This window comes from Bacillus sp. FSL M8-0350, from assembly GCF_038593345.1.
Lineage (GTDB): Bacteria > Bacillota > Bacilli > Bacillales > Bacillaceae > Bacillus > Bacillus safensis.
Genome location: NZ_CP151985.1, coordinates 2,929,976 through 3,045,318 on the forward strand (window position 1 = coordinate 2,929,976; position 115,343 = coordinate 3,045,318).

The 115,343-nt window shown below is 41.9% G+C and carries 116 protein-coding genes and 2 pseudogenes (2 of these 118 running past the window's edge); 40 read left to right on the plus strand and 78 right to left on the minus strand.

The annotated features are described in order from the left end of the window. From NSS80_RS15450 to NSS80_RS15460, 3 genes are all read right to left on the minus strand, one after another. A protein-coding gene (locus NSS80_RS15450; RefSeq protein ID WP_317221868.1) for a methyl-accepting chemotaxis protein crosses the window boundary here: on the minus strand, positions 1–1,778 show its 5' portion. It extends 199 nt beyond the left edge of the window; the window shows 1,778 of its 1,977 coding nt (coding positions 1–1,778); it begins with the start codon at positions 1,776–1,778; the stop codon falls past the left edge of the window. A gap of 173 nt (positions 1,779–1,951) precedes the next feature. Beyond that, on the minus strand, positions 1,952–3,943 hold the full coding sequence (locus tag NSS80_RS15455; RefSeq protein ID WP_046313381.1) for a methyl-accepting chemotaxis protein: 1,992 nt from the start codon (positions 3,941–3,943) through the stop codon (positions 1,952–1,954). A 125-nt stretch (positions 3,944–4,068) separates the two neighbouring features. Next, entirely contained in the window at positions 4,069–6,060 is a 1,992-nt protein-coding gene (locus NSS80_RS15460) for a methyl-accepting chemotaxis protein (protein ID WP_041115841.1), read from the minus strand. Between the two features lie 156 nt (positions 6,061–6,216). Between NSS80_RS15460 and NSS80_RS15465 the strand changes: the two genes are divergently transcribed. Beyond that, a complete protein-coding gene (locus tag NSS80_RS15465; RefSeq protein ID WP_041115839.1) occupies positions 6,217–6,957 on the plus strand; it encodes a protein-glutamine gamma-glutamyltransferase in 741 nt (246 codons plus the stop codon). Between the two features lie 21 nt (positions 6,958–6,978). Here the strand turns inward: NSS80_RS15465 and NSS80_RS15470 are convergent, their stop codons facing one another. The 6 genes from NSS80_RS15470 to NSS80_RS15495 all read right to left on the minus strand — a co-directional run bounded on the left by NSS80_RS15470 (position 6,979) and on the right by NSS80_RS15495 (position 11,132). Continuing rightward, entirely contained in the window at positions 6,979–7,227 is a 249-nt protein-coding gene (locus tag NSS80_RS15470; protein ID WP_024423284.1) for a hypothetical protein, read from the minus strand. A gap of 24 nt (positions 7,228–7,251) precedes the next feature. Continuing rightward, positions 7,252–8,280, minus strand: coding sequence for a nitronate monooxygenase (locus NSS80_RS15475; RefSeq protein ID WP_224426583.1), 1,029 nt, complete (start codon positions 8,278–8,280; stop codon positions 7,252–7,254). Positions 8,281–8,296: 16 nt separating this feature from the next. Beyond that, positions 8,297–8,698, minus strand: coding sequence for a secondary thiamine-phosphate synthase enzyme YjbQ (locus NSS80_RS15480; RefSeq protein WP_025094201.1), 402 nt, complete (start codon positions 8,696–8,698; stop codon positions 8,297–8,299). Between the two features lie 113 nt (positions 8,699–8,811). After that, positions 8,812–10,104, minus strand: a complete 1,293-nt coding sequence (locus NSS80_RS15485; protein WP_024423287.1) for a hemolysin family protein — start codon at positions 10,102–10,104, stop codon at positions 8,812–8,814. A gap of 48 nt (positions 10,105–10,152) precedes the next feature. Further along, positions 10,153–10,827 (minus strand): zinc metallopeptidase, encoded by a 675-nt coding sequence (locus NSS80_RS15490; protein WP_024423288.1) that lies wholly within the window; start codon positions 10,825–10,827, stop codon positions 10,153–10,155. 80 nt (positions 10,828–10,907) lie between these two features. Beyond that, entirely contained in the window at positions 10,908–11,132 is a 225-nt protein-coding gene (locus NSS80_RS15495; RefSeq protein ID WP_024423289.1) for a hypothetical protein, read from the minus strand. Positions 11,133–11,258: 126 nt separating this feature from the next. Here NSS80_RS15495 and NSS80_RS15500 point away from each other — a divergent pair, with 126 nt between their 5' ends. Further along, entirely contained in the window at positions 11,259–12,245 is a 987-nt protein-coding gene (locus NSS80_RS15500) for a potassium channel family protein (RefSeq protein WP_024425923.1), read from the plus strand. Here NSS80_RS15500 and NSS80_RS15505 read toward each other — a convergent pair. The 5 genes from NSS80_RS15505 to NSS80_RS15525 form a co-directional block, all read right to left on the minus strand. Then, the gene (locus NSS80_RS15505; RefSeq protein ID WP_224426584.1) at positions 12,242–12,643 is read right to left on the minus strand and encodes a YugN-like family protein; all 402 of its coding nucleotides are present in this window, start codon (positions 12,641–12,643) and stop codon (positions 12,242–12,244) included. The two genes, NSS80_RS15500 and NSS80_RS15505, sit on opposite strands and share 4 nt — an antisense overlap. 43 nt (positions 12,644–12,686) lie before the next feature. Continuing rightward, the gene (locus NSS80_RS15510; RefSeq protein ID WP_235046665.1) at positions 12,687–12,890 is read right to left on the minus strand and encodes a spore germination protein; all 204 of its coding nucleotides are present in this window, start codon (positions 12,888–12,890) and stop codon (positions 12,687–12,689) included. 111 nt (positions 12,891–13,001) lie between these two features. Then, complete coding sequence (locus tag NSS80_RS15515; protein ID WP_317221867.1) at positions 13,002–14,357, minus strand: glucose-6-phosphate isomerase; 1,356 nt, start codon at positions 14,355–14,357, stop codon at positions 13,002–13,004. 126 nt (positions 14,358–14,483) lie between these two features. After that, the gene (locus tag NSS80_RS15520; RefSeq protein ID WP_034282532.1) at positions 14,484–15,656 is read right to left on the minus strand and encodes an iron-containing alcohol dehydrogenase; all 1,173 of its coding nucleotides are present in this window, start codon (positions 15,654–15,656) and stop codon (positions 14,484–14,486) included. A 121-nt stretch (positions 15,657–15,777) separates the two neighbouring features. Next, positions 15,778–16,941, minus strand: a complete 1,164-nt coding sequence (locus NSS80_RS15525; protein WP_081124735.1) for an iron-containing alcohol dehydrogenase — start codon at positions 16,939–16,941, stop codon at positions 15,778–15,780. 144 nt (positions 16,942–17,085) lie between these two features. Here NSS80_RS15525 and NSS80_RS15530 point away from each other — a divergent pair, with 144 nt between their 5' ends. Beyond that, entirely contained in the window at positions 17,086–17,322 is a 237-nt protein-coding gene (locus NSS80_RS15530; protein WP_003212952.1) for a DUF378 domain-containing protein, read from the plus strand. Positions 17,323–17,567: 245 nt separating this feature from the next. On the opposite strand, the gene yugI is transcribed toward NSS80_RS15530, so the two are convergent. The 3 genes from yugI to NSS80_RS15545 all read right to left on the minus strand — a co-directional run bounded on the left by yugI (position 17,568) and on the right by NSS80_RS15545 (position 19,854). After that, positions 17,568–17,960 (minus strand): S1 domain-containing post-transcriptional regulator GSP13, encoded by a 393-nt coding sequence (gene yugI / locus NSS80_RS15535; RefSeq protein ID WP_007500519.1) that lies wholly within the window; start codon positions 17,958–17,960, stop codon positions 17,568–17,570. A gap of 199 nt (positions 17,961–18,159) precedes the next feature. After that, positions 18,160–19,353, minus strand: a complete 1,194-nt coding sequence (locus NSS80_RS15540) for an aminotransferase (protein ID WP_213404757.1) — start codon at positions 19,351–19,353, stop codon at positions 18,160–18,162. Continuing rightward, on the minus strand, positions 19,354–19,854 hold the full coding sequence (locus NSS80_RS15545) for an Lrp/AsnC family transcriptional regulator (protein WP_003213765.1): 501 nt from the start codon (positions 19,852–19,854) through the stop codon (positions 19,354–19,356). A 175-nt stretch (positions 19,855–20,029) separates the two neighbouring features. Between NSS80_RS15545 and NSS80_RS15550 the strand changes: the two genes are divergently transcribed. After that, positions 20,030–20,854 carry an alpha/beta hydrolase gene (locus NSS80_RS15550; RefSeq protein ID WP_024425926.1) on the plus strand — a complete coding sequence of 275 codons (825 nt, stop codon included), beginning with the start codon at positions 20,030–20,032 and terminating at the stop codon, positions 20,852–20,854. Here the strand turns inward: NSS80_RS15550 and NSS80_RS15555 are convergent. After that, a complete protein-coding gene (locus NSS80_RS15555; RefSeq protein ID WP_024423298.1) occupies positions 20,851–21,111 on the minus strand; it encodes a YugE family protein in 261 nt (86 codons plus the stop codon). The two genes, NSS80_RS15550 and NSS80_RS15555, sit on opposite strands and share 4 nt — an antisense overlap. A gap of 83 nt (positions 21,112–21,194) precedes the next feature. Between NSS80_RS15555 and NSS80_RS15560 the strand changes: the two genes are divergently transcribed. Beyond that, on the plus strand, positions 21,195–22,370 hold the full coding sequence (locus tag NSS80_RS15560) for a MalY/PatB family protein (protein ID WP_317221866.1): 1,176 nt from the start codon (positions 21,195–21,197) through the stop codon (positions 22,368–22,370). A 329-nt stretch (positions 22,371–22,699) separates the two neighbouring features. Then, the gene (locus tag NSS80_RS15565; protein ID WP_025094194.1) at positions 22,700–23,992 is read left to right on the plus strand and encodes a HAMP domain-containing sensor histidine kinase; all 1,293 of its coding nucleotides are present in this window, start codon (positions 22,700–22,702) and stop codon (positions 23,990–23,992) included. Here the strand turns inward: NSS80_RS15565 and NSS80_RS15570 are convergent, their stop codons facing one another. Next, a complete protein-coding gene (locus NSS80_RS15570) occupies positions 23,993–24,172 on the minus strand; it encodes a hypothetical protein (protein WP_034282549.1) in 180 nt (59 codons plus the stop codon). It lies immediately after the preceding gene. Between the two features lie 92 nt (positions 24,173–24,264). On the opposite strand from NSS80_RS15570, the gene NSS80_RS15575 reads away from it, so the two are divergent. Further along, the gene (locus NSS80_RS15575) at positions 24,265–24,657 is read left to right on the plus strand and encodes a kinase-associated lipoprotein B (protein WP_025094193.1); all 393 of its coding nucleotides are present in this window, start codon (positions 24,265–24,267) and stop codon (positions 24,655–24,657) included. On the opposite strand, the gene kapD is transcribed toward NSS80_RS15575, so the two are convergent. Next, a complete protein-coding gene (kapD, locus tag NSS80_RS15580) occupies positions 24,654–25,271 on the minus strand; it encodes a 3'-5' exonuclease KapD (protein WP_046313361.1) in 618 nt (205 codons plus the stop codon). The two genes, NSS80_RS15575 and kapD, sit on opposite strands and share 4 nt — an antisense overlap. Before the next feature lie 218 nt (positions 25,272–25,489). Here kapD and NSS80_RS15585 point away from each other — a divergent pair, with 218 nt between their 5' ends. The 3 genes from NSS80_RS15585 to NSS80_RS15595 all read left to right on the plus strand — a co-directional run bounded on the left by NSS80_RS15585 (position 25,490) and on the right by NSS80_RS15595 (position 29,106). Then, positions 25,490–26,668: an MFS transporter gene (locus NSS80_RS15585; RefSeq protein WP_029707381.1), complete on the plus strand. Its 1,179-nt coding sequence runs from the start codon at positions 25,490–25,492 to the stop codon at positions 26,666–26,668. 107 nt (positions 26,669–26,775) lie between these two features. Then, positions 26,776–28,677: a transglycosylase domain-containing protein gene (locus tag NSS80_RS15590; RefSeq protein WP_046313357.1), complete on the plus strand. Its 1,902-nt coding sequence runs from the start codon at positions 26,776–26,778 to the stop codon at positions 28,675–28,677. 18 nt (positions 28,678–28,695) lie between these two features. Continuing rightward, positions 28,696–29,106, plus strand: a complete 411-nt coding sequence (locus tag NSS80_RS15595; protein ID WP_024425932.1) for a thiol-disulfide oxidoreductase DCC family protein — start codon at positions 28,696–28,698, stop codon at positions 29,104–29,106. A gap of 42 nt (positions 29,107–29,148) precedes the next feature. Here NSS80_RS15595 and NSS80_RS15600 read toward each other — a convergent pair whose 3' ends face one another. Continuing rightward, the gene (locus NSS80_RS15600; protein WP_024423305.1) at positions 29,149–29,706 is read right to left on the minus strand and encodes a YufK family protein; all 558 of its coding nucleotides are present in this window, start codon (positions 29,704–29,706) and stop codon (positions 29,149–29,151) included. Positions 29,707–29,891: 185 nt separating this feature from the next. On the opposite strand from NSS80_RS15600, the gene malK reads away from it, so the two are divergent. The 7 genes from malK to NSS80_RS15635 all read left to right on the plus strand — a co-directional run bounded on the left by malK (position 29,892) and on the right by NSS80_RS15635 (position 38,875). Next, positions 29,892–31,490, plus strand: coding sequence for a malate sensor histidine kinase MalK (gene malK / locus NSS80_RS15605; protein ID WP_046313355.1), 1,599 nt, complete (start codon positions 29,892–29,894; stop codon positions 31,488–31,490). After that, complete coding sequence (locus NSS80_RS15610) at positions 31,483–32,190, plus strand: response regulator (RefSeq protein ID WP_024423307.1); 708 nt, start codon at positions 31,483–31,485, stop codon at positions 32,188–32,190. Before malK ends, NSS80_RS15610 begins: the two co-directional genes overlap by 8 nt. Before the next feature lie 394 nt (positions 32,191–32,584). Next, positions 32,585–33,667, plus strand: coding sequence for a BMP family protein (locus NSS80_RS15615; RefSeq protein WP_024425935.1), 1,083 nt, complete (start codon positions 32,585–32,587; stop codon positions 33,665–33,667). A gap of 159 nt (positions 33,668–33,826) precedes the next feature. Further along, positions 33,827–35,362 (plus strand): ABC transporter ATP-binding protein, encoded by a 1,536-nt coding sequence (locus NSS80_RS15620; RefSeq protein WP_317221865.1) that lies wholly within the window; start codon positions 33,827–33,829, stop codon positions 35,360–35,362. Beyond that, positions 35,355–36,401 carry an ABC transporter permease gene (locus tag NSS80_RS15625; protein WP_317221864.1) on the plus strand — a complete coding sequence of 349 codons (1,047 nt, stop codon included), beginning with the start codon at positions 35,355–35,357 and terminating at the stop codon, positions 36,399–36,401. Before NSS80_RS15620 ends, NSS80_RS15625 begins: the two co-directional genes overlap by 8 nt. Further along, positions 36,402–37,361 (plus strand): ABC transporter permease, encoded by a 960-nt coding sequence (locus tag NSS80_RS15630; RefSeq protein WP_024423311.1) that lies wholly within the window; start codon positions 36,402–36,404, stop codon positions 37,359–37,361. A gap of 176 nt (positions 37,362–37,537) precedes the next feature. Further along, a complete protein-coding gene (locus tag NSS80_RS15635) occupies positions 37,538–38,875 on the plus strand; it encodes a 2-hydroxycarboxylate transporter family protein (protein ID WP_342498338.1) in 1,338 nt (445 codons plus the stop codon). A 74-nt stretch (positions 38,876–38,949) separates the two neighbouring features. On the opposite strand, the gene NSS80_RS15640 is transcribed toward NSS80_RS15635, so the two are convergent. After that, entirely contained in the window at positions 38,950–39,159 is a 210-nt protein-coding gene (locus NSS80_RS15640) for a hypothetical protein (RefSeq protein WP_024423313.1), read from the minus strand. 218 nt (positions 39,160–39,377) lie between these two features. Here NSS80_RS15640 and NSS80_RS15645 point away from each other — a divergent pair, with 218 nt between their 5' ends. From NSS80_RS15645 to mnhG, 7 genes are read left to right on the plus strand one after another with little or no spacing between them, the layout of a single operon-like run. Continuing rightward, positions 39,378–41,783 (plus strand): Na+/H+ antiporter subunit A, encoded by a 2,406-nt coding sequence (locus NSS80_RS15645; RefSeq protein WP_034282561.1) that lies wholly within the window; start codon positions 39,378–39,380, stop codon positions 41,781–41,783. Continuing rightward, on the plus strand, positions 41,780–42,211 hold the full coding sequence (locus NSS80_RS15650; RefSeq protein WP_024423315.1) for a Na(+)/H(+) antiporter subunit B: 432 nt from the start codon (positions 41,780–41,782) through the stop codon (positions 42,209–42,211). Before NSS80_RS15645 ends, NSS80_RS15650 begins: the two co-directional genes overlap by 4 nt. Continuing rightward, entirely contained in the window at positions 42,211–42,552 is a 342-nt protein-coding gene (locus NSS80_RS15655) for a Na(+)/H(+) antiporter subunit C (RefSeq protein WP_024423316.1), read from the plus strand. Before NSS80_RS15650 ends, NSS80_RS15655 begins: the two co-directional genes overlap by 1 nt. Continuing rightward, positions 42,545–44,023 carry a Na+/H+ antiporter subunit D gene (locus tag NSS80_RS15660; RefSeq protein ID WP_024425940.1) on the plus strand — a complete coding sequence of 493 codons (1,479 nt, stop codon included), beginning with the start codon at positions 42,545–42,547 and terminating at the stop codon, positions 44,021–44,023. Before NSS80_RS15655 ends, NSS80_RS15660 begins: the two co-directional genes overlap by 8 nt. Before the next feature lie 6 nt (positions 44,024–44,029). Continuing rightward, complete coding sequence (locus NSS80_RS15665; protein ID WP_024425941.1) at positions 44,030–44,509, plus strand: Na+/H+ antiporter subunit E; 480 nt, start codon at positions 44,030–44,032, stop codon at positions 44,507–44,509. Next, a complete protein-coding gene (locus tag NSS80_RS15670; protein ID WP_024425942.1) occupies positions 44,509–44,790 on the plus strand; it encodes a Na(+)/H(+) antiporter subunit F1 in 282 nt (93 codons plus the stop codon). Before NSS80_RS15665 ends, NSS80_RS15670 begins: the two co-directional genes overlap by 1 nt. After that, positions 44,774–45,148, plus strand: a complete 375-nt coding sequence (gene mnhG, locus NSS80_RS15675; protein WP_024423320.1) for a monovalent cation/H(+) antiporter subunit G — start codon at positions 44,774–44,776, stop codon at positions 45,146–45,148. The genes NSS80_RS15670 and mnhG overlap by 17 nt, the downstream gene beginning before the upstream one ends. A 92-nt stretch (positions 45,149–45,240) precedes the next feature. Here the strand turns inward: mnhG and NSS80_RS15680 are convergent, their stop codons facing one another. From NSS80_RS15680 to degQ, 6 genes are all read right to left on the minus strand, one after another. Further along, positions 45,241–45,630, minus strand: coding sequence for a hotdog fold thioesterase (locus NSS80_RS15680; RefSeq protein WP_024423321.1), 390 nt, complete (start codon positions 45,628–45,630; stop codon positions 45,241–45,243). 23 nt (positions 45,631–45,653) lie between these two features. Next, entirely contained in the window at positions 45,654–46,295 is a 642-nt protein-coding gene (locus NSS80_RS15685) for a response regulator transcription factor (protein ID WP_034282566.1), read from the minus strand. A gap of 80 nt (positions 46,296–46,375) precedes the next feature. Then, positions 46,376–48,688 carry an ATP-binding protein gene (locus NSS80_RS15690; RefSeq protein ID WP_041115820.1) on the minus strand — a complete coding sequence of 771 codons (2,313 nt, stop codon included), beginning with the start codon at positions 48,686–48,688 and terminating at the stop codon, positions 46,376–46,378. 57 nt (positions 48,689–48,745) lie between these two features. Next, a complete protein-coding gene (gene comX, locus NSS80_RS15695; protein ID WP_080696376.1) occupies positions 48,746–48,913 on the minus strand; it encodes a competence pheromone ComX in 168 nt (55 codons plus the stop codon). After that, complete coding sequence (locus NSS80_RS15700; RefSeq protein WP_041115818.1) at positions 48,910–49,824, minus strand: polyprenyl synthetase family protein; 915 nt, start codon at positions 49,822–49,824, stop codon at positions 48,910–48,912. The genes comX and NSS80_RS15700 overlap by 4 nt, the downstream gene beginning before the upstream one ends. A gap of 151 nt (positions 49,825–49,975) precedes the next feature. After that, complete coding sequence (degQ, locus tag NSS80_RS15705; RefSeq protein ID WP_003213123.1) at positions 49,976–50,116, minus strand: degradation enzyme regulation protein DegQ; 141 nt, start codon at positions 50,114–50,116, stop codon at positions 49,976–49,978. 505 nt (positions 50,117–50,621) lie between these two features. Here degQ and NSS80_RS15710 point away from each other — a divergent pair. Beyond that, positions 50,622–50,978, plus strand: a complete 357-nt coding sequence (locus NSS80_RS15710) for a hypothetical protein (protein WP_041115816.1) — start codon at positions 50,622–50,624, stop codon at positions 50,976–50,978. 35 nt (positions 50,979–51,013) lie between these two features. On the opposite strand, the gene NSS80_RS15715 is transcribed toward NSS80_RS15710, so the two are convergent. The 9 genes from NSS80_RS15715 to NSS80_RS15755 all read right to left on the minus strand — a co-directional run bounded on the left by NSS80_RS15715 (position 51,014) and on the right by NSS80_RS15755 (position 57,390). Continuing rightward, on the minus strand, positions 51,014–52,240 hold the full coding sequence (locus tag NSS80_RS15715) for an HDOD domain-containing protein (RefSeq protein ID WP_024423326.1): 1,227 nt from the start codon (positions 52,238–52,240) through the stop codon (positions 51,014–51,016). 137 nt (positions 52,241–52,377) lie between these two features. Next, positions 52,378–53,850 (minus strand): nicotinate phosphoribosyltransferase, encoded by a 1,473-nt coding sequence (locus NSS80_RS15720; RefSeq protein ID WP_041115814.1) that lies wholly within the window; start codon positions 53,848–53,850, stop codon positions 52,378–52,380. Positions 53,851–53,867: 17 nt separating this feature from the next. Beyond that, positions 53,868–54,419 (minus strand): isochorismatase family cysteine hydrolase, encoded by a 552-nt coding sequence (locus NSS80_RS15725; RefSeq protein WP_024425949.1) that lies wholly within the window; start codon positions 54,417–54,419, stop codon positions 53,868–53,870. Positions 54,420–54,479: 60 nt separating this feature from the next. After that, positions 54,480–54,887 (minus strand): YueI family protein, encoded by a 408-nt coding sequence (locus NSS80_RS15730; RefSeq protein ID WP_317221863.1) that lies wholly within the window; start codon positions 54,885–54,887, stop codon positions 54,480–54,482. Between the two features lie 27 nt (positions 54,888–54,914). Beyond that, positions 54,915–55,163 carry a YueH family protein gene (locus NSS80_RS15735; RefSeq protein ID WP_151284693.1) on the minus strand — a complete coding sequence of 83 codons (249 nt, stop codon included), beginning with the start codon at positions 55,161–55,163 and terminating at the stop codon, positions 54,915–54,917. Between the two features lie 95 nt (positions 55,164–55,258). Beyond that, entirely contained in the window at positions 55,259–55,480 is a 222-nt protein-coding gene (locus tag NSS80_RS15740) for a spore germination protein (protein ID WP_024425952.1), read from the minus strand. Positions 55,481–55,578: 98 nt separating this feature from the next. After that, positions 55,579–55,800: a spore germination protein gene (locus tag NSS80_RS15745; protein ID WP_003213446.1), complete on the minus strand. Its 222-nt coding sequence runs from the start codon at positions 55,798–55,800 to the stop codon at positions 55,579–55,581. Positions 55,801–55,866: 66 nt separating this feature from the next. After that, positions 55,867–56,970: an AI-2E family transporter gene (locus NSS80_RS15750; protein WP_317221862.1), complete on the minus strand. Its 1,104-nt coding sequence runs from the start codon at positions 56,968–56,970 to the stop codon at positions 55,867–55,869. Positions 56,971–57,153: 183 nt separating this feature from the next. Further along, complete coding sequence (locus NSS80_RS15755; RefSeq protein WP_034282580.1) at positions 57,154–57,390, minus strand: YuzF family protein; 237 nt, start codon at positions 57,388–57,390, stop codon at positions 57,154–57,156. Positions 57,391–57,566: 176 nt separating this feature from the next. Here NSS80_RS15755 and NSS80_RS15760 point away from each other — a divergent pair, with 176 nt between their 5' ends. Further along, positions 57,567–59,054: an alpha/beta hydrolase gene (locus NSS80_RS15760; protein ID WP_231293925.1), complete on the plus strand. Its 1,488-nt coding sequence runs from the start codon at positions 57,567–57,569 to the stop codon at positions 59,052–59,054. Here NSS80_RS15760 and NSS80_RS15765 read toward each other — a convergent pair. The 8 genes and pseudogenes from NSS80_RS15765 to NSS80_RS15800 form a co-directional block, all read right to left on the minus strand. Then, the gene (locus NSS80_RS15765; protein ID WP_024423336.1) at positions 59,051–59,584 is read right to left on the minus strand and encodes an HD domain-containing protein; all 534 of its coding nucleotides are present in this window, start codon (positions 59,582–59,584) and stop codon (positions 59,051–59,053) included. The genes NSS80_RS15760 and NSS80_RS15765 overlap by 4 nt on opposite strands. A gap of 299 nt (positions 59,585–59,883) precedes the next feature. Continuing rightward, positions 59,884–60,627, minus strand: a pseudogene (locus NSS80_RS15770) ((S)-benzoin forming benzil reductase). A 99-nt stretch (positions 60,628–60,726) separates the two neighbouring features. Then, the gene (essA, locus tag NSS80_RS15775) at positions 60,727–61,212 is read right to left on the minus strand and encodes a type VII secretion protein EssA (RefSeq protein ID WP_041115809.1); all 486 of its coding nucleotides are present in this window, start codon (positions 61,210–61,212) and stop codon (positions 60,727–60,729) included. After that, on the minus strand, positions 61,202–64,111 hold the full coding sequence (gene esaA / locus NSS80_RS15780; RefSeq protein ID WP_342498339.1) for a type VII secretion protein EsaA: 2,910 nt from the start codon (positions 64,109–64,111) through the stop codon (positions 61,202–61,204). The genes essA and esaA overlap by 11 nt, the downstream gene beginning before the upstream one ends. Next, a complete protein-coding gene (gene essC, locus NSS80_RS15785) occupies positions 64,108–68,583 on the minus strand; it encodes a type VII secretion protein EssC (protein ID WP_342498340.1) in 4,476 nt (1,491 codons plus the stop codon). The genes esaA and essC overlap by 4 nt, the downstream gene beginning before the upstream one ends. Before the next feature lie 51 nt (positions 68,584–68,634). Continuing rightward, positions 68,635–69,945, minus strand: a complete 1,311-nt coding sequence (gene essB, locus NSS80_RS15790; protein ID WP_326135731.1) for a type VII secretion protein EssB — start codon at positions 69,943–69,945, stop codon at positions 68,635–68,637. Between the two features lie 14 nt (positions 69,946–69,959). Beyond that, a complete protein-coding gene (locus tag NSS80_RS15795; RefSeq protein WP_003213579.1) occupies positions 69,960–70,199 on the minus strand; it encodes an EsaB/YukD family protein in 240 nt (79 codons plus the stop codon). A gap of 95 nt (positions 70,200–70,294) precedes the next feature. Beyond that, entirely contained in the window at positions 70,295–70,588 is a 294-nt protein-coding gene (locus NSS80_RS15800; RefSeq protein WP_003213769.1) for a WXG100 family type VII secretion target, read from the minus strand. 406 nt (positions 70,589–70,994) lie between these two features. On the opposite strand from NSS80_RS15800, the gene NSS80_RS15805 reads away from it, so the two are divergent. The 3 genes from NSS80_RS15805 to NSS80_RS15815 all read left to right on the plus strand — a co-directional run bounded on the left by NSS80_RS15805 (position 70,995) and on the right by NSS80_RS15815 (position 74,184). Beyond that, positions 70,995–72,224, plus strand: a complete 1,230-nt coding sequence (locus tag NSS80_RS15805) for a PucR family transcriptional regulator (RefSeq protein ID WP_024423341.1) — start codon at positions 70,995–70,997, stop codon at positions 72,222–72,224. 110 nt (positions 72,225–72,334) lie between these two features. Further along, positions 72,335–73,471, plus strand: a complete 1,137-nt coding sequence (gene ald, locus NSS80_RS15810) for an alanine dehydrogenase (protein ID WP_034282594.1) — start codon at positions 72,335–72,337, stop codon at positions 73,469–73,471. A 116-nt stretch (positions 73,472–73,587) separates the two neighbouring features. Further along, positions 73,588–74,184, plus strand: a complete 597-nt coding sequence (locus NSS80_RS15815; RefSeq protein WP_034282595.1) for a biotin transporter BioY — start codon at positions 73,588–73,590, stop codon at positions 74,182–74,184. Positions 74,185–74,222: 38 nt separating this feature from the next. Here the strand turns inward: NSS80_RS15815 and NSS80_RS15820 are convergent, their stop codons facing one another. The 3 genes from NSS80_RS15820 to NSS80_RS15830 form a co-directional block, all read right to left on the minus strand. Beyond that, positions 74,223–74,999, minus strand: coding sequence for a sporulation protein (locus NSS80_RS15820; RefSeq protein ID WP_328699227.1), 777 nt, complete (start codon positions 74,997–74,999; stop codon positions 74,223–74,225). A gap of 160 nt (positions 75,000–75,159) precedes the next feature. Further along, positions 75,160–76,488, minus strand: coding sequence for a Na+/H+ antiporter family protein (locus NSS80_RS15825; RefSeq protein WP_024423345.1), 1,329 nt, complete (start codon positions 76,486–76,488; stop codon positions 75,160–75,162). Positions 76,489–76,629: 141 nt separating this feature from the next. Next, entirely contained in the window at positions 76,630–78,120 is a 1,491-nt protein-coding gene (locus NSS80_RS15830) for a leucyl aminopeptidase (protein ID WP_034282598.1), read from the minus strand. 324 nt (positions 78,121–78,444) lie between these two features. Here NSS80_RS15830 and NSS80_RS15835 point away from each other — a divergent pair, with 324 nt between their 5' ends. Further along, positions 78,445–78,921 (plus strand): divergent PAP2 family protein, encoded by a 477-nt coding sequence (locus tag NSS80_RS15835; RefSeq protein WP_024423347.1) that lies wholly within the window; start codon positions 78,445–78,447, stop codon positions 78,919–78,921. A 40-nt stretch (positions 78,922–78,961) separates the two neighbouring features. On the opposite strand, the gene NSS80_RS15840 is transcribed toward NSS80_RS15835, so the two are convergent. The 4 genes from NSS80_RS15840 to NSS80_RS15855 form a co-directional block, all read right to left on the minus strand. Next, on the minus strand, positions 78,962–79,606 hold the full coding sequence (locus tag NSS80_RS15840) for a 3D domain-containing protein (protein WP_034282599.1): 645 nt from the start codon (positions 79,604–79,606) through the stop codon (positions 78,962–78,964). A 99-nt stretch (positions 79,607–79,705) separates the two neighbouring features. Continuing rightward, positions 79,706–80,026 (minus strand): YuiB family protein, encoded by a 321-nt coding sequence (locus tag NSS80_RS15845; protein ID WP_211043431.1) that lies wholly within the window; start codon positions 80,024–80,026, stop codon positions 79,706–79,708. An 81-nt stretch (positions 80,027–80,107) separates the two neighbouring features. Continuing rightward, a complete protein-coding gene (locus NSS80_RS15850) occupies positions 80,108–80,233 on the minus strand; it encodes a YuiA family protein (protein ID WP_157840088.1) in 126 nt (41 codons plus the stop codon). 136 nt (positions 80,234–80,369) lie between these two features. Beyond that, a complete protein-coding gene (locus tag NSS80_RS15855; RefSeq protein ID WP_252050517.1) occupies positions 80,370–81,587 on the minus strand; it encodes an NAD(P)/FAD-dependent oxidoreductase in 1,218 nt (405 codons plus the stop codon). Positions 81,588–81,978: 391 nt separating this feature from the next. On the opposite strand from NSS80_RS15855, the gene yumC reads away from it, so the two are divergent. Beyond that, positions 81,979–82,977 (plus strand): ferredoxin--NADP reductase 2, encoded by a 999-nt coding sequence (yumC, locus tag NSS80_RS15860; protein ID WP_034282604.1) that lies wholly within the window; start codon positions 81,979–81,981, stop codon positions 82,975–82,977. Positions 82,978–83,023: 46 nt separating this feature from the next. Here yumC and NSS80_RS15865 read toward each other — a convergent pair whose 3' ends face one another. Then, positions 83,024–83,230, minus strand: coding sequence for a hypothetical protein (locus NSS80_RS15865; RefSeq protein ID WP_024425965.1), 207 nt, complete (start codon positions 83,228–83,230; stop codon positions 83,024–83,026). A 244-nt stretch (positions 83,231–83,474) separates the two neighbouring features. On the opposite strand from NSS80_RS15865, the gene NSS80_RS15870 reads away from it, so the two are divergent. Beyond that, entirely contained in the window at positions 83,475–84,242 is a 768-nt protein-coding gene (locus tag NSS80_RS15870; RefSeq protein ID WP_180951398.1) for a MerR family transcriptional regulator, read from the plus strand. A gap of 275 nt (positions 84,243–84,517) precedes the next feature. Here the strand turns inward: NSS80_RS15870 and NSS80_RS15875 are convergent, their stop codons facing one another. From NSS80_RS15875 to NSS80_RS15885, 3 genes are all read right to left on the minus strand, one after another. Continuing rightward, positions 84,518–84,880 carry an iron-sulfur cluster assembly accessory protein gene (locus tag NSS80_RS15875; protein ID WP_024423354.1) on the minus strand — a complete coding sequence of 121 codons (363 nt, stop codon included), beginning with the start codon at positions 84,878–84,880 and terminating at the stop codon, positions 84,518–84,520. 73 nt (positions 84,881–84,953) lie between these two features. Further along, the gene (gene dapF / locus NSS80_RS15880) at positions 84,954–85,808 is read right to left on the minus strand and encodes a diaminopimelate epimerase (protein WP_046313318.1); all 855 of its coding nucleotides are present in this window, start codon (positions 85,806–85,808) and stop codon (positions 84,954–84,956) included. A gap of 270 nt (positions 85,809–86,078) precedes the next feature. Beyond that, the gene (locus NSS80_RS15885; RefSeq protein WP_008346813.1) at positions 86,079–86,315 is read right to left on the minus strand and encodes a YuzB family protein; all 237 of its coding nucleotides are present in this window, start codon (positions 86,313–86,315) and stop codon (positions 86,079–86,081) included. A 255-nt stretch (positions 86,316–86,570) separates the two neighbouring features. On the opposite strand from NSS80_RS15885, the gene NSS80_RS15890 reads away from it, so the two are divergent. Further along, positions 86,571–87,638 (plus strand): NAD(P)/FAD-dependent oxidoreductase, encoded by a 1,068-nt coding sequence (locus NSS80_RS15890; RefSeq protein ID WP_034282611.1) that lies wholly within the window; start codon positions 86,571–86,573, stop codon positions 87,636–87,638. A gap of 49 nt (positions 87,639–87,687) precedes the next feature. On the opposite strand, the gene NSS80_RS15895 is transcribed toward NSS80_RS15890, so the two are convergent. Together NSS80_RS15895 and NSS80_RS15900 are read right to left on the minus strand one after the other, a co-directional pair. Continuing rightward, positions 87,688–87,918 (minus strand): hypothetical protein, encoded by a 231-nt coding sequence (locus tag NSS80_RS15895; RefSeq protein ID WP_342498341.1) that lies wholly within the window; start codon positions 87,916–87,918, stop codon positions 87,688–87,690. Positions 87,919–88,018: 100 nt separating this feature from the next. Further along, positions 88,019–88,348, minus strand: coding sequence for a YuzD family protein (locus NSS80_RS15900; protein ID WP_317221857.1), 330 nt, complete (start codon positions 88,346–88,348; stop codon positions 88,019–88,021). 121 nt (positions 88,349–88,469) lie between these two features. Between NSS80_RS15900 and NSS80_RS15905 the strand changes: the two are divergent. After that, positions 88,470–88,769, plus strand: a pseudogene (locus tag NSS80_RS15905) (NifU family protein). A gap of 216 nt (positions 88,770–88,985) precedes the next feature. Here the strand turns inward: NSS80_RS15905 and NSS80_RS15910 are convergent. The 6 genes from NSS80_RS15910 to yutH form a co-directional block, all read right to left on the minus strand. Then, positions 88,986–90,956, minus strand: a complete 1,971-nt coding sequence (locus tag NSS80_RS15910) for a S9 family peptidase (protein WP_317221856.1) — start codon at positions 90,954–90,956, stop codon at positions 88,986–88,988. Positions 90,957–91,261: 305 nt separating this feature from the next. After that, on the minus strand, positions 91,262–92,194 hold the full coding sequence (gene thrB, locus NSS80_RS15915) for a homoserine kinase (protein ID WP_039181185.1): 933 nt from the start codon (positions 92,192–92,194) through the stop codon (positions 91,262–91,264). Continuing rightward, positions 92,191–93,252 (minus strand): threonine synthase, encoded by a 1,062-nt coding sequence (gene thrC, locus NSS80_RS15920; RefSeq protein ID WP_034282619.1) that lies wholly within the window; start codon positions 93,250–93,252, stop codon positions 92,191–92,193. The genes thrB and thrC overlap by 4 nt, the downstream gene beginning before the upstream one ends. Beyond that, positions 93,249–94,553, minus strand: coding sequence for a homoserine dehydrogenase (locus tag NSS80_RS15925; protein ID WP_041115785.1), 1,305 nt, complete (start codon positions 94,551–94,553; stop codon positions 93,249–93,251). The genes thrC and NSS80_RS15925 overlap by 4 nt, the downstream gene beginning before the upstream one ends. A gap of 223 nt (positions 94,554–94,776) precedes the next feature. Further along, entirely contained in the window at positions 94,777–95,745 is a 969-nt protein-coding gene (locus NSS80_RS15930; RefSeq protein ID WP_342498342.1) for a D-glycerate dehydrogenase, read from the minus strand. A 74-nt stretch (positions 95,746–95,819) separates the two neighbouring features. Further along, on the minus strand, positions 95,820–96,842 hold the full coding sequence (yutH, locus tag NSS80_RS15935) for a spore coat putative kinase YutH (protein ID WP_081124794.1): 1,023 nt from the start codon (positions 96,840–96,842) through the stop codon (positions 95,820–95,822). 132 nt (positions 96,843–96,974) lie between these two features. On the opposite strand from yutH, the gene NSS80_RS15940 reads away from it, so the two are divergent. Beyond that, a complete protein-coding gene (locus NSS80_RS15940; RefSeq protein WP_025094161.1) occupies positions 96,975–97,475 on the plus strand; it encodes a phosphatidylglycerophosphatase A in 501 nt (166 codons plus the stop codon). Positions 97,476–97,513: 38 nt separating this feature from the next. Here NSS80_RS15940 and NSS80_RS15945 read toward each other — a convergent pair whose 3' ends face one another. The 3 genes from NSS80_RS15945 to NSS80_RS15955 are packed head-to-tail and all read right to left on the minus strand — an operon-like array spanning position 97,514 to position 99,035. Next, a complete protein-coding gene (locus tag NSS80_RS15945) occupies positions 97,514–98,287 on the minus strand; it encodes a TIGR01457 family HAD-type hydrolase (RefSeq protein ID WP_087978090.1) in 774 nt (257 codons plus the stop codon). Between the two features lie 18 nt (positions 98,288–98,305). Continuing rightward, entirely contained in the window at positions 98,306–98,740 is a 435-nt protein-coding gene (locus NSS80_RS15950) for a DUF86 domain-containing protein (RefSeq protein ID WP_034282630.1), read from the minus strand. Positions 98,741–98,759: 19 nt separating this feature from the next. Next, positions 98,760–99,035, minus strand: coding sequence for a YutD family protein (locus tag NSS80_RS15955; protein ID WP_024423368.1), 276 nt, complete (start codon positions 99,033–99,035; stop codon positions 98,760–98,762). A gap of 120 nt (positions 99,036–99,155) precedes the next feature. Between NSS80_RS15955 and NSS80_RS15960 the strand changes: the two genes are divergently transcribed. Beyond that, complete coding sequence (locus NSS80_RS15960; RefSeq protein WP_024425978.1) at positions 99,156–99,791, plus strand: YhcN/YlaJ family sporulation lipoprotein; 636 nt, start codon at positions 99,156–99,158, stop codon at positions 99,789–99,791. Between the two features lie 39 nt (positions 99,792–99,830). On the opposite strand, the gene lipA is transcribed toward NSS80_RS15960, so the two are convergent. Beyond that, the gene (lipA, locus tag NSS80_RS15965; protein ID WP_008360456.1) at positions 99,831–100,727 is read right to left on the minus strand and encodes a lipoyl synthase; all 897 of its coding nucleotides are present in this window, start codon (positions 100,725–100,727) and stop codon (positions 99,831–99,833) included. A 326-nt stretch (positions 100,728–101,053) separates the two neighbouring features. Here lipA and NSS80_RS15970 point away from each other — a divergent pair, with 326 nt between their 5' ends. Continuing rightward, complete coding sequence (locus NSS80_RS15970; RefSeq protein WP_229137106.1) at positions 101,054–101,998, plus strand: M23 family metallopeptidase; 945 nt, start codon at positions 101,054–101,056, stop codon at positions 101,996–101,998. Between the two features lie 26 nt (positions 101,999–102,024). On the opposite strand, the gene yunB is transcribed toward NSS80_RS15970, so the two are convergent. The 4 genes from yunB to NSS80_RS15990 all read right to left on the minus strand — a co-directional run bounded on the left by yunB (position 102,025) and on the right by NSS80_RS15990 (position 105,529). Beyond that, a complete protein-coding gene (gene yunB, locus NSS80_RS15975) occupies positions 102,025–102,795 on the minus strand; it encodes a sporulation protein YunB (protein WP_080701219.1) in 771 nt (256 codons plus the stop codon). A gap of 69 nt (positions 102,796–102,864) precedes the next feature. After that, complete coding sequence (locus tag NSS80_RS15980) at positions 102,865–103,170, minus strand: DUF1805 domain-containing protein (RefSeq protein WP_034282637.1); 306 nt, start codon at positions 103,168–103,170, stop codon at positions 102,865–102,867. 67 nt (positions 103,171–103,237) lie between these two features. After that, positions 103,238–104,611, minus strand: a complete 1,374-nt coding sequence (locus tag NSS80_RS15985; RefSeq protein WP_065215209.1) for a bifunctional UDP-sugar hydrolase/5'-nucleotidase — start codon at positions 104,609–104,611, stop codon at positions 103,238–103,240. Positions 104,612–104,677: 66 nt separating this feature from the next. Continuing rightward, positions 104,678–105,529 carry a DUF72 domain-containing protein gene (locus NSS80_RS15990; RefSeq protein ID WP_342498343.1) on the minus strand — a complete coding sequence of 284 codons (852 nt, stop codon included), beginning with the start codon at positions 105,527–105,529 and terminating at the stop codon, positions 104,678–104,680. Between the two features lie 305 nt (positions 105,530–105,834). Here NSS80_RS15990 and NSS80_RS15995 point away from each other — a divergent pair, with 305 nt between their 5' ends. Together NSS80_RS15995 and NSS80_RS16000 are read left to right on the plus strand one after the other, a co-directional pair. Next, on the plus strand, positions 105,835–107,004 hold the full coding sequence (locus tag NSS80_RS15995) for a helix-turn-helix domain-containing protein (protein ID WP_342498344.1): 1,170 nt from the start codon (positions 105,835–105,837) through the stop codon (positions 107,002–107,004). 64 nt (positions 107,005–107,068) lie between these two features. Next, entirely contained in the window at positions 107,069–108,226 is a 1,158-nt protein-coding gene (locus NSS80_RS16000; protein ID WP_326483747.1) for an oxalate decarboxylase family bicupin, read from the plus strand. Between the two features lie 56 nt (positions 108,227–108,282). On the opposite strand, the gene NSS80_RS16005 is transcribed toward NSS80_RS16000, so the two are convergent. Beyond that, the gene (locus NSS80_RS16005; protein WP_044331231.1) at positions 108,283–109,473 is read right to left on the minus strand and encodes a tetracycline resistance MFS efflux pump; all 1,191 of its coding nucleotides are present in this window, start codon (positions 109,471–109,473) and stop codon (positions 108,283–108,285) included. 158 nt (positions 109,474–109,631) lie between these two features. Then, the gene (locus NSS80_RS16010) at positions 109,632–110,867 is read right to left on the minus strand and encodes an alanine--glyoxylate aminotransferase family protein (protein WP_224426602.1); all 1,236 of its coding nucleotides are present in this window, start codon (positions 110,865–110,867) and stop codon (positions 109,632–109,634) included. A gap of 171 nt (positions 110,868–111,038) precedes the next feature. On the opposite strand from NSS80_RS16010, the gene NSS80_RS16015 reads away from it, so the two are divergent. Further along, a complete protein-coding gene (locus NSS80_RS16015) occupies positions 111,039–111,917 on the plus strand; it encodes an endonuclease (RefSeq protein ID WP_317221851.1) in 879 nt (292 codons plus the stop codon). Positions 111,918–111,930: 13 nt separating this feature from the next. On the opposite strand, the gene NSS80_RS16020 is transcribed toward NSS80_RS16015, so the two are convergent. The 4 genes from NSS80_RS16020 to NSS80_RS16035 all read right to left on the minus strand — a co-directional run. Then, positions 111,931–112,677: an IucA/IucC family C-terminal-domain containing protein gene (locus tag NSS80_RS16020; protein ID WP_317221850.1), complete on the minus strand. Its 747-nt coding sequence runs from the start codon at positions 112,675–112,677 to the stop codon at positions 111,931–111,933. 21 nt (positions 112,678–112,698) lie between these two features. Beyond that, complete coding sequence (locus NSS80_RS16025) at positions 112,699–113,736, minus strand: iron ABC transporter permease (RefSeq protein WP_024425988.1); 1,038 nt, start codon at positions 113,734–113,736, stop codon at positions 112,699–112,701. Then, a complete protein-coding gene (locus tag NSS80_RS16030; RefSeq protein WP_024423381.1) occupies positions 113,729–114,745 on the minus strand; it encodes an iron ABC transporter permease in 1,017 nt (338 codons plus the stop codon). Before NSS80_RS16030 ends, NSS80_RS16025 begins: the two co-directional genes overlap by 8 nt. Before the next feature lie 73 nt (positions 114,746–114,818). After that, on the minus strand, positions 114,819–115,343 hold the 3' portion of the coding sequence (locus NSS80_RS16035; RefSeq protein ID WP_024423382.1) for an iron-siderophore ABC transporter substrate-binding protein. Its footprint extends 429 nt past the window's final position; 525 of the gene's 954 nt are visible here — the last part of the coding sequence; the start codon falls outside the window, past its right edge; it ends in the stop codon at positions 114,819–114,821.

Genomic DNA, 115,343 nt, shown 5'->3' on the forward strand with positions numbered 1-115,343 from the left:
AGCTCTTCGGCTGATCTGTTCATTTGTTTCATTTGTTCTGTCATTTCTGATGTTTTATCAGTGATTTTCTCAAAACTCACTTTCGTTTCATCTGTAATGTTTAATCCAGATTGTACTTCACCTGCTACTTGTTTAAACATTTTCTGCGATTTTTCTATTTCCTCCACAATTTCGTTCGTCAGGCTTTCAATTTCTTTTGAAGAGCTTCCTGACTGCTCTGCCAGCTTGCGGACTTCTTCTGCGACAACAGAGAAACCTCTGCCTGCTTCACCTGCTCGTGCGGCTTCGATCGCAGCATTTAAAGCAAGGAGATTCGTTTGATCCGCAATACCGTTGATGACCCCAAGAATGTTTGTAATATCCTTTGATTTCTGCTCCAAGCCTGCAATGACAAGCTCTGCTTCTTTTACTGCCTGCTCTATGGTTTGCATTTGACCTGCTGTTTTTTGAACGAGTTCTCCTCCAGCCTGAGCAGTTTTGCTCGATTCGATCGACGATTCCATCATATGAGAGGTCGAGTCGACCATATGCGATAAGCTCCGATCCATTTCGTTTAACTGGACTGAGCTTTTTTCGATCATATCATTTTGATGTTCAGTGCTGTTTGAGAACTGTTCAATAGATGATGTGATATGCTCGGTCGCTTGAGCTGTCTGTCCTGCACTTGCCGTTAACTCTTCAGACGAAGCAGCCACATTTTCAATGGAATTTTGGACAGCTTGAATGACTTGTTTCAGCTTTGCTGACATGTCGTTAAAGCTTTGCGCAAGCTTACCAATTTCATCGTGCGTACGAACTTCAATATACTGGGTCAAATCACCTTGACTGATTTTTTCAGCCGATTCAGAGAGCTCTATCAGTGGCTTTCGAATCGATTTAATAATAAAATAAATCGCGATTCCGCCAATGGCAATCGCAGCCGCAAGAATGATCATTGTTAAGTCGAGCACTGGCTGTGCGGCTTCTTTTACTTCATTCACATACATTGTTCCAGCAAGCTTCCAGCCGGTTGCTTCATTTGTGTCAAAAAACATTTGCTTCGGCTGGCCATTGTATTCATATTCAAAGCTGCCTTCTTTTTTATCATATAGTTTTGAGATGAAGTCACCAGTCAGCTTTGTACCAGCCTTATCGGTTTTATGGGCCACATAACGCTGATCTGATGTGGCGATAAACGCATAGCCTTCTTGGCCAATTTTGATGCTGTTTGTATCTTTTACAACCGTATTTAAGCGTACATTCACCCCGATCACACCAGATCCATCTGCTAGCTGTTCTGATATTGTGATGAGCAGGTCATCTGATGACTTATCGGCAAAAGGATCTGAAATGATGAGTTTCTTCTCTCCCATCGATTTCTGAAACCAAGTTTCATTTTTTGCGCTCTTTGCATTACCTTTGTGAATCTCCGAATATTCAGTTAGTTTACCATTTTGATCTGCAATAAATACTTCTACTACATCGTCATCTGTTTCCGATAATTGCTCTAATTTCACTTTGAGTAAATCTTTGTTTTTAGCAGTCAATTCACCCTTTTTGATCGATTTAGATAAGTATGAAACCATGTCAATTTTAGGCTGTATATCTTTATTAATGAGTTCGTTTAATTGTTGAACACCATTTGCAGCACTAGACATAATCTCATCATTAAGAGACTTTGATGCCACTTCATAAGAAAATGCAGCCAATACGAGAATTGGCACTAGGAGAATCGCTAAGAATGCAGTAATTAATTTCTTCGACATCGTAAAGTGCTTAAAAAAGTTGATTTTTTTCATGACTCTACTCCTTTTGATTTATGATTTGTGGTCTCCCTCTTCTATTCTTAGGTAATATGAATTATTTTTCAAGGAATAATGTTCAAAAAATCCAAAAAATAAGTATAATTACCCATTTCTTTTGATTTACTCAATGAAAAAGAGCCTCTATCTGGAGGCTCTTTTCTTCCTGTCTATTCAACCTTAAATTTGCTAATTAAATCGCGTAATTCTTCTGCCATAGAAGAGAGTGTGGCAGAGGACGAGCTGATTTCTTCCATTGATGCCAGCTGTTCTTCTGCTGAAGCAGCAATGTCTTGAATATTTGCCGAGCTTTCACGTGATACGTCTGCGATCTCACGAACAGCCTCTGACACATGTGCCGAGCCTTTTGAAAGCTGAACAACGGTTTGATTCATTGTTTGAAGCTGGTCAGAAATTTCTTTTGTCATTTCGAAAATATTGTGGAAGCTTACTTTCGTTTGTTCAGTGAAGCTTAGGCCTGATTGAACTTCTCGATTCACTGCAGTGAATACTTCCTGTGATACGTCGATGTCTTGCACGATTTCTTTAATCAAATTCTCAATTTCTTTTGCCGAGTTGGCAGATTGAACCGCCAGTTTTCTTACTTCTTCTGCTACAACGGAGAAGCCTCTGCCAGATTCACCAGCTCTTGCTGCCTCAATCGCTGCATTTAGCGCAAGTAAATTCGTTTGATCGGCAATTCCATTGATGACACCCAGAATTTGGGTAATGTCTTTCGATTTACTTTCAAGTGCACTGATGACATTTTCTGCTTTTTTCACGGACTGATCAATGACATTCATTTGAGAAGCGGTTTTTTCAACAAGCTGGCCGCCTTCCCCTGCGATATCTGTTGATTTGATCGATGAAGCAGTAATGGATTCAGCCGATTCATTCATATTCTGAAGACCGCGGTTCATTTCCTCTAACTCTTCTGAGCTCAATTCGACTTTATCATTTTGGCTTTCATTTCCGCTGGAGAATTGTTCAATGGCTAGTGTAATATGCTCTGTTGCTTTACTTGTTTGTCCTGCGCTGGCAGTCAGTTCTTCTGATGAAGATGCGACATTCTCGACTGAAGTTTGAACGGCTCCAATGAGAGATCGCAATGAGTCAATCATCGTATTAAAGCCTTTACCAACTTGTCCAATTTCGTCATCTGACTGGATCTGAAGCTTATCGCGTAAATCACCTTCGCTGACTTTTTTCGAGAAGCGGGCAAGATTGGATAATCTTTTTGAAATAGAGCGGACGATAAAGAAAATGAGGGTTCCTGCAACAATGAGTGTGACACTGAATACGATAATGGCTGTATTGAAAACGGGCTTTGCCGCTTCTTCTACTTCAGATACGAGCATCGTTCCACCAATTTTCCAGCCAGTTAATTCATTGGTGACATATGCAACCTTTTTATCTGTTCCTTTGAGGGTATAGCTGCCGCTTCCTTCTTTATTTTTAAAAATAATACTGGCCAGATTTTCATTGACTTGACTTCCTGGCTTTTGGGTTGGATCTGCTAAAACTGTTTTATCTTTTTCCATGATGAAAGCATAGCCTTTTTGCCCAATTTTGATTTCTTTTAGTTTTTGGAGCAGGCTGTCAATTTCCATATCAAGACCAATGACACCTGAACCATCTTTCATTTTTTGGGCAATCGTGATAACCATTTTGCCTGTGGATGCTGCTACATATGGTTTTGTGATGACTTGTTCTCCGTTTTCTGCTTTCAATGCCTCTTGATACCATGGACGTTCTCTTGGATCATAGCCATCTGGCATCTTTTGAACTGGATATTGCATAAACAATCCCTTTTCAGAGCCTGCATAGATTGCGGATACATCTTTTTCATTAATTTTTCCAAATTGCTGTAATTCTTTAATGGTCGCATTTCTATTTTTTTCTTGAAGATTAGACGCTTTGAGCGAGTCTGAAAACAGTGTCACAGCATCTGATTTGTTGCCAATATTCTCATTGATTAAGGTATCAAATGCATTAACTTGACTCATCGCACTGCCCATAATCTGTTTGTCTAGCTCTGTCTTTGATGTAAAAAACGCACTAATTGTCAGTGCCACAGTTGGCAGAATAAGGACGACCAAAAAGGCAATGATTAATTTCTTTGAAATGGATGGTTTTTTGAACCATTGGATCATTTTTCCCATTTTAACTTTCCCCCTTTACTTCTCTAAAGTTATTATCGGATGAAAGGTGTATTTTTAGAGGCTGGAAATGACGTTTAAAAATAAAAAAAATACCCAGACAATTCTGGATACTTTTTCATCATTATTTAATTAATTTTAAATTGACTTGTGAGCTCTTTTAGTTCCTCTGCCATGTTGGCAAGTGTCACAGAAGAAGATGTGATTTCTTCCATAGATGCTAGCTGCTCTTCTGCAGAAGCCGCAATGTCCTGAATGTTTGCTGCGCTTTCTCTAGAGACTTGGCGCATCTCCTGCATCGCTTGTGAAACAAGCTTTGAACCGCTCGATAGGTCTATAGCTGTATCGTTTAATTGCGACAGTTTTTTCGACATTCCTTCTGCCGCCTCATAAATGTGCTGGAAGCTTTCTTTTGCTTCTTCTGTCATACCGAGTCCTGCGTTTACTTCTCGATTGACTGCTTTGAACATATCTTGAGATTTAGCAATTTCTAGCACAATTTCTTGGATGAGCTTCTCAATTTCTTTCGCTGAATCTGCGGATTGGACTGCTAGTTTTCTCACTTCTTCTGCAACGACGGAGAATCCGCGTCCTGATTCACCTGCTCTTGCTGCTTCAATTGCTGCATTAAGCGCAAGTAAATTCGTTTGATCCGCGATGCCATTAATGACATTTAAAATACTCGTAATATCTTTAGATTTGTATTCTAATTCTTTCATGACCTGCTCTGCTTCTTGTACAGATGTATCAATATGTTTCATTTGGCTTGCTGTGCTTTCAACAATTCGGCCGCCTTGACCAGCAGCTTCTGTTGATTGAATAGAGACAGCAGCCACTTCAGATGAGGTTTGTGACATATCTTGTAATCCTTCGTTCATTGCCACAAGCTGATTCGTACTAGATTCGACTTTCTCGTTTTGTGCTTCATTTCCATTTGAAAATTGTTCAATTGACATCGTGATATGCTCTGTTGCTTGACTCGTTTGGCTGGCACTTGCCGTCAGCTCCTCTGAAGCCGAAGCCACGTTGTCGACAGATTGCTGTACAGCGCGAATGACGTCACGAAGAGATTCACTCATCTTGCTGAAGCTTCTTGTGAGATCTCCTATTTCATCCTTCGATTTGGTTTCGAGGGTTTCTGTTAAATCCCCTTCACTCACCTTTTCTGAGAAATCAACAAGCCTTCTCAGTCCAATGGTAATCGAGCGAACAATGAAGAAGATAGCGACACCGCCAAGGATAAATGAAGAAATTAAAAGAATAATGGCAGAATTCCAAACTGGCTGTGCTGCTTCTTCTGTTTCTGATACAAACATCGTTCCAGCAATTTTCCAACCTGTTAAATCATTTGTGACAAAAACGATACGTTTTTGTTCTCCTTTATTCTCATAAGTTGATGTTCCTTCTTTGCCGCTGTAAAGGATTGATGAAATATTTCCTGTGACCTCAGATCCTGACTTTTCTTCTGGATGGGCTACAATTTGTTTGCTTTTATTTGCAATAATTGGATATCCTTCTCGTCCAATTTTAATTTCTTTGATTTTATCAACAATGTCTTGCACATCAATGTCGATTCCGATCGCTCCCGACCCGTCCTTCAGGCGCTGGGCAATCGTGACCACCATGCCGTTTGTTGTAGCAGAAATGTATGGATTGGTGACAACTGGCTCACCTTTTTCATCCTGCATCGCTTGCTGATACCAATCGCGTGTTGTTGGGTCATAGCCTTTTGGCATGTCTACTTTAGGAAACTGAATGAAATCACGATTTTTACTTGCTGCATAAAATCCAACTACATCATCTTCGTTGATTTTGCTGTATATTTCAAAATGCTCATACAGTTCGTCCTGGTTTTTCTTTTTAAAGTCTGCAGCAGTTGTTGTTTGAGTAAAAAGTTTCACCGCGTTTTCTTTATTCAAAAGCTTTTGCTCGATCATGTCATTCATATCATTGACTCTTGCTTTTGCTCCGTACATGATTTCATGATCTAATTCTTCTTTGGCAATCTGATATGAAATCGTACTGAGTGTAATGATTGGCAAGACGAGAACAAGTGTGAATGAAATAATCAGTCTTTTGGAAATCGATGGTTTTTTCAACCATTTTATTGCACTTTTCATGTTTTTCCTCCTTTTAAACGATATGTTTTATATCGGACATCTTCATAGTATTTTCATGTTTTTCAAATAAAAAGGATGCTATTTTGTTTATTTTCACAAATTGATTCCTTGCCCAAGCACCCTGCATACGCTAATACAAAAGGGGGCGCTTTTCATATGATTATCCTTTCAGGACAGCCAGTGACAAATGAGCAGCTGGCATCGTTTCAGCTAGAGGGACAAAAGCGGATCATTTTGATGCAGTTACAGGCCTCGAATGATACGTTCCGCTATAGGCAAGCATCTGATTTGTTATTTGAGGTCACTTTAAGATCGAACATTATGAATGCTGCAAGAGATTTGAATAAAAGCGGTGCCTCATTCGCCATCTTTCAAAGGTCGCGTGCAAATGATGCGTTTTGGCGTGTGTCGGAAGCAGGAGCACTAGAGCTGCGCTATCAAGTGGAGCCATCAAGAGGCATTCAAGACATTTTTGAAAATGGCTCAAAATATGCATTTGAATGCGCAACAGCGATTGTCATTGTGTTTTATATGGGGGTTTTGCAAACAGTAGGAGAGGAGAAGTTTAATCGAAGACTTCGCAGTTTAACACTGTATGACTGGCACTATGATACTTTGTCGATTTATACAGAGCGCGGGAATGATTTTATCTATGGGGATTGTTTATATTTCGAAAATCCAGAGTTTAGCTATCAGCAATCGCAATGGCGCGGGGAAAATGTGATTTACTTAGGAGAAGATCAATATTACGGTCATGGACTTGGAATTTTAACAGCGGCAGAAATTATCGACAAACTGAATAAGAGAAGACGGCCAGGTGCGGTTCAATCCGCTTATTTATTACCGCAGACTACCCGGATGGATGTCATTTATCTCAGGCAAATGTTTGGCAGCTAAAAAAAGCCTCTTGTCTCTTGGTTATGACAAGGGGCTTTTGTATGCCTTGCGTTTACGATAATTTTGGAGTGTGCCAAGCATCGTGTTCGCAAGGACCTCCATTTCTTCTAAATCTTTTCTTGTAACCGGCGAGTCGTGCCGGCTCCATTTCACGTAGCGAACAAAATAGTAATGACGAATGGGCGTAAGGACAGCAGGAGAATGAGGGAAATCATCAAACCAAAATTCAATCTGGCCTTTTTTACGGTAGGAATGTTTTAAGATGTCCATCCTGTCACACCACCCATCATGATTTTATGTCTGCGTCAGTTCGTGCATGATGTCTTCAACGCTTAAAATCGAGTGAATACGTCCAACCCCCTGTCCTGCCCACAGAGCCATTTGATCAGGGTTACCGCCGGCAGCAGCTGCTTTTCGCATCGGTGTTGTGCATACATGCTGAACTGGATAAGGAAGAACCCGATCTTCATGCAGGCTTTCATCCTCCATCCACTGATTCACAATACCTCTCGCTCTTTTCCCAGAAAAAAGTCTGGTCACCTTTGTTTCACTGCCTTCTGCCTGTAAAATAGCCTTCTTATATACTTCTGCCGCAGCACTTTCCTTGCTGGCTAAAAACCGTGTACCGATTTGAACCGCATCTGCTCCAAGCGCTAGCGCTGCTTTGACACCTGATCGGTCCGTGATGCCTCCTGCGGCAATCAAAGGCACGCGGCAGACCCGTTTGACATCTGAGATCAGGCTGATGAGTCCCAGCAGAGCGTCTCCTTTTGCACGTAAAAATGTGCCGCGGTGCCCTCCTGCTTCACATCCTTGCAGAACAATGGCATCCATTCCTTTTCCCTCTAAAAGCAGTGCTTCCTCTTTTGTTGTGGCCGTTCCGATTAAAAAGATTCCCTTTTGTTTTAAGCGGTGAATCGTTTGTTCATTTGGACAGGCAAATGTAAAGGAAACAATCGGAACGTCTTCTTCCAGAAGAATGTTGACTTTCTGTTCAAAATCATCCCACAATTCTTCTTCGCTTGGCATCCTATGAGCTTCGGGCCATACAGGCAGTTTCCTCTCCCAAAATGCCACATCCTCTTTTTTCACATCAGGAATTGGCTCTGGTACAAACACATTGACCTGAAACAGGCGAGATGTCAGCTGTTTGACCTGTCTAATCTGCTGTCTCAAATCGTCAGGATGCACATATCCACTTGCCAGACTGCCAAGCCCGCCGTAATTTGAAACAGCGGCTGCCAGCTGCGGTGTCACAGCTCCTCCTGCCATTGGCGCTTGGATGATTCCATGTTCGATTTGCAACTTTTTGATATCCCCCATTTATTTCCCCCATCTCTTACTCGTTTGACATCACTTGTACATAAAAATGACGCTGCCTCGGCCCGTCAAACTCACAGAAATAGATTCCCTGCCACGTGCCTAGCACAAGATCTCCATCATGAATGAGAACATGCTGAGACGCCCCCATATAACTCGCTTTCATATGTGCTGCCGTATTTCCTTCCATATGGCGATCCTTTGGATGTTTCCACGGAAAGACTTCATCAAGCCGGCGAAGCATATCCCGTTTCACATCTGGATCCGCATTTTCATTAATAGTGATCCCAGCTGTCGTATGTGGACAATAGACGATGACAGTTCCGTTTTGTATGCCTGTTTCCCTGACATATTGGAGAACCTCGTGTGTGACATCGATCATGTCATCGCGTCTGTCTGTTTGTACATTGATTTTTTTCATATGAGCTGCTCCTTTTTGATGTTTCTATAAAAACCATACCCTTTTTATGTGAAACAAATCTTCTTATCTAAAGTTTACCAAGCAAAAAAACCTCGTCAAGCAATGCGAGGTTTTTAAGAAAAGTGAACCTTTTTGACTTCAATGGTTCGAATATGGTGGTCTTCAGCATCAATGATCGTAAATTCACAGCCTTCTGCTTCAATCGTATCTCCAATGTCAAAATCAAATTTATGCGTCATCATCCAGCCTGCAATTGTATCAACATCATCATTCTCAATGGCTAAATCCAATAAATCATTTACTTCATCAATCAATGCTTTCCCATCCATCACATAATGAAAATCACCTTTTTTAACGATATGAGGTGTTTCATCCTGATCATATTCGTCTCGAATCTCTCCGACAATTTCCTCTAATATGTCCTCTACTGTGACAAGTCCTGCTGTACCTCCGTATTCATCTACGAGCACTGACATATGGATTCGTTCCTTTTGCATCAAAATGAGCAATTCTTGAACAGGGGTGCTTTCAATCACTCGGATCACCGGACGCATTAAGTCTTCAATAGATACATCTTGATTTAGGAAGCTGGCCTTAAATACATCTTTACTATTAATAACACCAATCACATGATCTTTGTCTTCTTTAATAACAGGGTAGCGTGTGTACCTTTCGTTCAGCATATAATGGGTCACGTCTTCTAAGGTCTGTTCAATCTCTATGGCTGAAATTTCTGTACGCGGGATCATGATCTCTCTCGCCACTCGGTTATCAAATTCAAAGATTTTATTCACATATTTGTACTCAGATTGGTTAATCTCACCCTTCTCATAGCTTTCAGATAAAATGAGTCGCAATTCTTCCTCACTGATCGCCACTTCATGTTCTTTGACAGAATGATAACCAAATAATTTCACGATGCTTCGTGCAGCCCCATTTAACGCCTTAATAAACGGGTACATGACTTTATAGAAAAAGATGAGTGGTTTTGCTGTCACAAGGCTGACGGCCTCTGCCTTTTGAATGGCAATTGTTTTAGGCGCGAGCTCTCCCACCACGACATGTAAAAACGTAATGATCACAAATGCGATGATAAACGAAAGGATGTCAGTCAATGCAGAATGAAGCCCGATTTTTTCAAACAGCGGATGCAGAAAATGCTCCACCGTCGGTTCACCCAGCCACCCTAGACCTAAGGCCGTGATGGTAATGCCAAGTTGGCAGGCGGATAAATATTCGTCGAGATTTGATATCAGCTTTTGAACATGGATGGCTCTCTTATCACCGCTTTCGATCAGCTGGTTGATTTTAGAGCCTCTAATTTTCACAATCGCAAATTCAGTGACAACAAAAAATGCTGTCGCAGCAATGAGTAATATGACTAAAAATACGTTTAAAATATACAAAAAAACCCTTACCTAACACTGGTAAGGGCTCACCTCCTCTGGCATCAATTAATCATTACGGCCATTTAGGAAGATCATTACAAAACGGAGCAATTCAAACAGGGAGACAAGGGCCGCTGCTACGTACGTCAGAGCTGCAGCATTTAACACCTTGTTCACACCTCTTTCTTCACTGCTTCTAATGATTCCTTCTGAAACAATGATATCTTTTGCACGAGAACTTGCATTAAACTCGACAGGCAATGTCACAAGCTGAAAGAATACAGCTGCTGAGAACAAAATGATCCCAAGCCCGATTAAGTTAAGGCTGCTGAGCAAAATTCCACCAAGGAAAAGAAGCGGAGCAACACCAGATGCAAAGTTCACGACAGGAAAGATCTTATGTCTCAAAACAAGCGCACCATAGGATTCCTGATGCTGCAAGGCATGTCCAACCTCGTGTGATGCGACTGAAATGGCCGAAATGGAATGGCCGTAGTACACAGGTTCAGATAAACGAACCACACGCTGCGTCGGGTCGTAATGATCAGTCAAAGTTCCTCTTACCGGTTCAACAGGCACGTCGTATAACCCGTTGCGATCTAAAATATATCGAGCGGTTTCAGCACCTGTTTTCATACTGGATGCTTCCACCTTTGAATACTTTTCAAAATTATTCTTCACTTTAAATTGTGCCCAAAATGATAATCCCAATGCGGCAAATGTTAAAAAATAAAAAAACAGCATGCTCATCAGCTTCCTTTTATTTTATATATTTATTTACAATTTTAATGACTTTTATGTACCATGTACAGCAAAAAGCACTAGGTCTTTTTCAGGGGGATAACCGCACCAATGAAAAAGAAGAATACACCTAAGCAAGCTGTATAAAAGGTTCCCGTACCATAAAGGTCTTGAAAAAAGTGCAGCCATGAAAAATCATTCATAAAATGATTCACAGCATTTAAATCAAACACGAGTAAGATGACAGCTGATGATAAAAAGTGCACACCAATAAAAAGAAGTACGGTCTTTTGAACAAACGACATTCGAATTCCCTCCTTCTTCTCCCTTATTTTAAGATATGGGTTCTATTTCAATACATGACAAAGATGAAAAAATGTGTTCCCAATCGGGCATACTGACATTAGCAGTCTCCTGAAAGGAAGAGTCCGATGAAATCAAACCGTATCTTTATTGCTTGGCTAAGGTGGCCGCTTTATCTTCGAATTGCCATCATCATCTGTTTCTTGCTTCTCTTTTTTGGACAATTAATCGTTTTACTTGAACCGAAGCAGTATCATACGATCTTTGATGGGATCTGGTGGGCGCTTATTACAGTCTCTACGGTTGGTTACGGTGATTTTGTGCCGCAAACCATGCCAGGGCAGGTGGCAGGTATGGCGCTCATTTTTATCGGAGCCAGCTTTGTCACCGCTTATTTCGCCACACTTGCCGCCGCTGTGTTCAGCAAGCAGCACCATTATGTTGAGGGCAAGGTAGCCTTTAAGGGTAAAGGACATCTCATTATCGTCGGCTGGAATGAGAAAACGAACAAACTGCTTCAGTCGTTTCAGACGATTGATCCAGCTATGCCGATTGTGCTGATTGATGACTCCTTGAAAGAGGGGCCACTTTTAGAGAATGTTCATTTTATTAAAGGACACGGGACCGAAGACGTCACACTGCGCAAAGCCAACATTACCGGTGCAGATGCACTGATGATTACCGCGGATCAGCATGAAAATGAAGTGACAGCCGATATGCAGAGTGTTTTAACCTTACTTGCAGCAAAAGGATTAAACCCTTCGCTATATTGTTTAATTGAAATTTTAACAGATCGTTACGTGAAGAATGCCGAGCGTGCTGGTGCCAACCAAGTCATTCATACCTCTGATGCTGTCAATCATTTAATGGTTGAACATTTTCTAATAAAGGAACAACTCACGGCGTTTAAGAAAAAACGACATATGACGCTGCATAAACACGTCACCATCATACCTGTACCAGCTTCATTAGCCGGAGAAACATTCTTAACAGCGCTCCATCATTTTTTAGAGCATCATGTGATCATCGTCGGCGTACAAAAAAAAGAAGGACCCATGATGAATCCTCCCTTTGGCTATGAGCTTCATCCAGAGGATGAACTGATCAGCCTTTAAAGCAGTTCGTCTTCTAATTCCTTGACGAGCGAAAAGCCAATCTCAGCATAAGCCTTTGATACATCCCCATCTTTCTCTTTTGGTTCTTGGAATTGGTTAAAGGATGCGCCCACATTTCCAACCATCGCATGATCATCTAACTTGTCTTGATAGACATGCTTTAAGAGAAATGGATGTCCCATTTTCACCACAACACCTGGCTGATCGAGCTGGCCTTTCTCGGCTGTAAAAGGAACTCTGAGAAAGGTATAGCCATCACGGTTATCAATTTTATAATCAAAATACCCGTGATCATAATCCCAGTTCCCATTAATGACATAACCGAGCGGCTTCATCGTTTCTTCTAAATGGTAAAGTGAAAAGCTTTCACCAGGCAGCCTGGATGGTACATGAATCATACGAAACCCTCCTTTTTGTATAGGGTTCGTTAAAGAGAGGAATTCATACATTTCCTCTCGCGATTTGGACATTGTTTGAAAACGCAGCATCAAATGAGCTTTGATTGGTTGATTGATTCGTCTCGTTATCACTGCCGGAACCTGCTGTTTCCTTCGTAGCACTCTTAGAACAAATGCGTCCGACATTGCCAAAGTTCACAATCGCCTGACCAGAAATATCATGAATATAAATATGATTCGTCCTCATTTTTCACCCTCCTCCATTCATTATTCTATGTACAGAACATAGGAAAGCTTGCACAGGAATCTGAAGAAAACAAAAAAGGCACACCTTTATGAAAAGGTGTGCTTTTTGTTCTTATGATTGTTTCAGGCGGCTTTCAAGCTCGGCTTTTTTCTCTTCGAAGCCTGGTTTTCCTAGTAAAGCAAACATATTCACTTTATAAGCTTCTACTCCAGGCTGATCAAATGGATTGACGCCTAGTAAATATCCAGACATCGCACATGCTTTCTCAAAGAAGTACACGAGGTATCCGAATGTATAAGCATCCATCTCAGGAATTGTCACGATAAGGTTCGGTACTTTTCCATCTGTATGGGCGAGCATCGTTCCTTCAAATGCTTTTTTATTGACGAAATCAACCGTTTTTCCTGCTAGATAGTTCAAGCCATCAAGGTCTTGTTCTTCTGCTTCAATTACAAGCTCATGTCGAGGCTTGTCTACACTCACGATTGTTTCAAACAAGTCTCTTCTTCCTTCTTGAACATATTGGCCAAGTGAATGAAGATCTGTTGAGAAGTTAGCAGATGAAGGATAGATTCCTTTTTCATCTTTCCCTTCACTTTCACCAAATAATTGCTTCCACCATTCTGCGAAATATTGCAGGCCTGGCTCATAGTTAATCAGCATTTCAATCGTTCTGCCTTTATTGTAAAGGACATTGCGGACGACAGCATATTGGTAAGCTGCATTTTCAGTAAGCTCAGATGAAGCGAAGTCTTCGCTTGCTTTTGCTGCACCTTCCATCATCTGATCAATGTCTGCACCGCTCACAGCGATTGGCAAAAGGCCGACTGCTGTTAATACAGAATAGCGTCCACCAACATCATCAGGGATGATAAATGATTCGTAGCCTTCTTCAGTTGCTAATGTTTTAAGTGCACCGCGTGCCTTGTCAGTTGTCGCATAAATACGTTTTTTCGCTTCTTCAGCACCGTATTTTTCAATGAGGAGCTTTTTAAAGATGCGGAACGCAATGGCTGGCTCTGTTGTTGTACCAGATTTTGAAATCACGTTAATGGAGAAATCTGCATCTTCCAATAGATCCATTACATCTGTTAAATAAGAAGAACTGATGTTGTTTCCAATAAAAATGATTTGCGGTGTCTTGCGCTTGCCTTTTGGCAAAGTGTTATAGAAAGAATGGTTCAAAAATTCAATCGCGGCACGTGCCCCTAGATATGACCCGCCGATTCCGACAACGAGCAGGACGTCAGAGTCAGATTTAATTTTGTCTGCACTTTTTTTAATGCGGGCAAATTCTTCGCGGTCATATTGCTTCGGCAAGTCCACCCAGCCTAAATAGTCACTGCCTGCACCCGTTTGTTCATGAATATTATGATGGGCTACCTTCACAAAATCTTTTAAATATGTAAGCTCATGTTCTTGAAAGAAAGGTAACGCTTTCGAGTAGTCAAATTGAATATGTGTCATCGCTTGTAAGCCCTCCATTACGTTAGTTCTGTCCCTTTCACTTTAGCGGAACTAGCTTTTGAAATCAAGTGATCGTCACTGGCATGGCAAAAAGCCGCTTCTCTTGATGAGAAGCGGCAATCTGGATTATAAAGAAGCTTTCAAAATGGATAGAATATCATCACGGTTAAGTTTCATAAAGTTACCAAAACCACCGTATTCCATTTCTTTTGCTGCAATGTCGGCAATTTTGTCCAGCTGATCTTCACCAATATCATAATCCGCTAAACGGCTTGGTGCACCGAGACTTGTCCAGAACGCTGACAGTTTGTCGATCCCTTCTAATGCGATGTCACGATCTGACTTTCCGTCTGTTTCGATGTCAAACATGTTCAGCATAAGGTTTTTAAAACGTTCTACATTATGATCGAGCGTGTGGCGCATCCAGTTTGGGAAGAGGATAGCAAGCCCGCCTGCATGCGGAATGTCATAGACAGCCGATACAGCATGCTCAATCGTATGGGACGCCCAGTCGCCAAAGTAACCCATTTGCAGCGTGCCATTTAAAGCAATCGTTCCTGCATATAGAATCGTTTCACGATGCTCATAGTTTTGTAAGTCTTCCAGCAGTTTTGGTGCTGTCTCGATGACTGTTTGAAGAACAGCAAAACACATCCGGTCCTGTAAAGGCGTGTTTTTCACATTATGGAAGTATTGCTCAAAAACGTGGCTCATCATATCGACCATACCATACACCGTCTGGTTTTCTGGCACAGAATACGTATGCTCAGGGTCTAGAATTGAAAAAGCAGGGTGAGTGACAGAGCTGCCCCACACATATTTTTCATTCGTTTCCCAGTTTGTGATGACAGAGTCTGGATTCATTTCCGAACCAGTTGCTGCAAGTGTCAGCACTGTGCCAAACGGCAGTGCTTTTTGAGCGGTTGTTTTCTTTGAAATAATATCCCACACATCACCGTCATACTCTGCTCCGGCTGCAATTGCTTTTGTACAGTCGATCACACTTCCGCCGCCAACGGCTAATAAGAAATCGATGTTCTCCTTTTGGCAGATATCGATTCCCTTTTTCACTGTTGTGAGGCGCGGGTTTGGTTCAACGCCAGACAGCTCAAACACTTCTGCATCTGCTTCATTTAACGCACTGATGACATTGTCATAAAGACCATTTTTCTTAATGCTGCCTCCGCCATATACAAGTAACACTCGTTTTCCATAACGAGCGAGTTCGCTTTTGAGTCCTTCTAGCTGTCCTTTTCCAAACATCAATTTTGTTGGATTATAGTAAATAAAATTCTCCATCTGTTGAAACATCTCCTTACAACGAATATATCCAAAAACATGAAAGACTACTGTAACATATGTACACAATGAACTCAAAAAAAGATAACTGCCCGCAAGCAGCTATCCCTTTATTGTTCAATTATAAAGAAGCGTTCAAAATGGCTAAAACATCTTCTTTGTTCAGCTTTTTAAATTGACCAAATTCACCGCGTGCCATTGCACGGTCTGCAATTAAATCAATTTTCTCATCGTTGATGTCATAATCCGCTAAACGACTTGGTGCACCAAGACTTGTCCAGAAAGCTGACAGCTTGTCAATTCCTTCTAAGCCGACTTCTTCATCTGTTTTGCCCGCAGGATCTACATCGAATACACGGACCGCTAATTGTTTAAAACGGCCTGGGTTTTCTTGAATCACATGTTTCATCCAGTTCGGGAACAAGATTGCAAGACCGCCTGCATGGGGGATATCATAAACAGCTGATACTGCATGCTCAATGTTATGAGAAGCCCAGTCACCACGTGCCCCCATTGAAAGCATGCCATTAAGCGCAATTGTGCCAGTGAATAAAATCGTTTCACGGAGCTCATAGTTCTCTAGATCGTTGATCAACTTCGGTGCCGTTTCAATGACAGTGCGAAGAAGTCCTTCACACATACGATCTTGGTAAGGTGTATTTTCTGTGTGATGGAAATATTGTTCGAACACATGTGACATCATGTCAACCATACCATAAATCGTATGGTTTTTAGGCACAGTAAATGTGTTGACTGGATCAAGAATAGAGAATTTCGGGAAAACTGCTGGACTTCCCCAGCCATACTTCTCATTTGTTTCCCAGTTTGTGATGACTGATCCAGAGTTCATTTCAGAGCCTGTTGCGGCAAGTGTTAACACAGTACCGAACGGAATAGCTTCCATTGGGACGTGCTTGCGTGTCACGATATCCCAAGCATCTCCATCGTACTTCGCACCAGCTGCGATTGCTTTCGTCGCATCAATGACACTGCCGCCGCCAACTGCCAAAATAAAATCAATGTCGTTCTCTTTGCACAGTTCGATCCCTTTTCTTACTGTTGTTAAGCGCGGGTTAGGCTCCACACCAGCAAGTTCAGTGATTGCAGCTCCTGATTCTTTTAGGATGCTGACAACTTGGTCATAAAGGCCGTTTCGTTTAATACTGCCTCCACCATATACAAGTAATACGTTTTTTCCGTAGTGTTTGAGTTCATCTGAAAGGGCTGATACTTCTCCCTTTCCAAAAATTAATTTCGTTGGGTTCCAATAAGTAAATCGATCCATGTGATCTCCTCCTCGCGCTACATTATGCGCCTCATTCATTCCAAAAGTAAAGTAATTTGCTTTCATCCATTTTCTTACGCATAGTTTGGCTAAAAATCTGCAAAATATAAATGTATTGATGCTGTAGCGAAAGGAGGAATCACGATGAGTGCTATTCAACGTATTGCCCTCGTGCTCACGATTATCGGTGCTATTAACTGGGGACTAATCGGCTTTTTTCAATTTGACTTAGTAGCAGCGATCTTTGGCGGACAAGGTTCTGCATTATCACGTATTATTTATGGTCTTGTTGGAATTGCAGGTCTTGTCAACCTTGGTCTGTTGTTCAAACCAAGCGAAGAAGCTGTTCGCCGTGACGAGCCGAATCCAGAAGTTCGTTAAATAAAAAGACATAAAAAAGGCTGCCTACATGAGGCAGCCTAAGGCGTGTAGACAAACCCTCGCATTCTTTGTCAGGTCTGCGCGCTGGTGCTCACGAATGCTAAATTCGCTCCGCAAAAGTAGCTGCCCTTCCTAGACTTCAAAGGTTTTCTATCACGCTGAAAAAGAAGACAAAGGGCTAAAATAAAGATCATTTTAGTCCTTTGTCAACAATCTAAGGCACCGTTTGAAGCGGTGCTTTTTTATTATTTCTTGATAAGGTCTTTACGGTTTGATTGCTCAATCCACTCTTCAAGTTTATCTTTAAGCGTATTGAAACCTTGTGGTGCAGCAGCTTCTTCTTTCACTTGCTGTGGTCTTTGTTTCTTTGGTTTGCTTTCTTTTCTTTCAGGTGCATCTTGTGTCGCACGAATAGAAAGGCTGATTTTACCTGCATTTTCATCTACAGAAAGAACTTTTACTTGTACTTCGTCACCAATTGAAAGGTGCTCGTTGATGTCTTTTACAAAGCCATGTGTTACTTCAGAAATATGCACAAGTCCTTGAGTTTCTTCATCTAATGCAACAAACGCACCATACGCTTGTAATCCTGTTACTTTACCAGTGTAAACACTGCCTACTTCAAACTTTGTCGCCATGATAACAACTCCTAAATAAATGTTTTAATATTCGTTTATACGCAATTAAAAACTATATCATAGTACGGCCAGTTACGCAAAATATTTTTTAAATGGGGTTTAGATGAGATCAAAAGGGGGAATACCTGAAAACAAGAATGCTTTCTAGTATTCCCCCCTAATTTGTGAGGCATGAGTCCATTTGGATTGATGCCTTTTTTTATTTTAAGATGGCTGATGCTTCTTCCTTCACTTGTCGAGCCTGCAAAAAGCGCTGAATTCTTGAAAGTGATTCCTGAAGATGATCAAGTGACGAAGCATATGAACAGCGAATATGACCTTCACCGCTCGGTCCGAATACATTCCCAGGAACAACGGCCACTTTTTCACTTAGGAGCAGTTCCTCAGCAAATTGTTCTGATGTCATGCCTGTGCTTTTAATCGATGGGAACGCGTAAAACGCTCCGTTTGGCTGGTGGCATGTGAGTCCTAGTTCATTAAGGGAGCCGACAAACAAATTACGGCGCCTTCTGTAGCTTTTCTTCATTTTCTCGACATCTTCAAGTCCATTTTTTAATGCTTCTTCTGCTGCATATTGTGCCATCGCCGGCGCGCACATCATAGAATATTGATGTATTTTCAGCATGGCATCGCGCAGTATAGGTGGTGCTGCCACATATCCTAAGCGCCAGCCCGTCATGGCAAACCCTTTAGAAAAGCCTGAAATCAAGATCGTTCTTTCCTTCATATCTTGAATAGCCGCGACGCTTGTAAAAGCTTCATCGTACGTCAGCTCTGCATAAATCTCATCCGTAATAATGAGCAGGTCATGCTCTTTCGCAAATTGAGCAATATCTTCAAGCTCTTCCTTTGAATAAACAGACCCAGTCGGATTTGATGGCGAGCAAAGCAAAATGGCTTTTGTCTTCGGCGTCAGCTTTGTGCGAAGATCAGCAGAATCTGCTTTGAAATCTTTTTCAGCGGTTGTACTTAAATAGACAGGCACGCCGCCTGCTAGTGTTGTAAGTGCCCCGTATGCTACGAAACAAGGTTCTGGAATGATTACTTCATCTCCGCTGTTTAAAATCGCACGAAAGGCCAAATCAAGTGCCTGGCTTCCGCCAACCGTGATAATGAGTTCTTCTTCTGGACTGTAATCAATGTGAAACCGCTTATATAAATAGTGGCTCAGTTCTTTTCGCAAAGAAATTAAACCGGCATTCGCCGTATAAGAGGTCAGTCCCTGTTCTAATGACATAATACTTGCTTCTCTGACATTCCAAGCTGTCACGAAATCCGGCTCACCGACACCAAGGGAGATAACCCCTTCCATTGTGGCAGCCAAATCAAAGAATTTCCGAATACCTGACGGCTGAATGCTTTGTACCGTTTCAGATAAATAAGACTTTTTCATTTAAGGAGACACCACGATTCTTTTGTCATCGTCTCCTGTTTCAAACACTTTCCCATCATGTTTATATCTTTTCAAAATAAAGTGGGTAGTTGTTGAAACAACGGAATCAAGTGTCGATAATTTTTCAGATACGAAGCGGGCAATATCAGACATTGATCTTCCGCGGATCACAACGGAAAGATCGTAAACACCTGACATGAGATAGACAGACTCCACTTCCTGAAACCGATAAATCCGTTCAGCAATTTCATCAAATCCGACGCCTCTTTTTGGTGTCACTTTTACATCAATCATTGCTGTAACGCCTTCATGACCATCCACTTTTCGCCAGTCAATCATGGTTGAATAATCAATAATAACTTTTTGATCTTCAAGTTTTTGAATGATGGCTTCGGCTTCTTCTGTTGTCACGCCTGCCATTTTTGCAATTGTATTTAAATCGGCGCGGCTGTTTTCATCTAAAATCTCTAATATTTCAGTTTCTTTTTCTGTTAGTTTCATTTGATTTCACACCTCAGATTATAAAAGCTAGTTTTAAAAAATCTTCTGAACATTATAGCACGTTTTTCCCATTATGCTAAGCAGGGAAAAGATTCTAATGATAGCTTAAAATCCACTTTTTAGGGTACAATACAGTCACCTAACAGAGAGAGTATCAAGTATCGGAGTGAAGAATGTGGACATTGTTCAGCCAGCTTATATGAAAAGTACATTCGGTTTAGATATCTATTACGAGCACTATCCAAATGAAGGCAAGAAGACATTGATCTTAATTCACGGTCTCTTCTCTTCTACCTTCAGCTATCGAAAGCTCATCCCGCTTCTGAAACAGGACTTCAACTTAATTGCGATTGATCTGCCGCCATTTGGACAGTCCGAGAAGTCGAATACGTTTATTTACAGCTATCGCAACATGGGAAAAATTATTATAGAGCTAGCTGGTTATTTACAGATTCAGCATGCAATTCTAGTGGGCCATTCAATGGGCGGACAAATCGCCTTATACGCTGCTACTGAAAGGCCGGACCTATTTGAAAAGGCGGTTTTATTGTGCAGTTCAGGCTATTTGAATAAGTCAAAAAGATCACTTGTTTACAGCACTTATATTCCTTATTTTTATCTGTATCTAAAAAGAAAACTTTTAAAGCAGGGCATTATGAAAAATTTAACGGCTGTTGTACATGATCATTCCATCATTGATCAAGAGATGGTCGACGGATATTTAAAGCCATTTTCAGATGATCAAATCTTTCGGGGGATATTTCGTTTGATTCGGCACCGGGAAGGAGATTTAACCTCGGACGTTTTAAAGAAAATGGAAACACCCGTGCTGCTCATTTGGGGCGAGGAAGATCGAATCGTTCCCATTCAAATAGGCGAAAGACTGCACAAAGATCTGCCGAATTCGACCTTACATGCATTAAAAAAAACCGGGCACCTCATCCCTGAGGAAAATCCGGTCTTTGTGTCTGATCAAATCGGACATTTCAGCCTGTCTTAGCGTGAACAGGAGCTGCTGTCTCGTATGACAAAAAGCTGATTCGCTATATGCTGACAGCTCTCTATCGGAAGAAGCTGTTCAAATGAGTGATGGTAGATGGCTTGAATCTCTTTTGCTAAAGATAACGGGTCTTCTGCGTCGTATAATGCACTGATGACGTCAGCAGGCTCCGTTTCATAAAAATCCTCTCCATAATGAAAAGGGTCCCATGCCTTAATGAATTGAATCATCTCTTCTACAGCTTGACTATCTTTCATCGGTATCACCGCTTATAATAAATTTTGTGATGTTTATTTTAGCACAACCAAGAATGGTTGAAAAACAGCTAGAGGTGGGTTTCATGAATTTCGACGAACAGATCATACGTAAAGGTTCAAAATCAGTGAAATGGGATCAGGCAGAGTCTTTGTTCCTGACAACAGATGCCCTTCCGATGTGGGTGGCCGATATGGATTTTAAAGCACCGCAGGTCGTCCTTGATGCATTGAAAGAGCGATTAGATCACGGTGTATTTGGCTATGCATTTCAGGATCAGGATACGCAGCAGGCAGTCGCTGGCTGGCTCAAAAGAAGACATGGATGGACAATCCAGACAGATGCCGTCACCTTCACACCAGGAATCGTAACGGCACTTAGTTTTGCTGTTCAAGCCTTTACAGCACCGCACGACGAAGTAGTTATACAGTCACCAGTGTATACACCTTTTTATCAAATGATTGAGCGAAATGGCCGTACAGTCTCAACCAATCCTTTAAAAATAGAAAACAACCGCTATATGATGGATTTTGATGATTTAGAGAAAAAACTGAGCAGACCACAAGCAAAGCTCATGTTCCTTTGCCATCCGCATAATCCGTCCGGAAGAGCATGGTCAAAAGAGGAATTAAAGCGAGTCGGAGACCTATGTGTAAAGCATGGAGTCACAGTCGTTTCAGATGAGATTCACTCGGATTTGATGCTTTACGGGAAGCAGCATGTGCCCTTCGCCAGCCTTTCTGACGACATTGCACATATCACGGTAACGTGTATTGCGCCGAGTAAAACCTTTAATCTAGCGGGGCTTCAGGCATCTGCTATTATCATTTCAGATAAAGAAAAAAGAACCCTTTTCACGAATGAAGTGCAAAGAAACGGACTGTCCAAACTGAATGCCTTTGCGATTCCAGCGATGGAAGCAGCATACCGACACGGGGATGAGTGGCTTGATGCCCTTGTTCTTTATCTCGAAGGCAATATGAAGACGGCGATGGACTATATCGACGAAAATCTTCCAAATATGCGTTATATGAAACCAGATGCTTCTTATTTATTGTGGCTGGACATTCGGGATTATCAATTCAGTCAAGCGGAATTGAAACGGAATCTGCTAAAAAAAGGGAAAGTGATCCTAGAGCTTGGCCACGTGTACGGACACGAAGGAGACGGCTTTATTCGGATGAATCTCGGCTGTCCTGCTGCAACAGTCAGAGAAGGACTGAAACGTCTCCACCAAGCGTTCACGCTATCAGCTGAATAAGACCTATACGATAGAAAGAACATCCTAACGGGTTTCTCAGCGTGTAGACAATCCCTCGCATTCTTTGTCAGTCCTGCGTGCTGGTGCTCACGAATGTCAAATTCGCTCCGCGCCAGTACTCGTCCTTCCTAGACTTCAAAGGTTTTCTATCACGCTGAAAAGAAGACAAAGGGCTAAAATCAAGATCATTTTAGCCCTTTGTCAACAATCTGAGAACATCCTAACGGGTGTTCTTTTTAAAGAAAAAAACCCTCCTTTTATCATATCTACTTTGTACATGAAATGATATAATGAGAGGAATTACAATTATTTACGAGGAGAGCATTTAAATGGAAATGTTCAAGGATTTTCTGCTCCATGTATCTTTTATTCTATTTCCAATCTTTTTATATCATGCGCTATGGTTAAGCCGGACCCCTGCTCATTTCCCAAAAACGAATAAACTGCTCATCACAGTATTCGCATCCATCTCTTCAGCACTATGTATTATGTATCCAGTTGGTTCGATTTTAGATTTGCAGACTGGGCTTCAATCCATTCCCCTTGTACTTGCTATTTTATACGGAGGATATATGGCGGGGATCGTTGCCATCTTGATAAGCATCATTGTCAAATTCGTGATGTACGGCTCTTTCTTATGGATTGGACTTATCGTTGTCCCAATTTACTTTTTTATCCCATTCCTGTTCTACCGAAAATGGCATCAATATTCGAAGCCAAATAAGCTGTTTTACGGAGTGCTTATCGGTTTATCCAAAGGATTCTTTATTTACATTGGACTTTTTGTGGTCAGCTTAATGGCATACAGCCCAGCTTTTATTATGCAGCAAAAGCTCCTTGAGTTATTTTTCTCAACTCTTTACTACATATTCTTTCTTGTGCTCAGTATCTATTCCATTGAATTCGTTAAGGAAAATGCGGAAATGAGATCACAGCTTGTCCAGTCAGAAAAACTGACCATTGTAAGTGAACTTGCTGCAAGCGTTGCCCATGAAGTACGCAATCCGCTGACAGTTGTGAGAGGCTTTATTCAATTGCTCTTTTCGAGTGATAATACAAAAGAACCACCTGCCAATAAAGATTATAAGAATCTCGTTCTGTCCGAGTTAGACCGTGCGCAGGACATTATCACGAGCTATCTTGACATTGCAAAACAAAACTATTATCAAATAGAATCTCTTAATCTCTCTAAATTACTTGAGGAATGTGCATCACTGATGACATCCTATGCGAATTTTAAATCGGTCACAATTCATCAATCCATTGAACCTGATTTATACATTCAAGGGGATGTAACGAAGATCAAGCAAGTCATGATTAATTTAATCAAAAATGCGATAGAAGCGGCTCCTGAACATGAAGGGAAAATAGAACTTTTTGCTTCAAAAGAAAATCATAAGATCTGCCTTTATTTCGTTGATAACGGTGTAGGTATGACAGAAAGCCAAATGAAAAAGCTTGGCGAACCCTATTACACCTTGAAAAATAAAGGGACTGGGCTTGGGCTGACAGTGACTTTTTCTATTATTGAAAATCACCATGGAACCATTCGTTTCAAAAGCTCGCTGCAATCTGGAACAACCGTCACCGTGAAATTTCCTGAAGATACAAGAAGAAAATGATTAATCCATTTTTTTTGTTCTTTTTTCATCTATGCGCTCCTGCTTCTTAGATGCACGAACGATGAGCCGAAAACAAATAAATGCAGCAATAAAGAAAATCACCGTGGTGATAGCCGCTGGGATGTACTCCCTTTTATCTTCAGGAAAATATAGTAGAAAAAGTACGATGAACGACATCATTCGCCATTCCCCCCCTTTTGCTCGTTTACTTCACTATATTGGCTAAAAGAAATGAAATACCTTCCGATAAGAAGGAAATGGAGGAATTTCACATGACAGACATTCAAATTGGACAAGTTGTGAAAGGTTTTTATAAAACAGGTGTATACGTTGGGGAAGTGACAGCAGTGAAACCATCGACCTATCTCGTTCAAGTAAAAGCCGTTCTGACACATCCCACTCAAGGCGACCTGCATCATCCGAAAGAAGCAGACGTGCCTTTTTTCCAAGAGAGGCGGGCTTTGGCCTATAGAGAACAAACAAATATTCCTCATCATATGGTGAAGCCTTATGATGGCGATATACCTGATTATGAAGAGTCACTGAAAGAAGCTGTAGATAAATTGAAACAAGCACTCCGTGCGGATGATTCTAAATGGGCTGAAAAATCAAGAGCGTGCCTATCTTCTCTTGAAAAAGATTATTTTCCAGAAGACGTCCGCTAATCAGCCGAATCAAAAAAATGTGAGAAATCGATCAGCTCACCAATTTTGGTTGTTTGCGGATTTTCCACATAGGCTCTGTCTTTTTCAAAAAGGGTGAACAGCTGATAAGTCGTCATGGCATCATCGAGTGCTTTATGATGCTTACCAGCTCCTTCACTGCCGTATTCCTTTGCCGCTTTTCGAAGCCCTGTCAGTGTACGGTCACCAAAAAAGGTTTTATATTCAAAAGCCAGATCCCTCAGCTTCCCCTTAAAAGGAAAGGTAATATGATTGAGCATACAATTTTGCTTCAGTACCTTCATGTCCATGTTGCCCCACGTAATAATCTCACAATTCTCTCCCCCATCAAGTGACACGAGCTTCTCGATAAACGCCTCAAATGAAATCCCGCTCTCTACATCCTCCTGCGTAATTCCGAGGAAAGATTTACAGCGCTTCGTCAGCTTCGGGAACTTTTTCGGTTTGACGTAACTAGAGAATGTGTCTATGATCGTTTCATCTGCTGCTTTCACTACCCCAGCTTCAATAATTTCAGGAAAAAAGTTTTGTGGATGATATTTTCCATCAGGCATCGTAAATTCAAAATCGACCACAAGCACCGTCTTCTGTTCCACCAGTTTCACCTCACTTTTTCGTCAGCTTTTCATTCTCATACCATTATATTAAGACGGACCTTGAAATCACTTCATTTTCGTGAAAATAATGCAGATTCACTATGCCTAACCTATTCATCTGATGAAAGATCGTTTATTTTCCTTTATAATTATTAAGGAACACGAAATAAATAAAGAAGGTGGTCTCTATCACAAACAGGAAGAAAAACTTGTACATCATGTGGTTTGTGAACTTTTTTGTATCTGCGAGTATTACAATGATCGTCCCTTTTTTATCACTTTACATAGAATCTCTTGATAGCAGCTATTCAAATGAATTTGTTCAAAGATGGAGCGGCTATGTCTTTGGGGTCACGTTTTTAACAGCCTTCCTGATTTCTCCGATTTGGGGGCGGATTGGCGACCGGCATGGCTATAAAAAGATATTATTAATTAACGGTATTGGCATCGCCACAAGTATTCTATTAATGGGGCTTGTGCACACCGTGTATCAGCTATTTGCACTAAGGCTCTTCATGGGGCTTGTCACAGGCTTTATCTCGACTTCAATGGCACTGATTTCTGCACAGACTGAAAAGGCAACTGCTGGTAAAACCCTTGGAACGATGCAGATGAGTAATGTCGCCGGAGGATTGTTTGGTCCGTTAATGGGCGGATTCATGGCAGACAGCGTCGGATTTATTTATACGTTTTTCCTCACAGCGGCTGTCATTTATGTGTCAGCTATTGTGATTATCTTCGGAGTAAAGGAACAGCCGATCCGGTCAAAAGAAGCAAAGCGAGTTTCTTACTCACGGAAGGATGTACTCATTCACATTTTCAAACAGCCTTTGCTTGTGGTCACGATGCTTTTAACGTTTATTACGCAGGTAGGGAACTTTAGCATACAGCCGCTTTTGGCTTTATACATTCATGATTTACATGGTCCTGTCAATCTCGCTTTTTATGCGGGGCTTGCTTTTTCTGCAACTGGACTTGGCAATTTGCTGTTCACGCGAAAATGGGGGGATCTCGGAGATCGAATTGGTCACGACAAGGTGCTGCTTGCCCTTCTCATCCTCTCCTCTATTTTATTCATCCCGCAAGCGATGGCGGATTCATACGTCATGTTAGTCATTTTCCGTTTCCTATACGGGATGGCACTTGGCGGAATTATTCCGTGTACGACGGCGTATATCCGGATCAAAGCACCTGCTTCTATGCAAGGGGAAGTGCTCGGATATAATGTCAGCTTCCGTTTTCTTGGGAATGTCGTCGGTCCGGTGATCGGCGGCATTGTGGCGAGTCATTACGGGATTCCAGCTGTCTTTTATGTCACTGCCGGCATTTTTCTGTTTGGTGCGTTATTTTTATGGGCGGTCCGCTCGCATGCGAAGACGAATGAAAGGAGTGTCTGATCATCTTCAGATACTCTTTTTTCTTGCGTAAAAGCCTTATTCACTAGACTTCACGCCCATTCTTTTCTAAAAATAACCTTCTCGTATTCGCAAAAGAATGGTACGATATGGCTAGAAAATTGAAGAAAGTGAGTGACCTCATGTTTCGTGCAATTATTGGTTGGTTATTACTTGCTGCCCTCATCCCATTATTTGTTCTGACTTTTTATCTATCAAAGGAAGAAGCTGCAAGTGTAAAGCCTGTTAACGAAGTGCTTGATCAAAAAATCAAGCTGGAAAAGATAGATTTTTCCCAAAACAGTTATATGTATGACCGGGATGGTTCTCTTATCTCCGAGATCGTCTCAAATGATGAGAACCGGGTGTTCGTGAAATACGATAAAATCCCTGAACCTGTGAAGGAGCTGTTCCTTCGTTCAGAGGACCGCAACTTTTATGACCATAAGGGAATTGACTTTATGGGGGTTGTTCGTGCCCTTGCTGCAAATGTTAAAAACCATGGCATCAGCCAAGGAGCGAGTACGATCACACAGCAGCTGTCCCGCAACTTATATTTAAGCCATGAACGTTCATTCAGCCGAAAGTTTACAGAGCTGCTCTATTCCTATGAACTTGAACGGAAATTCTCGAAGGATGAAATTCTCGAAAGCTATTTAAATACGATTTATTTCAGTAATGGTGTTTACGGTGTCGGTTCTGCGGCTAATTACTATTTTGATAAGCCGCTTAGTTCTTTAACACTTGCACAAATGGCATTTATCTCTGCTATTCCAAACAACCCAACACTGTATGACCCATTAAAGCAGTTCAAGCACACAAAGAAACGCCAAGAACGACTGCTTGGTATTTTGAAGAAAGATGGCGTCATCACCAAAAAGCAATACAAAAAAGCCGTCAAAGAAAAAATCAGCCTTTCTTTAAGTGAAAAGAAAAACCTATACCCTGATTATGTGACATATGCCAATGAAGAGTTTACCGATCTTGTGTCTGATCAGGAGGGCTTTACAAAACGATTGAAGAAAGCCAAAACAACTGAAGCGAAAAAGGCGATTCAAAAAGAATTATCTGAAAAGGTCAGTGCCCTGCTCCAGGATGGTGTGAAAATTTATACGGCGCTTGATCCTTCCTTACAGCAAAGAGCCGTCTATCAGCTCAATGCTCAATTGCCTTACCAAGGTGTGGAAGGCGGATCAGCCGTCATTAATCATGAAACGCATCAAATTGTTGCACTTGCTGGCGGGAAAAACTATAAGAAATTTGATTTTAACTACGCTTATCAAGCGCAAAGACAGCCTGGTTCTGCAATTAAACCGCTTTTAGACTATGCACCTTATATTGATCAAACCGGCGCAACGGCTTCAAGCACCATCAGTGCCGGCAAGTTTTGCAGCAGCGGATACTGTCCGCAGAACTATAATCATAAAACGTATGGTACAGTCACACTTGAAACAGCCTTTAAACATTCTTACAATACCCCTGCGATCCGAATGCTGGATACAGTAGGTGTCAAAAAAGGCTTCAGCTATTTAGAGAAGTTCTCATTTGAGCATATTGTAGCGGATGATTACCGCCTTCCTTCTGCACTTGGCGGATTTACGAAAGGCTTCTCACCGCTAGAAATAACAGATGCATATACCGTCTTTGGCAACCAAGGAGCCTACACACAAAGTCATTCGATCACAAAAGTGACAGACTTAAACGGTAAGACCCTTTACAAGTGGAAAGAGTCGCCAAAGCAAGTATATTCTCAGCGTACAAATGAAACGATGCGTAAGCTGCTTACCTCCGTTGTGAAAAGTGGGACAGGGAAAAAAGCGAATTTCAATGCCCCTTACATCGGTGGTAAAACAGGGACATCCAATGACTACAAAGATATTTGGTTTGTGGGACTGACAGATCAGTACACAATGGGTGTCTGGGTCGGAAGAGATAGAGGAACGGTCGAATCGATTTACAATTCAAGCCCGCACTTACGTATTTGGAAAAATACGATGCAATACGCCAGATAAACAGGAGGTTTGATTGCGATGCATTCAACACATCCACCCCATTTAATTTTATTTGACGGTGTCTGCAACGTGTGCAGCGGCGCTGTTCAGTTTGTGATTAAGCGCGATCCGAATGAACGGATGATGTTCGCTTCATTACAATCAGATACAGGGCAGCGTATTTTAAAGGAAAACGGTTTGCCTTTAGATGAGTTCAATTCATTCATTTATATCGAAAAAGGGACCCTGTATACGAAATCGACAGGCATCTTAAAAGCCGCGCGGCATTTAAAAGGAATCTACAGATGGAGCTTTTTACTCCTTGCCATACCTCGCCCAATCCGTGATTGGTTTTATCAGCTGATGGCAAAAAATCGCTATAAATGGTTTGGTCAAAAAACATCTTGTATGATGCCTACACCCGATATTCAAAAGCGGTTTCTTTCATAAAAAAAGCATCCTCCATCATTGGAGGATGCTTTCTTTGTCTGCTTATGAAGGCAGACTTGCCATCACACTGTTATAAAGCTTAATAAATAAGTACAAAATACCGATCAAAAACGTCGCCCAAAACAGCAGAATAAACATCATAAACCCAATCAAATTCAGCATAGAAAGCGATTGATAAATGCGAACCACAACCCAGATAAAATAGACAAGACTTGCTAATGCAAAAAGTCCAACAAGCAGAATGAGCTGCTGCGTCAACAGAAATGCAAGTAAGCTGGCAAATAAATAAACAACGGATGCAATCCGAATTTTCTTTAAGTTCTCCCCTTCAGGGTCCTTAGCGAAAAAGAGCAGCGCCAGCTCTAATACCGTATCTGCAATCAGTTTTAAGGCAGATAAGATCATAAAATAAACAAGTGCAAAAGCAGCAAAGAGAGCAAGACGAATGCCCTGTTCAGAGAAAAATTCAAGCATTCCTTTTAAAATGCCTGCTTGAGTCAAGAAATCAGTCGTGATACCTACTGTGAAAATCGAAAAAGCAGAGCTGAATAGTAAAATTGAAATCAGCGGAAAATATCCAGTCAAATATGTATTTTTCATAAATAGATCCTTTCTCATAAGCTCACATTTATTATGGCTCACTTAAAACGGATTGACAAGATGCTTTCAAAGTAAACTGACAGCAAAATCAAATTTATGATTTTGCACGTACATTCCTTCACAAACTTACATTTTCCCGTTAAAGTATTACTGTTACGAAAAAATCGTGCGTTAGGGGTATACTCGTGAAAAAAACTTTAAGACTGCAAACACGGCTGACGATCTTTGTGTGCATCGTTGTCCTGATCTCCCTTTGTATCACATTCTTTACGATATGGTCGGAAACAGCCAAGAACATCCATCAGCAGGAACGTGACATTGCTCTCTCTACTGCCAAAATGGTCGCAGAGGCACCGATCACCGCACAATCATTAGAAAATCATTCATATTCCGCATTACGAAAATATACAACAAGTGTTCAGCAAATCACCAAAACCGAATTCGTTGTCGTCATGGATATGAACGGTATCCGCAAAACACACCCGAATCCGCAGAAGATTGGAAAGCGGTTTGCCGGCGGTGATGAAAAAGCAGCATTACAGGGGAAAGAACATATTAGTACGGCTTCTGGAACACTCGGCAGATCCATGCGTGCTTTTGTTCCTGTTTATGATCAAAATGGAAAGCAGCTTGGGGCTGTGGCCGTCGGGATTACGTTAAAGGAAATTGACTTGATTATTCATCAAAGCTTACTTCCACTCTACTTCGTCACATCACTCAGCCTTCTATCTGGCATCATCGGGGCACTCATTGTGGCAAGAAAAGTGAAGAAGATTATGTTTGGACTTGAACCGGATGAGATCGCCACATTGTTAAAAGAACGAAGTGCCATGCTAGAATCAACAAAAGAAGGGATTCTTGCCGTCGATCAGCACGGTAAAATCAAACTGGCCAATGCAGAGGCAAAACGGCTCTTTCATAATATGGGCATTATGGTTGATCCTAGAGAACAAGATGTTCAAACTCTCCTCCCTTCAAGCGGCTTAAAACAGGTCATTGAAACACGCAAGCCGCTGCTTGATCGTGACGTGAGAATGAATGGACTGGAGCTCGTCTTTAATGAAGTGCCAATTACGGTAAAAGGTGAAATTGTCGGAGCCATCGCCACCTTCCGTGACAAAACAGAAGTGAAACATCTGGCTGAACAGCTTAGCGGGGTCAAAATGTATGCGAATGCGCTCCGTGCCCAGTCACATGAATTTATGAACAAGCTGCATGTCATTTTAGGATTGGTTCAGCTCAAAAACTACGATGATCTTGGCACCTATATCAAAGATATTGCGATCTATCAGCAAACGGAAACAAATGAAATCATCAACCATGTAAAAAACTCTGTTTTAGCAGGATTTTTACTAGGAAAACAAAGCTATATCAGGGAACAAGGCGCTGCCTTGGAGGTTATTTGCAGCACACAAGTGCCAAATACGGAGGACCCGGCAGTGACGCATGATCTCATTACCGTGATTGGCAACTTGTTAAATAACGCACTCGATGCTGTTTCACATACTGACACGAAAAACATCTCGATCTCCTTCAGATACATCCATGAGCAGCTTCACATTGAAATCACGGACACAGGTGTTGGTCTCACGAAAGAAGAACAAGACATCATGTTTGATCAAGGCTTTTCAACTAAAGGAGAAGACCGAGGGTTCGGACTCTACTTCGTTGACCAAAGCATCAAGAAATTGAACGGACATATGATTGTCACGAGTGAAAAAGGAGAAGGAACGACCTTTAGTCTCCGCATTCCATATAAACAAAAGGAGGATTCACATGATTAATGTGTTAATAGTAGAAGATGATCCAATGGTTGGGGAGCTGAACAAACGCTACCTGACCCAAATCGACGGCTTTGAGTTAAAGGGGATTGCCACCTCCTTTCAGCAGGCACTTGAAGTGTTAAAAACAGAAGTCATACACCTCGTCCTGCTCGATATTTATATGCCTGGTCAAAATGGACTGGCATTACTAACAGAAATTCGCCAGCAAAATCATGCCGTTGATGTCATTGTCATTTCGGCTGCAAATGAAGTCGATGTTGTACAGCAAACGATGCGAAACGGAGCAGTTGATTATTTAATTAAGCCTTTTGAGTTCGAACGATTCCAATCAGCACTGGCAGAGTACAAACGGAAACACGCCCTGTATCAATCCATGAACAGCATTTCGCAAAATGATTTAGATGCGAAGCTTTTTCATAAAAAAGCAGAGGCGGAAAAAGTCCTCTTGCCAAAAGGACTGACCAAAAGCACACTTAAACTCATCTGGACAAGCATTCAATCATTTGGCCAGCAGGCTTTCACAACTGAAGACCTAGCCAATCATACAGAAATCTCTCAAGTCTCCATTAGAAAATACTTGAAGTTCCTTGAGGATATCGAAGTGGTGGATGTTGAAATGGCATATGGGACAATTGGACGTCCTGTTTTCCAATATAAACTGAACACGAGCAATATGAATTTGATTCAGCAATATCTTTAAAATACTACATCTGACCTTTCACAAAGGCCAGATGTTTTTTTATGGCATACGATGTAACAAACCCCTTGATATCAGTAGTTCTGCTGTAGCGGAGCACATCACAAAAGCGGCATTATATCATATTTCAGCAGATAAAAAGACATCAAATAAAGCCATTTAACATTTTTTTAAAAATAAAACAAATTTCTATTTATTTATTCGATCGGAAATGATAAATTATGATTGATTAGTTCAACGAGATATAAGTCTGATGTCTTACATCTTCTCTCCTGCCCTCCATAAGTTTCATGAGAAAGCAGGATAAAATACCCTCTTCAGAAGGGTGAGAAGTGATAGTTCGGTCTTTTTTCGCGAGACTTTTCTGAAACTTTTAAATTTTATAGGGGGTTATGTTTTGAAGAAGCGCAAAATTGGACTAGCATTGTCCTTAGTCGTAGCAGCAGGAACCATCCTTGGAGCATGCGGCAACTCTGGCTCAAACAGCGGTGAAAGCAAAAAAGATAAAGATCAATTCACTGTTGCAATGGTAACTGATGTCGGTGGTGTCGATGACAAATCGTTTAACCAATCAGCTTGGGAAGGTTTACAAGCATTTGGGAAAGACAACAATCTAAAAAAAGGTAAAAACGGCTTTGATTACTTACAATCTAAATCAGATGCTGACTATACAACAAACTTAAACACACTTGCTCGTGAGAAATTCGACTTGATTTACGGAATTGGTTTCTTAATGGAAGATGCTATTTCTGAAATTGCGGATCAACGTAAGAAAAACCACTTTGCGATCGTTGATGCAGTCGTGAAAAAAGACAACGTAGCCAGCATTGTATTTAACGAAAACGAAGGATCATTCCTTGTGGGTGTTGCGGCTGCTCTTTCTACAAAATCAAACAAAATTGGATTCGTAGGCGGCGTTGATTCTGAATTAGTCAGAAAATTCGAAGTTGGCTTCCGCGCAGGTGTTGAAGCAGCTAATCCGAAAGCAAAAGTTGAAGTGAAATATGCCGGTGCATTCGATAAGGCTGACATCGGGAAAGCAACAGCTGAAAGCATGTACAAATCTGGCGTCGACATCATCTATCATGCTGCTGGCGGCACTGGAACTGGTGTCTTCACAGAAGCGAAAAACCTGAAAAAAGCAGATCCTAACCGTAAAGTTTGGGTTATCGGTGTAGATAAAGACCAGTATGACGAAGGAAAAGTACCTGGAACAAAACAAAGTGTCACCCTTACTTCTATGGTTAAGAAAGTAGACACAGCGGTACAAGACTTAACAACGAAAGCAAAAGAAGGTAAGTTCCCTGGCGGCGAAGTGATCACATACGGTCTGAAAGAAGGCGCTCTTGACATCTCTCCATCTAAGGAAAACCTTGATAAAGATGTATTAAAGAAAGTTGAAGAATGGAAACAAAAAATCATCAAGGGTGAAGTGAAAATCCCTGCAACACGTGATGAACTAAAAGATTTTAAAGCTTAATTTGAGCAGCGGGATAAGCGCGCCTTATCCCCTTGCCTCTCCTTTACCTCCTCTTTATTCGTAAAAGGTGGTAAAAGAAAAGCTGCAGCCTCGTTTTGCAGCTTTTCTTTTGCTAGTTTTTATCTTCATCAGCACCCTAAAAAAGGAGCGGTTAAACCTGTGGATTATGTCATTGAAATGTTGAATATACGCAAAGAATTCCCTGGCATTGTAGCAAACGACAACATTACGCTGCAGCTAAAAAAGGGCGAAATTCATGCGCTGCTTGGTGAAAACGGCGCTGGAAAATCAACGCTCATGAACGTGCTTTTCGGACTGTACCAGCCTGAAAAAGGTGAAATCAAGGTACACGGAAAACCTGTGACCATCTCTAGTCCAAATGATGCTAGTGATTTAGGCATCGGAATGGTGCATCAGCACTTTATGCTTGTCGATACCTTCACTGTCGCTGAAAACATCATTTTAGGTAAAGAGCCCAGGAAGTTTGGAAAGATTGACAAAGAACAAGCCATACAGCAAGTACAAGAGCTTTCTGACCGCTATGGTTTGAAAATAGATCCTGCCGCAAAAGTATCTGACATCTCTGTCGGCATGCAGCAGCGTGCAGAAATCTTAAAAACACTTTACCGCGGCGCTGACATTTTGATCTTCGACGAACCAACGGCCGTTTTAACACCTCAAGAAATCAAAGAACTCATACAAATTATGAAAAACTTAATCAATGAAGGCAAATCCATTATTTTAATCACCCATAAGCTGAAAGAAATTATGGATGCCTGTCATCGCGTGACCATTATCCGAAAAGGCCAAGGCATTCGTACACTTGATGTGGCAAGCACAAATAAAGATGAACTTGCAAGCCTCATGGTTGGTCGTGAAGTGTCATTTAAAACAGATAAAAAAGCTGCTTCTCCAGCTGAGGAAGTTCTTCAAATTCAAGACCTCACAGTAAAAGACGCCAGAGGAATTGAAGCCGTCAAACAGTTGAACCTCTCAGTGAAGGCTGGCGAAATTGTCGGAATTGCTGGGGTAGATGGCAATGGCCAGTCTGAATTAATTGAAGCCATTACCGGTCTAAAGAAATCAGAATCTGGCACGATCATGCTAAACGGGAAAGCCATTCAAAATCTCCCGCCTCGTAAAGTGACCGAATCCGGGATTGGACATATTCCTCAGGATCGTCATAAACATGGACTTGTACTCGATTTTTCAATTGGAGAAAACATTTCCTTACAAACGTATTATCAGCGTCCGTATTCAAAATTCGGCTTATTGAATATGAAAAAGATTTATCAAAAAGCAAAACGAATCATTGCGGAATATGACGTCAGAACACCGAGTGAATATACAGAAGCGCGCGCTCTGTCAGGCGGTAACCAGCAAAAAGCCATTATCGGCCGTGAAGTTGACCGCAATCCTGATTTATTAATTGCCGCTCAGCCGACACGTGGACTTGATGTTGGTGCGATTGAATTTGTTCATAAACGTCTAATCGAGCAAAGAGACGCAGGCAAAGCCGTTTTGCTCATCTCCTTTGAGCTTGATGAAATTATCAATGTCAGTGATAAGATCGCTGTTATTTTCGAAGGCAGCATTGTCGCCATTGTTGATCCAAAAGAAACAACAGAGCAAGAGCTTGGTCTATTAATGGCTGGAAGTACGCAACAGGAAGTGGGGAAAGAAGCAAATGTCTAATCGCTTAACAAATCTGCTGATTCCGCTTATAGCCATTGTACTTGGTCTTTTGGTTGGGGCCATTATTATGATGGCAAGCGGTTATAGTGTCACCGAAGGCTATAGCGCCCTTTGGAATGGCGTTTTCGGTGAAACCTATTATATGGGAGAAACCATCAGGCAAGTGACACCTTATATTTTATCAGGGCTTGCTGTTGCCTTTGCATTTCGGACAGGCCTGTTTAATATCGGTGTAGAAGGTCAAATGCTTGTTGGCTGGGTAGCTGCTGTATGGATTGGAACAACAGTCCATGCACCTATGTATATTCATCTGCCGCTTGCACTCATCACCGCAGCTGCTGCAGGTGCTTTATGGGGCTTTATTCCTGGATTTTTAAAAGCTCGTTTTTATGTGCATGAGGTCATCGTTACTATCATGATGAACTACATCGCCCTTCATGTCACAAACTATTTAATCTCAAATGTCTTAACAGATAATAAAGATAAAACAGATAAAATTGATGCCACTGCGTCGCTCCGCTCTGGATTTTTTGAGCAGATCACTGATTTTTCCCGAATGCATAACGGTATTTTTGTTGCCATTATTGCTGCGGTCGTAATGTGGATCATTATTCAAAAAACGTCTAAAGGGTTTGAATTACGAGCAGTTGGTATGAACCAGCAGGCATCACATTATGCTGGTATGAACGTTCGCCGCAATATCATTTATGCGATGCTCATTTCAGGTGCTTTTGCAGGTCTTGCAGGCGCTATGGAAGGTCTTGGTACATTTGAATATGCTTCTATTAAAGGCTCGTTTACAGGCGTAGGTTTTGATGGAATTGCAGTCGCTTTATTAGGTGGAAATACGGCTGTTGGTGTTGTCCTTGCTGCATTATTGCTTGGTGGATTGAAGGTCGGTGCATTAAATATGCCGCTTGAATCAGGCGTACCGACTGAGGTTGTTGATATTGTCATTGCGATCATCATTCTTTTCGTCGCCTCAAGCTATATTATCCGTCTTGTGATTCAACAAATGAAGAAAAAGGGGGGAAAATAAGTGGGATTTCTGCAAATACTTGAAATCATCGTCCCAGCTACACTTGTTTATGCTGCACCACTTATTTTAACCGCTCTTGGAGGCGTCTTTTCAGAAAGATCAGGTGTCGTCAATATCGGTCTTGAAGGGTTGATGGTCGTCGGAGCATTTTCAAGCATTATTTTTAACTTATTTTTTGCTGATACGTTTGGAGCCTTGACCCCGTGGCTTGGGCTTCTCGTCGGAATGGCCGTTGGCGGTTTGTTCTCACTGATTCATGCAGTGGCGACCATTACCTTCCGAGCTGATCAAACGGTCAGTGGTGTGGCCATTAACATGCTGGCACTTGGCGCAACATTGTTTGTCGTCAAACTGATTTATGGGAAAGCACAAACTGATAAAATTACAGAGCCTTTCTATAAAGGAGATATCCCCCTTTTAAGTGACATTCCGATCATTGGTGATATTTTCTTTAAAGATGTTTATTATACGTCTATACTCGCCTTAGCTCTTGCGGTTGTTGCTTGGTTTGTTTTATTTAAAATGCCGTTTGGTCTTCGTCTTCGTGCAGTCGGAGAGCACCCAATGGCAGCTGATACAATGGGTATCAAAGTGTATCGGATGCGTTATATCGCTGTTTTCATTAGTGGACTGTTTGGCGGTCTTGGCGGAGCTGTTTATGCCTCAACGATCGCGCTTGATTTCTCACATGCCACCATTACTGGACAAGGCTTCATCGCACTAGCTGCGCTTGTATTCGGTAAATGGCATCCATTTGGCGCAATGGGCGCTGCTTTATTCTTTGGATTTGCTCAAAGTTTAAGCATCATTGGCTCTCTCCTGCCACTGTTCCAAGATATACCGAATGTGTATATGCTCATAGCACCATATGTGCTCACCATTTTAGCACTTACTGGCTTCATCGGACGTGCCGATGCACCGAAAGCACTTGGTACGCCTTATCTAAAAGGAAAACGATAAATACGATGTATGATCAATCCCCTGAAGGACAAACTATCTTCAGGGGATTTTTGTATGATAAAAAACTCAAAAATTCCTGTTTATTTTACTTTTATTACACTTATTTTAGTTTAATAAATAGAAGAGTGTCATTGAATCTTCTACAATTGAGACAAATAGCATTTGGGGGTGTTTATGTGGCTAATGCACAACAATTGAAATCGATTACAGACGATTCTGACAATAATAAAAGCGTTTTCCGTAAGATCATGTCTTGGAAAATTGGTATTATTGATCTACCTGTGTATTTAGTACTTGCAGCGATTATTTTAACTGCCGCTTATTTTAATAAAATTCCAGCAAATATGCTTGGTGGTTTCGCTGTTATTATGATTTTGGGGATTTTCCTTGGAGATGTAGGACAACGTATTCCAATCTTAAAAGATATTGGTGGACCGGCGATTCTTTCTTTATTCGTACCATCGTTCCTGGTCTTTTTTAATGTTCTGAATCCGAACTCATTGGAAGCGGTTACGTCTCTTATGAAAACGTCGAACTTCCTTTACTTCTATATTTCTGCTCTTGTAGTAGGTAGTATTCTTGGGATGCAGCGAACTGTTTTAGTACAAGGCCTTATTCGTATGTTTGTTCCTCTAGTTGCAGGTACAATTGCAGCTGTGAGTGCTGGTATCCTTGTTGGCCTTTTAGTTGGTTACACACCGCATCATTCATTCTTCTTTATTATTGTACCGATTATTGCCGGTGGTGTTGGTGAAGGGATTTTGCCATTATCTATCGCTTATTCACAAATTCTTGATGTGTCAGCAGAGTCATTAATTTCTCAATTAATTCCTGCGGCTGTCATTGGGAACGTCATTGCCATTATCTGTGCTGGCGCAATGAAAAAGCTTGGTGAGAAACGTCCTGAACTGAACGGGAATGGCCGTCTTGTGAAATCTAAAGAAGCAAACGAAATTTTCGAGCAGCCAGATATGGATGCAAAAGTTGATTTCGGGTTAATGGGTGCTGGTGTACTCGTTGCTTGTACAACCTTCATCTTTGGTGGTTTGTTAGAAAGCTTTGTTCATATTCCAGGTCCAATCTTAATGATTGTTCTTGCTGCTTTAATCAAATACTTAAACGTGATGCCTCAGCATCTTCAAAATGGCTCACAGCAGTTCTACAAGTTTGTATCAAGAAGTTTTACATGGCCGCTAATGGTTGGTCTCGGTATTCTGTACATTCCACTTGATGATGTAGCAACTGTCATCTCCATTCCATTCGTATGCGTATGTATCGCTGTTGTACTCGCAATGGTTGGTTCTGGTTACTTCGTTGGAAAACTAATGAACATGTATCCAGTAGAATCAGCTATTGTCACTGGCTGTCACAGCGGACTTGGCGGTACTGGTGACGTTGCCATTCTTTCAGCTTCTGGAAGAATGGGTCTTATGCCTTTCGCACAAGTATCTACACGGCTTGGCGGAGCAGCAACAGTCATCTGTGCAACGATCTTACTCAGAATGTTTAGTTAAACATTCACACATAAAAAGCATGGGCTCTCACATGGACCCATGCTTTTTTTATATTTCTTTTCTCCTATAGGATCTTATTCATCAGCTAATACAATTCGTAAATATTCCCTGGGCTGAAAAGGATACAGCTTGGTTTCTTGATAGCTCATGTGAAGAAGATGCTCAGAAAACAGCGGCCATTCACTCCCGGCCTGCCACCTTTTTTGATCATTTCGGTCGATCAAGAATGCTCCTCCTAAAATCGTGCAGAATAGGCTTAAGCTGATGGCGATCTTTCGTTTCATTTGATCAGCTCCTTTAAGAAAAGCATGTACGAAAAACAAAACAATATACAATGAGTATCATTTTTGATAAAATTATTTTGTGGTCAAAAGAACCTAAAACAAATACAGTTTGCTTGAAATCGTTTCAAACCAATGCACTATGGCTGTATTTACGCTATAATTTTAATTACCAGTTCTTTAGAACGTGAATTTATATTGATCAAAGGAGGTTCATTTTCTTGCAGCTTATTCACTTCGCCATCCTATCACCTTTTTTACTCGCTTTTGTTGTACCTTTCCTTTACAAATATGTGAGACGTATACATACAGGATGGTTTGTTCTCATCTTGCCGATTCTTTTATTTACCTATTTCATCCAAATGTTACATATCACTTCGAATGGACGAACGCTTTTCTCACAGGCTGAATGGATTCCATCTTTAGGGATGAATTTCACTGTGTATGTCGATGGTCTCAGCCTGTTATTTGCTTTATTAATTACAGGTATCGGCTCACTAGTGGTGCTGTACAGTATTTTCTACTTATCAAAGGAAAAAGAACAGCTTGGCTCTTTCTACACGTATTTGCTCATGTTTATGACCGCGATGCTGGGTGTCGTTCTTTCTGACAACATGGTCGTTCTATACTTGTTTTGGGAGTTAACGAGTATCTCTTCCTTCCTCTTAATTGGGTATTGGTATAAGCGGGACCGCTCTAGGTATGGAGCAACGAAATCACTGCTTATTACTGTTTTTGGCGGATTAGCTATGCTTGGCGGCTTCATCCTCATTTACCTGATTACTGATTCATTCAGTATTCGTGAAGCAGTGAATCAGCTTCAGCTCATTATGGCATCACCTTACTTTATCCCTGCCATGATCCTAATCTTACTAGGTGCCTTTACGAAATCAGCGCAGTTCCCATTCTATATCTGGCTGCCTGATGCAATGGAAGCACCGACCCCTGTGAGCAGTTATCTGCATTCTGCTACGATGGTGAAAGCCGGTATTTATCTTGTTGCCCGCTTCAGTCCAATCTTTGCTATATCAGAGGTATGGTTCTGGACCATTTCCATCGTGGGACTTGTCACATTATTCTGGGGATCATTCCACGCCGTCCGGCAAAACGATTTGAAAGCCATTCTGGCCTATTCGACAGTGAGTCAGCTCGGCATGATTATGCTCATGCTTGGCGTCGGCGCAGCTGCGATTCATGAAAACAATCCTGCCTTTTTTGGCGCAGCCGTTCTTGCAGCTATTTTTCACCTCATTAACCATGCTACGTTTAAAGGCAGTCTCTTTATGGCAGCTGGTATTATCGATCATGAAACAGGAACTCGTGACATTCGGAAATTAGGCGGATTAATGACGATCATGCCGATTACCTTCACCATTACGTTAATCGGTACATTTTCAATGGCCGGATTACCGCCATTTAACGGTTTCTTAAGTAAAGAGCTATTTTTCACAAGTATGATACGGATTTCCGATATCAGCTTTACGGACGTTTCAACATGGGGTGCCATCTTCCCAGCACTCGCTTGGCTCGCTAGTGTCTTTACGTTCATTTATAGTATGATGCTCCTCTTTAAAACTTTTAGAGGCCGTCTGAATATAGACCAATTGGAGAAAAAACCGCATGAAGCACCGATCGGCATGCTCATTCCGCCCATCATTCTAGCTGCACTTGTGGTCACCTTCTTCTTTTTCCCTAATATTCTTGCCTATTCTGTCATTGAACCCGCAATTGCGGCGATCATTCCTGAAGCGATTGAAACAGGAAGCCGGTTTTCTGTAAAAATTGAAGCATGGCATGGCTTCCAGCCAGAACTCTATATGACAATAGGTGTTGTTGTACTCGGCACAATCGGCTACTTGACGCTTTCAAAATGGCGTCCAATATACAACATCTTTAAGGAAAAATGGTCATTTAACGCTTTATACGACCGCTCTCTTATCGGTTTGGAAAAAGGTTCATACCGCCTGACAAACAGTTATATGACTGGTTTTCTTCGTGACTATCTTGTCTATGTGTTTGGGTTCATGATTATCGTCATTGGCGGCGTGATGTTTTATCAGCAGGCCTTTTCATTTCAAACAGATCAGGCTGCCTCAATTGGCACGTATGAGGTGATTCTTTCACTTGTGATGGTGGCGGCGACGATTGCCACAGTATTCGCAAGCTCACGATTAACAGCTATTATTGCTCTAGGTGTCATGGGCTACACGCTGTCACTATTCTTCGTGATTTTCAGAGCACCTGACCTTGCGCTGACGCAGTTGATTATTGAAACGATTTCAGTCGCACTGTTTTTGCTTTGCTTCTATCATTTGCCGAAGCTGAGCTTAAAGCAAAAAACGAGAAGATTCAAAATGACCAATTTCATCATTTCTTTAGGTGTTGGGGTTGTTGTCACTTGTCTAGCCTTCGCTTCCACAAGTCAGCAGTCACTTGACACCATCTCAACTTACTTTATTGAAAACAGCTACAAACTTGCTGGCGGTGACAATATTGTCAATGTCATTCTTGTAGATTTCAGGGGCTTTGATACCCTTTTTGAAATTACCGTGCTCGCCATTGCGGCACTTGGTATTTATGGGTTATTAAAAACACAAGTAAAACGGAAGAGAGGTGTGCGGCGATGAGAAAGATTGATACGAATGATATGCTTTTGCAAGTCACAACAAAAATCACAGCATTCATCATCTTGCTTTTCTCCCTTCACCTATTTCTTGCAGGACATAACAATCCTGGCGGCGGATTCATTGGCGGCCTGATGAGTGCTGCGGCTGTCGTTCTTCTGCTTTTAGCCTATGATCTGAAAACAGTAAGACGCATTTTGCCATTTGACTTTATTTATGTAACTGGAGCCGGTTTGCTCGTTGCGATCCTGACAGGTATGGGATCCTTTCTATTCGGTGCACCTTTTCTATCCCATGCATTTGATTATTTCCAATTACCGTTTTTAGGAAAAACAGAACTAGCGACAGCCGTCCTGTTTGATATCGGTGTGTATTTGGTTGTTGTCGGTGTCACCATGACCATTATTCAAATGATTGGAGAGAAGGAATAATGGAATTTCTAATGTCTATTATCGTCGGAATTATTTTTATGGCGGCGACCTATTTGATGCTGTCAAAGAGCCTTCTGCGGGTCATCGTCGGTACTGCTGTTTTGAGTCACGGCGTCCACTTGCTTCTTTTAACAATGGGCGGTTTAAAAAAAGGAGCGCCTCCCGTTCTAAAAGAGGGGCTCACATCCTATGTAGATCCATTACCACAAGCATTAATTTTAACAGCCATTGTCATTGCTTTTGGTGTGACATCCTTATTACTTGTCATGGCCTTCCGTGCCTTCCAAGAGCTGCGAACAGATGACATGGATCAAATGAGAGGAAATGATCAGCATGAATAATCTCGTGATCCTGCCTATTTTAATTCCATTACTAGCTGCTACACTGTTGATCTTTATGAATAAAAACATCATGCTGTCAAGAGTCTTTAGTGTCTTGGCATCTCTTTCAGCCATTATATGTAATGCATATTTGGTTCAAACGATTTTCACAAATGGGATACAAACCCTTTATTTGGGCGGCTGGAAAGCACCATTTGGGATTGCCCTTGTGGCCGATCAATTTGCTGCACTCCTTGTACTGACCGCTTCCGTTGTCGGGCTTGTGACAGTCCTCTTCTCCTTTCAAACGATTGGAAAAGAAAGAGAGCGTCTCTTCTATTATTCTGGCGTACAGTTTTTGTTAGCTGGCGTGAGCGGAGCCTTTTTAACGGGAGATATTTTCAACCTGTTTGTATTCTTTGAATTACTGCTGATGGCATCTTATATGCTTATTGTATTAGGCGGATCAAAGCCTCAGCTTCGTGAATCACTCAAATATATTGTGTTTAATATCATCTCGTCGGCATTATTTATTGTCGGAGTCGCCTGTTTATATGCAGTGACGGGTACACTCAATATGGCTGATTTAAGTGTGAAAATAGCTGAATCAGGGCAAACAGGGCTAATCACTGTTATTTCCATCCTGTTCCTCATTGTATTCGGCTTAAAAGCTGGGATCTTCCCGCTTTATTTCTGGCTGCCAGGATCGTATCACGCGCCGCCAGCAGCGATTTCAGCTCTATTTGGGGCTTTGCTGACAAAGGTTGGCTTATATGCGATAGCCAGAGTCTTTACATTAATTTTTATACACGATACAGGCTTCACCCATACACTCATGGCGTGGCTTGCCGCACTGACGGTGATATTCGGTGTGATAGGCTCGATCGCCTATTCTGATGTGCAGAAGATCGTGATTTATAACATTGTCACAGCTGTTGGGGTCATTTTGTTTGGATTTGCAGCCAACACACCTGCATCACTCCAAGGTGCCATTTATTATCTCATTCACGACATGGTGATCAAAGGGGCTTTATTTATGCTGGCAGGTGCCCTCTTTGTGTATGCTGGTACAAATCAACTGAAAAAAATGGGCGGACTGATTCAATCCCAGCCTCTATTAGGATGGATGTTCTTCATATCGGCTTTATCGCTTGCAGGAATTCCGCCGCTGAGTGGCTTTGTTGGAAAACTAAAAATTGTGGAAGGTGGATTTTCTGCTGGACACATGACGTTTTCTATCCTGGTCTTACTGTCCAGTCTTCTTGTCCTCTACTCTATTATGAAGATTTTCATGTCCGCATTTTGGGGCGAGGAACAGGATATGCGAAGAAGAAAGCCGTCAATTAAAGGAATGGTGTACCCTGGCGTACTGCTTGTCGTCTTATCGCTTGCCATTGGGTTAGGGACAGAGTTCATTGCCCCTTATATCAATCAAGCAGCGGAAATGCTCTCTACACCAGAAAAATATATTCAAGCTGTGCTGAAGGAGTAGATGAACATGGCCTTTCAAATATTACTAAACGCACTCCTCGCCTTTACATGGATGTTTATGAATGATACATACAGAGCCGCAGACTTTGTATCAGGTTTTGCATTAGGGATGATCGCCATTTTTATGCTGCGTCGATTTTTCCCGCAGCGTTTTTACGGCTATGCCCTTTATGCGATTTTCAAGCTGATCATCATTTTTATTCGCGAGCTGCTTCTTGCCAATTTAAGTGTATTAAAGACCGTATTATCTCCAAAGCTCACGATTAAGCCCGGTATTTTCGCCTTTCGTACGGACTTGAAAACAGATTGGGAAATCACCATACTGGCAAATATGATTACATTGACACCAGGTACACTAGTGATTGATATTTCCGATGATCGGTCCATTTTATACATTCATGCGATGGATATTGAAGATGCTGAAAAAGCCATTCACGATATCCGGGTTTCATTTGAAAAAGCGATTCAGGAGGTGAGCGGTAAGTAATGGAACTCATTTTGCAAATGTCACTTGGCATTCTTGCGCTGTCTACTTTGCTCTTTGTGATACGAGTGATCAAAGGTCCCTCTATTCCTGATCGCGTGAGTGCACTTGATGCGATAGGAATCAATTTAATTGGGATGACAGCCATCGTTTCAATTTTACTGAAAACCACTGCATTCTTTGAGATTATTTTACTGCTCGGCATCCTTGCCTTTATCGGTACTGTCGCTTTTTCCAAATTCCTTGAGAAAGGGGAAGTGATTGAAAATGATCGTCATCGCTAAAGCCATCGTGATTTTCTTTATCCTGCTAGGCGCTATCCTCTGTTTGATTTCAGCCATTGGTGTCCTTCGCCTGCCGGATGTTTACACACGTATGCATGCTGCATCAAAAGCATCGACCCTTGGCGTTGTTCTGATTTTAGTAGGTGTGTTTTTTCACGAATGGTTTCTTGCAGGCGTTATTTCTGCAAAAATCCTTCTCGGGATCGTATTCATCTTCCTGACAGCACCAGTCGGCGCGCACTTGATCGGAAGAGCCGCGTACAATACTGGTGTTAAGCTCGACAAGCGCAGTGTCCAAGATGATTATGGCGGTTTCCGTAACTTTGTGATTAAGCGAAAAGAAGATTCTTATTTATAAAAAGCAAAAAAGAATGGCCTGCCATGTTGGGCCATTCTTTTTTTATCGCTCAACAGCATACAAAAAAAGCTTCCGCTGCACCGGGAGCTTTTTTATATGCGATCAATGACAGCAAGTGTGCATCTTGACGTACAGATGTGCCGGTCTCGATCATCTTTTATATCGATTTGAAATACCATTGTACGCCGTCCTACATGTACTGGAACAGCTGTCGCTGTCACCACTCCATCGCGTACAGATTTTAAATGATTGGCATTGATTTCAATACCTGAGCAAACTTGCTGCGTTAAGTCCAAATGAGCAGCAGCCCCCATGCTCGCCACTGTTTCTGCTAGAGCAGCAGATGCTCCCCCGTGCAGCAGTCCAAATGGCTGTTTTGTTCTGTGATCGACTGGCATTGTTGCAACGCATCGTGATTTATTGCACTCTACAATCTCAATGCCTAGTGCCTCAAGCAGAGTATTTGATCCGCTCACATCCATTAAGGCCCTCTCCCTTCACACGTTTACAGCACACTTTCAGACTTGGCAATTAACACCGCTTCTGTACGAGATCCAACATTCAGCTTATTAAAGATGGATGTCAAACTGTACTCAATTGACCGTTTGCTCAAATGAAGCACATCGGCAATCTCCTGGTTCGTGTATCCTTTTTCCACTTCTCTAAGGATCAAACACTCCCGTTCGGTTAAGAGCTCGTGATCAGTCTGCTGCGCCTGTTCTGGCTTTTCTTGCTGCTGTGAAATTAATTTCTTTAAATAGGACAGCTGAATGACAACTTCCCCTTGCAATGTGCGGTGTATGTATTCAATAATTTTGTCTTTCGTCTCTGTTTTACTAATTGCACCGTGTAATCCAGCCCGAATAGCCTCTTCAAAATAATCATCTACTTCATACCCTGTATAAATGATAATTTTCACTTGATGGTTGGTTTCTAAAATTTGTTTCGCAATGTCCATTCCATTGATATCCCCGAGATTTAAATCCATTAAAATCACATCATAGATGGAAAAGTCATGCGTCTTTAAAAAGGCGGCTTCTGCATCAGGACTTAAACAATCGACTGATAGCTGCTGGTCTGATTCTAATATGCTTTTTGTCCCTTCCATGACAGCCGGATGATCATCAATGACCAATATCTTCTTCATGTCTTCCTCCCTTTAAATCACTCACTTCCATTTTATATAAAAGACTTGGCTGATGCCAAGTCTTAATCCTTAATAAATCGTTACAATTCCATTTCAATTTTCACCTTGAGCCCTTTTTCCGGGGCTGTGTGAATTTGAAGCTTTCCATTTAACGCTTTCACTCTTTCTCTAATTCCCGACAGACCCATGCTCATTGTGTGCTGATCAAGATGACTGGCATCAAAACCGACTCCATCATCCTCATAGTGAAGAACAACCTGATCTTTAATACAAATCAGCATCACTAACACTTGAGTGGCTTTTGAGTGCTTCAGGGCGTTGGATAACAGCTCCTGAACAATTCGGTAAATATTCAGCTGTGAATCAATATCAATGTCCAATTCTTTATCAAAGCGTGTCGTATTCAGCCTAATATGAAACGGTGCTTCCTCCTGGATTTGAGAAGTCAGCTTCGATATCGCCTTTACTAAACCTAAATCATACAGCAGCTGCGGCCGAAGCTCATGACACGTTTCTCTCGTCGTTTGAATCACTTTGGACATTTGATCATTCCATGAGATAAGCGAATTTTCAATAGATGTCGGGCATTGGTTGTTTTGGAAATTCGTTAAAAACATCTCCGACTGCCTTTTTAGTGATATCAAGTCCTGCAGCACGGAATCATGAAGATCTCTCGCTAAATCTGAACGCTGCTTTTCTTCCATAGCAAACATGATTTTCTTCAACCATGCAGGATTGGCCTCGCGCTGTTTCAAATCGTCAAGATGCTCCATCAATTCTTCGATTTTGACGACATTTTCCAAACTGACACTTGTATAAAAGGCCAATGTTTTCAGCCAAGAAATCTCATCGCGCGACAATTTCGGTGTCCGTAAATTAGATAAACAGCAAATCACAAACGAGTGACCGCCCCGCTCACCAATTTTCATCATAAACCCTTTATCAAGCGCAATGATTTTCCCGACTTCACCTAATAATTCTTGAAATTGGTCTACATACTTTTTCCATAGCTTACTTTCCTCTGTCGATTCATCAATCTCTTCAACCTGTCCATCTGCCTTCACTTCAAGCACAAAGGCTTTATTTACAACAAGTACTTCTAAAATGGTGTATTTTAAATGATATAACACTTGGTGAAGTGATGACGCCTCACGAATGAGCTGCGTGAATTTAAACACACTGTCCTGGTAATTATGCTTCTCTGAAAAACGCTTCAGACGAAAACGGAAATCTAGAATTTCTTTGAAATAAAAAACAGCCAGCATGAGAGTATAAGTGATTAATGCGAGCTTCAATGTGTACTTCAAATCTTCTGGTTTCTGCAAAATGTAAAACGTGACTACAACGAAAATGGTTGGTGTGATGGCTAGAAAGCCATAGTATCTCAGTCTACTAATTAGAAAATCCATATTGTAAAGTTTGTTCGTCATAAATTGGTACACGAGTGAAAAAGGAATTAACAAAACGATAGATGTCAGGATAAAAGGATTAATCAAATACTTATCAAAAAATACATAGGGAATAACGAAAAATAAAATAAATGGACTGAACGACAAAACATTTATAATAGCAAAAAACTTTAAAACTGAACCATGTGCTGTTTTTTTATATCTCTTCATCCCTCTGACTATTAAATAAAGTGCTACTAAAACTGTTCCGAAAAAAAACAGCAAACTGATGCTTGGAACATATTTTCTCAATTCAGATGACACCGAAACTCCACTATGTACTGCAAGATTAAAAATAGGTATCAAGTATAAGCATCTGATTAGTTTTGGGTTCGTTAAGTGCACATCAAATTCTTTGAAGTATTGATAGATAAAATGAATATATAAGATGGATACACTCGATAAACACAATAAGAGAACATAATGGCTAAATCTATCACCAATTCCTGAAGTACCTGCACTCAGATATCCAACACAAATTGACAATAAGAATAAAATTAATAAAAATGCAGATTTTCGTTGCGGCTCTTTGTTGATTTTAATAATAAAAAAGATACAGAATAAGCATATTGAATATAGAAGAAGAGGGATTAAATAGATAAATAAGCTTTCTCGACCAATCAATGTTTTATTTTTAAGTGATATAATTTGGTTTCCTCTTTGAATATCAATTCTTTGTACATTTCTAAGCTTACCATTAATCATATGATCTTGAATTAAATTAGATTGTCCGTTTATTTTTAAAATAATATCTCCTTCTTTTAACCCTGACGAATAAGCTAAAGAAAGATATTCAACGTCAACAACTTCCGTTTGACCATTTTCATTCTTTTCTACACGTGCACCATTAAAAATATCAAATACATAGATATATGAAATATAGATCACAAATAAAAAAGACAAAAACACAAGAAATGTGGACAATTTTGTATAGGTAAGCTTCATGTTTAAAACATCCTTAAGAAAAGATCATTAAATAATCATACAGGTTGGATCTTAAAATTAATACTCCCAGATGTATTTCGCACTCATGTATCCTTTTTCTACACCTTTTATAATGGCTGCGGTTGTTTGTGCATCTGCATGAATTAAACTTGCATTTCCAGATTTCAATTCATCGATCACAACTGGGTTCTTCATTAGATGTGCAATGATATTTTGAATGTTCAATCATTGCCCTCCTTTGTCATAAATGCATATAATTGTTCCTTCTTCGTTTTAGGTAAATCAAGTTGTTCCATTCCACGCTTCATTTTTAACAGCATAATCTCTCTCATCGATACCATGTACTGAGTCAAACCAGCTTCAAGTAACTTCTGCTTCAGTTGAAACGGCTTTTGCTCTGACTCATCCAGCCGGTTAGAAAAGAAGGAAAGAAGCTCTTGACTGGCATCGTTAAAACGTCTTTGTAAATAACTGAATGCCAGTGTTTGTTTTTTTTGAAAATCTCCGTTTGATTTTGAAAATAACGCAAAAAAATCGTTACTGATCTGTTCAGCAACACCATAATATATCGAATAAGATTCCACAGTAGCGTTTATTTTTCCTGTCGCTAAATAAACACCCAGTACGCTAGAAAGAGCTGTTAAAGATCCTGATTTTTTCCTTAAAACCTCTACACACTCTTCTTCTGTTCCATGCAAATGTCGCAAATCCTCATGCTGACCTTCCATTGACATTTTGATGAAATGGAACAGTTTCTCTACTAGTTGAGAATTATTTTCACAAATTGATGTGATGAATTGAATACTCACCGTATACAAATACGTAGAAGCATTGATGGCCACTCCTTGGTCGACGTTCATCCAAGGGTAGGAATTATTGTCCTGATCTTCAATATCATCTAATATATCGGCAGATAAGATGAGAAGTTCAATCCCAGCTGCCAGTTTTGTAATCGCTTGATTGTCTTGTCCGCCAAATGCCTCATAATGCTGATAAGCTAATTGACCAAGAGGAAATTCTTTTTTTCTATCTGTAAATTTCAAAAGCAGCTTTTGTAAATCATTCTGCCTGACTGCATGTTGAATAAAATCAGACATATTCTGCTTGATTTTTGTATTCTCTAGATAGTTTAGCATACTCGATCTTGTACCTCACCCTTCCGCCTTTTATTTTACTAAAAAGACATGAGCAAATGTCCACTGACATCACTATTTAACAATTATATAATAATATATCCTTTTTTTGTATGTATTTGGATAAAAAAAAGACTTGATGATTATCAAGTCTTTAAGAAATTTTCACATATTCATATTTGTCGTATTGATCAATGCTTTTGTTAATGTTATGAAGAGAAGCCGTTGTTTCTCTGATTTCGTTTTCAAGTTTCCATAATAATTGTTTAAGTTCTTCGATTTCATACTTTTCCATCGATTCCACTCTCCTTTTTTGGAAGATCAATGTATTTGTGTATGGTGATTGGGTCATAAGTATTTGATCTGTTACTAACAGTGTAAATGTAATTGAGTATTTTTTCACCGAAAAGTATGCACAAAACGTGTGCGCGATACCGCAAAATTCAATAGGTCTTTTTTCATCATTTTCTGACTTTTCAAATCATACTTTTATCTCAATTTCAAAGGAATTGCGTCATTTTTGCGACAGGAATAGGCATCATTCGTCACACTTCTCTCCCGATAGAACGTACGATCCCCTCTGTATCTTCGGTTTTGCGTGTCATAGGTCAGACGACAGATGCTATTGTGGACACCGCAATTTTTTGGCGACATTCACCGAAATTGACCGCAAAAGTACCTATTTTTATGCTGGAATTACAAAGATAGAAAGATCATTTTGATTCTTTATTCTGATTTTCTACATACATTTAGAACAGATATCCGTCCAATTTCACGTCAATGAGAGAAGAGGTGACCATGTGTTTTACTATGTTCCTTATCCTGCTTTGCAGGTTCCCGCAATGAGCCGCGCATACCCGCCGCGCACGCCAATGACTTTTCCTCCAGTAGATGCCCACTCATTTCAACGAGCCGCAAAAGAATCAGCCCGCCTCGTTGCTGATGCTTCACTCATCACACAGCAAATTTCCAGCTCCCTTCCGTTTGCGCAGCGCATCATGGAGGCTGCTGAGCGCTCTGATTCAACAAGTGTCATCCGAATGCTGAAGCAAATCGGTGTGAAAAGCGGCATTGATATCCGCTTTAGTCCAGAAGGGATTCGAATCTACTTGTCTCTTGCCTCCAGCAGACTTTTCCTTCTTTTAAAGTGGGCATGACAAAGAAAAAGCCGCTCTCACGCGAGCGGCTTTTCTTAAGATTCAAACATTTTATGGCACCATTCAATGGCTTCTATATAACAGCCATAGGCTTCCTGTTTCGGGAGATTTCCATCTAACATCTCATCATCCCATTCATTTCGTTCAATACGTTTGGCCACACCTAGTACAAAAGAATAATCATTTTCATAGCCAAGCAGTGCCTCACCAACTTCATCAGAAAGCGGCAGTTCCTTCACAAGTTCTGTGATATCTGCCCTGACAAGCGTATCAATCAGAGAAAACATACCTGTCAGCATATAAGAGGCGGGGTGCTCTCGTTCAGTACGAGAAGCAATCAGTTCACACGTTTTGGCACGAATGAATGACATTTTGATGATTTCTTTTTGGCTTGAATTAGCTTGGACATTCAGTTCTTTAAATGAAAGGATAAAGATCCAGCGCCGAATTTCATTAAACCCAAGCAGGATAATCGCCTGCCGGATACTTTTAATTTGATAAAGACGTCTCATGCCGCCTGAATTCAGCATTTTTAATAATTGATATGATAGCGAAAGGTCACTTTCAATAAAATGGGTCACGGTCTGGATATTCGGCTGGTCCTTGCTTAACTCATTTAAAAGCTGATGGTACGCATGGAAGCTGGTCGATAATGCTCGTCCCGATATCACATGCGGCTCACTAAAGAAATACCCTTGAAACAAGTGGAAGCCCGCTTCAAGCGCCTCTTCATATTCTCTTCTCGTTTCTACCTTTTCTGCTAGGAATCGAAGGCGATACTTTTTATACGAATGCAGAATATCTCTTCGTTCTTGCGTTGTGGTTTTCAGAAAGTCAATTTTTAAAATATCTATGCAGTAGAGGAGTTCCTCAAGCAGCTTGTCACTATAATGTGTTCCGTTTAGGAAGAAATCATCGAGTGCAATCGTATATCCCCATTTCTTTAACTGCTTACATCTCATAATAAGTGCCGGGGTAATCGGTACATTTTCTAATATCTCGATCACAAGCTGATGCGGATCAAAATAGGTGAGCAGATCAGATGAAAGCAAGCTTTCGGTGAAATTAATGTAGCATCGTTTTCCTTCTGTCAGTGTTTCGATGCCGATATTTAGAAAACTGTTGATAATGAGGTCCGTTGTCGCTTGATCACCGTCTTCAGCGCTATATGTATTGGTTTCACTATCTCTATAAAGCAGCTCATATGATACGACTTGTTCTTTTCTGTTAAAAATAGGCTGTCTCGCAACAAACACCCTCAACTGCTCCAATCCTCCTTTATGCCATGACAAACAAGATGTGCTTTCAGTATACCAAATGATTGCACTTTTAGTTCAATTTCAATCGGTCAAAATAAAAAAAAGAGACCACCTGGCTTGATGGTCTCCCTTTCTTTAAATCATTCGCTTTCATAAAGCTCTTTTTTGATTTTATTTTTCACATCATGGATAAACTGCATTTTATTATCCCAGCATTTTTGACTCAAATCGACTGGATATTCTTCTGGTTTGCTGATTCGTTTGTATTCCTCCCAGAAGAGTCCAAGACTGTCCTGCACGTAGGCTTGAATCGTTTGAATATCTGGATTGTCATAGACAAGTTTTCCTTGATCAAAAATCGGGACGTGAAGATCTTTCGCCACAAAGTTTGTCACGAATTTACTAATAAACGTATGCACAGGATGGAACATTTTTAGTTTGTCCTCACTATGAACATCTTCCTCTTCAAGTGCAATGTAGTCGCCCTCAGAATGATGATTCAATTGATTGATAATCCGGTACACACGTTTACGGCCTGGTGTTGTCACTTTCTCTGGGTTGGATGAAATTTTGATGGTATCATTCATTTTGCCGTTTTCTTCAATGGACACCAGCTTATATACTGCACCGAGGGCTGGCTGATCGAATGCTGTGATCAGTTTTGTCCCAACACCCCACACATCAATTTTGGCGCCCTGTGCCTTTAAATTCATAATGGTGTGTTCATCAAGATCGCTTGATGCAATGACTTTAGCATCATGGAAACCTGCTTCATCAAGCATTGTTCTAGCTTTTTTAGACAAGTATGCAAGGTCTCCGCTATCAAGTCTGACACCAATGAAGTTGATTTTATCTCCAAATTCTTTCGCTACCTTAATCGCATTCGGAATACCTGATCTGACGGTATCATACGTATCGACTAAAAAGACGCAGTCTGTATGTGTTTCAGCATATTTTTTAAATGCCGTATATTCATCGCGGTATGCTTGTACAAGTGCGTGGGCATGTGTTCCTGATACTGGTATGTTGAAGCGTTTCCCAGCACGAACATTACTTGTCGCCTGAAAGCCGCCGATGAGTGCCGCTCTTGCTCCCCACATCGCTGCATCCATTTCATGCGCACGTCTTGTTCCGAATTCTAATGCTGTCTCATCTTCTATGATTCCTTTAATCCGGGCCGCTTTTGTTGCAATCAGCGTCTGGAAATTCACGATATTGAGCAATGCCGTTTCGATTAACTGAGCTTCAACAAGCGTTGCTTCGATGCGCATAATCGGTTCATTCGCAAAGACAATTTCCCCTTCTCGCATTGAATGAAGTGTACCTGTAAAGGACAATCCGCTTAAATAGTCAATGAAATCGCTTTTATAACCGAGTTCATCTTTTAAATACGCCAGATCGCTTTCGGTGAAGGAAAAGTCCGATAAATATTCAATCGCTTTCTCTAAGCCAGCAAATACAGCGAAGCCATTGTCAAATGGAAGCTTTCTAAAGAAGAGTTCAAAGACTGCCTTCTTCTCATGAATGCCGTCTCTCCAATACGTTTCTGCCATGTTAATTTGATAAAGATCTGTATGTAGTGATAAACTGTCGTCATTAAACCGATGCTCCAACTTCCATTCTCCTTCCCTTACTTAACCACTTTCGCACCAAGCGACTGCTCAAAGTGAGAAAGTGCCCACTCGTGCCCCGCTTCATTAAAACTCGCCACAGCATTTTGGTGAATCACAAGTTCGAAGCCTTTATTGTACGCATCAACAGCTGTATGAAGTACACAAATATCGGTACATACGCCGGCTAAGTGAAGTTCCGTGATGCCGCGCTCGCGCAGTTTCATTTCTAATTGAGTGCCTGCAAAAGCAGAGTATCTTGTTTTTTCCATATAGTAGACATGTTTTAAATGTTTTGACGTGTGAAATAGTGAACTTAGTTGTCCATAAAGTTCAATACCCTCTGTTCCGCGAATATTATGGGGCGGAAATAACTTTGTTTCTGGATGATAAGGGTCCTCTTCTTCATGATGATCGACAGCAAAGACGACAAAGTGGCCTTCATCAATAAATGAAGAAGTGATTTCTGTGATCTTAGACTCAATCGCCTGTCCAGGCTTTCCGCATGTCAGTTTTCCATCGTCTGCAACAAAATCAACTGTATAATCTATACAAATCAACGCTTTGCCCATCCGCATCTCTCCCATATGCTCTTTTGAATCATTATAGCTTATTCATTTCACTAGGGAAACCTATTCAACAGATTCATGAGAAAAAGCTTTTTGAAACAGCTCATCCTCTATATAGATATGCTCCTGATTGACCGCATCAGGCATCTCTATGATAAGACCAAAAGGAGAGTGCGCTTCGTGATGATTCACCACTTTAAAGGAACATCCAGCGGCATTTGCCATTTTGACATATTGAGAATAAGAAGCATAGGAAAGTTCACCATTTAATAGAACTGTGGCCTGGCGATTGGCCTTCAATATTTGTTCGACTTCTTGATACGGTTTATTTCTCGATACCTGTCCCTTTGTCAGGGCGAGAAGCGCTCGTTCCCTTAATGAGCCAAGAAACATTCTTCGTTCATCAGGTTTTGTTTCAGCATGTCCAAATATCCCTTGCTGCAAATAAAAGTCTACGGATTCTTCTTTCATCGCTGTGTTCACTCCTGGTTTCTAAATTTACATTTCTGTGACCCAGTGCACAATCTTGAGTGCGAGGTCACGGGCTTCGTCTGTTTCTACTCTTTCCATTAAGGAATGTTCAAGCGTATGGATGAGCTGCTCCTTTTCGTCCTCATACGCAATGGAAATACTCCATTCAATGTCAGGTACAGCTACAAGCGTTTTATATTCTTTTTTATTTTCATGTAAATATACATTGTAGGTCTTTGGTTGTCCGCTTGTGATGTGTGCTTTTCTAATTTTCATTTGACTCAGTTCACACCTCTTTTTCTTCTTACATCCATATCCATTGTACCATAAAAAAAGACAGCTTCTGAAAAGGAATTCCCTTTCAAAGCTGGCTATGCATTAAAGCTCTTTTGCTGGCTGATCAGGTCTATATCCCACATAAACGTAACGTTTGGACTGCTAAAAAATTGGACAAAGTCCCCTGCATTATAGGTACCTGATCCACCGGCGGAGTGATCGACACTTTTTGGCGAAATGGCAAAAACATCACCGAAATGTGCAGAACCATTTCCAATCACACGGTCAATATGAATAGGCCCAACAATCGCTGGCATCTTTCCACCACCTTTTCTCCCCACATCATATGCCCAGCTCAAAAATACGTGTATGAAAAATAAAAAAGACAGCTGATCTGTGACCATCAGCTGCCTTTCTATGCGTTAAATGATTGAGGCTGGCCAAACAATGTAAAGTCCCAAAGCATCGTGGCATTCGGATCACTTGTAAGTGACATATAATCCCCTGAATTAAAGGCTCCCGCACCGCCAGTAGAGTGGTCTACAGCCAAAGGGGCAATGGCCAGGACATCACCGAAAGTAGCTGCACCGTTTCCTCCTAACGACTCGATATGAATAGGTCCAACGATTGCAGGCATCAGAATCTCCCCCTATCTGCTTATCTCAATCATCTTATGCAAGAAGGGAAAAAGTGTGCATCTGTCCTAGACGTTTAAATGCTGTTCTTTGCGAGATCGCTGACGCAGCTGCACCAATCTGACAATATTCAAGGTGATGGCTTTGAGCAGTGCATAGACAGGGACCGCAAAAATCATGCCAAGGATTCCGCCAAAGCTTCCTGCCCCAATTAATAGCAGGATGATGGTCAAAGGATGTGTGTTGAGACGTTTCCCAATGATCAATGGAGAAATGACATTTCCGTCAATTTGCTGAACGACAAGAATGACAATGACTGTCACCACCGCTTTTCCAGGCGAATCAAGAAACGCAATAAGCACAGCTGGTGCCGCGCCAAGATATGGCCCAAGGTACGGAATCACATTTGTGACCGCAATGATAATGCCGAGAATGAGCGCATATTTCACACCGATTAATAAGTATCCGATAAAACAAGCCACTCCAACAAATAAACAGACAACAATCTGCCCTTGTATGTAAGCTGCAAGCGTATCGTTTAATTCTTTAAAGATTTTCAATCCTTCCTTACGGTAAGGCATTGGCAAAAATTGAACGAGCTTGTCCGGAAACTTATGTCCATCTTTCAACATATAAAACAAAATGAACGGAACTGTGATCACAGCTAAAGCAATATTGGCAATCACACCAAACACAGCAGACATGCTTGAAGCAATATTTTCCGGCAAACCTTTTAATGTCGAAACAATTGTCTGTTCAAACTTCGAGACGGAGACATAATCTTGGTTCATCATCCAAGTAAATGTTTTAGAATGCGAGAAGTCGTTGATAAATTTCTGCATATCCGTCACATAACCAGGGAAGCTTTTGACAAGTCCACCAACCTGCGTGACAATAACCGGTCCCGCAGCATTCACAATGAACGTGATGAGTCCGATGAACAAAAGATAAATGATCAGGATAGCAAGTTTCCTAGGAATTTTCCTGGACAAAAATCGAACAATTGGATTAAAGATGAAAAAGAGAATTCCAGCCAGCAAGATGGGAACAAACAAGGTAGATGCAAATAAAATAATCGGCTGAAATAAAAACGAAACCTTTGTAGATACATAAACAATGAGTAAAACAAGTAATATTTGGAATGTCCAAAAATGAACTTTAGATTTTAACAAAGATGCTCCTCCTGTTACGTATTGATCTTATTAAAAAACTACTATTCCACCCACCTTCTGTCAACTGCTTCTTGTTTTAGAACCTTATTTTTTGTAAAAAAAAGAACAATTGGTATATCATGCACTTTTTCCAGATATACATTCTATAAGCGTGAAAAAAGCAGACACCTTTGCGTCTGCTTGTTACACTCTTTCACTGTGATCAGGCATCACCGATACAATTTGCTGGATCCGCACATAAAAAACTGATTTTGTCCCCGCCTCAATGACAATATGATCCGGCATGACTTCCTTCAATTTTCCGCGCACTGTATCTTTCACTGTTTGAACAATCAATCTCATACCGATCACTTTCTGCAATGTTTGATAAACATATGGATCAACTAATGAAACAAGCTGCGGACTTCCTTGTTGTGCCATCCTACCTGCCCCTTTACTTGTGTATTTACCCACATCGTATGCAATGACCCATGTGAATGTCACTCAGGGCAAACCTACAACTCAAATACCATATTTTAACATTTTATTTAATTTTACATCTTTTGGAAGTATAATAAATTGGTGCTGCCAACAACTTAAATCATTTGAAGAGGTGAATGATCTTGAAAAAACTCATCTGTCTCGCTGCTGTCATGCTCTTTTTTTCCTTTGCAAGTTATGCGTATGCAGGATCAATTGGAGATGAACCTGGGACACCAGGAAAGTGGTTTAAAGGAGAAGAGCCGGTTCAAAAAGACGAGTCAAAACCGCCACTTGTTTTTGTTCACGGCATTAACAGCTCCTCCTCCACATGGTTCGACCGAAACGACATGGCAAAGCAAGCTGTTCTGAACGGATACGAAAGCGCATTCATAGATTTGTATCCAGATCAGGATACGAAAAAGAATGGCAAACTATTAGCAGAAAAGTTAAAAGAAATCTATGATGTGTTCGGTCGAAAACTTATTGTGATTGGTCATAGTAAAGGCGGGGTGGATACACAGTCCGCACTCGTGTATCACGATGCCCATCCATATGTAGAGAAGGTCATCACACTCGGCTCCCCTCATTACGGAACGCCGCTGGCAGATTTAGCGTATAGCAAGGGCGGAAGCTGGCTCGCAGAAATTCTTGGACAAAAAAGCGACGCGCTCTATTCTTTGCAAACGGGGCTCATGGCGGCTTTTCGAAGTGAAACCGACAAGCTGGAGAAGTTTCCTCAAAAATACATCACGTATTCGGGATCGGAATGGGGAACATTTGGCGGAGTGCTGTATTTAGGCGGCATGTATTTAAAGAGCTTTGGTGCAAATGATGGCGCCGTCACGGTAAGCAGCACAAGACTATCATATGCAAACAATATTTTAACAGGGAAATGGGATCACAACTCCATTAAAAACGGCACAAGCATGTTCCCTGTGTTTCAGCATCAGCTGCTGGCAAATGCCGCAAGCGCTGAAAAAGAAAATATAGAGAGCCCCAACTCTACTGAGCTGAATACAGATGTTTATGTGAAAGGCGGTGAAAGTGAAAAGGATAAAACAGAAGCGTTCTATGTAGAGGAAGGAACGAATGGCTTATCGATTCAGTGGTTAAATGAAAGTCATGAGGCGCGGCCGGAAATCATCGCCCCAAATGGAGACGTCTTAACAAATTTGAAGACATCGGAAGCATCTTTCCCATATGAAGGCGCATTTTCGCACCATGTACAAATCAATAAACCCGTTCCTGGAAAATGGACGATTCGATCAAATTCAGGAAAAAAGGCTCCTTATTTGCTGCTCGTATCCTTTGATTCACCATTAAATGACGAAATCAAAGCAGAGGCAGCGAAATCAGGGGATGATGCATCGACCCATTCAAGCGGTCTGATTAAACGATTAAGCAAGAAAGTCGAAACCTTTTACTTTAAGGATGCCCAAAAAGATCATCCACTCAAAACAACTGCTTCATCAGCTGTTCAATTGAAAAAAGAAGGTGCTTATTCTGTCACGGTTCATTACACCGGACTCACTGCATCAGGTACATCTGCATTTAACCGTACCGTTATTCGCACATTGTATGTCGATCAGGATGGAAATATTCATGGAGACATTCCATACTAAACAGAACGTTTCATGGGCTGAAGTGCCTGCTGCACTTTCTGATCCAATTCCGTGATTTTTTTCATTGCAAGTGATTCGTCTATTTGTCTGTAATGGTGATGTCCGCCAGGCTCTTCATCCATTTCATCTGCCTTCTTGACGATTTGCTGAAGTGTGTCCTTATGAAGGTCGCCCTCTGGCAAATATGAATCTGTATGAAGCAGAATCGCAAGCGCAATATCTTTGGCTGCCTTTGGTTCCTCACCGAGGCGTATGAGCAGTTTGTGAGCCCGCTCTGCGCCTTTAATGGCATGGATATCATTCCGTCTATATGTCTCGTAATCCCATTCTCCGCCAGCTGTATACCATTCATAGTGGCCGATGTCATGCAAGAGGGCTGCTTTCACAGCGAGATCTGGATTAATCCCAGCCTGCACCGCCAGTTTGAATGCGTGATAAGCACAAGCAATCGCATGGGCTTTTCCTGAACGATTTAAATATTTTTGAGCGACTGGATGGGTGTAAACATCCATTAATGTAACCTTTCTCATGGAAACCCCTCCTTATCTATATTTTTAGCATCCTAACATATTCTGAAAAGAAACTCAAATGTTCTGTTATATTTTCTATGAGTCTCAAGAACAGCTTATGTCAAATGAGCTGTTTTTGCTTGTACAATACGAAAAAAGCAGTCGTTATGACTGCTTTTTTTCTCCTTTTCAGCGTGATATGAAAACCCTTGAAGTCTAGGAAGACCGAGTACTGGCGCGGAGCGAATTTGAGATTCGTGAGCACCAGCACCGAGGCCTGACACCGAATGCGAGGGTTTTTCTTCACGCTGCAGCAGTCGTTATGACTGCTTTTTCCCATACTCACGTGCATCGTAGACACATCCGCCAGCTGGATCATCCGCTAAAAGATCGAGCAAAATACCTGCGACTTCATCTGGGCTCTTCAGCGTGCCTGTTTCATATAATTGCTGAAAACGGTCTATTTGTTCAAAGTCTTGTTTTGATGACTTCCGAATTTCCCCCTGCATATCTGTATCGATCGTGCCGGGTGAAAAGGAAAACGTGTTGATCGGATGCGCCTCGTCCTGTTGTTCCTCATGAAAAGTCCTCATAAACATGTCGAGTCCTGCCTTTGAACTGCAATACGAACTCCAGCCTTTATATGGGTTTTTCGCCGCTCCAGAAGAAAGATGAACGATCGTTTTCTTTCCGTTAAATGATTAAGTCTGCTTAGCAAACATATGGCTCAGTAAAACAGGAATAACAAGATTCAGCTTGTAATGCTGATGAAGCGTATCCTGTCCGCCTTGTCCAACGCGCTTGATAGGTGTGACCATTCCTGCATTGTTGACAAGTAAGATGTCATCAGCATCTGCCAGAGTTTGCGGCGTGAGACTATCTTGAATCCATTTGGCCGCTGTTTCTTCATTGGTCAGATCAACCTGGGTATGTGTAAGCTTCGGATGGGATATCGGCGATGCACTTCTTGCTGCTGTATACACATGATCCCCGCGTGAAAGCAGCCTGTTCACAAGTGCTAAGCCAAAGCCTTTTGATCCGCCTGTAACGATTGAAATTCGAATGACAATCTCCTCCCTTGATATCACTATTTTACGTAGTGAAACGGTATGACATCAAGCAATCTGCATAAAGAAAAGCCTGCCTCTTTTAAAAGAGACAGACTATTTCTTTTCAGCCTTCACATTCACCTTTGGAATCAGGATGATCATCACAACGAGACCAAGGGCTATCAAGAAACCAAAGATCATCGGAAGCAGTGCCGATGTCTGCTTCTCATGATCATCCTCAGATGGTGCTGATACAGCCGAATCACTAAAAGAGATATTCATCTCTTTCATCATACGAGCCGGTGTTTTGGGCGGGTTCTCCTTTAGATCACTAAAAAGCTGCGGAGAAAGAGATCCCCCCGGGGCTTTGGGCGGTTCAGCAAAATGAATGTCTGTTTTGATTTTTGACGTCGTTTTGCTTTGTTCGTATTTCGTTTGATCCCTCAATATACTCGAGTTAATATTAAGTTCCTTTTCCTGATATTCATTCGGCTTGACATTCGTATCCGTATCTTCACCAGCAGCGAAAGCAGCAGGGATGAGGAGAAAAAGGGAAACGGCAACGAGTGCCGCCCCTTTCACGAATAGATTAAGCTTCATGAGTCACATCACGTTCCTCTGTTTTATCTTTCCATAGCTTTTTCACAAGCGGTACGACCATGAAAAGGACAGTTAAAATCACTAACCCTGTGACGCCCATTCCAAAGGTGTCTCCATTTCCATATTGGATCGACAGGTATACGTCTGTCACTGGATTGGTAAAGTGGAAATTCGGCATCACCAAATCAATTAACGGTGCGACAAAGAAGAAAATCAGTGCCGTTGCTGCCATCCATCCGGCAATGGAACCGAAAAGGAAGGCCGTGCGAATAAAGGCAGAGCACGCCACTAACAACAAAATGGTGAAGATCGACCATTGAATGGCTTGATCATCTGCAAGCTTGTAAATGTTCAGTCCAAACAAGCTGATCATGAGCCCGACTAATAGATTCAAGATGCCAAACAGTGCACCTTTGACCAGCATCGGAGCTGACGCATAATACGAGCTGAAAAAGCCAATTAACAAACTGCTGATCATCACAATGACCAAAATGACGACCGGCGGTACAGTCTGCGTTTTTTCCTCCGGCACATCGCCGCTGATTTTCAGCGGATTGGCTAAATGGTTATACACATAGTTGCTGTTGCCTTGATCACTTAATGTATTTCCTAAAATACCCTTTAAATCTTGCTGAACAAGTTTTGTAGAATCGACATTCTTGCTCCAGTTTTCATTCAGCGTATCTGCTTTCTCTTGAACTGTTGTGACACTCTCTTCAATGTTATTCGTATAATCCGCCACCCCTTTTTGGCGGTCGGTTAACGAACTCATATTTTCAGAAAGACGAAGCACTTCCTGACCAATTGAATCCTGTGCACTGACAACAATTGAACTGCCTGCAAGGTCTGCTGTATACACCGCATCTCCTTGATCAGCCATTTGCTCAGCTACATTGTCCGCACTTTCAGAAATTGTCTGTAATTCCTGTTCCATGCTTGCCTGCTGAGTCGTAATGTACTCCGCATAACCATCTGAAAATTTCTGCATCTCATCAATAAAAGTAGACACATCATCGTTTGATGTCAGCATTTGGTTTTTGAGCTTATCCCAGTTTTCTGTTTCTTCTTTTTTGATGGAGAGGATGGACTGGATTTCATCTGGTTTGGTGTCGACCAAAGAAGAAGGATCCTTCTCTTGATAGAAGCTGTTAAGTAATGCTTCATAATGTACTAATTCATTTGAATACTTTAATAATTCTGATGCATTTTCTGATTTTGTATTAAAATCCCTAAGTTTATCCATTTTCGATGTATATTGATTTAATGGAGATTGAGTTGTTTCTATTCGTTCTAATTTTCTTGTAATAGCAGATTCTTGTTTGATGATGGATTTCTTTATATCACTTATGTTTTTATTGTTGCTAGTTTCTATTCTTATTATTTTTTCTTCTAGTTTATCTATTTTATCTGTTAAAGATTTTAATACTTTACTCAAAAGATCGACTTTTCCTTGTAATTGATCATTATGAGCTGTGGTTTTCTCCTCGATATTCTTTTTCACTTCTTCTAATTTTAGGGACAGTGCTTTTAGTTGCTCTTTTGATTGAACTGACGTTGATTTGGTTTCCCCAGTTTGTTCTGGATTTTCTTCACCATTTTCTGGAGTAGGTGGCGTTTCTTCATTTCCAGACAACTCATCTGCCACTTGATTTATTTCTGTTGAGATTTCAGATAATTTCTTCGTCTCTTCTTCAAGATCGATTTTCAAATCGTCTGTCGAGTCTTTTTGGTCTTCACCTTGATTATTCGAATCCTCATTCGGATCCTCTCTCGGTTTCTCTGCTTCAAGCAATGCCTTTCTTGAAGCTTTCAATTGCTCTTGCAATGGAGTAATTTTATCCCCTATGTATGCAAGATATTGAGCTTCATAATTTCTAATCAGTTCTTCCTGAGACGTCTTCACAAGTTCCTTTAACCCCGTTGATTGCTTAGGAATAACGTCTTCTCTCGACTTTTGAACAGATTGGATGGCGCTGTCCGTTGTTTTCAGCTGACTTTGTACCCCGTTGATGTCTGTTTTGAGTCCGCCCATTTGATCACTAAAGCTGCGGGCATTTTGGTTTTGAATGTCAGCGAGTTGTTTGAGCCCTTGCTGGATTTGCTTTTGACTTGCTGATTGCGCTTTGATCAAGAGATCCTTTTGTTTGTCTTGATACTGCTGATATTGATCGACTGCTTTCACAAAGTCCTTTAACTGGTTCTTTGCTTCTTCTGTTGTACTCAAGCCGTCTTTATACTCTTTCTGTGAATCGGCCATCGCATTTTTTAATTCTTCTATTTGTTTCTTCTGCTGCTGGACGGCATCTGATAGTTTGTTTGAGTTCGGTTTATAGAAGTTGTACATCGTGTTTTGGAATTCGACTTCTTTGCCGACAATATGCTCAAACTCTTCTCTTACATTGCCGATTTCCTGTGATACAAAACTCCAGTATAGCGTCGACATCTGTTCATTCATTTTCTTTTGTGCATTTTCCAGCTCTCTTTGCACTTTCTCTTTATTGACTGCATTGAGCTGATCTTGAATTGAAAATTGAATGGACGCCTTTTCAGGATGGTCTTTATCATAGCTCAGCACATTTTTAGAGAAATCAGACGGAATATAAAGGACAGCGTCATATTTTCTGTTTTTCAGTCCATTTTCCGCCGCACTGCGATTCACTACAGTCCATGTATAATCAGGACGCTCTGACAATGCTGCCACAACATCCTGTCCGAAACGAGCCGTGTTTTCACTTTCGCTCGCTCCCATATCCTCATTGACCACTGCAATATTTCGTGTGGCATTCTTCTTCTGTTTTGCCGGGTCATCTCCAATCAGATGGAAAAATAAAACCGGCAGCACAAGAATCAATATCATGGTGGATACGATTTTGATGGAGCTTTTTTGCTGCTCTGTCATTGAACACTCTTCCTTTCTACCGCACATAAAGGAACCTGGATTTTCTTCTCTTTTCCGTTTTCAACCAAATACCCGAAGCCTGGCTGAATCTCTGGTTCTTGTCTTGCATACGGAAGCGGTATGATGTTTTGCTCTGATTTTTTCATGAGTAACATAGCATGACGAACTTGTTTGATTTCGTTTGTGAGTGCATCATAGCCCTTGCTGAACTCGGTATGATTCCCTGATGCAATCAGGCTGAAGCCTAAGTGTGCATATGACTTCATGAAATCAGCTAATTGATCTTGAAGACGCGGATCGATCGTCTGCTGAAAACGCGTAATGCCATCGATCACAAGCACAATTTGAGGAAATGACAGCTGATCGGTCTCCCCTTGGCGCACAGCTTCGACATATATTTCTTCCCGCACCTTGAATATGCGGTCCATTTCTTCTGCCCATTCGGTGATATCATTCTTTGTTTCAAGGTAATCAATGTTCTCTTCTTTTGCATAATGGGATAGACCTCGATCAATTGAATCAAAGACAGCCAGCTTTTCAGGCTTTGCCACTAAAAGCTGATCGAGCATCAGTTTTGTCACATTTGTTTTCCCGCGCTGCGTTTGACCGATAATGAGGCAATGTTTATTCTTTTTCAAGTCAAAATAAACAGGTGCCACAGATTCCTCATCTAATCCGACTGGAATGTCATAAGGCGGTTTTTGTTCATCTAAACGACTCTCAAGCTCCCAAACTGTCAGCTTATCAGGAAGCATTGGCACAGGCTTTGGTTTTTCGGATGCTTCAAAGCGGTCATGAAGAAGCTGTATCTCTTGTTTCAAATGCTCAAACAATTCGAGATCGTTCTCTCCTTCAACTGGCAGAAACATTTGCGCAAAATAAAGCTCTTCTTTGTTAATAATGACTCGTCCTGGGATCGGCTCTAAGCTGAATTTCGGTCTGCCAATAATCGAGTACGCCTCTCCTTGATCCATTAAGTAATGGACAATCTTTGTTTTCAAATTGTTCATCAGGGATTGACGCACTGCATTTACCCGGGTTGCTGTAATCAAGAAGTATATACCTAGTGATTGTCCGTCACGGCTCAGCTGAATAAATTCAGATTCGAGATCATGCATTTCGTCTTTGACAATGTCAAAGTTGTCAATCACGATAAAAATGAACGGAAGCTTTTTCTCATTTAAGGCGTTGTACATTTTGATATGACTCATTTCTTGCTGTCTAAATAACCGCTTGCGATATTCAACCTCTTCCCGCAGACGCTTCATTGATTTTTGAATCTTTCTCATCTGATCCATTAAGAAATAATCCGCCGTATGCGGCAGTTTGGCTAACGGAAGCAATGTTCCGTTTCCGAAGTCATAAATATATGCATGCCATTCTTCAGGTGAATACCTCTCCGCAAAGCTCATCAGAAGTGTTGTAGCAGCAAGTGATTTGCCGTAGCCGGAGGAACCGAAGATGCCAATGTTCCCATCTTCCATCATTTGATAAGAAAGTGGATGCTGGCTTTGCTGATCTGGTTCATCAACAAGCGCAAAATGGAAGACATGCTCTTCACTCGACGCATAACGCGTTTTTGGAATCCGTTCTTCAAGCGGTGGAAGCCATGGACTTGGCAGCTTCTCAATTCCAAGCTCCTGCTGCATACGTTCAATTTCATCCACAACAGCGGAAATCTCCGTCACTGTCTCTTTTTTCACTGCTGGCTCTGTGCTTACCCCTGATAACGGAATAAGACCAGTATCTGTCACAATGGCAATGTCATCTTCTGAGCCGTAGCCATCTTCCATATATGGTGCACCGCTCCAAGCCGATTGGAACAATTCATAAATTTCATTGTTGCCCACTTGTAAATAACCGCGGCCTGTGACCGTAATGGACGCTGCATCACTATTTTTCAAAATTTCCTTACTGTCTGACGCATCTTGTACTTTTAGTGCGACCTTAAAACGGGAGTTACTCCAAATCTGGTCATCAATGACCCCGCCTGGCTTTTGGGTAGCCAAAATGAGATGGACCCCAAGGCTTCGGCCGATACGTGCAGCGCTGACAAGCTCCCTAATAAAGTCTGGCTCTTCACTTTTTAATTCAGCAAACTCATCAGAGATTAAGAACAAGTGAGGCATTGCCTGCTCAGCCTTTTTCTCCTTGTAGAGCTTCGTATAATCATTGATGTGATTCACGTGATACTGATCAAACAGCCGCTGCCTTTTCTTCAATTCACTTTTAATTGAGGCAAGCGCTCTTTCACTAAAGTTCTTGCTGCCTTCAATATTGGTGATCGTTCCAAGTAAATGAGGAATATTTCGAAACGGCTGCGCCATTCCGCCTCCTTTATAGTCAATCAACAGAAAAGCAACTTCATGCGGGTGAAAATGTACAGCGAGCGATAAAATATACGTCTGTAAAAATTCACTTTTCCCTGATCCCGTTGTCCCCGCCAACAGTCCGTGCGGGCCGTGTGCTTTTTCATGCAGGTTCAGATCGACAATGTCGTTTTTCCCTTTATAACCAATTGGAACTGATAATGATTTGGACGTTTCTGAAGTTAGCCATTTTTCACGAATGCCAATGTCATCTACCTGTTTGGCATGGAAAAGATCAAGGAATGAGACCGTCTCAGGAATCGAATTGGTCATACCAACTTGATGATCTAATGTTCTCAGTGTTCTGGCAAACAGTTCATTGTCCCCGCGCTGATGTGTATCAAGCTGAAACGGAATTCGTACTGCCTTCTTGTGCTGAATGAGAATATCTCCTTCTTCTTCGTTAATATAACGGACAAGCGTCGAAATATTTTCAGCTAAGCTTTCCTTTGTTTCTGCTGCAAAGATGATGGAGATACCAAGATCTGTCCGGCTGCCTTCTAAGTATTCTAAAATCACATGCTCGGCAATGAGCTCATGATTTGTCACGATGAACACAAAATGAGGCGTAAAGATTTTCTTCTCTTTTTCTTCTTCTAAATCACGCTCGCGTAAAATTTCATAAATAGAGGACAACAGCTGATCGCGTGTTTGTTCGTTGTAAATAAACCCTTTGCCATATGTATGAGGCAGCTGGAAGTGCGGAAGCCATTTCATCCATTCCCAATTCTCATACTCCTGCTCATGAAAGATAAAGACAAATCTCAAATCGTGATAGCTGTGCGAGAAAGCAAGCTGTCCAACAAGCTGATGTAGCTCATTTTTCACAATCGCAGGCTTCCCAATTAATCCTGTTGGACCATCCGCAAGACCGAATGTAATCGGGACATTCTTCACTTCACGATATACTTTTTGCATGTGCTGCGTTTGTTCCATTAAGTCATCAATATCTCGATTGGCCATATCGCCGCCGCTCATCGATAATTCATAGCTTGATGGGACTGCGCCTGTGCCAAGACGCAGGTGCAAGAAGTCGTCACTCACAAGCGTCTTTTCCCAAATGCGTCCGCTGATTTCTGATGTTAAATACTTCATTTGTTCAAATGACGGATAATGATACGTCAAAATATATTGCTGGCGGTCATACAGCTCCTGCAGCTCTTTCCGCTTATTTTCTAAATAAAGAGAGTAGACTCGCTGACGCTTCTCTTCTCGTCTTTTGCGCTGTGATTTTTCCTTAAAGTATTGAACGGACGATGTAATTAACGTCATGATAAACATTGCCATCGACACGATAATAAAGATTCCGCGCGGCTGGATTAGGGCAACAATCCCCATCACAAGGAGCATCACAAGCGGCGGAAGGACAACAAGCCAAAGCCCTCTGCTGTTATTTTCACTCTCCTGCGAAGGAAAGCTAAAGGATACCCTGTCATCTGGCAAATCATAAATCAAACGCGGTGTACGTCTGTATGAAGGGTATTTTTGTTTTGTTTCCGTACTTGGCGGTCTTGTTTTTTCCAAACGTGTATGAAAAGGTTCGTAAGCTGTCACCTGTAATAAATCATCGTCTTTAAATGTCACCGTCAGAAAGTTCCAGAACAGCTCATCTCCTGCATATACCTTCTCTGGACCGTGGATTTTCTTTCCGTTCACGTAAATCTTCTCGCCTTGAGGCATGACATACCATGTTCCTTCAATTTTCTCTAAAGTGAACTGGCTGGCATCTTGAAACATGGAATGGGCTTGTTCTTTCCACACATCTATCTCATCTTTCTCTTCACGTGAAAAAGACAGCTCCACTCTATTTCCTAGGTAATAAATATGTTGATCATGATGTGCATCCATTAAAATAAGTGTAAGTGAACCAAGCTGATATGGTTCATGTGGAAGTAATTTGCCCTTCTTCTCATCTCCCTGATAAATATAAAAACCATCATTCGGTTCTTCAGGAGATAAACGAATGACCCCTTCATCAAACGAAAGTGAAGGGATTGTCACCGTATGCTCTATTTCAGGTCCTATCAGAGCTTCTCGATTGAACTGCTCATCTAAACGGACAGTTTGATAATCCTCCTCATAAAAAACCCAAAGAAGACTCAAACGCTCCACCTCCTCATGGGACAGCACCAACTGTCAGTTGTATCGAAAGAATTATTTTTTCTCATCTTTTTTCGTCTGAGAGGTTTTCTTTTTCGCTTCAGATTCTTTCTCTTTTTTCTCTTGATCGGCTTTTGACTCTTTTTGTTCAGCTGTTTCATCTGTTTGGCTTGCGTCTGAGGAGTCACTTGTGCTTGTCTCGGTTGTTTCTTTTTCTTCATATTTCGCCATTTCCTTAATGATCGGATCTAGCTGTTTTTGTTTTTCTTCAGCAGAAAGGCTGTCATCGTTTTGAATTTCATTGCGGTAGGCGACGAGTGCCGTAAATATGTACCTGTCGTCTCCAAGCACCCGTGCAATATCAAGTGCTTCCTTGCTATTGCCTTGTCCAATATGAATCCAGAATAGGAAGTATTGCGGATCTGTCTGCAATGTGTACGTTTCTGTGATTTCTTTTTTATGCTGATCAAGCAACAAACTGCCTTGGTTCGTTTGTACATACGAAATGGCCAGTTCATATTGTAGAGAGACTGGCATTTGATTGGCTGGATATTTCTCTAACGTATCCACCACTTGACTGTACTGCTTGTTGAGATAATATTTGTTTGCCTCGACGTACGCTTCTTGTTTTGGCATGGCAAAAAAGAAGGTGTAAATGGTGTACACCAATGCAGGGATTAACAGGACAAGCAGACCTAATCCGATGTATCGCTCGATCTTCCATTTCTTTTTAGGTATGGTTAAGAGCGTTTTTTCTTTCGCATCGATTGCTTTGATCTTTTGCTCAATCAAAGCTGACAATTCTTCCAGCGACTTCGTTTCACTAATTTCTTTTGCCAGCTCAGATAATTTCAACGTTTCATTGTAAGCCGCATATTCTTCAAATTGATATTCATGGTCGACCACTCGAAGAACAACAGCCTTGACCTCTTTTAACAGGCGATACTCATCGGTTTCATATGGCGGAATGCTTTCTTTAACCCCATAATGCAAAAATGCAGGAGCTAAGCCTTGATGAAAAACAATGTTTTCAGGAGAAACAATAGGATGCAGCCGTTTCACATCGTGTTTAAGAACTGCATCGACAAGCTGGTATGAAAAAATCCATTTGCTTTTTTCATCCTTTGCATGGATGAAACGAAATTCCTGATAGGCAGGAGGCGGTTGTATAGAAATGATGACCTCATCTTCAGTTAATTGAATCTCTTTCTGAAATGAAGGATTGATGTCTTTGATCGGTGCCGCTTCTAAACCGTCTAAGAGTTTAATCGTCTCTTTTTGAAAAATAAAGGTATAGGTGCCTCCCTCTTTTTTCATGACTGCTTCTAATTGTTCTTCTAAATAGGAACTCTTTTTATCTGCCATTTACAAAAGTCCTTTCATAGTATTTCCAGCCTGTCTCCTGTGGTAATTCCACAGTCTGACAGCTTATATTCGCCTGAAAACACAGCTTTCTTATTGACTACTCGCACCCATCCGCCTTCTCTCTTTGGAAGTGAGATTTGTTTTGCCTGCCAGGCGATATGGATGACTTGTTTAATATGTAAATAATTTGATAGTCTCAAATCAAACACACTGCCATCATAATTTTTTAAGTCGATGGTAATATCGATATACACAAATTTCCACCTCACAAAATAGAAAGAGCGCCGGCATCCATTGACAGACTCGGCGCTTTTTCTGCATTTCACACTTAGAAAGGAAATCCCTTTGATTAGCCGCGAATTTGGCTTGCGATGTCTTGGTCAGTGCTTTCAAGTGTATTTGCCGTTTGATCAAGCTGATTGCTGACATCTGTTAATAGATCAGACATTTTGATAAATGAAGGCTTAAGCTGCTCGTATTGATCAGCAAATGCTTCACTAGAAGCACCTTCCCACATTCCTTTTAAATCAGAGATCATTCTATTTAGACGATCAACTTGGTTTAACACTTCTTGACTTTCAACACCATATTGCTTAGCGGTCGCTCTTAGTTCTTCTGGGGTTACGCGAATAATTCCTGACATATTCCTCATTACCTCCCGTGCATAGCCGCCATATAATGGGCTAATCCACTTATTTTTTGACGTTATTATTATAAAAACAGAAATGATACACAGTCAAACAAATCTGTTTTTATTTTACAAAATGAGTCTATAGAATTACTGTTTTTTCGCTTTTTATCTAGTATTTAACAGTTTTTTGGTCATATATTCTTAATAAGTATGCACCTGCTTCGGTGGACCTTTCCGCCTATTGATTTTTTACTACGTTATTATTGTACTATTTCTTTTTCAGCGTGCTTCAACATCCATTTGCTTGCTTCTCACACTTTTTGTTTTTTTAAGTTTATGGCAGTTTTTTGTTGATTTACGTACCTCATTCTCTTCATAATGTAAGTACGTGAAATATTCGAAAAAGCAGGGGTTTTTTATGACAAAAAAGACAGATCCGTTTAAGTATAGTCTTGATCGTTTAGAGGATGTGGCAGACCAAATTAGTGATGTGCTCAATTGCCCTATTACTATAGAAGATACTCATCATCGATTATTGGCATATAGCACACACAATGATTTTACTGATCCCGCCAGAACTTCAACCATTATCTCCCGCCGGGTACCGGAAAAAGTCATTAATCGGCTTTGGAAGGACGGCATCATTCCTACACTCCTTAAAACAGACGAACCGCTTCGTGTCCCTCAAATTGCAGAGGTGGGTTTATCTAGCAGGGTCGCCATTTCGATCTGGAAGGACAAAGAAGTGCTCGGATTTATTTGGGCGATTGAATCCGCACAGCCTTTTTCAGAAGAAGAAATGGACCTTCTCAAAATGGCAGCGCATGCCGTGAAAAACAAATTACTCAATTTACAAATTCGAAAAACGAAAACAGAAGAACGTAATCAGGAGCTTTTCTGGAAGATGCTCACGGGTCATATTCATGAAAAGGATGAGATGCTTGACCTATTTTTAAGGCTTGGCATCAGATGTCCAGACACATATGCCATCATCATCTTCCGTCTTCGTGACGAACTCACAGAGGAGACAGAAAAAAAGCTGTCCTATCTGCTTGAAACAACACAGCAAGTTCAGGTACTGTTAACGACTGTTGATTTTCACGAATTCATTATTCTTGTCTCACCAAAAACAGAACATCCGCTTCAAGATATTAAACAATTCACAAGCGGCATGCTGCAGCAGCTTGCGGACCGGTATCATATTCAGCATGTTCAGGCAGCAATTGGAGGAATTTACGATAACATCTCTCAAATTCAGCCTTCCTATAAAGAAGCACTGGCTGTATTAAAGACGAAAGAACGCTTTCCAGTTGAAACAGAACGTTTAAACAGCTTTTCTGAACTAGGCATTTATCAATATCTAGATGTGCTTGCTGAGAAGCGAAAGGGATCTTCTTACTCCAGTTACTCTTTATCAAAGCTGGAGGATTACGACCTGAGGCATCATTCCAACCTTGTCGAAACCCTTGAGCGGTTTATTGACTGTGACAGCAATGCCAATATTGCCGCAAAGCAATTAAACATCCACATCAATACCTTAAATTATCGATTAAAACGGATTACAGACATCGCAGAAATTGATTTAAAAAACATGAATGAGAAAATGACCATCTACCTTGATATGAAGCTAAAAAACGTCCATTTGTGAAATTTCACAAAGAGGCGTTTTTTTATTTTTTATTTCAACCGAAGAATTTTCTAAACTTTCCGGATACACTAGACATACAATATCAATAGATAAGCATAGGAGGAATAAACATGATCATCGGCATTCCGAAAGAAATTAAGAACAATGAAAACCGAGTGGCTTTAACACCAGGAGCAGCTTCTCAATTGCTTTCAGCTGGACATCAGATTTTAATTGAAACAAACGCTGGTTTTGGAAGCGGATTCACTGATGACGATTATGTATCTGTTGGTGCAGAGATTCTTGATCAGGCGAAAGATGTATGGGCATCTTCTGATATGATCATGAAAGTAAAAGAACCATTACCTGAGGAATATCCTTATTTCAGAGAAGGACTCATCTTATTTACGTACCTGCATCTAGCCGCAGAGCCCTCCTTGGCTGAAGCATTAAAACAAAAAGGCGTTACAGCCATTGCTTACGAAACAGTAACGGACGGAAAATCACTCCCTCTTCTCACACCTATGTCTGAAGTAGCAGGCAGAATGGCCGCTCAAATTGGTGCACAATTTTTAGAAAAGCCAAAAGGCGGAAAAGGTATTTTACTTGCAGGGGTACCAGGGGTATCAAGAGGAAAGGTCACCATTATTGGGGGCGGTGTTGTTGGAACAAACGCAGCGAAAATGGCGATCGGACTTGGCGCAGATGTCACCCTGATTGATGTAAACGCAGAACGCCTGCGTCAGCTGGACGACCAATTTGGCCATCAAATGAAAACGTTAATGTCCAATCCTGTCAACATTGCAGATTCAGTCAGTGAGGCAGACCTTCTCATTTGTGCGGTGCTGATTCCTGGTGCCAAAGCACCGACGCTAGTGACAGAAGAAATGGTGAAACAAATGAAGCCTGGTTCTGTCATTGTGGATGTAGCGATTGATCAAGGCGGCATTGTCGAAACCATTGATCACATCACAACCCATGATCAGCCTACTTATGAAAAACATGGCATTTTACATTATGCTGTCGCTAATATGCCAGGCGCGGTTCCGCGGACATCAACTGTTGCGTTAACGAATGTCACTGTTCCATATGCGCTGCAAATTGCGAATAAAGGCGCTGCAAAAGCTATTAGAGAAAACAATGCCATCGCAGAAGGTGTCAATGTGATGAACGGACATATCACGTACGAAGCGGTCGCTCGTGATCTCGGCTATGATTACGTACCTGTCAGCAAAGCCATCGATGCCACTTTTATGACCGAAGCTTAATCAGCTACCCGCCCTATTGATGGGCGGGTTTTATTGTTAACCTAAAATAAAAACAAGTTGACAAAAATCCTTCTTCCCCTTAATCTATTTGTACAGATAAGACAGGGGGAAACATCATGCAAAAGAAGACAAGAACTGCTGACTTTGTGCTAGTGGGAATGTTTGCTGCACTCATGGCTATCGGAGCCAATATCACATCCATTGTGCCATTTTTACAGGTCGGCGGAATTCCACTTACGATGCAGCCGTTTTTTTGTGTGCTTGCTGGTCTCTTACTCGGCAGACGGCTTGGCGCATTAGCTATGATTGTCTATGCCTTGGTTGGAATTGCTGGTGCACCTGTATTCGCCCAGTTCTCTGCGGGCTTTGGGGTCATTTTAGGCAAAAGCGGCGGCTTTGTATTATCATACATCCCTGCTGCCTGGCTTGCCGGATTCATTCTAGAAAAAAGAAAAAACCCTGGCTTTGGCCGCTTTTTGCTTGCAGCCATTGCTGGTACGACCGTGATGTATGTGATCGGAACGACCTATACATACCTCGCATTAAATGTATGGCTTAATGCACCGATTTCCTATCAAACCACATGGTTCTTTATGATCTGGTTTATGGTAAAAGACTACGCATTGACGATATTACTTGCGATGCTGGCACCTAAAATTTATCGCTCTGTATCCAAAGCCACATCCTTTCGAAAACAAGAAGCTGTATCATAGAAAAAAGAGCCTGTCTTCATTCAGGCTCTTTTTCATCATTACTCAGCGTATTGATCTATGATTTCTTCCAGCATTCCTTCAAGCACTTCTACATTTTCAAGATCTGATGGACTGAAGCGGTAGCGCACAAGCTGTTCCCCATCATTATACATCTCCTCAAGCCAGCCTCTCAGGCCTCTTGCTCTACGGTCGACTTCGAAAACAATGTCTAATCCGCCTTCATCTATCAGAAAAATCAGCTCTAACTCATCAAGCATATAGCGATAGTAGTCTGATGTCGGAATGAACTCGAATTCTTGGACGAATGGCAGGCGCCGCTGGAAGTAAGGTGCTTGCTCACAGTCTGCTTCGTTCAGGTGGAAACCTAGATTGCTAGTGGCTTCCAGCACATTTTTCACCCAAGGATGTGCTTCAACGAAAATACGGTCATAGTCAGATTTATCGATTCCGCCTTGGATATCAAGGTCTGTCTCCACTGCAATTTCAACTTTTCCGATCGTCATCGGGGTATCGATAGGAAGAATAAAAGAAAACGGAAATTCATGCTTTTCTCCAGGCTGGATGGTAAAAGAATCCGCCACCCGTACAGAATGGATGTTTGCATATTTTCTACGCTCTTCATCATCTTTTACAATCACATACTGTGTTTCAATTTTAACATTGATATGGCGGATTTCCTGAGCAATTTTTCCGCCCTTTACATGGACAGTTCCCGTTACTTCTTGTCCTGGATAATAAGCGTTTTTCTCTAAAATGGTATCTACTTTTGCCGCACCAATTCCTGCACTTGCCGCTAGCTTTTTAAAAAATGACATGTCCCATCTTCCCCTTTTCATTTTTATCAGCATATATACGTAAGATAGAGAAAGAAAGATTCATTTAATTCGTACTTTTGTCCTAATTATTTTTTCATCTGCGAACAACAAAAAAAGCTTATAGAAAAAACATCATTGTTTTCTCTACAAGCTTTTCATTTTACAGAATAATCGCCGCCAGCCAGCCGAACAGAACAAGCGGAATATTATAATAGATAAAAGTCGGGACACAAGTTCCCCAAATGTGGTGATGCTGTCCATCCATATTCAATCCAGATGTTGGTCCAAGCGTACTGTCACTTGCAGGTGAACCTGCATCTCCAACAGCCGCAGCAGAGCCAATAATGGCAATGGTAGCCATTGGACTAAAACCTAAGTGTAAGCAAAGTGGAACAAAGATGGTTGTAATAATCGGAATCGTTGCAAATGATGATCCGATTCCCATTGTCACAAGCAGACCAACGAGCAGCATTAAAATCGCCGCAAGACTCTGGCTGTTTCCGATAAATTGGGAAGATGCTTTGACAAGAGATTCAATGTCTCCTGTTTTTGTTAAAACATTGGCAAACCCAGCCGCAACAAGCATGACAAAACCGATAAATGCCATCATATTCATTCCAGATGTAATCAGTTCATCTGCTTCATCCCGTTTCATCATTCCAGTCACAAACAAGACAAGCAGTCCTGCGAGTGCACCGAAGATCATTCCTTCCACACCAAGGCTTTGTGATAGATAAAGCTGGACAATCAACGAAACGAGAATAGCAAGACCGGCAAAGAATAAGCTTTTTTTCGTATAAGCCGATTTCTCTACGTCTGTAATTTCACGATTCTCATATACCTTCGGCTTTCGATATACAAAAATGGAAACGATCAAGCCAAGAACCATGCCTGCTACAGGAATCAGCATGGCATATGGAATATCTGCAAGGTTTACAGTCAGACCCGCTTCCTTCATATTGTCACGAAGCATTCCGTGGAAAATCTGTCCAAAACCGACTGGAAGTAATATATATGGTGCAGTGAGTCCGAAGGTCATGACACACGCTAGCAGTCTGCGGTCAATCTGAAGCTCGTTAAACACCTTTAATAACGGCGGAATGAGGACTGGGATAAAGGCAATGTGAACAGGAACGACGTTCTGTGAAAAACAGGACACGATCAAAATGACAAGAACGATGAGCACTTTTGATAGTGTTTTCCGTCTTGAATCGCCTTCTTTTCCTAGAAGCTTCACTGCTCCTTCAACCATAGCATCTGGTAGACCTGTTTTCGTCAGCGCCGCAGCAAAAGCCCCTAATAGCGCATAACTAATCGCCACTGTTGCATTTCCTCCGAGTCCGTCCGTAAAGGCGTCCACTGTTCCTCCCAAGCCTAATCCACCTGCAAGTCCGCCAGCTAAAGCGCCTATAGCCAGCGCAATCACGACATTGACCCGCAGCAAGCTTAATATCAACATTAAAACAACCGCTAAAACAACTGCATTCATGGTGAAACCCCCGAAATCCTTTAGTTTACTAATGTAGTAGATAATTAAAGTACCAACGTATGTTACCATAGAAAAAAAACTTCGTCAAATGGCGTATGTCCTACATAAAAAAAGCCCTGCCACTTGGCAGAGCCTTCTCCTTTATTTCTTTCCTTCAAATCGTTCCACAAATGTTGCGAGTGATCTTACCATTACACCTGTTGCCCCTGTTGGTCCAAAGCATGAAGGTTTTTCTGTTGTAGCTGTTCCTGCAATATCTAAGTGAACCCAAGGGGTATCCTCTGCGAATTCGCCAATGAAAGCACCTGCCATGATCGCATGACCATCACGGCCTGGCGAGTTATTGAGATCCGCCATTTTGCTGTTTCGTACTCGTTTCTTATCTTTTTCCGTGATGGGCAGCTGCCAGATCATTTCACCGCATTCTTCTGATGCTTCTTTAAACTGAGCGTACAGCTCATCGTTATTGGTCATCGCGCCTGTTGTCTCATTTCCAAGCGCCACAATGACACCGCCTGTTAATGTGGCCACATCTACAAGGACAGAGGCACCGTGCTGCTTCGCATATGTCACCCCATCTGCTAAAACAAGACGGCCTTCTGCATCCGTATTGAGCACTTCGATTGTTTTACCGCTTAGTGACACAATCACGTCGTCCGGCTTCATAGCGTCTGCCGAGATCATATTATCGGTTGAGGCAATGACCGCAATGACATTTTGCTCTGGACGAAGTTCACCGATGATTTCCATTGCACCTAAAACAGACGCTGAGCCGCCCATATCTGTTTTCATGCCAACCATACTCGCTCTTGGCTTTAAAGAATAGCCGCCGGTATCATACGTGATGCCTTTACCGACAAGGCCGATGACGTCTGTCCATTCTTCCTTGCCTTGATATTTCAATACGATGAGTTTTGGCGGTTCTGTTGAGCCTCTATTGACGGCTAAAATACCGCCCATTCCTAGCTCTTCCATTTGTTCTTTATCTAAAATTTCAATCTCAAATTCATATTTATATGCAAGCTCTGCCGCATACGAAGCCAGATCAGAGGATGTGAGCATGTTTGGCGGCATATTCACAAGGGTACGAGCTGAATTGACTGACTGTCCGTACACTTCGCCGACTTTCAAACTCGCCTGAATTTCAGCTTGATCATGCTCTGTCGTTGCATAAACAAACTCGATAAAACGATCCGGTTCATTTGTTTTATGTTTAAAATCCTGTAATTCATATGTAGCTAAAAGGCAGCTTTCAGAAAGGGCATGAGCTGCATCTTGAGCAGGCAGATCCTTTCCAATAAACGTATCCAGCAAGACAGAAACCGCTTGCTTTTTATCTTGATGAAGCTTTTTGAATAAATGGGCAAACACTTCTTTTGCCTCTTCAAACGTGTAATCTGATTCCTTCCCAAGCCCGACAAAATAAATGCGTTTGATGCCTGTTTCAGGGGATGGGAAAAACTTCGAAAGCTGATTTCGTTTGGATGAAATGTCGCCTTCTTTTAATAATTCAGTGATTCTTCCTTCAAGTAATTCATCCATTTCTTTTGCTTTTCCTGATAATTGGCTCTTTTGAAAAAGTCCGATCGCCAGTGTATCTTTATGCTGCAATTCATTTGTCGAGAAAAACATATTTATCACACGCTCCTTAATGAACTCCATTTTTCACATTGGAACTTCTATTATATCAAAATTTGCGTTCCTATACGATCATTGCCAGTCTGTCTTTACTTGATGAACATTTATATTTTCACACGCGGAAGGGCATCATGAAAAAGCGGCGAAAACCTGAGCAGCCTGTCCGTGTTCTCCTCGTTCCACATCTACTTTCTTTAATGTTATAATGAACATGGACTTGGCAGCTTTTTTTACTGCTATCATTTTTTCATCATACTAGGATTTTTAGTTCATCATTTCGCACGATATTTTTTCTTAAAGAGAGGATGTTTCTTGTTCATGAGCGTACTGACGAATTTTCCGCTGCTTGCCAGCCTAGCAGCCATCTTTTTTGCACAATTTGTAAAAGTACCGATTCAATTTATCATTTCTAGACGACTAGATTGGTCGCTCATTACAAGCACAGGCGGAATGCCAAGTTCACACTCCGCAGCAGTAACAGCACTCTCCACAGCAGTGGCTTTAGAGCACGGGCTAGATACATCTATCTTTGCCATTTCCGCCATCTTTGCCATTATTACCATGTTTGATGCGACAGGCGTTCGCAGACAGGCAGGAGAACAGGCGACTGTTCTCAACAAGCTCGTAACAGATTTTAACCGATTTGTTTCCGAAGCAAAGAATTTCCCAAATGCGGAAGAAAAAGAAAAGCAAAAGAAATTAAAAGAGCTTCTTGGTCATAAGCCGATTGAAGTCTTCTTCGGCGGCTTAACAGGGATCTTGCTGACACTCATCTTAGATTATTACTTTATGTAGAAGTGAAAAAGCTTTGGACCTTAAACGGCCCAAAGCTTTTTTATTCTTTATTGGCTTGAAACTGCTGACGGAATACTTGCATCGATTCTGCTTCATTGAGCTGATTTAAGTCTTTTTCCGTTAACGTCCCTTCACCCTTTTTGATGATATACACATCGAGCACTTTTTTACCCCATTCTCTATACACATCATCAACGGTTTCATAGTATAAATCAAGCTTATGACCTTTAATGGCTTTCCCGGTATCTGCAACCACACCGTAGCCATAGTTCGGGATAAACAGCACCGTTCCAATCGGAAAAACAGATGGGTCGGCTGCCACTGTTGAATATAAATCACGTTTCACTTTAACGCCTGAATATGTAATGCCATATGCATGATGTTCCTTCGTTTTGCCTGTTGATTCCACACCTGCTGTATAGCCGGTTGCCACAACCTTCTGTTTCGGGTAATCGTTCCAATTAAACGCCTCTTCGAGAGAAACAGACCGCGCATCTTCACTTTTGAGTGCCATCGTTTCCCTTTTTGGCTGCTGAAAAAAAGAAGATACTTGCCTGCCCGCATCGGTCTCTTTCACCCACGCAGCTAAATCACTTGGTTCGACTCCAGATATGCCCGTAAAGCTTGTCAAAAGTGCAAGCATGAATAGGGCTGTCATGAACAATCGTTTCATCCATGTTTTCATCTCTATTTGTCACTCCTCTACCCATCTATTTGTTTCCAAACAAAATGGAAACTATGCAAAGGAGAAACAAAAAAACCCACTTGCGTGTCCACAAGTGAGTTAAAACATTTGATACCCTCTTTTTCGAAGTGCATTAATGACAAAACCTGATGTGATTGCACCGATCAGGCCGCTTAATAAGATGATGATATCTGCCGCAGCGAGTGAGACGATCCGGTCTCCTATTCCTGAAAAAGCGGTGCTAGGCTCTCTTACATAAGCGATCATCTTTTGATTGTTGATAATGAAAAGGCATACAATTGGATATAAAATAGCCATAATCCATGACATTCTCAGCAGCATATTGAGCAAAAATCCAATGCCGAAGAATAACACGAAAAATAAAATAACTGAAATGATAACGACTGGTAAACTGATCACTTCATCTCCACCCCCAAATATCCCATCATTAGTTTAACTTGGAAATAGAGATGAAGTCAATCAATGGAAAAAGCAGATCGATTAACGCTTCTTTCCTGTCCCTTTACATTCCTCACACGTTTCAGATCCGCCGAGCAATAGCTGAAAGTACCCTTTTCCTGAACAATATTGACAGGTTGATGTTTTTTCCTTTGTTTGTGCATTCATATTGCTCACTCCTTAATCTAAATTTTCTGATAATTCATCATAACATATTTTGCTGCCGATGACCAAGTGAGAAAATATACCACAACACATAAAAAAAACGTGTATCATGAGGATACACGTTTTTGTCTATGATGGTTTAGAAGAACTTGAATTTTCCTTTTTTCAGAACAAGTCCTGGTCCGCCAACCATGAATAAAGAACGGTTGTCGATTATTTTCTTCATTGCAGAAGCTTTTGTTCCTTGAAGTTTTTTACCAAACGCAACACCTACAGCGTCGTGTTCACCAAGAGAAGCAACTGTTCCTTTGATGTCTGGCTTAAAGCTTTCAAGAGAACCGCCTTTTACTAGTGCTGCAAGGTTTTTCGCTACTGTTTCACCTTGCTGCATAGCGATTTGTGCAGTTGGTGGGTATGGACGGTTGATTTCTTCATTGATAATCAATGAACAGTCACCAATGATGAAGACATCATCATTTTCTGGTACACGAAGATCTGGAGACACTTTTACGCGGCCGCGCATGTTTTCAAAACCAGCTTCTTCAACGATTGGGTTACCGCGTACACCTGCAGCCCAAACAACAGTTGCAGCTTTGATTTCTTCTGTATCATCGTCTTTTCCAACAATGATCCCCTCAGGCGTACATTCTTTGATCGCTGTACCAATTTTGAACTCAACACCTTTACCTTGAAGGTAGTTCATCGCATAGTCGATCAATTCTGGATCGAATCCAGGAAGAGCTGTTGGCGCAGCTTCTACACAGATGATACGCACGTCTTTTTGATCAATGTCATACTCCTTGCAAAGCTCAGGCACACGGTTTCCAAGCTCACCAAGGAACTCAATACCTGTGAATCCTGCGCCGCCGACAACGATTGTCAAACGCTCTGGACGTTTTTCAGCATCCGTATTATACGTCGCAAATTGAAGCTCAATGTGCTCACGAAGCTGACGAGCAGAGTTGATGTTAGAGATTGAGAATGCGTATTCTTTCAGTCCTGCAATACCAAATGTTTCAGGAACAGCACCAAGTGCAACAACAAGGTAGTCATAAGAAAGTTCGCTCTCTGATGTCACAACTTTCTTTGCTTCCTTATCAATGCTTTCAACTGTTGCTTGTACAAAGTTGACACGGGAACTGTTAATCACATCTTTGATTTGATAACGACAGCGGTCATGATGAAGAGTACCTGCACTTGCTTCATGAAGCCATGTTGTTTCGTAATGATAATTATGCTTGTTCACAAGAGTAATGTCCGCATCATTTGTGCCAAGCTGTTTTGTTAATCTTGTTACAGTCATTAATCCGCCATAACCTGCACCTAATACAACGATTTTCGGTTTATTCACTGGAATCACATCCACCTTTTTTAAATTTGCTGTAAAACGGATAAAGAATTACATATCGTTATTCTCAACCGCTTTGCGGCATTTTATGAAATTTAAACAAAAAAATAAGTATGTGAAAATCTGAACTTTCACCTACATAAAACGAAAGCATTTGACCGTATCCGACAAAAATTCATAAAAAATTAATATTTAGTTCCCTTAACAATAATAGCGAGTTCTGCTCCAATTTTCAAGGCTTTAAACTGAAAATCCTTATGATAAACGGTCTTTCTCACTTTTTCCTTCTTTTCAAAGCTTCAGCATCAAAAAACGACAAGTTTTTCAAAACAAGTCAAACGACGATATGTGGTATGATATGATATAGTGATAACAATTTTCATTTGGGAGGATTAAAGGAATGCAAGAAGATTCTAAGGTATATGACATTACCGTTATCGGGGGCGGCCCAGTTGGATTGTTTACTGCGTTTTACGGAGGCATGAGACAGGCAAGTGTGAAAATCATTGAAAGCCTTCCTCAGCTCGGCGGTCAACTTTCCGCTCTTTACCCTGAAAAATATATTTATGATGTGGCTGGATTCCCAAAAATCCGCGCACAAGAATTAGTTGATAACTTAAAGGAACAAATGGATAAATTTGATCAAACCATTTGCTTAGAGCAGGCAGTTGAAACGGTTGAAAAACAGGCAGATGGGATCTTTAAACTTGTGACAAATCAAGAGATTCATTATTCTAAAACAATCATCATCACAGCTGGTAACGGTGCATTCCAACCGAGAAAGCTTGAACTAGATGCAGCAGAATCATTTGAAGGAAGCAACCTGCATTACTTCATTAATGACTTGAACCAATTTGCCGGCAGACGTGTTGCCGTTCTTGGGGGCGGAGACTCTGCGGTGGACTGGGCACTTATGCTTGAACCAATCGCAAAAGAAGTCTCCATTATTCACCGCCGCGATAAATTCCGCGCGCATGAGCACAGTGTAGAAAACCTGCACAACTCGAAGGTCAATGTACTGACACCATTTGTACCAACTGAGCTCATTGGTGAAGACCGCATTGAACAAATCGTGCTCGAAGAAGTCAAAGGCGACAAAAAACAAGTGCTTGATGTGGACGACGTGATAGTCAACTTCGGTTTTGTTTCCTCCCTTGGACCAATCAAACAATGGGGCCTTGAAATCGAAAAGAACTCCATCGTGGTGAAATCTACAATGGAAACAAACATTGAAGGCTTCTATGCGGCAGGAGACATCTGTACGTATGAAGGAAAAGTCAAATTGATCGCAAGCGGATTTGGTGAAGCACCAACTGCTGTCAACAATGCGAAAGCTTACATGGACCCGAAAGCCCGTGTACAGCCTCTCCATTCCACAAGCTTATTTGAAAACAAATAAGAGCGGATCAAAAAAGGAGTTCCCACTCGCGGAACTCCTTTTTCGTTTATTTAAAAATCCCAATATAGGCATTTGCCATCCCAAGTACCATTGCAGCAAGCAGCACCACAACAATCCCTGCCACAACCAAAATCACCCGATCTTTCACACGTTCTTTTTTTGGAAGCGGCTTCTCAATCCCGCAAGAAGGACACGTTTTGGACCGATACGGAATCAGTTCATGACAGTTCCTGCAATTGATTTGTTCACTCAAACCTCAGCAACCTCTTTTCTGACTACAGTTTATGTTTGGTTCTCATGATACTCTTTTCGAGTGGAAATAGCCAGTTGTTCGGGCAAGCTGTAACAAAATTGAGCGATTTGCGAGAAAAAAACATAGCTCCTTGAATCCGCTGCTTCAAACAAGATCAACAATCCATGATTTAAATTTTAAAAAAGATGATTGACCCTAACGCAACGTCATATTTTATAGTGGATATCAAGAGAGGTGAATTGAAATGAAAGTAAAAGAAGTGGCTGAATTATTTGGTATTAGCATTCGTACACTTCATCATTACGACAAGATTGGTTTATTGACCCCAAGTGAAGTCACAGATAATCGTTATCGACTCTATTCAGAAGAAAACCTTGAAACATTGCAGCAAATATTATTTTTCAGAGAACTTGGATTTCCATTGAAGGAAATCCAAAAGATGATGCACAATCCTTCATTTAATAAGAAAGAAGCATTTATGCTACAAAGAAAAATGTTAATAGAGAAACGAGATAATCTCGATAAAATGATCGGTAATATTGATAAGACGCTGCAGCATTTAACGGGAGTAACTCAATACACCTATAAAGAAAGGTTTGAGAATATGAATATGAATTTTAGCCAATATGAAGAAGAAGCTCGTCACCGTTGGGGAAATCAAGCTGTTGATGAAGTCAGCTCAAAACTAAATCATTTGTCTAAAGATGAACAAATTGAATTATCTGATAGCTGGGATAGCATATTGAATAAACTAGCCTCTCTTCGCAGCCATTCCCCTAAATCCAAAGAGGTGCAAATCGTCATCAAACAATGGTACGACTTTTTAAACGAAAACTTTCGTTATTACTCTCTTGATGCTTTTTACGGTTTAGGCCAACTCTATATTCAAGATGAACGTTTCACAAAGAATATAGATCGTTATGGTGAGGGCTTGGCATCATTTATGAGCGAAGCGATGAAAGTCTTTACTACTCTTCATAAAAGAGGGAACAGCTTTGAAAATGATGATTGAGAATACAATCGATTAACACGAAACGTTATTCTAAACGAAACACAACATAGAACATTTTTTCCGACATACCATGATGAAATCTTTTGAAAAGATGTGGAAGATGAACAGAGGAAATACTAAGAAACTGCAAGGTTTTTGAGGACGTGCTGAGTGATTGAAGTCATGTCCTTTTTTTGCATCTTTAAAAACAACACAAAAAACCTCCTCAAGAAAATGATTAATATGAGGAGGTCTTCATTATACAAATGGTTTTACAGAATGAATCGTTTTAACCCTTAACACTCTTCCGGCGTACCGGTATTCGTCGCTGTTCTGAAAGAAGAACCGCACCCGCATGACGCGATGGCGTTCGGATTGTCAATCGTGAAACCGCCGCCCATGAGTGACTGTTTGAAATCAATGATAGTTCCGTTCATGATATCAAGGCTTTCGGAATCGACAAGGACATTGATGCCGTGCTGTTCGAACTGCGTGTCTTTCTCTGAGACTTCATGGTCAAAGCCCATGCCGTATGAGAGACCGCTGCAGCCGCCGCCTTTTACGCCCACTCGAAGGAACGCATTTTCTTCTTCATGTTCTTTCATCATATCTTTAATCTGCAGTGCAGCAGCTTCTGTAATGGTTACTGGTGTACTCATGATCATCCCTCCTTTTGACTGGATGTTTCTTTTCAATTATAAACGTGATGATGCCTTTTCTCAAATAAATGGTTTAGAGATAAAATGTGCCGTCACAAATCGTTTCAGCAGGTCCTGTCATGAGTACGTGGTCATTGTCTTTCCAGCGAATGATGAGGTCTCCGCCTGCTAAATGAACGGTCATGTCTGTTTCTTTTTTCGCCTGACCATTCACAATTGTGGATACAGCCGCAGCACAGGCCCCTGTTCCGCAGGCCTGTGTAATCCCTGAACCTCTTTCCCACACACGAAAATGCAGTTCTGTTTCACTGACAACTTCAACAAATTCTACATTGACGCCTTCTGGGAACATGTCGTGTTTTTCGATGATCGGTCCAAGTGTATGAAGCGGTGCTTTTTCAATGTCCTCTAAATAAAAAACGATGTGCGGGTTTCCCATTGAAACGGCCGTTCCATTTAAAACTGCCTTGCCAAAATCAAGTGCCTCATTAATGGTTGTGCTGGCCGGTTCACCAAGCATTGGCATCGCTTCTTTTTCAAAACGTGGTTTTCCCATATCTACTGTGACTAGCTGAACGTGACCATCCTGAGCGTGAACGGTCGCTTCAACGAGTCCTGACAATGTCTCAATCTGGAACGTTGTGTCCGTCACAATTTGATGCTCATACACATACTTTGCAACGCAGCGCAGCCCGTTACCGCAGTTTTTGCCCTCTGATCCATCATTGTTGAAAATGCGCATCTTCACAGGTGCAACATCTGATGGACAAATAAGAATCATCCCGTCAGAACCGATTCCTGTATAAACAGAAGAAACGCGAATCGCTATCTCTGATAGCTGCTCTTCTGGAAGCTGTTCCTTCATCTGATTGACGTAAATATAATTATTTCCTAATCCGTGCATTTTCGTGAATTGAAATGATGTCATGAGCTTCCTCCAAAAATGTTGTTTCTTTATAGTATAAAAGGAGTCGATTCAGGAGACAATCTTATCATCCCCCGTTTTTCATACATAGAAGCTCTTTGCTGCCATGGCAAAGGGCTTTTATTATGCATATGCCTCTTTTTCTCTCGTGTGATGCTTCATATTGATGATATTTTATTAGCATAACATATTGGATGCGCTTTCTATTAATTCTCCTTAAAAATGGAAGATGAAAATGTGAAAAAAATGCACCTCATGACCCATGTGGTGCATTTAAAACATGTCGTTTTCCTCTATAAAAGCATAAATACGCTCGACTAGCTGCTCTGCATTTTCTCCTGAAACAAATTCTCCATTCACAAGTGCAAATGGGGAGTCCATACATTTGCCGCAATAGCTTAAACAGCCGTATTCCATTACGTCTAGGTTTGGGTCCTTTTCAAGCTTCTCTTTTGCTTCTTGAGACCCTTGTGCAAGATTACTTACACAAAATTCGATCAGTGGAAACACTGTGCTTCACCTCACATTGCCTTACCATCCTACCGAAATTCCTTGTATTAGTCAAAATATGAGCTTCATCTGTATCGTTACGCCTATTCCTCGTAAAATGTTTTACTATTTAGGACTAACTGATGAATATGTAGGTTATTTTGAAACAATTATTGTGGTTTCACAGTAAATTCGATATAATTTTATTTGGTATTTTAACTTAAAGTTTTTTAGTATAAGTGTTTTTCAATGTCTACGGGGAAAAGGAGAATCGTCATGAAAAATTTAGTCTTGATCGGCGGAGGTTACGGGAATATGCGGGTTCTCCACCGCTTATTGCCAAATCAATTACCTGATGATGTCACTATCACATTAATTGATCGAAATCCTTACCACTGTTTAAAAACAGAATATTATGCACTTGCTGCTGGAACGATCTCTGATCATCACATTCGAGTATCTTTTCCAGAGCATCCGAAGCTGGATATTCAATACGGGGAAGTAGAAAAAATTGATATTGAAAACAAACAGATTTTATTCAGCGACCGTGAACCGATTCCGTATGATGACACGGTGATTGGACTCGGCTGTGAGGACAAGTATCATAATGTCCCTGGTGCGAAAGAACATACATACAGCATTCAAACCATTGATCAGTCAAGACATGCGTATAACAAATTAAACAATTTGAGCGCAGGTGCAACGGTTGGCATCGTCGGTGCTGGACTTAGCGGGGTAGAGCTGGCCAGTGAACTAAGAGAAAGCCGTGCTGATTTAAACATTATTCTTTTCGACCGCGGAGAGCTGATTCTATCGAGCTTCCCAAAAAGATTAAGTTTGTATGTGCAAAAGTGGTTTGAAGAAAATGACGTAAAGATCATTAACTGTGCCAATATTACAAAGGTTGAAGAAGGTGTCGTTTACAACCATGATGACGCGATTGAAGCAGATGTCATCGTGTGGACAGCAGGAATACAGCCAAGCAAAGTGGTACGTGAGATGGATGTTGAAAAAGACGCACAAGGCCGCGTCGTATTAACTCCTCATCACAACCTCCCAGGGGATGAGCATGTATATGTTGTAGGTGACTGCGCAAGTCTGCCGCATGCCCCAAGTGCACAGCTTGCTGAGGCGCAGGCAGAACAAATTGTCCAATCGCTGCAAAAACGCTGGAAAAATGAGCCGCTTCCTGAGGCTTATCCACAGTTTAAGCTAAAAGGTGTTTTAGGTTCTTTAGGGAAAAAAGCCGGCTTTGGCTTAGTGGCTGATCGTCCACTTGTTGGGCGGGTGCCAAGACTCCTGAAATCTGGACTCCTTTGGATGTACAAACATCACAACGGCTAAAATTATGTGAATTTTTTCTCAAAGCTCCTTCATGATGAGGGAGCTTTTTTTATGAAACGGCATGTGCCGATAAGTGGGTCCATTTGATCGGAGCAAGGGCAAGGATGCAGTCTTTACGAAAGGTTCTCATCGTCTTTTTCGATAAACAATATGCTTGGATGAGCTGATCCGTTTGACGGTGGACAATGATTTTTCTCTTTGTGCACTCTCCATTTTCCTTCATATAAATCATCTCAATCGGTATTTGCTGATGAAGAGATTGTTTCAGTAAATAATTCATGATGCTCACGCTCCTTTCATTTCATTATAAACGAACAAACGTTCTTTTTCAACACAAAATGGAACGTTTGTTCTATTTTCTTCCTCAAAAAAAGAACAGCTTATTCACTGCTCTCCTTGTACCCGTATTTCTCCATTTCTTGATAAATGTCTTTTAATTTTGGATCGCCCTCTCCAACGATTTGATCCTCTACTAAGACAAGCGGATAAAAGAATTCATCATCAAGAATTCGTTCAGACAATTCCTTTTGTTGTTCATTTTCTGGCGGGTGCTCAATATCAATATATGTGATGCGAAATGGCTGATTCGGATATTTTCGTTTTAATGCTGCATCTAACCATTCAAACGTATCTTTTGAAGAAGGCAGATTCACGCAGCTGGCGCACAGTACATCTCTTCCATAAACATAAAGATCGACGGTTTTGTTCATTTGACAAGCCCCCTATTCTTACTTCATTTTAGCTGAATTTTCTGGATGAAAAAAGCAAAAATCACTTTTTGTTTCAAGATGAGATTGTGCTATAATGAAAAGGAAACTTTGAAACCAATCAATAGATTTTTATCGTCCAGATGAATATAATGGTGATATGTTGTGAAAGGAGCGATTATATCTAATGACTGAAGTCGAAATGAAAGACCAAGTACAGGAAGTACTGGACAAACTTCGTCCATTTCTATTACGTGATGGTGGAGACTGTGAGCTTGTAGACATTGAAGATGGCATTGTGAAATTACGTCTTCTTGGTGCATGCGGCAGCTGCCCAAGTTCAACCATTACATTGAAAGCCGGTATTGAGCGCGCATTATTAGAAGAAGTGCCTGGCGTTGTAGAAGTTGAACAGGTTTTCTAATTCATATATGACATGAAAACGACCCGATTTGGGTCGTTTTTTTCATGATTGACAAAGGCTTTAGCCCTTTGTCTTCTTTTCAGCGTGATATGAAAACCCTTGAAGTCTAGGAAAGACGAGTACTGGCGCGGAGCGAATTTTCTATTCGTGAGCACCAGCACACAGGACTGACACCGAATGCGAGGGTTTGTCAGCACGCTGAAGGGTCGTTTTTTATTAGGCTAGCTTTTCTCTAAACCATTCCTTTATAAAAGTCAGTCTTTGAATACGCTGCCCCGGGTGTCCACTTCTGGATAAATCATGAGATGCCTTCGGGAATTTGACCAATCTTGTGTCTTTCCCAAGCTCCTTCAAGGCCACAAAAAGCTGCTCTGCTTGATCAACTGGACAGCGATAATCTTCATCACTGTGCAAGATGAGCAGCGGCGTGTTCATCTGCTTCACATATTTTAGCGGCGAACGATCCCATAGCTTATCGACAGAATCATAAATATCCCCATCAATCTGCCACCTTGTAAAGAAATAACCGATATCACTGATGCCGTAAAAACTAATCCAGTTTGAAATGGAGCGCTGTGTGACCGCTGCGCGAAAGCGGTCGGTCTGACCGACAATCCAGTTGGTCATAAAACCCCCATAGCTGCCGCCTGTCACGCCAAGCCTTGTTTCATCAAGGAAATCATAGGCTGTGAGCACATGATCAACAGCCTGCATGACATCGTCATAATCAACGTCACCATAGCTTCCTCTCACACGGTTGGTAAACATCTGTCCGTATCCATGACTGCCATGCGGGTTGATATACACGATGGCATAGCCTTCAGAAGCGAGCATTTGAAATTCATGAAAATACGTATGACCATACATCGCATGCGGTCCGCCATGAACCTCTAGAATGAGTGGATATTTCTTCCCCTCTTCCATCTGGGAAGGCTTCATAAACCAGCCATGCACCTCGTCGCCATCTTTTGACTGAAAAGAAAATGGTTCAGGTTCGGATACGATATGCTCCTTTAGAAAATCATGATGCTCGAACGTGATTTGCTTTAGCTCAGTCTCCCCTAATGTCATCTCATACAGCTCACTTGGTGAGACAGGTGTAAGCCGGCTGAACAGCAGTTTGGATTCATCTGGATGAAGGCTGAAATTGGTGATATGTTCCGCCTCTAGTCGAACAGGATAGGCTAAACCTTCAATAGAGAAATAATAAATCCCTGTACTGCCTTGATCAGAAACAAGCGCATAAAACCCTTGGCTGTCCTTTGTCCACTGAGGAGGCTGAAAGACCTCTCCCATCACGCTATCTCCTGCCATACAGTTTCCAACATACATATCGAGCATTTCTGACAGCTGAACCGCCTTGTCTTCCTTCAGATCATACAGCCATAATGATGGAAAGGTGGCATTTTGAAATTCGCGCTCATGTCCAATATACAAAAGGCTCTCTCCATTTGGAGAAAAAGAGACGGTGGAATAAGCGCCGTTTGCTTGTGTGATCTTTTTGGTCTGACCATCTTCTAATGACAGGAGACACACGTCACTTATGTAAGGTCTCTGTGCGTTTAATTGAATAAAGGCAAGCCATTTGCCGCACGGAGAAACCGTATGATTCATATGATGAACCTGCTCGCTCGTGACAGGCTCTATCTCTCCTGAATCGATATCCACCTTCACGATCTGCGTGACACGCCCATCTAAAAAGCCTCTTCCATCTGCTTTATAGGTCAAATCATCATATACCGCTGGAGCAAAGTCATCTTGCTCTTCCTTTTTTTCATCATGAACAGATTCTGATTGTTTCAATGACACAGCCGCATAAAGAAAAGCGCCATCTGGGGAAAAGACAGGATGAGATACTCCGTACGGAATCTTCGTTAAGGTTCGCACGCCGCCTCCTTCGCTCTTCATGAGCGCCAGCTGAGGGACTTCCTTTGGCTTTTGTAAAATAAAAGCAAGCTGCCTGCCGTCTTTTGACCAAACTGGCTGATGATGCTTTCCATCTTCAAATGTCCATTGTGCCAGCTCCTCTGTCTCTTCATTTCGAACCCATAAATGGATGTTGTAATCGTCTTTTTTCTCATTCACAGTGACTTTTGTAAAGACTGCCTTCTTTCCATCTGGTGAATAAACCGGATGGGAAACAGAAACAATCTTCGTTAAATCTTCTGCCGTCATCAATTTCTTCATGAACGTATCTCCCCCTTTTATGCTTAAAAAATAGTTCGATCCTCTAAATAATAATCCCTGCTTCTTCCCATAAAAACAAGCATAAAAAAAGAACGTGCAGATTCACAGCACGTTCTTAGATTGTTGAAAAAGAGCTAAAATGATCTTTATTTTAGCTCTTTTTCTTCTTTTCAGCGTGACCTGAAAACCTTTGCAGTCTAGGAAGAACGAGCACTGGCGCGGAGCGAATTGAACATTCGTGAGCACCAGCGCGCAGGACTGACAACGAATGCGAGGGTTTGTCTACACGCTGCGAACGTGCAGATTCACAGCACGTTCTTTACTTGATTAACAGGATAATGCTGCACGACAACACCTTCTACTGGCACCGTCAGCAAATCGACTTCGCAATGCGGGAAGTTTTGGGCAAGCTGTTCTTTCAGCGCTTCTCCCTTCCCTTTTTCCACTAAGGTGAGGATCGTCGGACCAGCACCGCTCAAAGCCGTACCATACGCTCCTTTTAGAGAAGCGACATGCTCTACCTTCGACAGCTCTGGAACGAGCATTGTGCGGTAAGGCTGATGAAATAAATCCTTATTCATCATTTCTCCAACAAGCGGCCAGTTTTGCGTCATTAAGGCGGCCACAAGGACGTTGCTCACAGCACTCGCACTGACGGCATGCTTATAGGAGAAATCCTCTGGCAGGACATCGCGGGCATCCTTTGTCAGCACTTCATAAAAAGGAATCACCACGACGACATCTACATCCACATGCTGCACTTTCACGGCATGTGTTTTGTCTTCTTCATGGAGTCCAATTAGTAAACCACCAAATAAAGAAGCACCCGCATTATCTGGATGACCTTCTACCTCACTTGCATAAAAGAGCTTCTGATCATCTGTCATATTTAATTCAAGAAGCTGATTGGCGAGTTCAATGGCGGCCACGATGGCAGCAGCACTGCTGCCAAGCCCCCGTGCCAATGGAATGTCACTCCACACTTTGACATGAACAGGCGGGAGTGTTTTTCCAAAGTCATCTGCGACCTTTTTGGCTGTTTGATAAATCAGGTTGTCGGTGCCTGATGGAATCCCAGACACGACATCTGTTTCTGCTTCAAACAGCCAGCTATCATGGTCATAGACCGATAGCTTTAAATAGCGGCTGAGCGCCATTCCAACTGAATCAAAGCCTGGTCCTAAATTGGCAGTGCTTCCCGGTACTGTGATTGAAAAAAGCATGGAGGCTTCACTCATACGCGTGCGGCCTTTTCTAGGTGTTCAAGAATTTGATCTTCATCTGCATCGAGTGTGACCGGCTTGATTTGTGAAATATCGATAGCCGTATTTGGATCTTTCAGTCCGTTGCCTGTTAGTACCGCAACAACTTTACTGCCTGGCTTGATTTCTCCAGATTTCACCTGCTTTAGAACGCCCGCAATCGACGCACATGAGCCCGGCTCTGCAAACACACCTTCTTCACGTGCAATCAATTGATATGCATGAAGAATTTCTTCATCAGTCACTTCATCAATCTTTCCGTTTGATTCATCTGCGGCTGCCACAGCTTGTTTCCAGCTCGCTGGATTTCCGATACGGATAGCCGTTGCCACTGTTTCTGGCTGCTCAATCACTTCATTTCGAACGATTGCCGCTGCACCTTCTGCTTCAAAACCGCGCATGACAGGCAGTCCTGTTCCCTTTTTCTCATGATATTCCTTGAAGCCTTTCCAGTAGGCCGTGATGTTCCCGGCATTTCCAACAGGAATCGCCAGTACGTCTGGGGCAGAGCCTAGCTGCTCACAGATTTCAAATGCCGCTGTCTTTTGTCCTTCAATTCTATAAGGGTTGACCGAGTTCACAAGGGCAATCGGCGCTTTTTCACAGATGCTGCGGACGATTTTCAGTGCATCATCAAAGTTGCCGTCAATGGCAATGATTTCTGCTCCGTACATGACGGCCTGTGCAAGCTTACCGAAGGCAATTTTCCCGTCTGGAATGATGACAATACATTTCATATCAGCACGGGCTGCATAAGCCGCTGCTGCTGCAGAGGTATTCCCTGTTGAGGCGCACATGATCGTATCATTGCCTTCTTCTTTCGCCTTTGCAACGGCCATGACCATTCCTCGATCCTTGAAAGAGCCTGTTGGATTGACGCCTTCTGTTTTCACATGAAGCTCAATCCCCAGCTTTTCTGAAAGCTTGGCGAGGTGGACCAGCGGTGTATTCCCTTCATTTAATGTTAGTTTAGGTGTAGATTCGTTTACTGGTAAGAATTCTTGAAATTCTTCAATGAGTCCATTCCATTTCATCGGCTTAAACCGTTCCCTTCTACTCGGTACGTGCTCTTCACTTGAACCACCACGTCGAGGTCGTTTAATTTTTGCAGGATATTTGAGAAATCTTCTTCTGAGGTCTGATGTGTAATAATCACAATTTCAGCCAGCTCATCATGTCCTTTCACAGGAAGCTGAAGGATCTTTTCAAAGCTGATGCCTCTTTCAGAAAAAATAGATGTAATGCGGGAGAATGCCCCGACTTGATCTCTAACATGAATTCTTAAAAATTGCTGAGCAAATATTTCTGATGAGGATTTGATCTTCTTCTCAAACTGCGGTGCGATAAATCCGCTTCCGTTCACGCCAAGGCGCATGTTTTTCATTACTGCGACTAAGTCTGATACAACAGCTGTTGCCGTTGGCAGACTTCCTGCTCCAGGTCCGTAAAACATCGTTTCTCCTACAGCACTTCCGTAGACATACACCGCATTGAATTCATTGTTGACAGATGATAATGGATGATGATCAGGAAGTAAGGTTGGCTGAACGCTGACCTCTACTTTCTCTCCGTCCCGCTGAGCAATTCCGATCAGCTTCATTGTATAGCCAAACCGCTTACTGAAATTAATATCCTCATCAGAGATATCAGAAATACCTTTCACCTTGACATCCTCTAAATCTACATTCATGGAAAAGCCGAGCCTTGCAAGAATCGCCATTTTCCTTGCTGCATCCAGTCCTTCTACATCAGCTGTCGGATCTGCTTCTGCAAAGCCTAGATCCTGTGCTTCTTTTAAGACATCCTCATATGCGCTTTTATCGACATTCATTTTCGTTAAAATAAAATTCGTTGTACCGTTCACAATCCCCATCATCTTCGTGATTCGGTCAGAGGCCAGCCCTTCCTCCAGCGTACGCAGAATCGGAATTCCTCCGGCGACACTTGCTTCATAATAAAGATCACAGCCATTTTCTTTCGCTACATGTAAAAGCTCCGTACCGTAAAGCGCCATTAAATCTTTATTGGCTGTAATGACATGCTTCTTCTCATTCAACGCATCTATTAAATATTGTTTTGTCTCTTCAATGCCGCCCATCACTTCAATGATGACGTCGACCTCTGGATCTCTAATCACATCGTATACTTCAGTTGTGAAGACCTCTCTTGCGACATCCACATCTCTTTTTTTATCGGGATTGCTCACAAGCACTTTTTGTATTAATACCGGACAGCCGATTTGGTGCATTAATTTATCCTGATGGTCTTGGATAATTTTTACGACACCGCTTCCCACTGTTCCTAATCCTAATAGCCCAACTCGAATTGCCTTCACCTGAAATTCCACCTTTCTCCGTAAATGTCCTCTCTAAAAAGACATTTGTTAACCTTACACAGACATTCAATGTACACACATTATAAAGGGGTATCCTCATTTTGACAAGGTAATAAAATAAGAGATTGTCAGAATGAAACCGCTTAACAGCTATTTATATCAAGATTCTATATTTTCAAAATATTTTTGTTAGAAAAGCTCCCGAACACCGGGAAGCCTTATATTATAAACGAACCGGCGTTTTGGCTGGCTCGTCTTGTAAGACAAGCGCAATATTTTCAGCACATAAACGCATCATTGTTTTTCTTGTTTCGACGCTAGCACTTCCAATATGAGGAAGGACTGTGACGTTACGTAATGTCGTTAACGGATGAGACGGGCTGACAGGTTCCTGTCTAAATACATCCAGACCAGCGCCGGCAATTTTTCCTGTTGTGACAGCCTCGTATAAAGCATCCTCATCCACAGTCTGTCCTCTTGATACGTTAATGAAATAAGCAGAGTTCTTCATCAGATCAAATGCTTTTTCATTAAACATGTCTTTCGTTTCCGGGGTTAACGGCGTCAGACAGACGATGAAATCAGACTGCTTGAGCAGTTCCTCAAAAGCCGCATAGGTCACGCCAAGCTGCGCTTCTGCTTCGGGTTTTCTTGAACGATTATGATAAAGGACATTCATATTAAAGCCTTTGGCCCGCTTGGCAAGTGCTGTTCCAATGCTGCCCATTCCGACAATCCCGAGTGTTTTGTGATGAACATCAGCACCGGCAAGAAGAAGCGGCCCCCAGCCTGTCCAGTTTCCATCCTTAATCCAATCACTCGCTTCGACAATGCGTCTAGCTGACGCCATCAGAAGAGCAAAGGCTAAATCCGCCGTCGATTCTGTTAAGACGTCTGGTGTATGACATACGGTGATTCCGTGCTTTTTGGCTGCTTCAAGATCAATATTGTCATAGCCAACAGCAAGGTTTGCAACCACCTTGATATTCGGAGCCTTTGATAAAAGCGTCTCATCTATTTGATCTGACAGCATGGTGAGAAGCGCCTCCGCTTTAGCAGCTTGTGTTTCTAACTCTTCTCTTGGACACGGCTCATCCTCGCTTGGCCACATCTCAACATGAGCGACTTCTTTTAATGGTGTAAGTGATGCTTCATCCAGCTTTCTTGTGATATAGACGTAAGGTTTCGTCAAGAAGAACACTCCTTTAATCGATTTCTTTAAGCATAACGAAAAACGTCTCAAGAGAAAAGAGACGTTTCGTCTGTTCACTGAAACTTCAAATCAGCTGCAGGCTGAATCCAGCCAACAGCCGGAATGGGGCTCCCGCCGCTTCGCATGGCACTCATTTCTTGAAAGACCTTTAGAAAGTATTCATAGCGATTGGCGTCATTTAAGACGTAATCTAACCGTTCTTCATAATATGACTTTTCATTTTCTCCCGACATATAGTAGCCTTCCACAATTTCAAAGTAATGAAGCGGGAACAGCAGGCGGCTGTATAACAAACGCTTTGAAAAGGAGGAAAGAGGTGTCACCTCCTCATATTGCTGAAGAAAGGAAAAGCCTTCTTCAATTAAATCTTCCTTATGCTGTACAAAGGTCTCTCTTAAGTATTCGGCAATATCACGGGTTGGATGATCAAAGACCCAATCCACAGGTAAACGCAGCGGCTGCTCATGCGGCCATGTCATACGTGAAAAGCGCTGATGACAGACAGTGCCTGAGTCACCTTCTTTCGGTTCATCATCAAGCTCAGTATCGACTAAATATTGAATGGCATTTTCCGTTAATCCAAGATAATACGGAAACGATTCAATGAATTTTTGTTCAAACCGTTCCAGCGGTTTTTGATGCATTTGCTGCATCCAAAAGCCTTCGAGCTGATCTAATCGTTTTGCCCATAATTCCTTCCAGGCACCGACACGTTTTGTTTCGGATACTTCATATGGAAAGCCTCTTCCCCTGACATGAAAGGCTGCCAGTTCTGACGCTTGCTGAAACGAGCGGCTTGAGAGCGGAGGCGCTGCTTTTAATAAAGCATACTGCTCCTTCCCATGAGTAAAGGTGGGTTTCTCTTCATTTGTTAATTCAAACACAGCGACGTATGGGTCTCCAGCATTCAGTAAATACTGACTGATATGATACAACTCCGAGAGTTCTTCTTCTCGCAAATGAGACACAGGAACAATGAGGAAGAGAGCCTCCGCCGTTTGAAAGCTCTGATAACTGCCATATGGCGTAAATTGACGAACATCAATACCAAATGTGTGATAAATGGTTTCTTTCATGTTTTCACCTGCGTTCCTATGATCAATCTCTTATCATATCGTAGTCGCAGGTTGAGGGATTTATGAATACTATTTACTATCCGAAGCTTTTTACACGTTGTGGACAAATTACGAGGATTGGGTGAGGAATACATGCCGCATCATCATGAGATGAACGAAGTAGAAAAAACAGCAAGACGCCGTTTACAAGAACGAGGCGTAACCATTCAAGATATAGCAGACCTTGTCTACTTTTTACAGGAAAAATATCATCCTGGCTTAGACATGACAGAGTGCATCCACAATGTGGAGCGTGTCATCGCAAAACGTGAAGTCCAAAATGCGATATTAACGGGCGTTGAACTAGACGTACTCGCCGAACAAAAAAAGCTGACTGAGCCGCTTCAATCAATACTTGAAACGGACGAAAGCTTGTATGGCGTTGATGAAATTTTATCCTTTGCTATCGTCAATATTTATGGTTCAATCGGCTTTACAAATTACGGATATATCGATAAAGAAAAACCAGGTATTCTGGGGAAACTCAACGATAAATCCACAGGCGAATGCCACACCTTTTTAGATGACATTGTTGGCGCTATTGCTGCTGCCGCATCAAGCAGGTTGGCACATAGTGCAAGAAATGCGGAATAAAGAAAAAGAGGACGCGCACATAACGCTGTCCTCTTTTTTTATGATAATCGCTCAATCCACTCGGATAATGAATCAATGACATAGGTTGGCTGCTTTTCATACTTCTGAAGCAGCTCTTTTGTTGTCACACCTGTATGGACGAGTAATGTGTCCATTCCTGCATTCATTCCTGCCATAATATCCGTATCATAGTTATCACCCACCATGAGCGTCTCAGATACATCTGTCCCAAGTACACGCATCGCTTGTTCCATAATAATGGATTCCGGCTTTCCGATAAATGTTGGCTGAACCGTTGTCGTCACGGTCAGTACGGATGTTAACGAGCCGTTCCCTGGCAAAAGCCCTCTTTCTGTTGGAATAGCTATATCTCCATTTGTTGAGACAAATTGTGCGCCTTGACGAATGGCAATCGCACCTACTGCTAATTTTTCATATGTAATGCCTCGATCAATTCCAACAACAACGAAATCTGCGTCTTCCTGACCAAACGTCAGCCCCTTTTCTTCAATGGCCTGCTTGATTCCTTCTTCACCGATCACGTAAACTGACGCATCTTTCTTTTGTTCAGCAATATAATTGGCCGTCGCCATACTTGTTGTAAACACTTGTTCTTCTGTTGCTGGAATATCAAATGAAACGAGTTTTTCCGCTACCTGCTTTGGCGTACGTGATGAGTTATTCGTGACAAACAAGTAAGGGATGTTCAACTCATTTAACTTTTGAACAAATTGACCTGCTTCCTCGATCTTTTCTGTTCCTTTATACATGGTACCGTCTAAATCAATTAAATAGCCTTTGTATTTCATGATGCTCACAACTCCAATGGTTTATTTAAACGCTGATACTGGGCCAAGCTCCTGTTCCAAGTAGGTACGGATGCGGCTTGGAAAGACCTCTAGCGCCTGCTCTACTTCGCTGATCACCTGCAATAAGTCATGATGAACCACTTCCTGATATTGCTGCACAAGTGTTTTGCGGGATGAGACAAGCTTTTTCAGCTGACTTCCTTCCACTTCTGGTACAACCTTTTCATCAACAAGTATATCCATGATGTCATCATAGCTTCCTGGGTCACGCATAATAAAGCCATCAATCATGTCATTTCCTGTATCAAGAATACATTCGACGAGCAAATGAACAATTCGTTCCAGCGCTTTTTTCTCAAGAGGACTTGTCCATGTTTGATGACTCTGCATCAATCCATATTGCTCCTCGAAAAAACGTAATGTCTCTTCAATCTTTTTTCTGTCTACGAAATACATTATGACGCTCCCCTTTGCGTTATTTTCTGATTCGCTTTAAGACAAAATAGGCACAGCCAAAATTACAGTATTCATAAATGTATTCATCGAGTGTGCTGATTTTAGTATCAAATGTGGCCTTTTGGTTTTGGTCATCAAAGAACCCTTTCAGCCTGAGCTGATTATAGCCCCAGTCCCCCACAATATAATCATACTTATTTAAAATATCTGAGTACCTTGCTTTAAACGCTTCTTCATTAAAGCCGTCTTTGATATCTCTTACAAGATCAAAGGTAGCATTCTGAACGACGATCATCTTCTCACCTCTTTTTAAACGATCCATCTTTAATGATAATTCATTGGAAGAACTCCATCAATTGCTAAAGCATGTTTTTTCCGATTTAGACGAAGCTAAAGGAAAAAGGAGGTCACATTTATGAAGAAACAACTGACAGCCGCGATTCTCCTCAGCATGCTTTTAGGCGGGTGCGGCTTTCAATCAGGTATGAACCGGCAAGTGGATGAAGATTCTTCAAGTAAAACCATCCGTCTGTCGGATCGTCATGAAGGAAATAATTCCAACATGCCAGAAGCAGATACAAACAGAGCAGGATATGTTCGTTATCAGCGCCAGCAAGTAACGGATCAAAAAGAAAGAACCCCTGCTTTAAATCGTGAGCATCTTGCCCACGTGATTACAAGTTTAACGGTGCAGCTGCCAAACATCAAAGATGCAGCCACACTTGTGACAGATGAGGATGCACTCATCGTGTATCGAACAGGAAACAAAAACCGTGATGAATCTGCCGATCAAGTAAAGAAAACGGCGGTTTCTGTTCTCCCTCGTTATTATCATGTATACGTCTCTGATAATCCAGAGCACTTTCAATCCATTGCCAATTTTTCACGTCTTCAAACCAATTCACGTGATTTTGACCAAATTTTAACCAAAACGATTCAGCAAATGAAGTATTCCCCTCAAGGCGGGAACATATCGAATCAAGAAGATGCAAATGGGATGACGAATTCCGACCGTACGATGAGAAGAAACGCCCCTTACGGCCAAAATTAATACGAGAAAAAACGCCAGAGAGCTCTGGCGTTTTCTTTGTTATGCTTGCGCCTGACGTTTTTTAGACGCTTCGTTTACTTGTTCATCTGCATGGTAGGAAGAGCGCACAAGCGGCCCAGCTTCACAGTGGCTAAAACCTTTTGACATCGCAATTTCCTTCAGCTCTGCAAACTCATCCGGATGGTAGTATTTTTGAACTTTCAAATGCTTTTTCGAAGGCTGTAAATACTGGCCAATCGCCATAATATCCACATTATTGGCAAGAAGATCATCCATGACTTCAATGATTTCTTCCTTCGTTTCACCAAGTCCAATCATAATGCTTGATTTTGTTGGAATGTCTGGCTGCATTTCTTTTGCACGACGCAAGAATTCTAATGAACGATCATATGTAGCACGCGCACGAACTCTTGGCGTTAATCTGCGAACTGTTTCAATGTTATGATTTAAAATGTCAGGACGAGTGTCCATTAACGTCTTCAAGTTATCATAATTACCGCCCATATCTGAAGGGAGAACTTCAATGGTCGTGAATGGGCTTTTTCTTCTAATCGCACGAACGGTTTCAGCGAACACACCTGCTCCGCCATCCTTTTGATCATCCCTTGCAACCGCTGTTATGACAGCGTGCTTTAAATTCATTAAGGCTACTGAATCTGCCACGCGTTCTGGCTCTTGCAGGTCAAGCTCAGTCGGAAGTCCAGTTTTCACCGCACAGAAACGGCATGCGCGCGTACAAACAGATCCAAGGATCATAAATGTAGCGGTTCTTCTCACTGCCCAGCATTCATGAATATTCGGACATTTTGCTTCCTCACAAACGGTATGCAGGTTGTTTTCCCGCATCATTTTCTTTAAACCGGTATAGTTTTCATTCGTATTCAGCTTAATTTTAAGCCAGTCCGGTTTTCTTACGTGCTCTTCCTTCTTTGCCAATTCCATCATCTCCATATGAATTCGTTAAAGGTGCATCTACAAAAATCTTCCTGCTATATACGATGGATGCAGCCAAGAAGCTGCAAAAAATTGAATCTTCGGCCTAAAGCCTTTTCTTTAGACACTTTAACATAGTACAGATTGAACAACAAGGGAATGAGCTGCAAAAATACCCAAAAGCCTCCTAAAAAAACAGAAGAAAATTACTAACATTTTCTTCTTATGAAATAGAGTGATCTAACCACACTAAACGGTAGAAGACAATGCTCGATGAAAGGAGATGGACGTTTGTGAAAGTGGTTTTAGCCATCATGATTGCTCTTTCAATGCTCCCTTTACCTGTTCATGCAAAAGGGACGGGCAAGCAGCCAGATGAATTGAAGCAAAGAATGGCCCTATATGAAAAAGTCTCCATCACAACACAGGTTCCATGGTATGTACTTGCTGCAGTTGATCAGTATGAACACAATATTCGAAAAAGCAGAAGAGATTTACCGAAACAAAAAGGCGTCATTGGCATCTACATTCCCCGGGAAATGTGGATTGGACCAGAAAACCCGAATAAACAGGATACCTCTCCTTTAAGCATTAAAGTGTTTGATGGAATTGGTCTTGATGGAAATGGGGATGGCAAAGCAAGCAGCGATGACGATGAGGATGTATTGTTCACGTTTGCTCAATACTTGCTTCACTACGGCAGCAGCATTGATCAATTAAAAATTGGCTTATGGGACTATTATGGACGTGATCAAACCGTTGGAATCATTTCATCTTTTATGAAGCTATATAAGCACTACGGCCATCTTGATCTTGGAAAGCATGCTTTTCCTCTTCCAGTTGGAGCTGACTACAGCTACCGAAGTACATGGGGAGATGCGAGAGGATTTGGAGGCAGAAGAATTCATGAGGGAACCGATTTATTTGCCCATTATGGACTTCCCGTTCGTGCGACATCGTATGGCGTGATTGAAATGAAAGGCTGGAACCGTTTTGGCGGCTGGCGGATAGGTATTCGAGATATTCATAATCATTATCATTACTTCGCTCACTTAAATGGCTTTGCGAAAGGACTCAAGACAGGTCAAATTGTTGAACCTGGCCAGGTGATTGGGTCTGTCGGAAGCTCCGGTTACGGTCCTCCAGGCACCGCAGGAAAGTTTCCGCCGCATCTTCACTATGGCATGTACAAAGATAACGGCAGAACCGAATGGTCATTTGATCCATATCCTCATTTGAGGGCGTGGGAAAGAGCTGAACGGAAACGAAAGTAAATAACAGCCCAATCATTGTTGGGCTGTTATTCCTTTTTCTCCTTTTTCTCTGGGAGAACAATTGATGGAGCACCTGAGTTTGTTCCGCTGCCATTATAATAATCTGGTACGTCTCCTTGAACGGCTTGTATGGAGACAGGAACAGAGTTTTTAACTACGATTGTTTCAGAAGCAAATGGGATAATGACTCTTACCTTGACCTCGATCAGAACACTAATATCAATCAAGGCATTGTTGATGCCATAAGGCTTAATGTTTTTTTCAACGTCCGTATGCGGATCACCAATCACACTAAAGCGCACAGGCACTTTTGGTCCGAGGTTGGCGATGAGTGCATTTCCGGATGCTTGCCCAAGCGGAATGTTATATATAATGCCGTCATGTCCATCTGTTTGATCCTTTAATGCTTCTTTTGCCTCTTTTTGAAAGTTCCCCTTTTCAATGTCCTCTAAATTTTTTTGAAGATGACGCGAGAGGTCAGCCATTGCTTTCGATGTTGCTTGCGCATTAAAATCGATGGTCGTCACTTTTCCGTTCTCACTTGTATTCATGACCACCATATCCTTCATATTCTCCTGATCATCTGCAAAGTCTTGCACTGAATATTGTATGAGGTGATTGGCGATGCGCTCTGTTTCTAGTTCAGCAATGTGAATAAGGGTAGGTTTAATGGATCGGTTGATAAAAAATAAACTAATTACGGTTGAGAGCACAAAGAATAAGATCGCAAGCAGCATGACGTAACGAAATGGCAAAGGGCCCTTCTTGTAGGGGCGATAACGGCGGTTCATTCTCAATAAAAAATCCCCCCTTCTCCATTACATGTGTATGCAGACAGGCGGGGGGATAGGAATCATCTCTCTATTTTATTTCACCATTTTTAATAATGCATCTCTTCCAATTGTTCCAGCTGAGATGCCCAGCGCTTCTGCGGCGTATGTCACAGATTCTAAAGGAGCATCGAGCAATTGCTCAATGGTTCTTACACCAACTGCTCTTCCTGCAATAATTCCTCTATCTGCAAGCTTTTCATTCAAGAGCCCGACATCCAGTGCACCGCACATAATATACCCATGTTCATTTGATACTGCCATAAAATTTGTCTTCGGCAGCTTGACGGTGACCGCTGTAAAGGAATGGCCATCAATTGTAATAGGTGTTAAATTCACCAAATCCCTTCACTCCTCTCATCACAATCTATGTGAAAAGAGGGCGCGTGTTGTTAGGCTGAAGCGGATTTCAAGTGGCTTCCTTCAAGCGCCATGTCAGAACATCACGTAAAAATTCAGGCATGAAATATTCAATGTGTTCGTGATCACGGATATGAGGAAAAAGAGAGCCTAATGTATACATATCGACTGTGCCAACTGTATAGGAGGCGTCTTTTTTGATCAATTGACCATGTACAAAGACATCCTTCACCCGTTTGGCATCGCCTTCTTCTAACGTATAGCTGAGTCCGCTATATAGCATTTTCCCCATTAGCTCACCTCTAAATCCGAAGCCTTTGATGCGCAGCTGTTCCATTTTTTCTTCACAGCCCCGTCGAACTGTTTCGATAAGCTGTTGACCGGTAAGCGTCACCCGAATGGGATTAATGGGATGCGGACATATCCGGTGGATTTCTTCTCTTGTGACGATCCCTGCCTCTAATGAATCAAGCACCATTCCTGCATTCATCATGCCAATATCTGCTCCGCACCAATCTTTAATGGCATCTGTTAAGAGCTGCGGAAGCGGAGATTCGTCGAACCATTTCGTTTCTAGCTTCGACTCAATCGTTGTCACTTTTTCCTGCATGAGTGCTTTCGCTCTTCTTTCTGCTTGCTGTAAGGTTGTGATGGCTTCATTTGATTCACTGATGAGCTGATCTACTGACTGTACTGTCGCTTTTTTCTCTATCAGCTCTTTGCGCGCTGTATCGATCGTCAGCTCAACACAGCCAATATAATGCCCATACTTTTCAGCGCATGCAAGCAGCACACCATTGTCCATTTCACCTTGTTCTAACAGATGATGCGTGTGTGAGCCTAGGATGATGTCGATGTCAGGGAAATCACGGGCGACCTCTCGATCATGGATGATACCAAGATGGGATAAAAGCACAATGACATCTGCCTGTCCCTTCACTTCCTGCAGCATGTCCCGTATGCTGTCAAACGGATCAGTAATGTTCCAGCCCAGCTTTTCATATACAGGTGTATACGCAATGGTCACGCCTAAGAGACATATCTTCAGTCCGTTTTCCATTGTGATCATATGATAGGGCTTTGCCCATGATGGCCTTTTGCCTTTCTCAAATAAATTAGACAGGACCACTGGAAATTGTGCATTCTCATATAAGTGATCCAGCTGATCATGGGGCAGCGTAATGCCTTCATTATTCCCGATCGTGACTCCATCATAGCCAAGCTGATTGAGGAGCTTGACGTTTACCTTTCCATAATCCGCTTCGGATACGAGGTTCACTCGATCCATATGGTCGCCAATATCAAACAAGAGCATCTGATCGTGAACTTGACGCTTTTCTTCAATATAAGCTGCAATTTTTGGCCAGTTCTCAAAGTGGCTGTGCAAGTCGTTTGTATGATATAACCATAGCTTCTGCAGCATGTTGATCTCTCCCTCAAGTTGTCACTGACCGTCTCATTCAGGTTGAAAGCTTCAGTCAGCTCTCGGTTAACTAAATAAATCTAACTGCTTCGGAGACAGGTTTGAATAGGTGATATCCAGCAAATCAATCATCTGCTGGCCATTCGCCGCTGCATCTCCGCCAGAGTTATTGTTAAACACGACATAGACATCTTTCGATTGCTGATGCAGGATGTCGAGATTCTTTTTCCACTCTTTTAATTCAGCTTCATTATATAAATATAAGTATCTTACTTCACGCCAATTCTCATGGTCTGTCGGGTGAAGCCAGCCCTGTTTATTCCTCCCGTGAAATCGGACCAAGGTTTTATCACGGTGTGTAGCTTGTATGACTGGCGGAATGGAGCCTTCTCCGACTTGCGGTTCATCACAGACGGAATGAATCCATCCTTCCTTTTCCATAAAGGACAAAGTCTGCTCATAAAATTCATCTGAAAACCATGTACGGTTTCGGAATTCGAGAGCACATGGAATGTCCCCCATCTTCTCCTTACACCATCTTAAATAGTGGACGTGCTCTTTTTTGCAATCAAACCATGGGGGAAATTGAAAGAGCACCATGGCTAGTTTTCCTTCAAGAATAAGGGGAGTCAGCGAAAGAATAAATGCATCAAACATTTCTTCCTTTGAAGCAAACGGAATCTCGCCCCTTTGATGTCCAGTCATTCCTTGGTATGCTTTCACAACAAATTGAAAGTCATCTGGCGTATCCTTTATCCACTTTTCATGATTACGCTCAGGCTGAACCGCATAAAAGCTGGCATCCAGTTCCACAATCGGAAACGTTGACGCGTAGTGAAACAGCTTTTGCGCGCTGCCGATTCTCGGCGGATAAAGACTGTCATGATCTCCCCAGCCAGTTAATCCGATATAAATCATGTTTCTCACCTCTTGCCACTCTCATGTATAGACGGCTTCCTCATTCGAAGCCTTTGTTTCTTGTGATACCCATATTTTCTGAAAGAAATTCTTCTGTCTACAACATATCATATTTGCTCGTAATTCTGAATGAAGATGACTGGCGGCACGTGATTTTGTCCTGACGCTCTGTTTGTTTGTTATATTAATTGACAACTTTCTATCTAAAATGATTTTAGCTGATAACATAAAATGCATATCAGAGATGCTGACAGTGATTGTCCATTTTTTTATTCATCTTCACCAATAAAGGAGACCCAGTGGATATGAACATAGACGATAACCAGTTTGAAATTTTACAAAAAATGGCCAAAAAGATTCACAAGCCCATCTATTTGTTTAACCAGCATGGACGTATTCTCTATACCTCGCACCCCATGATCACAAGCTCAGAATGGATGCACATTCTCCCCTTTTTTCAAAGCAGGACAACTCATTCTTTTTCAATGATACATGCAAAACAAACCTTTTCCATCTTTCCAATTGATCTAAACGAACAAACATGTGATTATCTGGTCATCCTTGCTTTCATTTACCCGCAGAATAAAACTTTGCATGGGATCATTGCAAAAGCAGTAAACGAAATGTCGATTGCACGTATGAGACAATATGCCGCCCTGCAAACGGCCAAGCGTGCTAGAAATGAGGGCTTTCGCAAATGGATAGAGAGGGCATCGTCTTCCCAGCAAGATCCCTTACATTTCGCTCAGGCATTTGGATTAAACGCCGAATGCCGCTATCTATGTATGATCTGTCAGCTTGACGAGCGCAGTGATACCACATGTTTTATGAAGCAGCAAATGGTTTTGGATCAAGTGGCTGATCTGCTCGAAAGTGCACTTCCAAGCTGCCCATTTCCTGCCTTTCTGTTTTTAAAAGGTGATATGGGTGTTGTATTGATGGAGGAGACTGGCAGTTGGCCGGAGGTTAGCGACAGGCTCAGCTCTTTTTTAAAACAGTTGCAGATGCTTGTTAAACTGCAAGTGAATCATACTATTTCTTTTGGGGTGAGCTTGACGGGCTGCCACATCTCCCATCTGTCTGAAGGCTACAATGAAGCATTAGAGGCTCTTCAAACCGGACATCTCTCATCGCGGACTGAATATATTCAATTTTATCAAGCGAAGGATGTGCCAGATTTACTAAGGCTCATTCCAAGAAAGGATATGATCACGTTTCACCAGCTGCACCTTCACCCGTTATCTGAACCATCACAAGTCGATCAAAGCCTTCTTCACACCTTATCTGTTTATTTAGAAACCCATTGCCACATTTCAGAAACAGCCAAACGCTTGTCCATTCATCGCAACACGGTCATTTATCGCCTCGAGAAGTGTGAAGAATTGCTTCGAATCAGCTTAAAAGATTCTGACGCAACATTGCGGCTGCGCTTAGCTTTCCGTATTCAAATGTTTCTCTCATCCCATCCTGATTGAATTTTTTCTTCTGAAGCTTCATATAGTTTGGAGGAGAAAAATGAGACTCAAGGAGGGATGACAAATGGATGATGAGCTCCGTCACATCCCGCAGCCCATTCGAAAGGATGGCGCGGGTGCCACCGACTTAGGCCCGCGCGATGTCCTTCGAGATATAGAGAACCCAGATATGCTCGTTCCCCCTAAAACCGATGCCGGAACCATCCCAAATTTAAAATTTTCATTTTCTGATACACATATGCATTTGAATCACGGCGGCTGGTCGAGGGAAATTACAAAGCGGGAGCTGCCTGTTTCAACAACGATTGCAGGTGTCAACATGCGGCTCACACGTGGAGGTGTTCGTGAGCTTCATTGGCATAAGCAGGCGGAATGGGCGTATATGATTTTAGGCAAAGCCCGCATCACATCTGTAGATGCAGAAGGGCGAAATATGATGGCTGATCTAGAAGAAGGCGATTTGTGGTATTTTCCACCTGGTATCCCGCACTCTATTCAAGGACTTGAGGATGGTTGTGAGTTCCTTCTTGTATTTGATGATGGCGATTTTTCTGAATTTGATACATTCACGATCACAGACTGGTTTGCCCATACACCGAAAGAGATTCTCTCCGCCAATTTTGGTGTTCCTAGGAAATTGTTTGACCATATTCCGAATAAGCAGCGCTATATGTTTCAAGGCTCGCCGCCATCATCCTTAGAAAGCCAAATGGTATCTGATCCATACGGGAGCATTAAGCCGCCATTTACGCACCAGCTCCTTCGTCAAAACCCGATAACAACCTCTGGCGGAACCGTCCGAATTGTCGATTCACGGAATTTCCCAATTTCAAAAACGATTGCGGCTGCACTTGTTGAAGTAAAACCTGGCGGCATGAGAGAAATGCACTGGCACCCTAATAATGATGAGTGGCAATACTATTTAACAGGTACAGCTAAAATGACGGTCTTTGGAGCAGGAGGTACTGCCCGCACCTTTAATTACAGAGCAGGTGATGTTGGATATGTTCCTTTTGGCATGGGGCATTACATCCAAAATATCGGCCAAACGAGCCTTTGGTTTTTAGAGATTTTTAAAAGTGACCGGTTTGCAGATATTTCGTTGAATCAGTGGATGGCCTTAACCCCGCCTCAATTAGTGAAAGAGCATTTACACGTAGATGAAGCGATGATTCGTGCGCTTCATAAAGAAAAGTCACCTGTCGTGAAATATGAGAGATGATGCCCATCATAAAAAACCGATCAATTCGTCCTGATCGGTTTTTTTATCAGCAAATTTTAAGAAGCTGCCGAAGCATGCTGCACTTTTTTCCCCCACACGATGGATGCAGCGAAGCTTACGCAAAGCACCAGTGTTCCAAACATAAAAGGAAACTCAATATTCACATCAAATAATATACCCGCAAGACTCGGTCCGACGATATTGGCAAGGCTCATAAAGGATGTATTGAGACCGCCTGCTACCCCTTGCTGATTGCCTGCCATCTTGGACAGCAATGTATTGAGGGCTGGTCGGACAAATGACGTAGCCGATAAAAATAAAATCGAACCCGTAAAAATCAACCAAAAGGACGGCGCCAAACGGCAGGCGATCAGCATGAAAGCCGCACCTAACAGCGCATAACGGACGACTCTCATCTCTCCAAATCGTTTCACACAGGCATTCACTAACGCCCCTTGAACAAGCACCCCGGCAAGACCCGCAACCGTAATCACAAACGCAATATCCTTCGGTGAAAAGCCGTGTTTTTGGTCTACATATAAGCCGAAAATCGATTCAAAATGAATGATTCCGAAATTGAGGACAAAGGCCAATATAAACAAAAAGCCGTAAGATGTCCTTAGAGCCTCGATCATTTGTACAAAAGGATTGAAATGAATATCCTTGTTGAGCCGCGCCTCTTCCTGTTTTTCCTTTGTTAATGTTTCAGGTAAGAAGAGGATGGATAACAAAGTAGAAAGAGCAGCAAAGGAACCGGCAATCAGAAATGGAAATGCGATCCCGTACTCAACCAAATAGCCGCCTACGCCCGGCCCAATGACAAAACCTAGTGTCATCGCTGCACTGAATAGACCCATTCCTTTCCCTCGGTCCTTTTCACTTGTGATATCAGCGATGTATGCAAACATGGCCGGCATAAGCAAAGCTCCGGCAGCACCGCCTAAAAATCGAGACACGAACAGCATCCAAAGCTGATCAGCAAAAGCAAAAATAAACTGAGCAATCGTAAAACCCGCAATCCCGGCAATGATCAATTTTCTTCGTCCAAATCGATCGGTCAGTGCGCCGGCAATCGGCGATAACGCAAATTGTGTAAGACCTGTTGCAGCGACAAGAAAACCAAGTGTTTTTCCTGTTGCACCAAAGGCTTCGATATAACTCGGCATAACAGGTACAATGAGGCCAAAGCCAAGCATGGCAATAAAAATATTGAGCATCAAAATGTATAATCTTCCCATCTTCTTCATACAAAAAACCTCTTTCTTCAAATAAATGAAAATGATGACAAAAATGATAAGAACTTCTCCAGTATAGCGATAACCTCATCTATAAGTCTAGTTTTTCAAAAATTAGTGTTCTTTTCCAAATAAAAAATACCCGCCAATGGCGAGTATGTTGGAGCTCGTTATTCAGCTTGTTCATAGATAGAAAGAGCCGCCTGAAGCCCTGCTCCGCAATGGATAGCCGCACCGTGTTTGATGAGAATCGCTTCCAGCCCTGCTAACACAAACAGCACATTTTCCTTTCGGCAGCTGTAGCCCATTGTCCCAATTCTCCATATACGGCCGGCAAGCGGTCCAAAGGAGCTTGCAATCTCAATCCCAAAATGATGGAGCAGATCGGCACGGACCGCTTCTCCGTCAATACCACTTGGAATGACAATACAGGTTACAACCGGCATTTTACAATCTGGATCACCAAACAATTCAAGCCCCATTGCTTCAAGACCTTTCATCAAGGCTTTCTCATGATACGTGTGCCTTTGAAAACGTTCAGACAGCCCTTCTTCCAGCACAAGACGAACCCCTTCTCGCAGTGCATAGAGCATCGTTGTCGCTTCTGTATGATGATTTAATCGTCTTGGGCTCCAATAATCCTGAAGCTGGCTTAAATCAAAATAATTGCTTTTGATTGGAGAAATGTCGATTTGTTTTTGTAATTCATCCTGTGTCGCAATGCCTTTTTCTACTTTCTTTCTCGATTCAATGACAGCTGCGACTCGGTCATTATACGTAATAGGTGACATGCCTGATGGAACAGATAAACATTTCTGCGTGCCGCCAATCGCCGCATCAATTTTCCATTCATCCACTTTTACCTCGACACCGCCAATGGTCGCCACAGCGTCTACAATGAACAGCACATCAAGAGCCCGGCATGCTTCACCGATTTGCTTGAGCGGCTGTAATCGTCCGGTGGATGTTTCACCATGAACCATGGCAACGATTTTAGGCTTGACCCGCTTTATTTCTTTGATGATGTCGTCAGGGTCAAAAACCGTCCCCCATTCACATTCCATTGTATGTACCTCAGCTCCGTAGCGCTGCCCTATTTCAATGAGCAGGTGACCGAAGCGGCCAAAGACAGGCACAAGCATTGAATCTCCCGGCTCAATCACACTGGCGAGCACAGCTTCAAGCCCTGAACGTGACGTACCGTCAATTGGATAAGCCCATCTGTTTTCTGTTTGAAAAAGTGATCGCAATAAAGTCATTGTTTCATTCATAATGTGTGTAAATGCCGGATCAAATTGACCGAGAATTGGCGTGCTCATCACACGGAGCACTCTCGGATCTACTTCAACGGGTCCCGGTGTCATAATCGTTCTTGAAGGTGTTTGCAGTTCTTTCACGTGATCCATCCTCTCCCTTGCTGTCCATCCTTATAAGCCCACTTATACAGGAATACGCCTAAAATAGCAATCTCTTTTCCTATGAACTTATTACATAAAATTTACGAGAAATCCATTTATTTCTTCATGGCAATATGATAGAAATAAAGAGAATACATTCCCTATCAAGGAGGAAATCGAATGAAAAGAACTTTATTTGGAACTGTGGCCGCCGGAATCATGATATTCGGCACATTCGCCGCCCCGTTGCCTCCAGCTGCAAATGCTCAAGGTTTCAATCTGAGTGAATCTAGTCAAACGATCACCTTTTCCCCGTTACAGCTTCAAAACGAAACATCTGCACAACAAACGCAAACTGCCGCCACAAGTCAAATCGATTCCTATTACCAATCTGCTGCTGGCAAATCAGGGCCCGCTCTTAAGAAGGCTTTACACGATATCATCGATGATCATACGCAGCTATCCTACAGCCAGGTGTGGGATGCCTTAAAGAAAACAGATGAAGACCCCAATAACCCAAACAATGTGCTGCTGCTTTATAGTGGTGTCTCCCGTTCAAAGCAGTCGAATGGCGGAAATGTGGGCCAGTGGAACCGGGAGCATGTCTGGGCCAAGTCTCACGGAAATTTCGGGACAAGCCAAGGGCCTGGGACAGATCTCCACCACCTTCGTGCGGCAGATGTGCAAACGAACAGCACACGCGGAAATTTAGATTTTGACATGGGTGGTAATGAATACAAAGGAGCGCCGGGCAATTTCTACGACAGCGACTCATTCGAACCTCACAGCAAGGTCAAAGGAGATGTTGCGAGAATGCTCTTTTATATGGCGGTTCGCTACGAAGGAGATGACCGCTTTCCAGATTTAGAATTGAACGACAAAGTAAATAATGGAAGCTCTCCTCTTCACGGCAAAATGTCTGTACTTCTCAAATGGCACAAGCAGGACCCAGTCGATCAAATCGAACGGAACCGCAATGAGATCATATATCAAACGTATCAGCACAATCGCAACCCTTTTATTGATCACCCTGAATGGGCAAGTGAGATTTGGGAATAAAAAAAGGGCACTGCTACGAGCAAGCAGTGCCTTTCTTTTTTTCAAGCGGACAAACAAGACAATAATCGAGACTCTCCGATTTTTTCTCTAGCTTATAATACATACAGCAGGTCTTCCGGTTGGATGTTTCAAGTAAACTGGCGTCTAGGTTTAGGCTGTGCTGAAATGGATTTTGCTGAGCTCCAAAAACATCTCCAGCCGCCTGCTTCAGATACAGATAATCCTCCCGCACGCGCTGCTTCACCGCAGGCTCTTCCGCTTCCCGCATCATGCTTCGATAAAGAGAGTTGATTCGAACCGCTACATTTTCCCATAAAATACGATAAGAGAGTTTTGATGTGCGGTTCAGCACGTCTAAAAGAGGCGTGACACACTCCGTAAACAGCGCACGCAAGACCTTCTCTCTCCACTCATGCCTGTCGTCTCCTTCTAGTGGAACAAACGAACACGCCGCCTCTTCCATTTCAATTTTTCGATCCTCTCTAAATGCACATGCTGCTGGTGGAAACTGATAGACACCGTCATACAGCGTCATTAAGTATAAAGAGGAACTGACAGCTAAGTAGGCGTAGCGCTTTGAAAACATAGAGGCTGCTACCGCAAGATTCGGTGCATGCATCGCTTCCTTTTCAGCTTCTAATAAACGTATGACGGCTGCTTCTGAAAAAAGCGCAGCAAGTGTGCGATCAGATGTCATAGGTCCATTTGTGATGTGTACGCCAAAATCAAGTAATTCTCTCTCAACCCACTCTGGCCTCATATCAAAACCCCCATCTTCTGTTTATCGATTACGCTGTTGATATAACAAATAAATAAAGAACGGTGCACCAATGGCTGCCGTAAATACACCTGCTGGGACATCTAACGGTAGAAATGCGGTTCTAGCAACAAGATCAGCCAGCATCACGAGAATACTTCCAACAAGCGCAGATGCTGGGACAAGCGCTATGAATGAACGTCCAATGATCATCCGTGCAACGTGCGGCGCCATGAGTCCAACAAATTCAATGCCGCCTGCAAATGCGACTGCAACACCAGCCAATGTCACACTCATCAGGAGAAAGAATAATCGTTTCGCCTGCACTTTAACCCCGAGACCTGTTGCAAGATCATCGCCAAGTTCTTTTACATTCATCGTTCTTGCTAACACCATGACAATCGGTAAAATGATCATCACCCAAGGAAGCATCGCAGTGACGTCTTTCATCGTAGAACCATATAAGCTCCCCGTCAGCCAGATGTAAGACTTGGTCGTTGTCATCGTATCACTAAGAACAAGCGTAAACGTCACACATGCCTTCATAATGGCAGAAATCCCAATTCCCATTAGAACAAGTGTGATCGGCTTGACCCCTTTTTTCCATGAAAGCAAATAGATCAGACTCGATACCGCAAAAGCACCTGCAATCGCCCATAAGGATTGATAAGCAATAGGCACAGTGCCCATCCAAAAGACGATGAACATAATCGCACCAAACGAAGCACCACTTGTAATTCCAATGATATCTGGTGATGCCAGCGGGTTGCGGATCAACCCTTGCAAAATAAGCCCTGATACCGCAAGTGCAGATCCAACTAAAACAGCCAGCAGCGTTCGTGGAATCCTCAGTGTATTTAACACAAAGGAATTCCCCTCTCCCTGACCGATTAAGTGAAGCAGCACATCGACCGGCTGAATGAACCGGCTTCCCATACTGAGACTGAGAATAAATAAGCCAAAGGCAATGGCCGTCAATAAAAGTAAAATCAAAAACGTCCGCTTTGAAAATTGAAATGAAATGCGCCCGCCTTTAGAACGCACTGTATATGTTTTAGCCACCTGTCTTCAACCCCTTGCGCACGAGATAAACAAATAGAGGCGCTCCTGCTACCGCCGTCATGACACCAATCGGCACTTCCTGCGGCATGATCAGAAAACGAGCCGCCAGATCCGCGGCAAGTAAAAGCGACGCCCCCACAACGGCACAATACGGCAGTACCCAGCGGTGGTCAGGCCCAACGAGCTTTTTCACAATATGCGGCACAAGAAAACCAACAAAACCAATTGAACCAGCAACAGCGACGGAACCACCTGCTAAAAAGACAACGAGGACACCCATCGTGATTTTCAGCAGCAGTGTACGCTGGCCAAGTCCTTTGGCAATATCATCTCCCGACAAAAGAACATTAATAGAACGTCCAAGAAGCAGCGCCACTACAGTCGCACCTAAAATATAAGGCAAAACAGGGATTAACATATCAATGCTTCTTCCAGACACTGACCCAGCCATCCAGAACAAAATGCTTTGAATCGACTGTTCATTCACGATTAAAAGACCTTGTGTAAAAGACGCAAACAGTGCAGATATCGCCGCACCTGCAAGGACTATTTTGACCGGCGTCAATCCATCTCTTCCAATAGAACCTAATAGAAAAACGAGCATCCCTGCAATCGCTGCGCCTAGAAAGGCTGTCCACATATAGCTTGTTAACGACTCTGTTGAAAAGAAAACAATCGAAATCACGATAAAAAATAGTCCACCTGCATTAATTCCTAATAAATCAGGCGCCGCAAGCGGATTTCTCGTCAATGCCTGCATGAGTGCACCTGAAATCGCCAGGCTTGAGCCAACGACCGTTGCAATTAAAGCTCTTGATAATCTGGATGTCATGACAATGACACTGTTTGGATCCGATTCATCAAATTGAAGAAAAGCATGGATGGTGGCTTTGAGGGAAATTGAGGTTTGCCCAAGGGAAATACTGAGCATAAAAAAGACCAACATCAACACAATGAATCCAGCAAAAAGCAGTGCCTTGCTTGAATCCTTTTTTATTAAACTTCTCATCTGATTCCCGCTTTCAATCTGTTATGGAAAAAAGGAGAAAATGGTATATTCACATTTTCTCCTCTGTTACGACTTATTTATCAATTCCTAAACGATCGTAAATATCATCAAGCATCATGTTTGCAGCGATAATACCTCCGCCCATGTTCCAAGTGATTTCATCTACTTTATGCACTTGTTTCGCTTTCACTGCGTCAAGCTGCTTCCATAAAGGATGACTTGTCCACTCTTTATATGCTTTTTCAACTGCTTTATCCTTTTCATCCATAAAGTAATAGATCACATCTGCATCCATTTGCGGAATGCTCTCTTTGTCTGTCAGTGTAATGATGTCTTGCTTTTTATCTTTGACATTCTTAGGTCCTTCAAAGCCTAGCTCTGTTAAAATGGACCCTGCGAAACCAGTTTGATAGATTCTAGCATGATCTGCACGGAAGTTCACCACAGATACACTCATCGGCCAGTTTTTGATGTCTTTTTTCGCTTTTTCTTTGAAGTCAGCGACGCGGTCATCCCACTTCGTCAGCAATTCTTTTGATTTGTCTTCCTGGTTTAACGCTTCACCCATCAACTTCACTGTATCTTTAAATGTGAACAC

Excerpts from the sequence above, each read along its gene's own strand:
- NSS80_RS15455 (WP_046313381.1), bottom strand. The coding sequence starts at position 3,943 with ATGGGAAAAATGATCCAATGGTTCAAAAAACCATCCATTTCAAAGAAA.
- NSS80_RS15460 (WP_041115841.1), bottom strand. The coding sequence starts at position 6,060 with ATGAAAAGTGCAATAAAATGGTTGAAAAAACCATCGATTTCCAAAAGA.
- NSS80_RS15465 (WP_041115839.1), top strand. The coding sequence starts at position 6,217 with ATGATTATCCTTTCAGGACAGCCAGTGACAAATGAGCAGCTGGCATCG.
- NSS80_RS15470 (WP_024423284.1), bottom strand. The coding sequence starts at position 7,227 with ATGGACATCTTAAAACATTCCTACCGTAAAAAAGGCCAGATTGAATTT.
- NSS80_RS15475 (WP_224426583.1), bottom strand. The coding sequence starts at position 8,280 with ATGGGGGATATCAAAAAGTTGCAAATCGAACATGGAATCATCCAAGCG.
- NSS80_RS15480 (WP_025094201.1), bottom strand. The coding sequence starts at position 8,698 with ATGAAAAAAATCAATGTACAAACAGACAGACGCGATGACATGATCGAT.
- NSS80_RS15495 (WP_024423289.1), bottom strand. The coding sequence starts at position 11,132 with ATGTCGTTTGTTCAAAAGACCGTACTTCTTTTTATTGGTGTGCACTTT.
- NSS80_RS15500 (WP_024425923.1), top strand. The coding sequence starts at position 11,259 with ATGAAATCAAACCGTATCTTTATTGCTTGGCTAAGGTGGCCGCTTTAT.
- NSS80_RS15505 (WP_224426584.1), bottom strand. The coding sequence starts at position 12,643 with ATGATTCATGTACCATCCAGGCTGCCTGGTGAAAGCTTTTCACTTTAC.
- NSS80_RS15510 (WP_235046665.1), bottom strand. The coding sequence starts at position 12,890 with ATGAGGACGAATCATATTTATATTCATGATATTTCTGGTCAGGCGATT.
- NSS80_RS15515 (WP_317221867.1), bottom strand. The coding sequence starts at position 14,357 with ATGACACATATTCAATTTGACTACTCGAAAGCGTTACCTTTCTTTCAA.
- NSS80_RS15520 (WP_034282532.1), bottom strand. The coding sequence starts at position 15,656 with ATGGAGAATTTTATTTACTATAATCCAACAAAATTGATGTTTGGAAAA.
- NSS80_RS15525 (WP_081124735.1), bottom strand. The coding sequence starts at position 16,941 with ATGGATCGATTTACTTATTGGAACCCAACGAAATTAATTTTTGGAAAG.
- NSS80_RS15530 (WP_003212952.1), top strand. The coding sequence starts at position 17,086 with ATGAGTGCTATTCAACGTATTGCCCTCGTGCTCACGATTATCGGTGCT.
- yugI (WP_007500519.1), bottom strand. The coding sequence starts at position 17,960 with ATGGCGACAAAGTTTGAAGTAGGCAGTGTTTACACTGGTAAAGTAACA.
- NSS80_RS15540 (WP_213404757.1), bottom strand. The coding sequence starts at position 19,353 with ATGAAAAAGTCTTATTTATCTGAAACGGTACAAAGCATTCAGCCGTCA.
- NSS80_RS15545 (WP_003213765.1), bottom strand. The coding sequence starts at position 19,854 with ATGAAACTAACAGAAAAAGAAACTGAAATATTAGAGATTTTAGATGAA.
- NSS80_RS15555 (WP_024423298.1), bottom strand. The coding sequence starts at position 21,111 with ATGAAAGATAGTCAAGCTGTAGAAGAGATGATTCAATTCATTAAGGCA.
- NSS80_RS15560 (WP_317221866.1), top strand. The coding sequence starts at position 21,195 with ATGAATTTCGACGAACAGATCATACGTAAAGGTTCAAAATCAGTGAAA.
- NSS80_RS15565 (WP_025094194.1), top strand. The coding sequence starts at position 22,700 with ATGGAAATGTTCAAGGATTTTCTGCTCCATGTATCTTTTATTCTATTT.
- NSS80_RS15570 (WP_034282549.1), bottom strand. The coding sequence starts at position 24,172 with ATGATGTCGTTCATCGTACTTTTTCTACTATATTTTCCTGAAGATAAA.
- NSS80_RS15575 (WP_025094193.1), top strand. The coding sequence starts at position 24,265 with ATGACAGACATTCAAATTGGACAAGTTGTGAAAGGTTTTTATAAAACA.
- NSS80_RS15585 (WP_029707381.1), top strand. The coding sequence starts at position 25,490 with ATGTGGTTTGTGAACTTTTTTGTATCTGCGAGTATTACAATGATCGTC.
- NSS80_RS15590 (WP_046313357.1), top strand. The coding sequence starts at position 26,776 with ATGGCTAGAAAATTGAAGAAAGTGAGTGACCTCATGTTTCGTGCAATT.
- NSS80_RS15595 (WP_024425932.1), top strand. The coding sequence starts at position 28,696 with ATGCATTCAACACATCCACCCCATTTAATTTTATTTGACGGTGTCTGC.
- NSS80_RS15600 (WP_024423305.1), bottom strand. The coding sequence starts at position 29,706 with ATGAAAAATACATATTTGACTGGATATTTTCCGCTGATTTCAATTTTA.
- NSS80_RS15610 (WP_024423307.1), top strand. The coding sequence starts at position 31,483 with ATGATTAATGTGTTAATAGTAGAAGATGATCCAATGGTTGGGGAGCTG.
- NSS80_RS15625 (WP_317221864.1), top strand. The coding sequence starts at position 35,355 with ATGTCTAATCGCTTAACAAATCTGCTGATTCCGCTTATAGCCATTGTA.
- NSS80_RS15640 (WP_024423313.1), bottom strand. The coding sequence starts at position 39,159 with ATGAAACGAAAGATCGCCATCAGCTTAAGCCTATTCTGCACGATTTTA.
- NSS80_RS15650 (WP_024423315.1), top strand. The coding sequence starts at position 41,780 with ATGAGAAAGATTGATACGAATGATATGCTTTTGCAAGTCACAACAAAA.
- NSS80_RS15655 (WP_024423316.1), top strand. The coding sequence starts at position 42,211 with ATGGAATTTCTAATGTCTATTATCGTCGGAATTATTTTTATGGCGGCG.
- NSS80_RS15660 (WP_024425940.1), top strand. The coding sequence starts at position 42,545 with ATGAATAATCTCGTGATCCTGCCTATTTTAATTCCATTACTAGCTGCT.
- NSS80_RS15665 (WP_024425941.1), top strand. The coding sequence starts at position 44,030 with ATGGCCTTTCAAATATTACTAAACGCACTCCTCGCCTTTACATGGATG.
- NSS80_RS15670 (WP_024425942.1), top strand. The coding sequence starts at position 44,509 with ATGGAACTCATTTTGCAAATGTCACTTGGCATTCTTGCGCTGTCTACT.
- mnhG (WP_024423320.1), top strand. The coding sequence starts at position 44,774 with ATGATCGTCATCGCTAAAGCCATCGTGATTTTCTTTATCCTGCTAGGC.
- NSS80_RS15680 (WP_024423321.1), bottom strand. The coding sequence starts at position 45,630 with ATGGATGTGAGCGGATCAAATACTCTGCTTGAGGCACTAGGCATTGAG.
- NSS80_RS15685 (WP_034282566.1), bottom strand. The coding sequence starts at position 46,295 with ATGAAGAAGATATTGGTCATTGATGATCATCCGGCTGTCATGGAAGGG.
- NSS80_RS15690 (WP_041115820.1), bottom strand. The coding sequence starts at position 48,688 with ATGAAGCTTACCTATACAAAATTGTCCACATTTCTTGTGTTTTTGTCT.
- NSS80_RS15700 (WP_041115818.1), bottom strand. The coding sequence starts at position 49,824 with ATGCTAAACTATCTAGAGAATACAAAAATCAAGCAGAATATGTCTGAT.
- degQ (WP_003213123.1), bottom strand. The coding sequence starts at position 50,116 with ATGGAAAAGTATGAAATCGAAGAACTTAAACAATTATTATGGAAACTT.
- NSS80_RS15725 (WP_024425949.1), bottom strand. The coding sequence starts at position 54,419 with ATGGGCAAAGCGTTGATTTGTATAGATTATACAGTTGATTTTGTTGCA.
- NSS80_RS15730 (WP_317221863.1), bottom strand. The coding sequence starts at position 54,887 with ATGAAAGAAGAATCCGTAGACTTTTATTTGCAGCAAGGGATATTTGGA.
- NSS80_RS15735 (WP_151284693.1), bottom strand. The coding sequence starts at position 55,163 with ATGAAAATTAGAAAAGCACACATCACAAGCGGACAACCAAAGACCTAC.
- NSS80_RS15740 (WP_024425952.1), bottom strand. The coding sequence starts at position 55,480 with ATGCCAGCGATTGTTGGGCCTATTCATATTGACCGTGTGATTGGAAAT.
- NSS80_RS15745 (WP_003213446.1), bottom strand. The coding sequence starts at position 55,800 with ATGCCTGCAATCGTTGGACCTATTCATATCGAGTCGTTAGGAGGAAAC.
- NSS80_RS15755 (WP_034282580.1), bottom strand. The coding sequence starts at position 57,390 with ATGGCACAACAAGGAAGTCCGCAGCTTGTTTCATTAGTTGATCCATAT.
- NSS80_RS15760 (WP_231293925.1), top strand. The coding sequence starts at position 57,567 with ATGATCTTGAAAAAACTCATCTGTCTCGCTGCTGTCATGCTCTTTTTT.
- NSS80_RS15765 (WP_024423336.1), bottom strand. The coding sequence starts at position 59,584 with ATGAGAAAGGTTACATTAATGGATGTTTACACCCATCCAGTCGCTCAA.
- essA (WP_041115809.1), bottom strand. The coding sequence starts at position 61,212 with ATGAAGCTTAATCTATTCGTGAAAGGGGCGGCACTCGTTGCCGTTTCC.
- esaA (WP_342498339.1), bottom strand. The coding sequence starts at position 64,111 with ATGACAGAGCAGCAAAAAAGCTCCATCAAAATCGTATCCACCATGATA.
- essB (WP_326135731.1), bottom strand. The coding sequence starts at position 69,945 with ATGGCAGATAAAAAGAGTTCCTATTTAGAAGAACAATTAGAAGCAGTC.
- NSS80_RS15800 (WP_003213769.1), bottom strand. The coding sequence starts at position 70,588 with ATGTCAGGAATTATTCGCGTAACCCCAGAAGAACTAAGAGCGACCGCT.
- NSS80_RS15805 (WP_024423341.1), top strand. The coding sequence starts at position 70,995 with ATGACAAAAAAGACAGATCCGTTTAAGTATAGTCTTGATCGTTTAGAG.
- ald (WP_034282594.1), top strand. The coding sequence starts at position 72,335 with ATGATCATCGGCATTCCGAAAGAAATTAAGAACAATGAAAACCGAGTG.
- NSS80_RS15815 (WP_034282595.1), top strand. The coding sequence starts at position 73,588 with ATGCAAAAGAAGACAAGAACTGCTGACTTTGTGCTAGTGGGAATGTTT.
- NSS80_RS15820 (WP_328699227.1), bottom strand. The coding sequence starts at position 74,999 with ATGTCATTTTTTAAAAAGCTAGCGGCAAGTGCAGGAATTGGTGCGGCA.
- NSS80_RS15825 (WP_024423345.1), bottom strand. The coding sequence starts at position 76,488 with ATGAATGCAGTTGTTTTAGCGGTTGTTTTAATGTTGATATTAAGCTTG.
- NSS80_RS15830 (WP_034282598.1), bottom strand. The coding sequence starts at position 78,120 with ATGTTTTTCTCGACAAATGAATTGCAGCATAAAGATACACTGGCGATC.
- NSS80_RS15835 (WP_024423347.1), top strand. The coding sequence starts at position 78,445 with ATGAGCGTACTGACGAATTTTCCGCTGCTTGCCAGCCTAGCAGCCATC.
- NSS80_RS15840 (WP_034282599.1), bottom strand. The coding sequence starts at position 79,606 with ATGAAAACATGGATGAAACGATTGTTCATGACAGCCCTATTCATGCTT.
- NSS80_RS15850 (WP_157840088.1), bottom strand. The coding sequence starts at position 80,233 with ATGAATGCACAAACAAAGGAAAAAACATCAACCTGTCAATATTGTTCA.
- yumC (WP_034282604.1), top strand. The coding sequence starts at position 81,979 with ATGCAAGAAGATTCTAAGGTATATGACATTACCGTTATCGGGGGCGGC.
- NSS80_RS15870 (WP_180951398.1), top strand. The coding sequence starts at position 83,475 with ATGAAAGTAAAAGAAGTGGCTGAATTATTTGGTATTAGCATTCGTACA.
- NSS80_RS15875 (WP_024423354.1), bottom strand. The coding sequence starts at position 84,880 with ATGAGTACACCAGTAACCATTACAGAAGCTGCTGCACTGCAGATTAAA.
- dapF (WP_046313318.1), bottom strand. The coding sequence starts at position 85,808 with ATGACATCATTTCAATTCACGAAAATGCACGGATTAGGAAATAATTAT.
- NSS80_RS15890 (WP_034282611.1), top strand. The coding sequence starts at position 86,571 with ATGAAAAATTTAGTCTTGATCGGCGGAGGTTACGGGAATATGCGGGTT.
- NSS80_RS15895 (WP_342498341.1), bottom strand. The coding sequence starts at position 87,918 with ATGAATTATTTACTGAAACAATCTCTTCATCAGCAAATACCGATTGAG.
- NSS80_RS15900 (WP_317221857.1), bottom strand. The coding sequence starts at position 88,348 with ATGAACAAAACCGTCGATCTTTATGTTTATGGAAGAGATGTACTGTGC.
- NSS80_RS15910 (WP_317221856.1), bottom strand. The coding sequence starts at position 90,956 with ATGAAGAAATTGATGACGGCAGAAGATTTAACGAAGATTGTTTCTGTT.
- thrB (WP_039181185.1), bottom strand. The coding sequence starts at position 92,194 with ATGAGTGAAGCCTCCATGCTTTTTTCAATCACAGTACCGGGAAGCACT.
- thrC (WP_034282619.1), bottom strand. The coding sequence starts at position 93,252 with ATGAAATGGAATGGACTCATTGAAGAATTTCAAGAATTCTTACCAGTA.
- yutH (WP_081124794.1), bottom strand. The coding sequence starts at position 96,842 with ATGAAAGAAACCATTTATCACACATTTGGTATTGATGTTCGTCAATTT.
- NSS80_RS15940 (WP_025094161.1), top strand. The coding sequence starts at position 96,975 with ATGCCGCATCATCATGAGATGAACGAAGTAGAAAAAACAGCAAGACGC.
- NSS80_RS15950 (WP_034282630.1), bottom strand. The coding sequence starts at position 98,740 with ATGTATTTCGTAGACAGAAAAAAGATTGAAGAGACATTACGTTTTTTC.
- NSS80_RS15955 (WP_024423368.1), bottom strand. The coding sequence starts at position 99,035 with ATGATCGTCGTTCAGAATGCTACCTTTGATCTTGTAAGAGATATCAAA.
- NSS80_RS15960 (WP_024425978.1), top strand. The coding sequence starts at position 99,156 with ATGAAGAAACAACTGACAGCCGCGATTCTCCTCAGCATGCTTTTAGGC.
- NSS80_RS15970 (WP_229137106.1), top strand. The coding sequence starts at position 101,054 with ATGCTCCCTTTACCTGTTCATGCAAAAGGGACGGGCAAGCAGCCAGAT.
- NSS80_RS15985 (WP_065215209.1), bottom strand. The coding sequence starts at position 104,611 with ATGCTGCAGAAGCTATGGTTATATCATACAAACGACTTGCACAGCCAC.
- NSS80_RS15990 (WP_342498343.1), bottom strand. The coding sequence starts at position 105,529 with ATGATTTATATCGGATTAACTGGCTGGGGAGATCATGACAGTCTTTAT.
- NSS80_RS15995 (WP_342498344.1), top strand. The coding sequence starts at position 105,835 with ATGAACATAGACGATAACCAGTTTGAAATTTTACAAAAAATGGCCAAA.
- NSS80_RS16000 (WP_326483747.1), top strand. The coding sequence starts at position 107,069 with ATGGATGATGAGCTCCGTCACATCCCGCAGCCCATTCGAAAGGATGGC.
- NSS80_RS16005 (WP_044331231.1), bottom strand. The coding sequence starts at position 109,473 with ATGAAGAAGATGGGAAGATTATACATTTTGATGCTCAATATTTTTATT.
- NSS80_RS16010 (WP_224426602.1), bottom strand. The coding sequence starts at position 110,867 with ATGGATCACGTGAAAGAACTGCAAACACCTTCAAGAACGATTATGACA.
- NSS80_RS16015 (WP_317221851.1), top strand. The coding sequence starts at position 111,039 with ATGAAAAGAACTTTATTTGGAACTGTGGCCGCCGGAATCATGATATTC.
- NSS80_RS16020 (WP_317221850.1), bottom strand. The coding sequence starts at position 112,677 with ATGAGGCCAGAGTGGGTTGAGAGAGAATTACTTGATTTTGGCGTACAC.
- NSS80_RS16030 (WP_024423381.1), bottom strand. The coding sequence starts at position 114,745 with ATGAGAAGTTTAATAAAAAAGGATTCAAGCAAGGCACTGCTTTTTGCT.